The 111125-nt window shown below is 56.7% G+C and carries 112 protein-coding genes and 2 tRNA genes (1 of these 114 running past the window's edge); 54 read left to right on the top strand and 60 right to left on the bottom strand.

What is annotated here, in order from left to right; genetic code table 11:
* On the top strand, positions 1–418 hold the 3' portion of the coding sequence (gene rpsI / locus ACR0FG_RS06050) for a 30S ribosomal protein S9 (protein ID WP_480891097.1). Its footprint begins 68 nt before the window's first position; the window shows 418 of its 486 coding nt (coding positions 69–486); its start codon lies beyond the left edge, outside the window; it ends in the stop codon at positions 416–418.
* Between the two features lie 57 nt (positions 419–475).
* On the opposite strand, the gene ACR0FG_RS06045 is transcribed toward rpsI, so the two are convergent.
* The 9 genes from ACR0FG_RS06045 to ACR0FG_RS06005 all read right to left on the bottom strand — a co-directional run bounded on the left by ACR0FG_RS06045 (position 476) and on the right by ACR0FG_RS06005 (position 10148).
* The gene (locus ACR0FG_RS06045; protein WP_480891096.1) at positions 476–1636 is read right to left on the bottom strand and encodes an ABC transporter substrate-binding protein; all 1161 of its coding nucleotides are present in this window, start codon (positions 1634–1636) and stop codon (positions 476–478) included.
* Positions 1637–1660: 24 nt separating this feature from the next.
* On the bottom strand, positions 1661–3547 hold the full coding sequence (locus ACR0FG_RS06040) for an AMP-dependent synthetase/ligase (protein ID WP_480891492.1): 1887 nt from the start codon (positions 3545–3547) through the stop codon (positions 1661–1663).
* 5 nt (positions 3548–3552) lie between these two features.
* Positions 3553–4326, bottom strand: coding sequence for an ABC transporter ATP-binding protein (locus ACR0FG_RS06035; RefSeq protein WP_170711490.1), 774 nt, complete (start codon positions 4324–4326; stop codon positions 3553–3555).
* Positions 4323–5087, bottom strand: coding sequence for an ABC transporter ATP-binding protein (locus ACR0FG_RS06030; RefSeq protein ID WP_480891093.1), 765 nt, complete (start codon positions 5085–5087; stop codon positions 4323–4325). The genes ACR0FG_RS06035 and ACR0FG_RS06030 overlap by 4 nt, the downstream gene beginning before the upstream one ends.
* Entirely contained in the window at positions 5084–6181 is a 1098-nt protein-coding gene (locus ACR0FG_RS06025) for a branched-chain amino acid ABC transporter permease (protein WP_480891091.1), read from the bottom strand. Before ACR0FG_RS06025 ends, ACR0FG_RS06030 begins: the two co-directional genes overlap by 4 nt.
* 6 nt (positions 6182–6187) lie before the next feature.
* Positions 6188–7063 carry a branched-chain amino acid ABC transporter permease gene (locus ACR0FG_RS06020; protein ID WP_480891089.1) on the bottom strand — a complete coding sequence of 292 codons (876 nt, stop codon included), beginning with the start codon at positions 7061–7063 and terminating at the stop codon, positions 6188–6190.
* A 66-nt stretch (positions 7064–7129) separates the two neighbouring features.
* Complete coding sequence (locus ACR0FG_RS06015) at positions 7130–8131, bottom strand: alcohol dehydrogenase catalytic domain-containing protein (RefSeq protein WP_480891087.1); 1002 nt, start codon at positions 8129–8131, stop codon at positions 7130–7132.
* Positions 8132–8329: 198 nt separating this feature from the next.
* Positions 8330–8851 carry a hypothetical protein gene (locus ACR0FG_RS06010; RefSeq protein WP_480891084.1) on the bottom strand — a complete coding sequence of 174 codons (522 nt, stop codon included), beginning with the start codon at positions 8849–8851 and terminating at the stop codon, positions 8330–8332.
* A gap of 256 nt (positions 8852–9107) precedes the next feature.
* Positions 9108–10148, bottom strand: coding sequence for a zinc ABC transporter substrate-binding protein (locus ACR0FG_RS06005; RefSeq protein ID WP_480891081.1), 1041 nt, complete (start codon positions 10146–10148; stop codon positions 9108–9110).
* 56 nt (positions 10149–10204) lie between these two features.
* On the opposite strand from ACR0FG_RS06005, the gene ACR0FG_RS06000 reads away from it, so the two are divergent.
* From ACR0FG_RS06000 to ACR0FG_RS05990, 3 genes are read left to right on the top strand one after another with little or no spacing between them, the layout of a single operon-like run.
* The gene (locus ACR0FG_RS06000) at positions 10205–10717 is read left to right on the top strand and encodes a Fur family transcriptional regulator (RefSeq protein ID WP_480891079.1); all 513 of its coding nucleotides are present in this window, start codon (positions 10205–10207) and stop codon (positions 10715–10717) included.
* Between the two features lie 2 nt (positions 10718–10719).
* A complete protein-coding gene (locus tag ACR0FG_RS05995; RefSeq protein ID WP_480891076.1) occupies positions 10720–11460 on the top strand; it encodes a metal ABC transporter ATP-binding protein in 741 nt (246 codons plus the stop codon).
* The gene (locus ACR0FG_RS05990) at positions 11460–12257 is read left to right on the top strand and encodes a metal ABC transporter permease (RefSeq protein ID WP_480891073.1); all 798 of its coding nucleotides are present in this window, start codon (positions 11460–11462) and stop codon (positions 12255–12257) included. Before ACR0FG_RS05995 ends, ACR0FG_RS05990 begins: the two co-directional genes overlap by 1 nt.
* A 91-nt stretch (positions 12258–12348) precedes the next feature.
* Here ACR0FG_RS05990 and ACR0FG_RS05985 read toward each other — a convergent pair.
* A tRNA-Ser gene (locus tag ACR0FG_RS05985) sits at positions 12349–12438 on the bottom strand.
* Between the two features lie 123 nt (positions 12439–12561).
* Here ACR0FG_RS05985 and ACR0FG_RS05980 point away from each other — a divergent pair.
* The 10 genes from ACR0FG_RS05980 (at position 12562) to ACR0FG_RS05935 (ending at position 20511) form a co-directional block, all read left to right on the top strand.
* Positions 12562–13404 carry a DUF2059 domain-containing protein gene (locus ACR0FG_RS05980; RefSeq protein WP_480891071.1) on the top strand — a complete coding sequence of 281 codons (843 nt, stop codon included), beginning with the start codon at positions 12562–12564 and terminating at the stop codon, positions 13402–13404.
* Positions 13404–14213 (top strand): DUF2059 domain-containing protein, encoded by an 810-nt coding sequence (locus tag ACR0FG_RS05975; RefSeq protein ID WP_480891069.1) that lies wholly within the window; start codon positions 13404–13406, stop codon positions 14211–14213. The genes ACR0FG_RS05980 and ACR0FG_RS05975 overlap by 1 nt, the downstream gene beginning before the upstream one ends.
* Positions 14214–14419: 206 nt before the next feature.
* Complete coding sequence (locus ACR0FG_RS05970) at positions 14420–15034, top strand: 50S ribosomal protein L21 (RefSeq protein WP_170711502.1); 615 nt, start codon at positions 14420–14422, stop codon at positions 15032–15034.
* Between the two features lie 11 nt (positions 15035–15045).
* Entirely contained in the window at positions 15046–15315 is a 270-nt protein-coding gene (gene rpmA / locus ACR0FG_RS05965; RefSeq protein ID WP_010440093.1) for a 50S ribosomal protein L27, read from the top strand.
* Between the two features lie 78 nt (positions 15316–15393).
* On the top strand, positions 15394–15894 hold the full coding sequence (locus tag ACR0FG_RS05960) for a GNAT family N-acetyltransferase (RefSeq protein WP_480891067.1): 501 nt from the start codon (positions 15394–15396) through the stop codon (positions 15892–15894).
* On the top strand, positions 15891–16499 hold the full coding sequence (locus ACR0FG_RS05955; protein WP_480891066.1) for a LysE family translocator: 609 nt from the start codon (positions 15891–15893) through the stop codon (positions 16497–16499). Before ACR0FG_RS05960 ends, ACR0FG_RS05955 begins: the two co-directional genes overlap by 4 nt.
* Positions 16496–17032, top strand: a complete 537-nt coding sequence (locus ACR0FG_RS05950; RefSeq protein ID WP_480891064.1) for a GNAT family N-acetyltransferase — start codon at positions 16496–16498, stop codon at positions 17030–17032. Before ACR0FG_RS05955 ends, ACR0FG_RS05950 begins: the two co-directional genes overlap by 4 nt.
* 37 nt (positions 17033–17069) lie before the next feature.
* The gene (gene obgE, locus ACR0FG_RS05945) at positions 17070–18104 is read left to right on the top strand and encodes a GTPase ObgE (protein ID WP_170711506.1); all 1035 of its coding nucleotides are present in this window, start codon (positions 17070–17072) and stop codon (positions 18102–18104) included.
* Positions 18092–19198, top strand: coding sequence for a glutamate 5-kinase (gene proB / locus ACR0FG_RS05940; protein WP_170711507.1), 1107 nt, complete (start codon positions 18092–18094; stop codon positions 19196–19198). Before obgE ends, proB begins: the two co-directional genes overlap by 13 nt.
* Positions 19199–19248: 50 nt before the next feature.
* Positions 19249–20511: a glutamate-5-semialdehyde dehydrogenase gene (locus ACR0FG_RS05935; RefSeq protein ID WP_480891061.1), complete on the top strand. Its 1263-nt coding sequence runs from the start codon at positions 19249–19251 to the stop codon at positions 20509–20511.
* On the opposite strand, the gene ACR0FG_RS05930 is transcribed toward ACR0FG_RS05935, so the two are convergent.
* Positions 20508–21104 carry a histidine phosphotransferase family protein gene (locus tag ACR0FG_RS05930; protein WP_480891060.1) on the bottom strand — a complete coding sequence of 199 codons (597 nt, stop codon included), beginning with the start codon at positions 21102–21104 and terminating at the stop codon, positions 20508–20510. The two genes, ACR0FG_RS05935 and ACR0FG_RS05930, sit on opposite strands and share 4 nt — an antisense overlap.
* A 45-nt stretch (positions 21105–21149) precedes the next feature.
* Between ACR0FG_RS05930 and ACR0FG_RS05925 the strand changes: the two genes are divergently transcribed.
* From ACR0FG_RS05925 to tsf, 5 genes are all read left to right on the top strand, one after another.
* Entirely contained in the window at positions 21150–21332 is a 183-nt protein-coding gene (locus tag ACR0FG_RS05925; protein WP_480891059.1) for a DUF3553 domain-containing protein, read from the top strand.
* Positions 21333–21434: 102 nt separating this feature from the next.
* Complete coding sequence (gene olsB, locus ACR0FG_RS05920) at positions 21435–22190, top strand: L-ornithine N(alpha)-acyltransferase (protein ID WP_480891056.1); 756 nt, start codon at positions 21435–21437, stop codon at positions 22188–22190.
* Positions 22156–23040, top strand: a complete 885-nt coding sequence (gene olsA, locus ACR0FG_RS05915; protein ID WP_480891055.1) for a lyso-ornithine lipid O-acyltransferase — start codon at positions 22156–22158, stop codon at positions 23038–23040. Before olsB ends, olsA begins: the two co-directional genes overlap by 35 nt.
* A gap of 157 nt (positions 23041–23197) precedes the next feature.
* Positions 23198–23989: a 30S ribosomal protein S2 gene (gene rpsB, locus ACR0FG_RS05910; RefSeq protein WP_480891052.1), complete on the top strand. Its 792-nt coding sequence runs from the start codon at positions 23198–23200 to the stop codon at positions 23987–23989.
* A 76-nt stretch (positions 23990–24065) separates the two neighbouring features.
* Entirely contained in the window at positions 24066–24941 is an 876-nt protein-coding gene (gene tsf / locus ACR0FG_RS05905; RefSeq protein ID WP_480891050.1) for a translation elongation factor Ts, read from the top strand.
* A 370-nt stretch (positions 24942–25311) separates the two neighbouring features.
* On the opposite strand, the gene ACR0FG_RS05900 is transcribed toward tsf, so the two are convergent.
* The 3 genes from ACR0FG_RS05900 to ACR0FG_RS05890 form a co-directional block, all read right to left on the bottom strand.
* Positions 25312–26067 carry a LuxR family transcriptional regulator gene (locus ACR0FG_RS05900; protein ID WP_170711514.1) on the bottom strand — a complete coding sequence of 252 codons (756 nt, stop codon included), beginning with the start codon at positions 26065–26067 and terminating at the stop codon, positions 25312–25314.
* On the bottom strand, positions 26064–26513 hold the full coding sequence (gene aroQ / locus ACR0FG_RS05895; protein ID WP_480891047.1) for a type II 3-dehydroquinate dehydratase: 450 nt from the start codon (positions 26511–26513) through the stop codon (positions 26064–26066). The genes ACR0FG_RS05900 and aroQ overlap by 4 nt, the downstream gene beginning before the upstream one ends.
* Positions 26514–26625: 112 nt before the next feature.
* The gene (locus ACR0FG_RS05890) at positions 26626–27627 is read right to left on the bottom strand and encodes an NADPH:quinone oxidoreductase family protein (protein WP_480891045.1); all 1002 of its coding nucleotides are present in this window, start codon (positions 27625–27627) and stop codon (positions 26626–26628) included.
* 102 nt (positions 27628–27729) lie between these two features.
* Here ACR0FG_RS05890 and ACR0FG_RS05885 point away from each other — a divergent pair, with 102 nt between their 5' ends.
* From ACR0FG_RS05885 to ACR0FG_RS05870, 4 genes are read left to right on the top strand one after another with little or no spacing between them, the layout of a single operon-like run.
* The gene (locus tag ACR0FG_RS05885) at positions 27730–28548 is read left to right on the top strand and encodes an SDR family oxidoreductase (protein WP_480891042.1); all 819 of its coding nucleotides are present in this window, start codon (positions 27730–27732) and stop codon (positions 28546–28548) included.
* 34 nt (positions 28549–28582) lie between these two features.
* Positions 28583–29614: a phosphotransferase family protein gene (locus tag ACR0FG_RS05880; protein WP_480891041.1), complete on the top strand. Its 1032-nt coding sequence runs from the start codon at positions 28583–28585 to the stop codon at positions 29612–29614.
* Positions 29615–29647: 33 nt separating this feature from the next.
* Positions 29648–30859 carry a serine hydrolase domain-containing protein gene (locus ACR0FG_RS05875; protein WP_480891039.1) on the top strand — a complete coding sequence of 404 codons (1212 nt, stop codon included), beginning with the start codon at positions 29648–29650 and terminating at the stop codon, positions 30857–30859.
* A gap of 49 nt (positions 30860–30908) precedes the next feature.
* Positions 30909–31778, top strand: coding sequence for an acyl-CoA thioesterase (locus ACR0FG_RS05870; protein WP_480891037.1), 870 nt, complete (start codon positions 30909–30911; stop codon positions 31776–31778).
* Here the strand turns inward: ACR0FG_RS05870 and ACR0FG_RS05865 are convergent.
* Positions 31775–32542, bottom strand: a complete 768-nt coding sequence (locus ACR0FG_RS05865) for an SDR family oxidoreductase (RefSeq protein ID WP_480891034.1) — start codon at positions 32540–32542, stop codon at positions 31775–31777. The genes ACR0FG_RS05870 and ACR0FG_RS05865 overlap by 4 nt on opposite strands.
* A 108-nt stretch (positions 32543–32650) precedes the next feature.
* Entirely contained in the window at positions 32651–33880 is a 1230-nt protein-coding gene (locus tag ACR0FG_RS05860; protein WP_480891032.1) for an acyl-CoA dehydrogenase, read from the bottom strand.
* Positions 33881–33979: 99 nt separating this feature from the next.
* Between ACR0FG_RS05860 and ACR0FG_RS05855 the strand changes: the two genes are divergently transcribed.
* Entirely contained in the window at positions 33980–34894 is a 915-nt protein-coding gene (locus ACR0FG_RS05855; protein WP_480891030.1) for a LysR substrate-binding domain-containing protein, read from the top strand.
* A 3-nt stretch (positions 34895–34897) separates the two neighbouring features.
* On the opposite strand, the gene phoB is transcribed toward ACR0FG_RS05855, so the two are convergent.
* The 10 genes from phoB to ACR0FG_RS05805 form a co-directional block, all read right to left on the bottom strand.
* Positions 34898–35587 (bottom strand): phosphate regulon transcriptional regulator PhoB, encoded by a 690-nt coding sequence (gene phoB / locus ACR0FG_RS05850; RefSeq protein WP_170711524.1) that lies wholly within the window; start codon positions 35585–35587, stop codon positions 34898–34900.
* A gap of 12 nt (positions 35588–35599) precedes the next feature.
* Positions 35600–36301: a phosphate signaling complex protein PhoU gene (gene phoU / locus ACR0FG_RS05845; RefSeq protein WP_170711525.1), complete on the bottom strand. Its 702-nt coding sequence runs from the start codon at positions 36299–36301 to the stop codon at positions 35600–35602.
* A 16-nt stretch (positions 36302–36317) separates the two neighbouring features.
* On the bottom strand, positions 36318–37115 hold the full coding sequence (gene pstB / locus ACR0FG_RS05840; RefSeq protein ID WP_480891028.1) for a phosphate ABC transporter ATP-binding protein PstB: 798 nt from the start codon (positions 37113–37115) through the stop codon (positions 36318–36320).
* A gap of 12 nt (positions 37116–37127) precedes the next feature.
* The gene (gene pstA, locus ACR0FG_RS05835; RefSeq protein ID WP_480891026.1) at positions 37128–38459 is read right to left on the bottom strand and encodes a phosphate ABC transporter permease PstA; all 1332 of its coding nucleotides are present in this window, start codon (positions 38457–38459) and stop codon (positions 37128–37130) included.
* Positions 38456–39928 (bottom strand): phosphate ABC transporter permease subunit PstC, encoded by a 1473-nt coding sequence (gene pstC, locus ACR0FG_RS05830; RefSeq protein WP_480891023.1) that lies wholly within the window; start codon positions 39926–39928, stop codon positions 38456–38458. The genes pstA and pstC overlap by 4 nt, the downstream gene beginning before the upstream one ends.
* Before the next feature lie 88 nt (positions 39929–40016).
* A complete protein-coding gene (locus ACR0FG_RS05825; RefSeq protein ID WP_480891022.1) occupies positions 40017–41057 on the bottom strand; it encodes a substrate-binding domain-containing protein in 1041 nt (346 codons plus the stop codon).
* Positions 41058–41251: 194 nt separating this feature from the next.
* A complete protein-coding gene (locus ACR0FG_RS05820) occupies positions 41252–42283 on the bottom strand; it encodes a sensor histidine kinase (RefSeq protein WP_480891019.1) in 1032 nt (343 codons plus the stop codon).
* A 17-nt stretch (positions 42284–42300) separates the two neighbouring features.
* Positions 42301–42834, bottom strand: coding sequence for a gamma carbonic anhydrase family protein (locus ACR0FG_RS05815; protein WP_480891017.1), 534 nt, complete (start codon positions 42832–42834; stop codon positions 42301–42303).
* Positions 42831–43472: a guanylate kinase gene (gmk, locus tag ACR0FG_RS05810; RefSeq protein WP_170711532.1), complete on the bottom strand. Its 642-nt coding sequence runs from the start codon at positions 43470–43472 to the stop codon at positions 42831–42833. Before gmk ends, ACR0FG_RS05815 begins: the two co-directional genes overlap by 4 nt.
* 16 nt (positions 43473–43488) lie before the next feature.
* On the bottom strand, positions 43489–44379 hold the full coding sequence (locus ACR0FG_RS05805; RefSeq protein WP_480891011.1) for a YicC/YloC family endoribonuclease: 891 nt from the start codon (positions 44377–44379) through the stop codon (positions 43489–43491).
* A 227-nt stretch (positions 44380–44606) separates the two neighbouring features.
* Here ACR0FG_RS05805 and ACR0FG_RS05800 point away from each other — a divergent pair, with 227 nt between their 5' ends.
* Complete coding sequence (locus ACR0FG_RS05800; protein ID WP_480891009.1) at positions 44607–45281, top strand: PAS domain-containing protein; 675 nt, start codon at positions 44607–44609, stop codon at positions 45279–45281.
* A gap of 69 nt (positions 45282–45350) precedes the next feature.
* Here the strand turns inward: ACR0FG_RS05800 and ACR0FG_RS05795 are convergent, their stop codons facing one another.
* Positions 45351–46721, bottom strand: coding sequence for a class II 3-deoxy-7-phosphoheptulonate synthase (locus ACR0FG_RS05795; RefSeq protein ID WP_480891007.1), 1371 nt, complete (start codon positions 46719–46721; stop codon positions 45351–45353).
* Positions 46722–46889: 168 nt separating this feature from the next.
* On the opposite strand from ACR0FG_RS05795, the gene ACR0FG_RS05790 reads away from it, so the two are divergent.
* Positions 46890–47894, top strand: a complete 1005-nt coding sequence (locus ACR0FG_RS05790) for a GlxA family transcriptional regulator (RefSeq protein ID WP_170711536.1) — start codon at positions 46890–46892, stop codon at positions 47892–47894.
* On the opposite strand, the gene ACR0FG_RS05785 is transcribed toward ACR0FG_RS05790, so the two are convergent.
* Positions 47891–48985: a PQQ-dependent sugar dehydrogenase gene (locus ACR0FG_RS05785; RefSeq protein ID WP_480891490.1), complete on the bottom strand. Its 1095-nt coding sequence runs from the start codon at positions 48983–48985 to the stop codon at positions 47891–47893. The genes ACR0FG_RS05790 and ACR0FG_RS05785 overlap by 4 nt on opposite strands.
* Before the next feature lie 172 nt (positions 48986–49157).
* Between ACR0FG_RS05785 and ACR0FG_RS05780 the strand changes: the two genes are divergently transcribed.
* The 7 genes from ACR0FG_RS05780 (at position 49158) to ACR0FG_RS05750 (ending at position 55274) form a co-directional block, all read left to right on the top strand.
* Complete coding sequence (locus tag ACR0FG_RS05780; protein WP_170711538.1) at positions 49158–50339, top strand: ABC transporter substrate-binding protein; 1182 nt, start codon at positions 49158–49160, stop codon at positions 50337–50339.
* Positions 50340–50466: 127 nt separating this feature from the next.
* Positions 50467–51255, top strand: a complete 789-nt coding sequence (locus ACR0FG_RS05775) for an ABC transporter ATP-binding protein (RefSeq protein WP_480891004.1) — start codon at positions 50467–50469, stop codon at positions 51253–51255.
* Positions 51252–52082: an ABC transporter ATP-binding protein gene (locus tag ACR0FG_RS05770; RefSeq protein WP_480891002.1), complete on the top strand. Its 831-nt coding sequence runs from the start codon at positions 51252–51254 to the stop codon at positions 52080–52082. The genes ACR0FG_RS05775 and ACR0FG_RS05770 overlap by 4 nt, the downstream gene beginning before the upstream one ends.
* Before the next feature lies 1 nt (position 52083).
* A complete protein-coding gene (locus ACR0FG_RS05765; RefSeq protein WP_480891000.1) occupies positions 52084–52518 on the top strand; it encodes a hypothetical protein in 435 nt (144 codons plus the stop codon).
* The gene (locus tag ACR0FG_RS05760) at positions 52518–53528 is read left to right on the top strand and encodes a branched-chain amino acid ABC transporter permease (protein ID WP_480890998.1); all 1011 of its coding nucleotides are present in this window, start codon (positions 52518–52520) and stop codon (positions 53526–53528) included. The genes ACR0FG_RS05765 and ACR0FG_RS05760 overlap by 1 nt, the downstream gene beginning before the upstream one ends.
* On the top strand, positions 53525–54838 hold the full coding sequence (locus ACR0FG_RS05755) for a branched-chain amino acid ABC transporter permease (RefSeq protein ID WP_480890995.1): 1314 nt from the start codon (positions 53525–53527) through the stop codon (positions 54836–54838). Before ACR0FG_RS05760 ends, ACR0FG_RS05755 begins: the two co-directional genes overlap by 4 nt.
* 181 nt (positions 54839–55019) lie before the next feature.
* The gene (locus ACR0FG_RS05750) at positions 55020–55274 is read left to right on the top strand and encodes a hypothetical protein (protein WP_480890993.1); all 255 of its coding nucleotides are present in this window, start codon (positions 55020–55022) and stop codon (positions 55272–55274) included.
* Positions 55275–55323: 49 nt separating this feature from the next.
* On the opposite strand, the gene ACR0FG_RS05745 is transcribed toward ACR0FG_RS05750, so the two are convergent.
* The gene (locus ACR0FG_RS05745; RefSeq protein WP_480890991.1) at positions 55324–56871 is read right to left on the bottom strand and encodes a helicase HerA-like domain-containing protein; all 1548 of its coding nucleotides are present in this window, start codon (positions 56869–56871) and stop codon (positions 55324–55326) included.
* 447 nt (positions 56872–57318) lie between these two features.
* Here ACR0FG_RS05745 and ACR0FG_RS05740 point away from each other — a divergent pair, with 447 nt between their 5' ends.
* Positions 57319–57915, top strand: a complete 597-nt coding sequence (locus ACR0FG_RS05740; protein WP_480890989.1) for an invasion associated locus B family protein — start codon at positions 57319–57321, stop codon at positions 57913–57915.
* A 65-nt stretch (positions 57916–57980) separates the two neighbouring features.
* Here ACR0FG_RS05740 and ACR0FG_RS05735 read toward each other — a convergent pair whose 3' ends face one another.
* The 4 genes from ACR0FG_RS05735 to ACR0FG_RS05720 are packed head-to-tail and all read right to left on the bottom strand — an operon-like array spanning position 57981 to position 62216.
* Positions 57981–59189: a beta-ketoacyl-[acyl-carrier-protein] synthase family protein gene (locus tag ACR0FG_RS05735; protein ID WP_480890986.1), complete on the bottom strand. Its 1209-nt coding sequence runs from the start codon at positions 59187–59189 to the stop codon at positions 57981–57983.
* 9 nt (positions 59190–59198) lie between these two features.
* Entirely contained in the window at positions 59199–59456 is a 258-nt protein-coding gene (locus ACR0FG_RS05730) for an acyl carrier protein (protein ID WP_170711547.1), read from the bottom strand.
* Between the two features lie 32 nt (positions 59457–59488).
* Positions 59489–60580, bottom strand: coding sequence for a UDP-3-O-(3-hydroxymyristoyl)glucosamine N-acyltransferase (lpxD, locus tag ACR0FG_RS05725; protein ID WP_480890982.1), 1092 nt, complete (start codon positions 60578–60580; stop codon positions 59489–59491).
* 34 nt (positions 60581–60614) lie between these two features.
* Complete coding sequence (locus ACR0FG_RS05720) at positions 60615–62216, bottom strand: L,D-transpeptidase family protein (protein WP_480890979.1); 1602 nt, start codon at positions 62214–62216, stop codon at positions 60615–60617.
* A gap of 346 nt (positions 62217–62562) precedes the next feature.
* Between ACR0FG_RS05720 and mepK the strand changes: the two genes are divergently transcribed.
* Positions 62563–63132, top strand: coding sequence for a peptidoglycan L,D-endopeptidase MepK (gene mepK, locus ACR0FG_RS05715; RefSeq protein WP_170711550.1), 570 nt, complete (start codon positions 62563–62565; stop codon positions 63130–63132).
* A 474-nt stretch (positions 63133–63606) separates the two neighbouring features.
* On the opposite strand, the gene ACR0FG_RS05710 is transcribed toward mepK, so the two are convergent.
* The 10 genes from ACR0FG_RS05710 to iscR all read right to left on the bottom strand — a co-directional run bounded on the left by ACR0FG_RS05710 (position 63607) and on the right by iscR (position 71432).
* Positions 63607–63683, bottom strand: a tRNA-Arg gene (locus ACR0FG_RS05710).
* 77 nt (positions 63684–63760) lie between these two features.
* Positions 63761–64981 (bottom strand): cysteine desulfurase, encoded by a 1221-nt coding sequence (locus tag ACR0FG_RS05705; protein ID WP_480890977.1) that lies wholly within the window; start codon positions 64979–64981, stop codon positions 63761–63763.
* 13 nt (positions 64982–64994) lie between these two features.
* Positions 64995–65561: a Yip1 family protein gene (locus tag ACR0FG_RS05700; protein ID WP_480890975.1), complete on the bottom strand. Its 567-nt coding sequence runs from the start codon at positions 65559–65561 to the stop codon at positions 64995–64997.
* The gene (locus ACR0FG_RS05695) at positions 65558–66043 is read right to left on the bottom strand and encodes a YIP1 family protein (protein WP_170711561.1); all 486 of its coding nucleotides are present in this window, start codon (positions 66041–66043) and stop codon (positions 65558–65560) included. Before ACR0FG_RS05695 ends, ACR0FG_RS05700 begins: the two co-directional genes overlap by 4 nt.
* Positions 66043–67323 (bottom strand): Fe-S cluster assembly protein SufD, encoded by a 1281-nt coding sequence (gene sufD / locus ACR0FG_RS05690; RefSeq protein ID WP_480890973.1) that lies wholly within the window; start codon positions 67321–67323, stop codon positions 66043–66045. The genes ACR0FG_RS05695 and sufD overlap by 1 nt, the downstream gene beginning before the upstream one ends.
* Complete coding sequence (sufC, locus tag ACR0FG_RS05685) at positions 67323–68078, bottom strand: Fe-S cluster assembly ATPase SufC (protein WP_480890971.1); 756 nt, start codon at positions 68076–68078, stop codon at positions 67323–67325. The genes sufD and sufC overlap by 1 nt, the downstream gene beginning before the upstream one ends.
* Before the next feature lie 49 nt (positions 68079–68127).
* Complete coding sequence (locus ACR0FG_RS05680) at positions 68128–68331, bottom strand: hypothetical protein (protein WP_480890969.1); 204 nt, start codon at positions 68329–68331, stop codon at positions 68128–68130.
* Positions 68331–69851 carry a Fe-S cluster assembly protein SufB gene (gene sufB / locus ACR0FG_RS05675; protein WP_170711565.1) on the bottom strand — a complete coding sequence of 507 codons (1521 nt, stop codon included), beginning with the start codon at positions 69849–69851 and terminating at the stop codon, positions 68331–68333. Before sufB ends, ACR0FG_RS05680 begins: the two co-directional genes overlap by 1 nt.
* An 18-nt stretch (positions 69852–69869) precedes the next feature.
* On the bottom strand, positions 69870–70913 hold the full coding sequence (locus ACR0FG_RS05670) for a cysteine desulfurase family protein (protein ID WP_480890966.1): 1044 nt from the start codon (positions 70911–70913) through the stop codon (positions 69870–69872).
* Between the two features lie 60 nt (positions 70914–70973).
* Positions 70974–71432, bottom strand: coding sequence for a Fe-S cluster assembly transcriptional regulator IscR (iscR, locus tag ACR0FG_RS05665; protein ID WP_170711567.1), 459 nt, complete (start codon positions 71430–71432; stop codon positions 70974–70976).
* A 178-nt stretch (positions 71433–71610) separates the two neighbouring features.
* On the opposite strand from iscR, the gene ACR0FG_RS05660 reads away from it, so the two are divergent.
* A complete protein-coding gene (locus ACR0FG_RS05660) occupies positions 71611–72264 on the top strand; it encodes an alpha/beta hydrolase (protein ID WP_170711568.1) in 654 nt (217 codons plus the stop codon).
* Positions 72264–72509: a hypothetical protein gene (locus tag ACR0FG_RS05655; protein WP_170711569.1), complete on the top strand. Its 246-nt coding sequence runs from the start codon at positions 72264–72266 to the stop codon at positions 72507–72509. The genes ACR0FG_RS05660 and ACR0FG_RS05655 overlap by 1 nt, the downstream gene beginning before the upstream one ends.
* Positions 72510–72580: 71 nt before the next feature.
* Here the strand turns inward: ACR0FG_RS05655 and ACR0FG_RS05650 are convergent, their stop codons facing one another.
* Positions 72581–72712 carry a hypothetical protein gene (locus ACR0FG_RS05650; RefSeq protein WP_480890964.1) on the bottom strand — a complete coding sequence of 44 codons (132 nt, stop codon included), beginning with the start codon at positions 72710–72712 and terminating at the stop codon, positions 72581–72583.
* A 185-nt stretch (positions 72713–72897) separates the two neighbouring features.
* On the opposite strand from ACR0FG_RS05650, the gene ACR0FG_RS05645 reads away from it, so the two are divergent.
* From ACR0FG_RS05645 to ACR0FG_RS05635, 3 genes are all read left to right on the top strand, one after another.
* Positions 72898–73233 (top strand): SMR family transporter, encoded by a 336-nt coding sequence (locus tag ACR0FG_RS05645; protein WP_480890962.1) that lies wholly within the window; start codon positions 72898–72900, stop codon positions 73231–73233.
* Between the two features lie 76 nt (positions 73234–73309).
* The gene (typA, locus tag ACR0FG_RS05640) at positions 73310–75127 is read left to right on the top strand and encodes a translational GTPase TypA (protein WP_480890960.1); all 1818 of its coding nucleotides are present in this window, start codon (positions 73310–73312) and stop codon (positions 75125–75127) included.
* A gap of 285 nt (positions 75128–75412) precedes the next feature.
* The gene (locus tag ACR0FG_RS05635; RefSeq protein WP_480890957.1) at positions 75413–76234 is read left to right on the top strand and encodes a hypothetical protein; all 822 of its coding nucleotides are present in this window, start codon (positions 75413–75415) and stop codon (positions 76232–76234) included.
* 134 nt (positions 76235–76368) lie between these two features.
* Here the strand turns inward: ACR0FG_RS05635 and ACR0FG_RS05630 are convergent, their stop codons facing one another.
* The 4 genes from ACR0FG_RS05630 to recA form a co-directional block, all read right to left on the bottom strand.
* Positions 76369–76890 carry a transglutaminase-like cysteine peptidase gene (locus tag ACR0FG_RS05630; protein WP_480891487.1) on the bottom strand — a complete coding sequence of 174 codons (522 nt, stop codon included), beginning with the start codon at positions 76888–76890 and terminating at the stop codon, positions 76369–76371.
* 446 nt (positions 76891–77336) lie between these two features.
* Entirely contained in the window at positions 77337–77624 is a 288-nt protein-coding gene (locus ACR0FG_RS05625; protein ID WP_480890954.1) for a DUF1330 domain-containing protein, read from the bottom strand.
* 1 nt (position 77625) lies between these two features.
* Positions 77626–80298 carry an alanine--tRNA ligase gene (alaS, locus tag ACR0FG_RS05620; protein ID WP_480890952.1) on the bottom strand — a complete coding sequence of 891 codons (2673 nt, stop codon included), beginning with the start codon at positions 80296–80298 and terminating at the stop codon, positions 77626–77628.
* Between the two features lie 226 nt (positions 80299–80524).
* Positions 80525–81589: a recombinase RecA gene (gene recA / locus ACR0FG_RS05615; RefSeq protein WP_170711576.1), complete on the bottom strand. Its 1065-nt coding sequence runs from the start codon at positions 81587–81589 to the stop codon at positions 80525–80527.
* 191 nt (positions 81590–81780) lie between these two features.
* Here recA and ACR0FG_RS05610 point away from each other — a divergent pair, with 191 nt between their 5' ends.
* Positions 81781–82374, top strand: a complete 594-nt coding sequence (locus ACR0FG_RS05610; RefSeq protein WP_480890950.1) for a sulfotransferase family 2 domain-containing protein — start codon at positions 81781–81783, stop codon at positions 82372–82374.
* A gap of 5 nt (positions 82375–82379) precedes the next feature.
* Here the strand turns inward: ACR0FG_RS05610 and ACR0FG_RS05605 are convergent, their stop codons facing one another.
* The 3 genes from ACR0FG_RS05605 to guaB all read right to left on the bottom strand — a co-directional run bounded on the left by ACR0FG_RS05605 (position 82380) and on the right by guaB (position 87449).
* Positions 82380–84191, bottom strand: coding sequence for an ATP-binding protein (locus ACR0FG_RS05605; RefSeq protein ID WP_480890948.1), 1812 nt, complete (start codon positions 84189–84191; stop codon positions 82380–82382).
* A gap of 583 nt (positions 84192–84774) precedes the next feature.
* A complete protein-coding gene (locus ACR0FG_RS05600) occupies positions 84775–85938 on the bottom strand; it encodes an RsmB/NOP family class I SAM-dependent RNA methyltransferase (RefSeq protein WP_480890945.1) in 1164 nt (387 codons plus the stop codon).
* Between the two features lie 62 nt (positions 85939–86000).
* Positions 86001–87449, bottom strand: a complete 1449-nt coding sequence (gene guaB, locus ACR0FG_RS05595) for an IMP dehydrogenase (protein ID WP_170711580.1) — start codon at positions 87447–87449, stop codon at positions 86001–86003.
* Positions 87450–87663: 214 nt separating this feature from the next.
* Between guaB and ACR0FG_RS05590 the strand changes: the two genes are divergently transcribed.
* Both ACR0FG_RS05590 and ACR0FG_RS05585 read left to right on the top strand, forming a co-directional pair.
* The gene (locus ACR0FG_RS05590) at positions 87664–89706 is read left to right on the top strand and encodes an ASKHA domain-containing protein (protein WP_480890943.1); all 2043 of its coding nucleotides are present in this window, start codon (positions 87664–87666) and stop codon (positions 89704–89706) included.
* 22 nt (positions 89707–89728) lie between these two features.
* The gene (locus ACR0FG_RS05585; protein ID WP_480890941.1) at positions 89729–90580 is read left to right on the top strand and encodes a class I SAM-dependent methyltransferase; all 852 of its coding nucleotides are present in this window, start codon (positions 89729–89731) and stop codon (positions 90578–90580) included.
* Here the strand turns inward: ACR0FG_RS05585 and ACR0FG_RS05580 are convergent, their stop codons facing one another.
* A complete protein-coding gene (locus ACR0FG_RS05580; RefSeq protein WP_480890940.1) occupies positions 90581–90955 on the bottom strand; it encodes a VOC family protein in 375 nt (124 codons plus the stop codon).
* 40 nt (positions 90956–90995) lie between these two features.
* On the opposite strand from ACR0FG_RS05580, the gene ACR0FG_RS05575 reads away from it, so the two are divergent.
* A complete protein-coding gene (locus ACR0FG_RS05575; protein WP_170711584.1) occupies positions 90996–91532 on the top strand; it encodes a winged helix-turn-helix transcriptional regulator in 537 nt (178 codons plus the stop codon).
* A gap of 73 nt (positions 91533–91605) precedes the next feature.
* Here ACR0FG_RS05575 and ACR0FG_RS05570 read toward each other — a convergent pair whose 3' ends face one another.
* Genes ACR0FG_RS05570 through ACR0FG_RS05560 form a run of 3 tightly spaced genes read right to left on the bottom strand, consistent with a single transcriptional unit; the run spans position 91606 to position 93926 of the window.
* A complete protein-coding gene (locus ACR0FG_RS05570; protein WP_170711585.1) occupies positions 91606–92667 on the bottom strand; it encodes a methyltetrahydrofolate cobalamin methyltransferase in 1062 nt (353 codons plus the stop codon).
* Between the two features lie 9 nt (positions 92668–92676).
* Complete coding sequence (locus ACR0FG_RS05565; protein WP_480891485.1) at positions 92677–93603, bottom strand: methylenetetrahydrofolate reductase; 927 nt, start codon at positions 93601–93603, stop codon at positions 92677–92679.
* A gap of 26 nt (positions 93604–93629) precedes the next feature.
* Positions 93630–93926, bottom strand: coding sequence for a virulence factor (locus tag ACR0FG_RS05560; protein WP_170711586.1), 297 nt, complete (start codon positions 93924–93926; stop codon positions 93630–93632).
* Between the two features lie 241 nt (positions 93927–94167).
* Here ACR0FG_RS05560 and ACR0FG_RS05555 point away from each other — a divergent pair, with 241 nt between their 5' ends.
* Both ACR0FG_RS05555 and ACR0FG_RS05550 read left to right on the top strand, forming a co-directional pair.
* Entirely contained in the window at positions 94168–95280 is a 1113-nt protein-coding gene (locus ACR0FG_RS05555) for a Ppx/GppA phosphatase family protein (RefSeq protein WP_170711587.1), read from the top strand.
* Positions 95280–95996: an RlmE family RNA methyltransferase gene (locus tag ACR0FG_RS05550; protein ID WP_170711588.1), complete on the top strand. Its 717-nt coding sequence runs from the start codon at positions 95280–95282 to the stop codon at positions 95994–95996. Before ACR0FG_RS05555 ends, ACR0FG_RS05550 begins: the two co-directional genes overlap by 1 nt.
* Positions 95997–95999: 3 nt before the next feature.
* Here the strand turns inward: ACR0FG_RS05550 and ACR0FG_RS05545 are convergent, their stop codons facing one another.
* From ACR0FG_RS05545 to ACR0FG_RS05535, 3 genes are all read right to left on the bottom strand, one after another.
* The gene (locus tag ACR0FG_RS05545) at positions 96000–96194 is read right to left on the bottom strand and encodes a hypothetical protein (protein WP_170711589.1); all 195 of its coding nucleotides are present in this window, start codon (positions 96192–96194) and stop codon (positions 96000–96002) included.
* A gap of 87 nt (positions 96195–96281) precedes the next feature.
* Positions 96282–98180, bottom strand: a complete 1899-nt coding sequence (locus ACR0FG_RS05540; protein ID WP_480890935.1) for a multiheme c-type cytochrome — start codon at positions 98178–98180, stop codon at positions 96282–96284.
* On the bottom strand, positions 98180–99022 hold the full coding sequence (locus ACR0FG_RS05535) for a YihY/virulence factor BrkB family protein (protein WP_170711627.1): 843 nt from the start codon (positions 99020–99022) through the stop codon (positions 98180–98182). Before ACR0FG_RS05535 ends, ACR0FG_RS05540 begins: the two co-directional genes overlap by 1 nt.
* Positions 99023–99218: 196 nt before the next feature.
* On the opposite strand from ACR0FG_RS05535, the gene ACR0FG_RS05530 reads away from it, so the two are divergent.
* From ACR0FG_RS05530 to cls, 5 genes are all read left to right on the top strand, one after another.
* A complete protein-coding gene (locus ACR0FG_RS05530; RefSeq protein WP_480890933.1) occupies positions 99219–100304 on the top strand; it encodes an AI-2E family transporter in 1086 nt (361 codons plus the stop codon).
* A 3-nt stretch (positions 100305–100307) separates the two neighbouring features.
* The gene (locus ACR0FG_RS05525) at positions 100308–101420 is read left to right on the top strand and encodes an acetoin utilization protein AcuC (protein ID WP_480890930.1); all 1113 of its coding nucleotides are present in this window, start codon (positions 100308–100310) and stop codon (positions 101418–101420) included.
* Positions 101421–101881: 461 nt separating this feature from the next.
* Positions 101882–103414: an arylsulfatase gene (locus tag ACR0FG_RS05520; protein WP_480891482.1), complete on the top strand. Its 1533-nt coding sequence runs from the start codon at positions 101882–101884 to the stop codon at positions 103412–103414.
* A gap of 74 nt (positions 103415–103488) precedes the next feature.
* Positions 103489–104463: an HAD family hydrolase gene (locus ACR0FG_RS05515; RefSeq protein ID WP_480890927.1), complete on the top strand. Its 975-nt coding sequence runs from the start codon at positions 103489–103491 to the stop codon at positions 104461–104463.
* 23 nt (positions 104464–104486) lie between these two features.
* Positions 104487–105899, top strand: a complete 1413-nt coding sequence (gene cls, locus ACR0FG_RS05510; protein WP_480890925.1) for a cardiolipin synthase — start codon at positions 104487–104489, stop codon at positions 105897–105899.
* Here cls and ACR0FG_RS05505 read toward each other — a convergent pair.
* Positions 105896–106330 (bottom strand): two pore domain potassium channel family protein, encoded by a 435-nt coding sequence (locus ACR0FG_RS05505; RefSeq protein WP_170711596.1) that lies wholly within the window; start codon positions 106328–106330, stop codon positions 105896–105898. The genes cls and ACR0FG_RS05505 overlap by 4 nt on opposite strands.
* Before the next feature lie 166 nt (positions 106331–106496).
* On the opposite strand from ACR0FG_RS05505, the gene ACR0FG_RS05500 reads away from it, so the two are divergent.
* Genes ACR0FG_RS05500 through ACR0FG_RS05490 form a run of 3 tightly spaced genes read left to right on the top strand, consistent with a single transcriptional unit; the run spans position 106497 to position 110579 of the window.
* Positions 106497–107144: an ABC transporter ATP-binding protein gene (locus ACR0FG_RS05500; protein WP_480890922.1), complete on the top strand. Its 648-nt coding sequence runs from the start codon at positions 106497–106499 to the stop codon at positions 107142–107144.
* On the top strand, positions 107141–109555 hold the full coding sequence (locus tag ACR0FG_RS05495; RefSeq protein ID WP_480890920.1) for an FtsX-like permease family protein: 2415 nt from the start codon (positions 107141–107143) through the stop codon (positions 109553–109555). Before ACR0FG_RS05500 ends, ACR0FG_RS05495 begins: the two co-directional genes overlap by 4 nt.
* Entirely contained in the window at positions 109545–110579 is a 1035-nt protein-coding gene (locus ACR0FG_RS05490) for a lipocalin-like domain-containing protein (RefSeq protein ID WP_480890918.1), read from the top strand. Before ACR0FG_RS05495 ends, ACR0FG_RS05490 begins: the two co-directional genes overlap by 11 nt.
* Before the next feature lie 5 nt (positions 110580–110584).
* Here the strand turns inward: ACR0FG_RS05490 and ACR0FG_RS05485 are convergent, their stop codons facing one another.
* On the bottom strand, positions 110585–111016 hold the full coding sequence (locus ACR0FG_RS05485; protein ID WP_480890915.1) for a universal stress protein: 432 nt from the start codon (positions 111014–111016) through the stop codon (positions 110585–110587).
* Positions 111017–111125: the final 109 nt, after the last annotated feature.

Genomic DNA, 111125 nt, shown 5'->3' with positions numbered 1-111125 from the left:
AGTCGTTGCGCGCGAACCCGTCCGTGACGAACTGGGTCGCTCCTACGCCACCGGCAAGCGTAAAGACGCTGTCGCCCGCGTTTGGATCAAGCCGGGTTCCGGCAAAGTCACCGTAAACGGCAAGGATCAGGACAAGTATTTCGCACGTCCCGTTCTGCAGCTGATCCTGCGCCAGCCGTTCCAGGTTGCGGGCGTTGAAGGTGAGTTTGACGTTGTTGCAACCGTCAAAGGCGGTGGCCTGACCGGTCAGGCCGGTGCGGTCAAGCACGGCATTTCGAAAGCGCTGCAACTCTACGATCCGTCGCTGCGTGGTGCCCTGAAAGCCGCTGGCTTCCTGACCCGCGACAGCCGCGTTGTGGAACGTAAGAAATACGGTAAGCGCAAAGCGCGTCGTTCGTTCCAGTTCTCGAAGCGTTAATCGTGACGGAATACGATCTTCAAAGGGCTCGCACTTGCGAGCCCTTTTTCGTTTTTCTTACTCTTCGTAGACTAGGTTCCAGGCACCGTTCTCGACAACGCTGACGAAAACAGTATCTGCACCCTGATGGTCGTCCGGCCCATAGGTGATGTGATTGCCGACCAGCTCGTCCATGTAATCCAGAGATTCCATTGCAGCGATGAAGCTGTCATGGGTAAGGTCGGGGCCTGCAGCCTCAAGCGCCTTTACCATCATTTCTGCGGCAGAATAGCCCAGCATCGCGAAGCCCACAGGATCTTCTCCGGTGGCTTCTTTGTATTCCGCTATGAAGGCTGCAGGCGCGGGATCTTCGGCGCGTGCCCAAAGGTCCAGCCAGGACGCGGCTGCATAGAATCCGTCAGTCACACCGCCGGGCACCTGGGCGACAACGGTCAGAAAACTGGCCGATGTTCCAAGGAACTTCATGTCGGTCAGGCCCATTTTTTTGGCCGTCCCAACAACAGTAATGGCCTGTCTCACACCCAAAGCGATTGAGACGATGTCGCACCCTTCTTCCTTGAGCTTGCTCAGCGAACCCACAAAATCTGTTTCGTCAGGTTTATGAGTGGTTTCTGCGCCAAAGTTGATCCCAGCCTCTTCTGCACCGGCCTTGGTGCCTTCCAGAATCTCTTCGCCGAAATCGGTGGGCAGATACATCGAACAGACGGTTTGCGAACCGAACTCTCCGGCCAAATACTTCACACCCACGCGTGCCTGATCATAATAGGTCGAGAACGAGGTGAACTTGTTCTTCATCGGCTCTTGCAGCATTTGCCGTGCCGCAGTCAGAGGGGCTACATTTGGAATGCCCTTTGGGTCCAAAAGCTTGAACCCCGCAACGTTCATCGGCGTGCCCAAAGACTGCAACATGGCAAAGACCTTGTCGCGGTTCAGCAGCTTGTTATAGCCCTGCATTGCGCGTGGCATCTGATAACCGTTGTCTTCGACCACATAGCGGATCTTGCGCCCATGCACGCCACCTTCGGCATTCACACGGTCAAACACCACGTTCGCGCCCTTGGTTGCTGGTACGCCAACGGCTGCGAAGATCCCGCTTAGATCGTTAACAGAACCGATGACGATTTCATCGTCCGTGACGCCTTGGGTCTGCGCATTTGTTAGTGTCGCAGATGCTGTCAAAACGCTGGCGGCCAAAAGCCGTCTGATCACGTTGCTCATCTTTCTCCTCCCTATGATCCTTTTCTAATTGTACATATCTTCAATGAGATGCGTGTGTTTTTGTTCTACCAGCCCGCGTTTCAGCTTCATAGTCGCCGTCAGCTCTTCGTCTTCTGCGGTCAACAACACGTCGATCAGTCGAAAATCCTTGATCTGTTCCACCCGCGCAAATTGCTTGTTCGCGGCAGCGACTTCCGCTGCGATCAGGTCTTTGATCTCTTGCGCGGCGCATAGGGATGCAAAATTCGAAAAGGGTACTTTCCTACCTTGCGCAAACTTCTCGACATTTTCCTGATCAATCATAATCAGCGCGGTCAGAAACTTGCGGTTGTCCCCGACAATCACCGCATCCGAGATGTAGCGGCTGAATTTCAACTGGCTTTCGATTTCAGCGGGCGTAACGTTTTTCCCACCTGCGGTGATGATAACATCCTTCAAACGCCCCGTGATTGTGACGAAACCGTCTTCATCGATTTCGCCCATATCTCCGGTCCGCAGCCAGCCATCGGCGGTAAAACTCTCCGCCGTTTTGGCGTTGTTGCGCCAATAGCCCTGAAAGACGTTCAGACCTTTCACCTGAATTTCCCCATCATCCGCGATCCGGATATCGTTTCCCGGCACAGGTTTGCCGATGGTTCCAGCCTTGTTTGCATCCAACGTGTTCAACGCCGCGATACCCGAGGTTTCCGTCATCCCGAACCCTTCGATCAGCGGCACGCCAATCGACCAGTACCATTTCAGTAAATCGGGCGAGATAGGTGCCGCGCCCGAACCACCTCGATACAGTCGATCCAGCCCAAGCATACGGCGCAGATTGCGTAGAACCAATCGGTCCCAAAGCCAGAATCGCGCTGCAAGTATCGGCGGTACCGTTTTGTTATTCATTGCATATTCGGCGCGTTGAAACCCTGCATTCAGTGCACGAGAAAAGGCAATGCGTCCAATGGGCGTCGCCTCTTGCGCCAAGAACTGCACCTGCGAGTAGATCTTTTCCCAGACCCGAGGCACGGCCGTAAAGGTCGCCGGGGACACCTCTTGCAGATTGGCAAAGACCGTTTCAGGGCTTTCGGCAAAATTCACCGTGCAGCGTGCCGCCAGTGGGTAATAGATCGAAACATCACGCTCAAGAATATGACATAGCGGCAGAAAGCAAAGCTGCTCGTCGGTCGCCAGCGCAGGCAGAGCGCGCGCCCCGGCCTCGATCGCGGCAAGGATGTTTTCATTGCTCAACATCGCGCCCTTTGGCTTGCCTGTGGTACCGGAGGTGTAGACCAAAATCGCGGTATCCTGCGGAGAGGTCAGGGCGATTTCGGATTCAAACATGTCGGGGGCTTCTGCTTCGGCTTGCTGACCCATCGCGTACAATTCGTCGATCATCATGCAGCGCGGATGATCCAGATCGTGCAGCCCTTCATCCTCAAGGATAATGACCTTGAGCAGACCGGGTACGTGATCCTCGATCTCAAAAAACTTGTCCAACTGCTCTTCATTCTCGACAATCAGAAAGCGGCTGTCGCTGTCGGAAACGAGATACTGCAGCTGACTAGCGGAATCGGTGGTGTAGACGCCCGAGGCTATGCCACCAACACCCTGAATACCCATGTCGAACCAGGCCCATTCCTTGCGATCCTCGGACAGGATCGAAACGACTTCTCCGCGCTTTAGTCCCAGTTTACGCAGGGCAAGGCCAATCCATTTGGCGTGCTGCCAATAGTCGGACCAGGAATAGGATTTCCAGATCCCCAGGTCTTTTTCCCGATGCGCCGTGCGGTCTTGCAATTCAGCGCATCGTTTCTGAAACAATTCGCCAAGGGTGATGCACCCATCGACGCGCAAAGGCCGCTGGCCAGGTGTTGCATTGAACTGAACGCCATTGATCATGGTCTGAGCGGGCAGGGCGCTGGAATCCATCTGGCTCATCTCCACGTCTTCTTTCGTTTCCAGCGCCGGGTTTCACGCGCGCCTTCCTCTTGCACGCCAAGATAGAAATTCCGGATGTCTTCCGATTGCATCAACACATCCGCCGGGCCGTCCATCACTATGCGCCCAACCTCCATCACATAGCCATGGTGGGCCAGTTCCAACGCTGCATTAGCGTTCTGCTCGACCAACATCATGGTCATGTTCTGTTCGTCATTCAGACGTTGCAGAATGCCGAAGATCTCTTGGACCAGCAAAGGGGAAAGGCCCAAAGACGGCTCATCCAATAGCATAATTTTGGGGTTTGCCATCAGGCCCCGTCCGATCGCCAACATCTGTTGTTGACCACCGGACAGAGTTCCAGCCTCTTGGTTGCGGCGGTCTTTCAGGATGGGAAAATAGGAAAAAACCAGATCACGATCATGATCGATTTGTCCTTTATCCGAAAGACTATAGGCGCCGAGGCTCAGGTTTTCATCAACCGTCATAAGCGGGAACACTTCCCGCCCTTCGGGTACGTGAATGATACCTCTTTGAACAACCTTATGAGGTTCCGAGCCCTGAATGTCATTGCCTTCAAACGTGATGCGCCCTTTTTCCGGGTCCATAACACCGGAAACGGTTTTCATGAGGGTCGTTTTCCCCGCACCGTTCGCACCCAGGATTGAAACGATCTGGCCGGGGTGAACATCCAAAGAAACGCCGCGAATTGCCATGATGGGCCCATAGAAGCTTTCGACATTGCGAATGCTCAAGATGGGTTCGCTCATGAGGCTTTCCCCAAATAGGCTTCAACCACTGCCGGGTGCGATTGCACCTGTGCCGGGGTACCAAGCGCCAGCTTTGCACCATCTGCCATTGCCAAGACCCGATCAGACACGCCCGAGACCAGACCCATATCGTGTTCTACCATCAGAACCGTGATACCCATCTGCCGTCTGATATCGTCGATCCACCACCGCATATCTGCCGTTTCCTCGACCGACAGGCCCGAGGCCGGTTCGTCAAGCAACAGGAACTTGGGGTCAGTGGCCAGCGCCCGCGCAACTTCGACCACCTTACGGACGCCGTAGGGCAACCCCGAGATCATCTTGTCGCGAAACGGCTGCAAATCGAGAAAGTCGATGACTTCTTCAACCTTCTCGCGGTTTTCCAACTCCTGCCGCCGTGCAGACGGCAAGAACAGGATTTCCGACAACACGTGGGTTCGGCGATGTCGATGCCGTCCAACGAGCAGGTTCTGAAGAACGGTGGCGTGTTCAAACAGTTCGATATTCTGGAATGTTCGTGCGACACCGTAGGCTGCAACTCCGGATGGTTTGACCTGCAACAGATCATGCCCATCGAAACGTATAGAGCCAGCGAATGGATCATAAAATCGCGATATCAGATTGAAAACTGTCGACTTTCCAGCGCCATTGGGGCCAACGATCGCAAAAACCTCGCCCTCCTGAACTTCGAATGACAGATTGTCGACCGCCGTTAGCCCGCCGAATTTAAGGGTGACGTTTTCAAACTCCAGCAAACTCATCTCAGACGCTCCGTCTTGAGATAGGATTTCTGGCGCTTGAACATGTCTTTACGGTAGAAGGGGAACAGTTCGAACCAGGTTCGGATTTTCAACCAGCGTCCGTACATGCCCATCGGTTCCAGCAGGATGAAACCGATGAGGATCATGCCGAAGATACCAAACTCCAGCCCGGGAATGGCAACGGTATTGCCGCCAAACAATGCCCCAGCGTATTCCTTTGAAATTGAAAGAAATTGGGGCAGGAAGCCGATCACAATGGCCCCCAGAAATGCACCATGGATTGAGCCCAAACCGCCGATCACAATCATCATCAACAGCTGGATCGAAATCAGAACGCTGAACGTTTCATTGTTGAATGCCCCGGCATAAAGTCCCATCAAAGCGCCTGCCCATCCCGTGATCGCGCAAGACAGCGCGAATGAGATCATTTTGGTTCGGGCAATGTCCACTCCCATCGCTTGCGCAGACACTTCTGAATCGCGGATCGCAATAAAGCTGCGGCCCAAAGACGCGCGCAGCAGGTTGATATAGCCCAGCGTCACCAGCACGGCGACCCCGAGAACAAGCCAAAAGAACTGTGCCGGCGTTCCCCAGCGGTCAACAAGATGGCCGAAAATCTCTATTCCACCCATGTACTTACCGGCGACACCTCCGGTAATTGGTTCGGCCAGAACAATGATGTCGTCCATCAGGACCGACAGTGCCAATGTGAAGATCGCCAGATAGATGCCGTGCAGTCTCAACGCTGGGATGGCGACTGTCACCCCGGCAATACCTGTCAAAACGCCCGCCAGCGGGAAGGCGATCAGAAAGGGCACTCCGGCCTCGATCAGTGCAACGTTGGCATAGCAACCAAACGCTAGAAAGGCCGCATGTCCCAAACTGACCTGACCGGTGTGACCGGTCAACAGCATGAGGCCAAGCCCTGCGATGGCCCAGATCAGAACGTTGGTCAGTTCGCCCAGATAAAAGTCATCCAGCCACCACGGCGCGGCAAAGACCACGGCCAGCAGGATGAGATATAGGTAAAGCTGGTAGGTGTCCTTCCAGGGTCGAATGTCCTGCATATAGTCGGTTTTGAACACGATTCTCATGACTTATCAGACCTTCTTGACCCGAACCTGACTGAACAACCCATGAGGGCGAAAGATCAAAACGGCCAGCAGCAGGGCATAGGGTGCGATCTGGCTGTAGCCCGCTGCGATATACCGGCTTGCAAAGGGTTCGATCACGCCTACGATCAGCCCTCCGGCCAGTGCGCCGGGCAGGCTGCCAAACCCTCCGATGACGGCGGCGGCGAAGGCCTTGATGCCCAATAGCCCCGTTGTTGGGTCGACCGAACCTTTGGCGGCAAACAGAATGCCGGCAATGCCTGCGACAACGCCAGCCAACGCCCAGATAAAGCTTTGGACCCGTTTGACCGGGATACCCATGTAGTAAGCAGCCAACTGGTTTTGCGAGGCTCCCTGCATCGCGAGACCGAGCTTTGTTCGACTGAAGAACACATACAGCCCCCAGGTCAGAAGGATTGTGACCACGATAACTGCGACATCTTCCATCCCAAGAACCAGCCCGCCAAAGCGGATGTCCTTGCCAGCCAGCGGATTTTGCAGTGTTTGAGGTTCATGCCCCCAGATCAATCCGGCGAAGAAGCGGATTACAAAGCCTAAAGCGATAGTCAGAATGACAACCGCCGTCTGACTTTCGCCGAATAATCTGCGGATGATCAGCCGATCTACCAGATATCCGATCCCCCCCATGATCCCCAGTGATATTGGCAAGGCCAGCCAAAAAGGAAGCCCCATATACTCGGTGTTCGTCAGCCCGATGGTGACAAAGGCACCCAGCATCATGAAATCACCCTGAGCAAAGTTCACGGCCTCGGTTGCTTTGTAGATCAACACAAATCCAAGCGCGATCAGGCCGTACACACAGCCATTCGCCAGCCCGCTGATCAGCAGCTGAGCGTTATCCAAACTCTCCCTCCCATCGCCGGCTAATCCGGCTTGATCGTCGCCTGACCTTGGTCCGGCGTCCTTCTACTATGGCGTGAGAATGACCTTGCCGTCACTCTTTTTCAGGGCATCCGCCAGACTTGGGATCACATCCCGCAGCGCAAGCCGTTCCGATACGTCGGTTTTCCAGCGTCCATCCGCAAATCGCGCCTGAACCTCGGCGACGACGCGCATCTGATCGGCAGGCGGCGTTGTCATCATCCAGTTCGTCAGCCAGAAGCCTTCGATGCGTTTCCCCATAAAGATCAATTGCCCTGTCTGGGTTAGCTTGGGCAGGTCGTTGCTGAGCTTTCCATAGATGATCCAACGGGCACGTTTTGGCATCGAACAGAAAATCCGCTCAGAAAGTTGGTCGGCGACAGCATCCAGAAAAACGCGTGGTTTCAACTCGGCACTGACCGCAGCAAAGCGTTGCCCGACGTCCCCGTCAGTTGTCACCAGCACTTCGGCCGCACCCAGCTCTTTTAGCGGCTCAACCATTTCGCCGCGTCGTACCAAAGCAATCGGCTTCAATCCAAGATCACGTCCCAGGCTGCACATCAGTTTGCCCAACTGACTTGTGGCGGCTGAGACGACAAACGCATCCCCATCTGAACGCGCGACATCAACCATGGCCATCGCGGTCAGTGGGTTCACGATTTGAGCCGCTCCATCGTCGTCATTGATATCGGGCCTTAGCGGGATGCACATTTGCGCCTGCGTGACCACGTATTCCGCCCATGCGCCCGTGGCGACAAAGGCGACCCTCTGATCCTGCAGTGCCTCGGCGCCCGTGCCAGTGCTGACCACATCGCCACAGCCTTCAAAGCCCGCAGGAGCCCCCTTGACCCGGGGCTGGCCGTATTCGCCCTTGATAAAGTGAATGTCCGATGGATTGACCGACGCTGCCCTGAGACGGATCAAAACTTCTCCGGGCCCGGGTGAGGGCACAGGTATTTCAGCCTCGGTCAGCCATTCGCCCGCATCGTCCAACAAAGGCCCCGAGGCCGAGGCAGAATATCCGTCCTGCGTTTGAAGGAGAGCGAACATCGTTGCTGGTAAATCCGTCATTTTCTCACCCGTTCAGAATGCTCACCAAGTCCTGAGGCCGGAACTCAGGCCCGGGCAAGAAAGTGTTGAGCGCATTTTCTTTTTGATAATCAAGCAAAAGCAGGATCAGCCGTCAATCGGGCAGGGGGCTGACGTCACGAAACGGGCCGACCCACTAAGGGATCGGCCCGTGCGAACTTATTGCTGCGTCAGCAGTGTCCGCAGTTCCTGAACTTTTTGAACCACAAGTTCCGGAGAAGCTTTGATTTCATCCAGAATGGTAACGGCCTGCTCTTTGATTGTTTCGGTCAGGGTGCTTTCTTGTACCGCTGCGACCATGCCGTCATAGTCGAAATTCTGGGCCGTCAGCTTGCCCTCGGCAATCCATGAATTGAACAGATCCTGACCCTGATCAACCAGCGAAGCGACCTGGTCTCCGGCCTGTGACGCAACTTCGTTGGCTTGTTCGGACACAGATGAGGCCGCATCGGCGGCTTGCTCGGTCAAAGACGAGGCGGCGTCTGACGCCTGCTCCGCGACGGCCCCGGCTGCATCGCTTGCCGCCTCTTGCACGGCGCTTGCTGCTTCGCTGACAGCGTCGCCTGCATCTTGTGCGGCAGACTCCAATTGCTCGGAAGGGGTCGGTTCAGGCTTGGTTATATAGTAATATGCACCGGCACCCGCCAGCGCGATGACTACGATAAGTATGATACGGGACATGAGCGTCTCCTTTGAAATAGTGATGCCACCGAGATGGGCCACATCGCCCAAACCGCAAAGGGGAAAACCACGAAGTTCCGGTCATTTAACAGATTTGAGCCACACCACGCTGATCAAGACGTGCCTGGGCGGCGGGTTCACGCCGGTTTGTGCATCAGAAACAAAAAAAGGATCGAAATGCTGAGATTTTATCGGTGTCCAAGCTGGGCAGAGGCCGGTAATACCGGCCCCCGCTTTCATCGAAACTTAATGCAGTTTAAAGGCACTCGGCCAGTGTTTGAGCCATGTTCCGGATTACCTGCGGATAAAGTTCGGCCCCCGGTTCCAGACCCGAGCCAAGCGGATCGATCACGCCGGTATTGGCGTCGGTGCCATCCAGAACGGTTGCAACAATTCCGGCGTTGAATTGCGGTTCAGCCAATACGCAATCGATGCCTTCTTCGCGGATACGGCCCTGAACCTCAGCGATCCGCGCCGGGCTGGGGTCTGTTGCGTCGCTTAGGGAAATCGCACCCGAAGCCGGGAAGCCATATGCATCCTCGAAATACTGATAGGCATCGTGGAACACCATGAAGCTGCCGCCGCGCACCGGTTCCAGAATCTCGGACACTTCGGCAGACAGAGCGGCCAAGTTTTCGCGCGCCGCTGCCGCATTCGCAAAATAAGAACCCGCGTTGTCAGGGTCCGCCGCCGACAGTTGCGCGGCAATTACGTTCAGCCAGATTTCAGCGTTCGCAGGGGAAAGCCACGCATGGGGATCATGTTCATCATGCGCATGGGCGTCGTTGTCATGATCATCATGATCCGCATGGTCTTCATGATCGTGATCATCATGTTTGTCATGATCATCGTGGTCATGTTCGTCGGAATGAGCGTGGTCTTCGTCATGTTTGTGATCGTCATGCTCGTCACCATGATCATCGTGGTCGTGTGCTTCGAACAAAGCCCCTTCGCGGAAATCCAGCAGAACGGTTCCATCCGCCTCAAGCAATGATGTGACCGTAGCGCCATCGGCAAGATTTTCGACGGCGCTTTCCATCCACGGTGTCAGATCCTTGCCGATCCAGAACACCAGATCGGCCTTCTGCAGCGCGGCGGCCTCGGACGGGCGCAGGTTGTATTCATGCGGCGAAGCGCCCGGTTGCACGATCAGATCAGGCGTTCCGACACCTTCCATGACCTGCACCACCAGTGAATGAACCGGCGCAATGTCCACCGCCACACTGGGAACTTCAGCCATGGCTGTTCCCCCCATGAGCGCTGCAGAAATCGATAGTGGAAGAAGCTTTCTGGACATCGGACCCTCTGTGTGATTTTATAACGTTACGAGCGGCATATATGATATGGAATAACATGACAAGTGAGACTCAGCCCAATCCGGTCGCGGATGCGGCCCCTGTCGGCTTCCAGGAACACGACCATGAAAATTGCGTCGAAACTGCACTGGTAACGGCTGAGGCCCGGTGCAAGGAAAACGGACTGCGCCTGACACCTGTTCGGCGCAAAGTTCTGGAAATGTTGCTGCAGGAACACCGGGCGCTTGGGGCCTATGCCATCCTCGACAGGCTGCGGGACGAAGGTTTTGGCTCGCAACCTCCGGTGGCCTATCGTGCTCTGGATTTCCTTGTGGCAAACGGCTTTGTGCACAAGATCGAGCGGTTGAATGCCTTTGTCGCCTGTTCCCACCCGGGTGCAACACATTCGCCCGCCTTCATGATTTGCCGGAAATGCGACGCCGTAGCCGAGGCGCAATCGACCCCGGCAAAGGGCGTACTGGGAGCTGCCGCGCGCGCGGCAGGTTTCGAGATTGAGCGAACGGTTGTAGAAGCCGAAGGACTCTGCCCCGATTGCACGAAAAAGTCCTAGAAATGAGCCTTGTTACCGTCGAAAATCTTAGCCTGAGCTATGGTGCCAACACCGTATTGCACCATGTGAACATGGATATCGAACCCGGAGAGATTGTTACGATTGTAGGTCCGAACGGATCAGGCAAAACCAGTTTGTTGCGGGCGATCATCGGCGCGGTAAAGCCATCGGTGGGGCAGGTGTCTCTGAAACCCGGCCTGAAAATCGGCTACGTCCCACAAAAACTGCATATCGACCCGACTTTGCCGATATCTGTCGAACGCTTTATGCGTCTGACCCATAACGTGCCGCGCCGCGACTGTGTGGCAGCGCTTGAAACTGCTGGCGTTCCCGATCTTTTGAGGCGTCAGATGTCGCAGTTGTCGGGTGGACAGTTTCAGCGCGTGCTGCTTGCCCGCGCGCTTATCAACCGCCCAGACGTTCTGCTGCTGGACGAGGCTACGCAAGGGCTGGATCAACCCGGATCCGCATCGTTTTATCGTCAGATCGAAGATGTAAGGCGCGAGACCGGTTGCGCCATTTTGATGATCAGTCACGAACTGCATGTGGTCATGAGTGCCTCTGACCGTGTGATCTGCCTGAATGGCCATGTCTGTTGCGAAGGGTCGCCGGCCGTCGTGGCCTCGGCCCCGGAATATCGTGCGCTGTTCGGATCAGGAACCGGCGGCGCGCTGGCGCTTTATCGTCATGACCACGATCATGACCATGATCACTGTGATCACTCTCAGGAAGCCGCAGAATAATGTTTGACGACTTTATGACCCGCGCGACGCTGGCAGGCGTAGGCGTCGCATTAGCCGCCGCACCGCTTGGATGTTTCGTCGTCTGGCGCCGGATGGCCTATTTCGGGGACGCCACGGCTCATGCGGCGATTCTCGGTGTCGCGCTGTCTCTGACGTTCAAAATGTCCATTTTCGCCGGTGCCTTGGTCGTAGCCCTTGTCATGGCACTGACAGTCACGCTGTTGTCGGGGCGGGGTTATGCTATGGATACGCTGCTGGGCGTTCTGGCCCATTCCGCGCTTGCATTCGGTCTTGTTGCGGTCTCGTTTCTGTCAGGCGTTCGGATCGATCTGATGGCCTATCTCTTCGGTGATATCCTTGCCGTCTCGCGTTCGGATCTATTGGTGATCTGGGGCGGAGCCGCGCTGGTCGTGGCCCTGATCGCATGGCGATGGTCACAGTTACTGACAGCAACCTTGAACGAGGAACTGGCCTATGCCAGCGGGTTTGATCCTAAACGCGAGCAATTGATCCTGACTCTGTCGCTTGCTGTAACCGTAGCCGTTGCGATCAAGGTAGTAGGCGTTTTGCTGATTGCAGCGATGCTGATCATCCCGGCGGCTGCAGCACGCAGTCTGGCAAGATCTCCTGAAACGATGGCTTTGATCGCAGCAGCGATTGGCTCGTTTTCCGCCGTCGCAGGGTTGCGGGCGGCATATGTGTTCGACACCCCGGCTGGTCCGTCGATCGTCTGCTTCGCGGCAATTCTGTTTGCATGTCTAAGCCTTCTTGGGTGGCAGACAAGACGAGGAGCTTGACAAATCCCGCGGTTCATCGAGGGTGCGATAGCCGGGTCATCATCCAATGCCACCATTCTTCGCAGGACGGATGCACAAATCTGGTGAATAGTGGCGGAGAGACAGGGATTCGAACCCTGGGTGGGCTTGCACCCACAACGGTTTTCGAGACCGCCCCGTTCGACCACTCCGGCACCTCTCCGCGGGGGTCTGTGGAAGCGGGATTTAGTGAGGAACGCGCAGCGGTGCAAGCAGAAAATTCCCGATTTTCAGGATACCGGGTTTTTCCATTGCCAGCAGTGGGAAAACGCCTAGGCTAAGGTGCATGATTTACGCACGACCACGCCTGATCCTGCAGGGACTTCTGTTTCTGGTTTTTGTCGGCTTGTCGGCCACCTCGCCAACTGCTGCCAACCGCGACCGGATCGAGGCGTTTTTGACCACCACCGGATTTGACGTGGCGCTGGAAAGCATTGCGCTGGCCTCGGCTTCGGCACCGCTTATGTTAGGGGTCGATCCCGAGGGGTTCGGCGCAGACTGGACTCGACTGACAGAAGAAGTGTTCGACACCCGTGAAATGCACGAAACGGCCGTGTCCATTCTGGAAGAAACCCTGAGCGATGAGGCACTGACTCATGCGGTGGAGTTCTATGCCACAGACCTTGGCCAGCGATTGGTCGAGGCCGAAAACACAGCTCATATGGATGAGGATGATGCTGCAAAGCAAGAGCAGGGACAGAGGATTATCTCAGATCTGATCAAGGACGGGTCCGGACGTGTTGAGAGCCTGAAACGTATGAATCGGGCGGTTGATGCCAGCGGTACATCGCTGCGCGCGCTGCAGGAAATCCAGGTGCGGTTTTTGCTGGCTGCAAGCGCCTCGGGTGTCATCGAATTACGTCTGGACGCAGACGGGTTGCGCGAGATGATGAAGCGGCAAGAACCAGCGATGCGCCGGTCACTGCAACTGTCCGCGCTGGCGGGTGCAGCGCATACATACAAGGATTTTTCGGACGCGGATGTCGATGCCTATGTCGACGCGCTGGAGCAACCGTTGATGCAGGAAGTGTACGAGTTGCTGAACGCCATCCAGTACGAGATCATGGCGATGCGGTTCGAGGTACTGGCGGCCCGTATGGCCGAGTTGCGGCCAGCTCAGGACATTTGATGAAACCTTTGGCCACGATATTAACCAGCCTTTGGTTGTGGATCACTCCCGTAGCCGCAGATGAGCGGGCCGAGAGGTTAATGCGGGCCATGCACGTTACCGACATCGTCGAGATTATGGGCCAGGAAGGGCTTGAACAGGGCAGGGAACTGGACAAAGCCATGCTGGATGGCGCAGGGGGCACCTATTTCCAGGCTCAAATCGAAGAAATTTACGACGCGGATTGGATGCGGGAAAAACTGACGCGATCCGTGGATGACAACCTCAGCGACGCGCAGCTCGAGCAGGCGGCGCTATTCTTCGAAAGCAAGCTGGGGCAGACGATTGTCTCGCTGGAAAACTCTGCGCGTTTGGCCATGATGGATGATGCGATCGACGAGGTCGCGCGCCAAATTTACCGACAAGCTGATCGCGACACTGCGTTTTACAAGCTTGTAGACGAGTATGTGCAGGTCAACGATCTGATCGAACAGAACGTTCGCGGTTCGTTAAGCGCTGATCTCAACTTCTTTTTAGGTATGTCAGACAATCGCGGCGTGCAATTGGATGCAGATTCTATGCTCAGCCAGCTGCTGGACAACACCGAAGAGGTAACGGCAGAAACCGAAGCCTGGATTTACTCGTTTCTATTGATGGCCTATCAACCGCTGAGCGAAGCGCAAATGCGCGAGAATATCGCCTTTTCCCGGACGGAAACCGGACGGGCTTTGAACGAGGCCCTTTTCCGTGGTTTCGATGAGATGATCGATGCGATTTCTTATCGTCTGGGTGAAGCAGTCGGACGTGCCATGAGTGCATCGGATCTTTGAACTCAAAAGCGGTTGACTTTCGCCAGCATTCTATGGATAAGCGCGCATCCCGGCCGGAATCTCCGCGCCGGGTATCGTTATTATTGATCCATCGGGCATTGCCCTTGGGTCGTCACACAGCCCGAAAAGGGCGCGCTGTTCGAGGTGGCGAAAGCCAGCAACGCCCATACGGGGACCACAGAACGCGGTTGGAAAAGGAAAGACGCATGTTTGCGGTCCTCAAGACTGGCGGCAAGCAGTACAAGGTTCAGGCGGGCGACGTGCTCCGTGTTGAAAAACTGGCTGCTGACGCAGGTGAAAAAGTTCAATTCAACGATGTTCTGATGCTGGGCGGCGACGCTCCGGTTGTTGGCGCACCTTTCGTTGAAGGCGCAGGCGTACAGGCCGAAGTGATCGAACAGATCAAAGGTGACAAGGTCATCAAATTCGTCAAGCGCCGTCGTAAGCACAGCTCGAAGCGTACCGTTGGCCACCGTCAGAAGCTGACTCTGGTCAAAATCACCGACATCCTGTCGTCGGGCGCTGACAAGTCGGGCATCAAAGCTGCAACCGGTTCGGCACCGGCTGGCACCGCAGCACCTGCTGCAAAGCCTGCCAAGAAAGCTGCCGCCAAGGCAGAAGCACCCGCCGCTGCGGCTGCGGCCGACGATCTGACAAAGCTGAACGGTGTCGGCCCTGCCGCTGCCAAGAAGCTGGCAGAAGCCGGTATCGAAAGCTTTGCCGCTCTGGCCGCCTTGTCGGATGAGCAGATTGCTGCTATCGACACCGTCAAAGTGAAACCCGAATGGGTTGAGCAAGCCAAAGAGCTGGCTCAGGGCTAAGGAGAGAGAGAATGGCACATAAGAAAGCTGGCGGTTCCTCCCGTAACGGTCGCGACTCAGCGGGTCGTCGCCTTGGCGTGAAACTGTATGGTGGCCAGGCGGCCATCGCAGGCAACATCATCGTACGTCAGCGCGGCACCAAGTTTTGGCCGGGCGAAGGCGTGGGCATGGGCAAAGATCACACCATCTTTGCAACTGTCGATGGCGCTGTGAAGTTCCACAAAGGCCTCAAAAATCGCACCTTTATTTCGGTTCTGCCAGTGGCGGAGGCCGCAGAGTAAGCCGAAACCCATAAAGGTTTGAAAAATCAGGGGATCGGTAGAAATACCGGTCCCCTTTCTCGTTTTAGGAGCGGTCTCATGACCGAAGTGATCAAAACAGAACGTCTGATCTTGCGCCGGTTCCGGCGCGAGGACGCGTCGCGTTTGGTTGCTCTGTTGAACGATCTGGACGTGGTACGTTGGTTGACAGTTGTTCCGCATCCTTATCGCCCTGAAAATTCCGAAGATTTCATCAAGGTGATATCTATTGAGCACGATGCCTTTGCCATCACAAAAGACGAAGACTTGATTGGCTGCATCTCGACCGGTTCCCAGTTGGGATATTGGATCGAGAAAGGATCCTGGGGGCAGGGCTATGTCACCGAGGCTTGCCGTGCGATGATTGCGCGGTTTTTCCGGTCCGAACGACAAAAACTGACTTCGGGGTATCATCTTGGCAATGATCGCTCCAAGGCAGTCTTGTTCAAACTCGGGTTCAAACCAGTCGGACAACACGCTGCGATGGTGCGTTCAACCAACGAAGAAGTGATCATTAAGGACGTGCTACTGACACGAGCAGACTGGAGCGCGATGCAATGACCGTCGCGACCACCAGCTTCCTGATCTTTGCCGCCAGTCAGGTCGGCACGCCGGGACCAGCCAATATGGTCCTGTTAGGGACGGGTGCGCGCTATGGTTTTCGGGCGGCGCTGCCGTTTGTTGCGGGCGTCATTCTGGGCAAGCAGTTGATCATCTGGCCGGTTGGTTTCGGATTGATGCAGGTGGCCGAACAGGCTCCGATGGTGTTTACCGTTCTGAAATATGCCTCAGCCGCTTATATTTTCTGGCTCGCATGGAAGATCGCCAATCTGAGGCTGTCGCGGGGAGAAGCGGACGAGCAGGTACCGGGCTTCTGGGCGGGACTTATTGTTCACCCGCTTAACCCAAAGGCTTGGGCGATGATCATTGCAGGCTTTACCGGCTTTGTCGCTGCAGGCACGTCCAGCTTTAACGCAACGTTAACTATCGCTCTCTGTTTATTGTTTTGCCAACTGATTCTGCATCCAATCTGGACATTTGCGGGGGATAGAATTGCCCATGCGGTTGAAGGTCGGCCTGCGGAAAAATATCTGATGTGGACGTTAGCGAGTGTCACTGTTGCGTCCGTACTTTTTGTGTTGTTCGGAGGAGGAACGCACTCATGAAACTTGAGACAATAATAAATCAGCCGGTCATCGAAACCGAGCGGTTCGATCTGCGCCCTTTGCGCCGGTCGGATATGGGTCTCATTGAACATTACGCAGGCGATGAGCGCGTGGCGCGTATGACCACGTCAATCCCGCATCCGATCCCACCGGGTTCGGTCGAGGCGTTTGTGACGCGCTCGATGTCGGATGAGCGTACCGAGGATGTTTGGGCGCTGGATGCGACCAAGGATGGCGGGCCAGAGCTGATCGGGTTGATCTCGCTTGAAAAGCTGGATCGCAATCAGTCCGAAGTGGGCTATTGGGTTGCGCCGGTCTATTGGAACACGGGCGTCGCATCGGCGGCGGTCGAGGCGCTGGTTCTTGCGAACCCACTGGAAAACTCGACCATGTTTGCCAGCGTGTTTCAGGACAATCCGGCCTCGGCGCGGGTTCTGACCCATTGCGGATTTCAGTATCTTGGCGATGCAGAAAACTATTCGGTGGCGCGCGACGCGAATGTGCCCACCTGGACATATAGCAAAAAACTCTGACTTGTGGCCGATGGGGCCTTTGCAGTAGGGGACAGTCATGAAATTTCTCGATCTTGCAAAGGTCTACATCCGGTCCGGGGCCGGAGGTAACGGCTGCGTCAGTTTCCGGCGCGAAAAATACATCGAATACGGCGGCCCCGATGGTGGGGACGGTGGCAAAGGCGGGTCTGTTTGGGCCGAGGTTGTGGATGGGCTGAACACCCTGATCGACTTCCGCTATCAGCAGCATTTCTTTGCCAAGAACGGCCAGCCCGGCCGTGGTCAGCAGCGCACCGGTAAGGATGGTGATGACATCATTCTGCGCGTGCCCGTCGGCACCGAGATTCTGGACGAGGACGAAGAGACCGTCATTTGTGATCTGACCGAGGTTGGGCAACGGTTTCTGCTAGCCAAGGGCGGCAATGGCGGCTTTGGCAACCTGCACTTCAAATCGGCCACCAATCAGGCCCCGCGTCGCGCCAATCCGGGGCAGGCCGGGATCGACCGCACGATTTGGTTGCGCCTGAAACTGATCGCAGACGTTGGTCTGCTAGGCCTGCCCAACGCAGGCAAGTCAACCTTTCTGGCAGCGACCTCAAATGCACGCCCTAAGATCGCAGATTATCCGTTTACCACTCTGCACCCCAATCTGGGCGTTGTCGGGGTTGATAACGTTGAATTTGTCGTCGCCGACATTCCCGGCCTGATCGAAGGCGCGCATGAAGGGCGCGGGATCGGAGATCGTTTTCTGGGCCATGTCGAACGCTGCGCCGTCTTGTTACATCTGGTGGATGGTACATCAGAAACCGTGGCCGAGGACTACCGGACCATCATCACAGAGCTTGAAGCCTATGGCGGTGCGCTGGCGGAGAAACCTCGGATCACAGTGCTCAACAAAGTTGATGCGCTGGATGACGAGGAACGCGCACTGGCCAAAGCCCAATTGGAAGAGGCCGTAGGCGGCCCCGTTATGACCATGTCTGGCGTCGCGCACCTTGGCGTTACCGAAGTTCTGCGGGCCTTGCGGGCTCAGATCGATGAGGACCGGTTACGCCAGAAACCTTCAGCGGAGGCTGAGCCTTGGCAGCCCTGACACAGGCCCGCCGTTTGGTGGTCAAAATCGGCTCTGCCTTGCTGGTGGACCGCGAAACCGGACTGCTGCGTGGCGAATGGTTGCATTCGCTGGCGCAGGATGTGACCTGGCTCAAAGGGCAGGGGGCTGACGTTATACTGGTGTCGTCCGGGTCCATCGCTTTGGGTCGTGGCGTTTTGGGTCTTTCCGCAGACACCCTGCTGCTAGAGCAATCACAAGCCGCCGCTGCTGTCGGGCAAATCCGCCTTGCGCGGGCCTACGAAGAAGCCCTGACACCTTACGGGATCACAACCGCGCAGGTTCTGGTCACACTGGAAGACAGCGAAGATCGCAGACGCTATCTGAACTCACGCGCTACGTTGGAAACACTTTTGGGTCTTGGCGTCGTTCCAATCGTCAACGAAAACGACACGGTTGCGACGGACGAGATTCGCTATGGTGACAATGACCGGCTGGCAGCCCAGATCGCGGTGACTGTTGGGGCGGATCAATTGGTCCTGCTGTCGGATGTAGACGGGTTCTATACCGGAAATCCAAACGAAGATGCATCAGCCACGCGATACGACGTCATTGATCAGATCACGCCCGAAATTGAGGCGATGGCAGGCGATGCCGGATCGGGCCTGTCAAAAGGTGGAATGAAGACCAAGCTGCTTGCGGCCAAAATGGCGACCGCTGCGGGCTGCGCCATGGCGATTACCGAAGGCTCGACTCTGAACCCTTTGAAATCTTTGAGCAATGGCGCCAACAGCACCTGGTTCACTGCAACGCTGGACCCGCACGCCGCGCGCAAACGCTGGATATCGGCCATGAAACCACGCGGAGAGATCGTGATCGACGACGGTGCGGCCAAGGCTCTGGCGAATGGTAAAAGCCTGCTTCCCGCAGGGATTGTCGCGGTTGCTGGCGAATTTGGGCGCGGCGATCCGGTGGCCATTCTGGACACCAAGGCCGGGCGTCTCGCACAAGGGCTTAGCCGCTATACCGCGCAAGAGGCGGACGCGATCAAGGGGCGGCGATCTTCGGAAATTGAAGCAACGCTTGGCTATCCCGGTCGCGCCGTTCTGGTGCACCGAGACGATCTGGCTTTGTGATGGAACCCACTGATAGACTGACGCATCAGATGATTTGAAAGGCACGTGAGATGAAGGATTTCGACACTATTCCCGCGCTGATGGCCGATCTTGGAAAACGCGCAAAAGCCGCGTCTCAGGACCTTGCCTTTGCCACTGCCGAGCGCAAACACGCGGCGCTTATTGCCGCAGCTGATGCCGTCTGGGCAAATCGTGATCAGATCATCGAGGCCAACAAGAAAGATCTTGAGTTTGGCCGCGACAAGGGACTGAGCCCGGCGATGATGGATCGCCTGATGCTGGATGAATCGCGGGTTCAGGGCATGGTCGATGGATTGCGCACCGTGGCTGATCAACCTGATCCTGTCGGAGAAATCCTGGAAGAATGGGATATGCCATCGGGCCTCAACATTCAGCGTGTGCGGACACCTTTAGGTGTGATCGGCGTGATCTATGAAAGCCGCCCCAATGTAACCGCTGATGCAGGGGCGCTGTGCCTGAAGTCAGGTAATGCTGTGATACTGCGCGGCGGATCCGAGAGTTTTCATTCCTCAATTGCCATCCACGCCTGTCTTGTCGAAGGGCTGAAAGCCGCGAACCTGCCAGAGGACGCCATACAACTCGTGCCCACGCGGGATCGCGCCGCGGTTCAGGAACTTCTGACCATGACCGACTATGTCGATGTCATCGTCCCGCGCGGCGGCAAGGGTCTGGTCGGCTTGGTGCAGCGCGAGGCCCGCGTGCCCGTTTTCGCGCATCTCGAAGGGATCGTGCATATCTATGTCGACAAAGCGGCTGATCCTCAGAAAACACTGGATGTGGTGTTGAACGCCAAGACCCGTCGTACCGGTATCTGCGGCGCCGCTGAATGCCTGTTGATCCATCAAGACGTCGCCGAAACACTGGGCCGCGATCTGATTACGGCTTTGATCGCAGCCGGTGTCGAGGTTCATGCGGACGGTGTTTTGGCAGTGGAAAACAGCCTTGCCGCCACTGATGCGGATTGGGGCAAGGAATTCCTCGACAGCATCATCGCGGCGAAGCCCGTAACCGATATCGACGCCGCAATTACGCATATTCGGCAATACGGGTCCAACCATACAGATTGCATCATGACCGAGGATACTGCGGCGGCTGAACGGTTCTTTGAACGGTTGGACAGCGCGATCCTGATGCACAACGCCTCAACCCAGTTCGCCGATGGTGGTGAGTTCGGTATGGGAGCCGAGATTGGCATCGCGACGGGCAAGATGCACGCCCGCGGCCCGGTGGGAGCTGCTCAGCTGACCAGCTTCAAATACCTCGTGCGTGGAAATGGAACGATCCGCGCCTAGAACCGAATGACGACGCGGGTCGAGGCAGTCTCGGTCACGATCCGCCGCCCTTGTTCCGATGCGGCTTGTGGAAGCAGAGCGAACTGTACCTGCGCCGGAGAGATCTTTGTGGCAAAGCGCCCGGTTGCAGTGTTTTTCCACAAATCTCCATCAATGTTCAGTTTATCGGCTGTTCCGGTTACAGACCATGAGTTTCCGATTTGCTCGACGGTGGCTTCGCCACCCAGCGGCATGGCGCTTTCGCAGCACAACAAGGACAGGAAAATCAGCTTTACTTGATCGCGAGGAACCGCTTCACCAAGGGACCAGTGGACCCTCAATCGCCCGGATTTTTCAACGTCTTTCAACAGGCTCGTCACCTCGGCCCGGCCAAGCGGTTGATCACTGGCTGCACCAAACGCCACCCGAAAAAAGCGTATCTTGGCCGCAGCAGTCCCAACGCTGCCCGAAATAAGGTCCATCTCGGGGCCCTGCATCGAGCCGACCATCTCAAGCAGCTCAAGACCGTTGGTTATGGCCCCGACCGGGCTGATCAGATCATGGCAGATCCGGGAACCGACAAGTTCGGCCAGGTTGACGTCTGATGCGGTCATGCGTACCTCCTGTAAGACCCGCCATTGCCGGACCGAGGCCAGCGCATGACAGATCTTAATGCAATTCTTGCACCGGGCATGTATGTCCGCCACCCGGATTTCCCCGAATGGGGGGTCGGACAGGTTCAGTCCAACATCGCAGGCAAGATCACCGTTAACTTTCGCGAGCAGGGGAAAGTGGTAATCGACGGAACACGCATCGCCCTGATGCCGGTCTTTGATCCGTGAAACTGGTTTAGGAAAGGTTAACAACCTTGACCAGAGGTGCATGAGTTGCCATCGCCCTGAAAATCGCGGTATCAGCGCGCAACACGAATTATGGACGCTCCCATGGCTGAAACAGGCCCCACTTTCACCGTCAAACTTGCCGAGTCCGAGGCCGAGTTAAAAGCCGCCCAGCGGCTACGCTACGACGTTTTTGTACGCGAGTTGGGCGGCGGCGGCGATCTGGTCGACCACGATGCCGGTCTGGAACAAGACCGCTTTGATCCGTATTTCGACCACATGCTGGCCTATGATGATGCAACCGGCGAAGTTGTAGGCGTTTACAGGCTGTTACCAGGCGAACGTGCCACGGAAATTGGGCAGTTTTATTCCGAGGATGAGTACGATCTGACGGTTCTCAAACAGTCGGGCCGCAAGTTGTTGGAACTAGGCCGGTCCTGTCTGCATCCCGATTATCGCGGCGGCACGGCCATGTACCACCTGTGGAATGGGCTGGCGGCTTATGTGAACGAACGCGGTATCGAAGTGCTGTTTGGCGTCGCGAGTTTTCACGGCACAGATGTGCAGGCATTGGCGCAGCCTTTGTCGATGTTGCACCACAACCATCTTGCCCCGCCCGAGCTACGTGTTCGAGCGCAACCAAATGTGTATCAAAACATGAATATTGTTGCCGCCGATGCACTAGATCGAAAGGCGGCTATGGTAGAGGTTCCTGCTCTGATCAAAGCGTATCTGCGGCTGGGTGGCTTTGTGGGCGAGGGGGCGTTTATTGACCGCGCGTTCAACACCACTGATGTGTGTCTGATTCTGGATACGGCACGCATGAATGAACGCCAGAAACGTATTTATGGCGGAGCCTAAGCAGGTGAGCGCCCCATTATGGAACAGCGACGAAGCACCAGAGGCCAATAATCTTGGCGTTCTTGGTTGGGTATTGGTTATTTTGCGTGGATTTCCGCTGGCAGTTCTTGTCTTCGGAGGGTTGATCATCCTTCTGCTGGTTCGGCTAATCGAGCGGCCGCTTTTCGGGGTTCGTAGGCCCGTCACGCCTTACATAACGCAATTCGTCTGTAGAAATGCGTTTCGAATACTCGGTATCGGCTTTCACAGCACCGGCGAATTGATGCGGGAACGCGGGGCGGTGGTCGCCAACCATACCTCGTGGCTGGACATTTTTGCGCTGAATGCACGCAAACGCGTTTACTTTGTCTCCAAGGCAGAGGTCGCGAAATGGCCCGGGATCGGCTGGCTCGCGCGCGCCACAGGAACGGTATTTATCGAGCGAAACCCCAAGAAAGCACGTGAACAGACGCGTGTTTTTGAAGAACGCTTGAAAGCAGGGCACAAACTGCTGTTTTTTCCCGAAGGAACATCCACCGATGGATTGAGGGTTTTGCCTTTCAAAACAACACTTTTCGCGGCTTTCTTCACAGAAGAAATGCGCGATTTTATGTATGTGCAACCAGTTTCGGTCGTCTTTCACGCACCCCCTGGGCAACCCGACCGATTTTATGGCTGGTGGGGCGAAATGGAGTTCGGGCCACATCTGCTCAAAACATTGGGTGCGCTGAAACAAGGTTCGGTCGAACTGATTTATCACGCTCCGGCCAAGGTCAGCGATTTTCCCAACCGCAAGGCGCTGGCGGCACATTGCGAACAGGCCGTGCGTCACGCGCATTCCTTGGCGCGGCTTGAAAATAAGGGCAATTGACCCTTGCGCCCCATCCAAACCTGCCGTATATGCGCGCCATTCAAACCCGCAGGCGGGGTTTGGGCTTTGTAGGGGAGACATCCCTATCTGGCCCGCCGGTTGGAGCATCCGCTTCTTTCACCCCCGCCGAGGCGTAAACCGGAAAAGGAAATACAGCATGGCTCTTCCCGAGTTCACCATGCGTCAGCTGTTGGAAGCTGGCGTTCACTTTGGTCACCAGACACAGCGTTGGAATCCCCGCATGGGCCCGTTCATTTACGGCTCGCGCAATGGTATCCACATCATGGACCTGACCCAGACTGTTCCGATGCTGGATCAGGCGCTGCAGGCCGTTCGTGACACCGTCGCCAAAGGTGGCCGCGTTCTGTTCGTCGGCACCAAGCGTCAGGCAGCGCAGCCAATCGCAGAAGCCGCTGAAAAATCGGCTCAGTACTACATGAACCACCGCTGGCTGGGCGGCACGCTGACCAACTGGAAAACCGTTTCCCAGTCGATCAACCGTTTGAACCAGATCGACGAAGCGATGGAATCGGGCGCTGAAGGCCTAACCAAAAAAGAGCGTCTGGGCATGGAACGTGACCAGGCCAAGCTGCAGGCGTCGCTGGGTGGTATCCGCGAGATGGGCGGCGTTCCTGACCTGCTGTTCGTCATCGACGTCAAGAAAGAAGCACTGGCCATCGCCGAAGCCAACAAACTGGGTATCCCGGTTGTGGCTGTTGTCGACACCAACTGCTCGCCCGATGGTGTAGATTACATCATCCCCGGCAACGACGACGCGGCCCGCGCAATCGCGCTGTATTGCGATCTGGCCGCACGTGCCGCTCTGGACGGTATGACCGCTCAGATGGGTGCTGCAGGCGTTGACATCGGCGCATTCGAAGAAGCTCCGGCTGAGGAAGCCGTTGCAGAAGAAGCCCCCGCCGAAGCAGAAACACCTGCCGAAGCGTAAGCTGCCCGTCACGTAAATGACATATGGGGCAGGGTAGACCTGCCCCAATTCCGTTTGAATTGAGGAGAGCCTAAAGATGGCAATCACAGCAGCAATGGTTAAAGAACTGCGCGACTCGACCGGCGCAGGCATGATGGACGCAAAAAAAGCGCTGACCGAAACCGGCGGCAACATGGACGAAGCTGTTGACTGGCTGCGTACCAAAGGTCTGGCCAAGGCGGCCAAGAAATCGGGCCGTACCGCAGCAGAAGGTCTGGTTGCTGTTCACGTCAACGGTGGCAACGGTGTTGCCGTCGAAGTGAACTCGGAAACCGACTTTGTTGCAAAGAACGGCGAGTTCCAGGAAATGGTCGGCAAGATCACCTACGCAGCCGAAGGCGTTGACGACGTTGATGCACTGCTTGCGGCTGACCTGGGTGGCAAGACCGTTGCCGACACCCTGACCGACAAGATCGCCACCATCGGTGAGAACATGTCGGTGCGCCGCATGTCCAAGCTGTCGGGCGACACCGTTGTGTCTTATGTCCACAACGCTGCCACCAACGGCATGGGCAAGATCGGCGTTCTGGTTGCTCTGTCGGGTGGCGATGAAGCGATCGGCAAGCAGGTTGCAATGCACATCGCAGCCGTGAATCCTGCGGCTCTGTCCGAGGCAGATATGGACCCGGCGGTTGTCGAGAAGGAAAAGCAGGTTCAGATGGATATCGCCCGCGAATCCGGCAAGCCGGAGCAGGTGATCGAAAAGATGATCGAAGGCCGTATGAAGAAATTCGTCGCCGAATCGACCCTGTTGAACCAGCAATTCGTAGTGAACCCTGACCTGACCGTCGAAGCGGCGGCCAAGGAAGCGGGTGCAACCATCACCGGCTTTATCCGTATGGAAGTTGGCGAAGGCATCGTGGTCGAAAAAGAAGACTTCGCAGCCGAAGTTGCCAAGGCCGCACAAGGCTAAGCGCTGCGTAGAAAACTAAGTCACGACCCCACCGTGGGTCGTGAATACCAATAACCGGCCACGGAAACGCGGTCGGTTTTTTCTTTGGCCACAAATGGTTACCAGATGGATCTGAGGTTTAGGTATGAGGGACCCCGCATGATGGGGATGGACAGGGTCCCTCAAAATTCCGACTGATAGACGCGGACGAATAGGCGCCTTTCATTCAGAGTGACCAGAGAGCTTTGATATTGCAAAGATCCGATCAAATCGTTCCCTGGCTAAAGCCACCACTCACGGAACAGTATCAAAGTGCAATTTTTCGGAAAGATTGGGAAGTCATGTTTTCCTTACCTAGGGTAAACTGACGCAGTTTGTTAACGGAGAGCCGTCAGACTTCCATGACGAACATCTGATTCTGCAGCGACGCCTTCAAAACAGCCTGGGCTGTGGTTTCAACGCTCAGCGCCTCGCGCGCTAGACGCAGGTGTTTTTCGACCGTGGCCGACGTCAACCCCATCAGCAGTGCGATGTCCTGCGTGGTTTTGCCATCGCCAACCCATTGCAGAGCCTCGCGCTGTCGTTTCGTCAGAACCCGGTTCGGCGCGCTGTAGGGTAGGGTGAGAATCTTGAGATGCGCCATATTGTTCATCAACAGGATGTCATCTCCATGCTCATCCCAGATGGCATCAACATCATCCTGCGTGCGGTCCCCGTAGGAGGCCATAGAAATTGCCCCCTTTGATCGCATGGACACGGAATTGAAACTGATCGTGAAGCCAACGGTCACGCCTTTGGACTTGTTGAACTCATAGACCTGACGTTCCCGTTCGGTCATGTTGCCGCTGGACATCATTTCGGAGATCATACGCCAACTGGCCGCACCCTCGTTTTCCAACGCCCATTTCAGCATGGGAGCGTGAAAATAAAGGCCGGAATGCAGGAAACCGTCCAGATAATCGTTGCAGTGGTTTGACAGGATCACAAAATCCTCTGGATCGCCCAGGGACGTCTCGGTTCGAAACCGGGTATATCCGTACAAAAGCCGGTCAAACCCATATTCTGCCATCTGCCGGCAATGCGCATCCCATAGCTCTTCCAAAGTCTTGGTGTAACTTAAGAAATTGAGATACTCACTCAGTTTCAAACCGCATCCTCCTTAGAAAGATGTGCCGCAAGCGCGTCCAAAGCAAGGACATAGCCTTGCGCCCCAAACCCGCAAATCTGCCCGATCGCAACGCGCGCGATATAGGATTTGTGCCTGAACACTTCGCGGGCATGAATGTTGGATAGGTGAACTTCGACCACCGGAACCTGAGCCGACGAGATCGCGTCCATCAATGCAATTGAAGTGTGGGTATAGCCACCGGCATTCAGAACGATGCCGTCATGAACACCGCGGGCCTCATGAATCGCATCGATAAGCCCGCCTTCGTGATTGGTCTGAACATGGGTAACGGACAGGCCCAGCTTTGCGCCGTGCGAGACACACCGATCCTCAATCATATTCAACGTTGTGTGGCCGTAGACTTCGGGCTGTCTGGTGCCCAGCAGATTCAAATTCGGCCCGTTTAAAACGAGTATGTTCGTCATTTCAATTCATCCCCATGCCCTTGTGATAAACGCGAAATAACAAGGCGTCCAGCAGGCTCTTTGATCCTAGGGCGGGTTGCCGCCGTTTGTGATCCCAAACCAACGGGTTCAGTCATGCATCATCCATCGTGATTACGACTTTTCCCAAGGCGGATCTTTGGTCCAGCAGCGTCAGCGCCTCGCTCGCGCGCGCCAGCGGGAAGGTCGCACTGATACGCGGTTTGATCTTTCCCGCGTTGTACATCGCGAACAGGTCCTTCATGTTTTCAGCGTGCCCCTTAGGGTCGCGAAATACGGAAGCCCCCCAGAAAACACCGACAATCTGGCAGGATTTGAGCAAAGGCAGATTCAGTGGAATCTTCGGAATACCGGCGGGGAAGCCAACCACAAGATAACGCCCGTTCCATGCCATCGCCCGTAACGCGGGTTCGGCATAGTCGCCACCCACGGCGTCGTACACCACATCCACACCTTTGCCATCCGCCAGAGCCTTTATGTCGGACGACAGGGTCTTCTGCGCCGCCCGATCCATCTCGCGCGCGTAGACCAGGGTCTCATCTGCCCCAATATCCTTGCAGAAATCCGCTTTTTTCGGTGTGGATACTGCGGCGATCACGCGCGCACCTGATGCCTTGGCCAACTCTATCGCCGCAGACCCGACACCGCCTGCCGCACCCAGTATCAATACGGTTTCCCCGGCCTTCATTTCCGCACGATCTTTCAGCGCATGATGTGATGTGCCGTAGGTAAAGATGAAACAGGCCGCATCTTCATAGGGCATATCGGGTGGGATCTTCACCGCCGTCTCAGCCTTCAGCGTCAATCGAGTTGCGAACCCGCCATGACCGGTCAGCGCCAGAACGCGGTCTCCGGGTGCAAATCCCGTAACGCCTTCGCCAATTTCCAACACTTCGCCGGCGACCTCGCCGCCGGGAGAAAAAGGGCGGGGTGGTTTTATCTGATAGAGATCACGGATCATCAGGCTGTCGGGGAAATTCACCCCAGCGGCGTGAACGCGGAGCAAAAGCTCTCCTTTTGCAGGCGTAGGATCGGGCAGGGTGGTCAGTTCCAATGTCTCGGGACCACCCGGTGTGACGCTCAGTAATGCACGCATTTGCCTGTCTTGCCTCTTGCTTAGCCGGATTTGAAATCGTTGGATTACAAGCAAGCGTTGTCAAGAGGATAGGCAGACGCGATCCAGCACGTAGGAGGAAAAATGACGCCCGATACCCTGTTTTCACTGACCGGAAAAACCGCCCTTGTAACGGGTGGAGCAACGGGTATCGGCAGAATGGCGGCCGAAGCCCTTGTTCGTGCCGGGGCGCATGTCCTAATTGCTTCGCGTAAGGGGGATGCTTGTCAGGCCGTTGCAACCGAATTGAACGCGTTGGATGCACCCGGTTCCGCCGAAGGCTTTGCCGCTGATCTCAGCACCGAAACTGGCGTGAAAGCTCTGGCTGATGAGGTCAACAACAGAACGCAACAACTTGATATACTTATGAACAATGCCGGTATCTCCTGGGGTGCTCCATTAGGGCAGTTCCCCTATTCCGCATGGGACAAAGTGATGTCGGTCAATGTTGCTGGTATCTTTGAACTGACGCAAAAATTGTTGCCGCTGTTGATGAAAACAGCCTCGGACGATGATCCTGCCCGCGTGGTCAATGTCGGCTCGGTCATGGGAGAGGTTCCGATGGGCGACGGGGCTTACAGCTATTCCGCGTCCAAAGCGGCGGTACTGCATCTGACCAAGATCATGGCCAAGGAACTGGCGCCCTACCGTGTGACCGTCAACGCGCTGGCGCCGGGGCCATTTGTGTCTCGGATGACTGAATTTGCAACTGGCGACGAAGCCACCCGCGACAAGGTCGGTCAGGCGGTTCCGCTTGGCCGCGTTGGGCAACCAGACGATATCGCGGGCTGTATGCTGTTTCTGTGCGGTCGGGCAGGCAGCTATGTGACAGGCGCAGTCATTCCCGTATCGGGTGGTATCAACGTACAGACCGGCGGCAATATATTCGCCGCGGCGATGTGAAATCCGGAATTGACCTACAGGCACTGAGGGTAGCATGGAAAATTCTGAAACCGGGCTTAATATCAAGGCAGTAGACAGCTTTCTTGCAACGCGTCTTGAAGGGTATCGCGGCCCGCTTGAAGTTGAGAAATTCGCAGTTGGTCAATCGAACCCGACCTATCTGCTGCGCACACCCAACAAGTCATATGTTCTGCGCCGCAAGCCACCGGGGGTCTTGCTGAAATCTGCCCATGCGGTTGACCGAGAATTTCGCGTTCAGTCGGCTTTGGCAGGCAGCAATGTTCCGGTGCCAGGAATGCATCTCCTGTGCGAGGATGAAACGGTCATCGGCTCGGCGTTTTACATCATGGATTTCATTCCTGGCCGCAGCTTTGTAGATCCGACGATGGAAGGCGAGGACAACGCGACGCGCACAGGCGTTCTGGATGAAATGAACCGGGTGCTGGCCGAGTTGCACATGGTGGACATCGACGCGGCCGGATTGGCGGATTACGGCCCGCCGGGGAATTACTTTGAACGCCAGATCACGCGCTGGACCCAGCAATACCGCGCCTCGGAAACCTCACATATTGCAGATATGGAGAAATTGATTTCGGGGCTCGAACAGCGGATGCCCGACGATGACGGGCAGCGCACACTCGTCCATGGCGACTATCGGATCGACAACCTTTTGTTCGAACAGGACGGAACAGGCTGCGTTGCGGTTCTGGATTGGGAATTATCCACTATCGGTCATCCTTATGCCGACCTGGCTGCGGTTATTATGCAATGGCAACTCCCTCCGGGCCGGGACGGGCGCGGTCTGGCAGGCGTGGATCGCGGGGCATTGGGGCTACCTTCGGACGAAGCGTTCATCGCAGCCTATTGCGACCGCACAGGTCGTCCGCAAATCAGGGATTTCGGGTTCTACCTTGCCTTCAACTTTTTCCGAATGGCAGGGATATTGCAGGGGGTCTACAAACGTTCGCTGGACGGTAATGCCTCGGACCCGGTCAGGGCTCAGGCATTTGGAGCTTATGTTCCGGTTTTTGCGCAGCACGGGCTGGCAGCACTCGATGGGGCTTAGGTGTTCATTTTGACAAAAAGGCAGGACTAAAAAATGGACACATCGGGACTGAACCACATTCGCAACTGGATGCAACGCTATGTGGATCAAAGAAAATATGCCGGATGCTCTTTGTTGATCCACCAACATGGGCAAGAGGCCTTTTTTCACTCCTGCGGTCTGCGTGACGTGGAAAACAACTTTCCGTTTGAGCGCGACACGCTGGTTCGCATCTATTCAATGACCAAGCCCATTACCTCGGTCGCGCTTATGATGCTGGTTGAGCGGGGCCTGCTGCATCTGGCAGCTCCGGTGTCGGATTTCCTGCCCGAGTTTCAATCCATGCAAGCGCTTGTTCCGGGCGCAGAGAACATCGACCAGACCGAGCCCGCGCCGACGCCTAGCTTGCATCAATTGCTGACCCATACCAGTGGCCTCAGCTATCCGTTCAATCCTGGCATTCTGCCCAAGGCGATGGAGGCGCAGGACCTGATCTTCGCACCCGATCAGGGGTCACTGGCGGACCGCGTCGCCGAACTGGCCAAGCTACCACTGGCATTTCAACCGGGAACGCGTTGGGAATATTCGGTTGGTATCGACGTCATAGGCCGCGTGATCGAGGTTGTTTCAGGTCAAACCCTTAACAATTTCCTCAAGGACCAGATCTTCGAACCGCTTAAGATGCGCGACACCGGGTTTATGGTGCCAACAGGGGCAGGGGTGCGCTTTGCATCGCTTTATACCCCGTTGGAAGGTGACGCGATGGCACTGAACGCCGCCCGTACAGGCACGGAAACGCTCAGGCTGGTAGATGCCGCCGGCGCGTCACCATTCGAGCGCACAACGACCTATTCCGGTGGAGGAGGGCTTGTCAGCACAATTGACGATTTTGATACCTTCGCCGAAATGCTGCGTAACAAGGGTATGGCTGGCAAAACTCGGCTGCTCGGGCCGTCGACGGTTGACTTCATGATGTGCAACCACCTGCGCGGCGATATCGCGTCAATGGGGCCGCAAAGCTTTGCGGAACAGCCAATGGAAGGCACCGGGTTCGGAATTGGAGGTGCGGTTGTGCTGAACCCGGCCCGGGTTGGCGTGCCGGGATCGGCAGGTGACTTTGGCTGGGGAGGAATGGCATCGACCTACTTCTGGATTGACCGAAAACACGACCTGAGCGCTGTTTTCTTCACGCAGCTTTCGCCATCCAGCTCTTACCCCTCACGGGCAGAATTGAAAGCATTGGTCCACGCCGCGTTGATTGAATGATCGCAGTTCCGGTGATACCCGAACGTTTGAACACTCCGGAGGCGCAAACATGACCGAAGCGGAACGTATCCTGCTGGATCTGCTCAATATCGAAGCACTTGAGGTCGATTTGTTCCGGGGAACCGGCTCGGGCGGTGAAACGCCGACAAGGATATTCGGCGGGCAGGTGATCGCACAGGCGCTGGCGGCCGCTTACAGAACTGTCGAAGATAGGTCGTGTCATTCGCTGCACGCCTACTTCATCCGACCCGGAGACCCGTCGATTCCCGTTATTTATCAAGTTGATAGAGCCCGTGATGGAGGTTCGTTCACAACCCGCCGCGTCGTTGCAATTCAGCATGGCAGACAAATTCTGAACTTGTCTGCATCGTTTCACCGTCAAGATGAAGGATGGGATCATCAGCATCCGATGCCAAACGTCGGCGCGGCGGAACATCAAATCCCTCGCTCGGAATTGCGGCGTCAGTACCTGAATCGAGTGCCAAAGAACTATCACGCAGAACTGATGCGCGAACGTCCTATTGAAGTAAGTGATATCGAACCGCTGGATATACTTGCTCCAGAAAAAGCTGATGATCGCCACCAACTGTGGTTCAGAATGTCCGCAGCTGCCAAGGCTGATCCGGTGACTCAGCACCTTTTGCTGGCCTACGCATCAGATATGGGCCTGCTGGGATCGGGTCTTCGGCCACATGGGCTCAGCTGGTTTTCGGGCGAGGTTGATGCGGCAAGCCTGGATCACGCCATCTGGTTTCACGCGCCAATTCAGTTTCAAAACTGGCACCTGTATTCGATGGAGGCACCATGGACAGGGCAGGGGCGCAGTTTCAATCGTGGGTCGATCTTTGCTGAGGATGGAACGCTGGTGGCATCTGTCGCTCAGGAAGGCCTGATGCGAAAGCGGAAACAAAAGCCTTAACTTTGACCACTAAATTGCTGATTAAGCTTAGACATTCCATCCAGCCATCGGTCATAGTCTGATGCTTTGAATTGGATATAGTCCAGCACATTTTCATGTGGCAGGACCAAAAACCTTTCTTCGCGAATAGCTTCGACACAGGCTTCGGCCACATCTTCAGGCTCAAGCAAACCATCAATTGCGGCCACAGACTCTTCGTGGCCGCGTGTCATTTCAGTTCGTACAGCTTGCGGACACAAAGCTGATACGCGAATGCCTTGGTGCCTGTATGTCAACGCGAGCCATTCGGCAAGTCCAACGGCGGCGTGTTTCGAAACACCATATGGTGCCGCACCTGGTTGATTCAGCAAACCCGCGGCCGAGGCTGTGATCAACATGTAACCACCATCGCGTGCGATCATACGCGGGATCAAATGGCGTGCCGTCCATACGTGCGACATGACATTGATCTTCCAGATCCGATCCCATTCTGCATCGGGCACATCCAATCCACCCAGCGTCAGGATGCCAGCATTCGCGCAAAACAGATCAATGGCGCCGATTTCATCTTCAACAGTATTGATCAACGCCTCGATCGAGCTTTCGTCAGATACATCGCAGGAAACAGCATAACCGCCAATGCCATCGGCAACGCGGCGTATGTTTGCTTCGTCGATATCAGCGCAGACGACTTTTGCACCTTCGACGGCAAAGCGACGGGCTAGTCCTTCGCCAATTCCTTTGGCCGCGCCCGTAACCACAACAGTTTTGCCGCTCAACTGCATATAAAGACGTCCTTTTATCCATGTCGAATGTGGCTTTAACCGTGCCTGAGGCGATTGTCGTGCAATATGTTATTTACATAATACCGATTACACGACTAATGGGCCAACTCAATAGAACGCCTGCAGCCCGGTCTGCGCACGCCCGAGGATCAGCGCGTGAACGTCATGGGTCCCCTCATAGGTGTTCACAGTTTCCAGGTTGACCATGTGTCGAATAACCTGAAACTCCAGTGAGATACCATTGCCGCCATGCATGTCCCGCGACATACGCGCAATGTCCAAAGCTTTGCCACAGTTGTTACGCTTGATCATCGAAATCATTTCGGGCGCGGCTTCGGCTTGGTCCATCAGTCGGCCAACGCGAAGGCTTGCTTGTAGACCCAGTGCGATCTCGGTCTGCATATCGGACAGTTTTCGCTGGAAAAGCTGAGTTTGCGCCAACGGTTTGTTAAACTGCTTACGATCCAGCCCGTATTGCCGTGCGGCGTGCCAGCAGCATTCGGCGGCCCCCATCACGCCCCAGCTGATCCCATAGCGCGCCCGGTTCAGACACCCGAACGGACCTTTGAGACCCTGAACATTCGGCAACAGTACATCGTCGCCAACCTCGACATTGTCCAGAACCACTTCGCCGGTGATCGACGCACGCAGACTTAGCTTATTCTCGATCTTCGGGGCGCTTAGACCTTTTGTTCCTTTGTCCAAAACAAAACCACGGATCTTGCCGTCATGCGCATCGGACTTGGCCCAGACCACGAACACATCCGCAATCGGAGAGTTCGAGATCCACATTTTGCTACCATTCAGACGATAACCGCCATCAATTTTTTCAGCACGGGTTTTCATACCTGCCGGGTCTGATCCCGCGTCAGGTTCGGTAAGACCAAAACACCCGATCCATTCACCACTCGCCAATTTTGGTAGATATTTGCGCCGCTGATCTTCGCTGCCATACGCATAGATCGGGTACATCACCAGCGAGCTTTGCACCGACATCATCGAGCGATACCCGGAATCCACCCGCTCGATCTCGCGCGCGACAAGGCCATAGCTCACATAATTCGCTCCAACCCCGCCGTATTCTTCGGGAATTGTGGTGCCGAGCAAACCCATTTCGCCCATTTCGCGGAAAATCTCGGGATCGGTTGCCTCGTTTTGAAACGCCTCTGTTACGCGCGGCTGCAGTTTTTCCTGTGCATATGCCCGTGCACTGTCTGCAATAAGGCGTTCTTCTTCGTTCAATTGATCGGCCAGCCGGAATGGATCATCCCATGTAAACTTACCCAATTCCGGGGCGTCTTTGGCACGTAGTGTGGGCTTAGGATCGGGCGCGTTCATGACAATTCTCCGAAGGTCGATATGTTTGCAGCACCCTACCCTGACTAAACCGCAAAAAATAGCGAGACATTTTCAAGTTTTCATGACTAAAACGCATACATGAGGCCAAACAATCGTCCAATCCTACCACCCATCACTGCGCTTCGCACACTGGAAGCGTTGGACAGGCTGGGATCAGCCTCGGCCGTTGCCGAAGAGATGGCGCTGACGCAAAGCGCAATCAGCCGGCAATTACAGACGCTCGAGGCGCAGCTGGGTGCGGATATTGTGGATCGGGACCGCAAACGCCTGTCGCTTACGCAGGCAGGTCAGGAATATGTCCAGCAGATCAGGCCTGCCTTGTCCCAAATCGCTCAAGCCGCTGTAAAGTTGCACGTAGCACCTGTTGGAGGCACGCTGAATCTGGCGATTCTACCGACATTCGGAATGCGTTGGCTGGTTCCCAGATTGCCCGATTTTGCGCGGCTATATCCGGATATCACGATCAACATGTCGACACGATTGCGTCCGTTCAACTTTGCATCCGAAGGTTTTGATGCAGCATTGCATTTCGGCGAACCGGACTGGCCGGGCACCGATCGTTTGTTGCTGCGAATGGAACGGGTCTTGCCTGTCTGCGCGCCCGAATTGCTACCCGGCGGAGCACCCGGCTCACCCCAGGCACTGCTGAAACTGCCATTGCTGCACATTCAGACTCGCCCACAGGCATGGTCCGAGTGGTTTCGTCAGATGGGCGTTGATGCTCCGCACCCCCTGCCCGGCACCGTTCATGATCAATTTGCGACGATCAATCAGGCCGCGCTGCACGGCTTGGGCATCGCATTGATGCCCAATTATGTTGTCGAGCAGGATCTGGCGACCGGTAAACTGGTCGCCGCGTTTCCCGAAGCGATCGAGACAGTGGGCGCGTATTATCTGGTCTGGCCACGCGAGAAATCCGATGATCCTTCGCTGCGTCAGTTTCGACATTGGCTTGCCTCGCAGGCGCAGACCGAAGAGGCCCTGCCCCGCTGACATTCAGCCAAGCGCGTAGCCTGCTCCGCGAACAGTGCGAACCGGATCTTTTCCGCCATGCTGTGTCAACGCTTTGCGCAGGCGTCCGATATGGACGTCAACGGTGCGTGTATCCACATAGATATCGCGCCCCCAGACTCGGTCCAGCAATTGCTCGCGGCTCCAGACGCGACCCGGCTTCTCCATAAACGTGCTGAGCAGGCGAAATTCGGTCGGCCCCAGCTTGAGAGGTTTTTCATCGCGGCTGACTTTATGGGTCTCTGAATCCAGAATAATGTCTTCATACTCCAGACGAAGACCCACCGTAGCAGGGCGCACGCGCCGCAGTTGCGAGCGCACACGTGCCATGAGTTCAACTACTGAATAGGGTTTGACAACATAGTCATCCGCACCCGTTTCCAGCCCCCGAACCTTATCGACTTCCTCAGATCGGGCTGACAACATGATGATCGGGATCGCACGGGTTTCTGGCCGGGTTTTCAACCGGCGACACACTTCAATTCCGCTCAGATTGGGCATCATCCAGTCCAGTACAATGATATCCGGACAGTCTTCATCCACCAGCATCAGGGCTTCGTCCCCGTTGGCGGCCTTGGACACGCTAAACCCCTCTGCTTCGAGGTTATAAGCCAGCACTTCACGTTGCGCCGGTTCATCCTCGACAACCAGAACTGTCGGTTGATCCGCAGACATTCTTACGCCCTCCTAGGCGGTTTGCGATGTGACGTCGGCTTTGGGGCGCGACTCGGTGGGCCGCTCTCCGGTTACAAGATAGACGACCTGTTCGGCGATCGCGGTCACGTGGTCGCCCATACGTTCGATATTCTTGGCGATGAAATGCAGATGCATACAGGCCGAGATATTGCGGGGGTCTTCGGCCATGAAGGTCAAGAACTCGCGAAACAGACCGTTATACATCTGGTCGACATCTTCGTCACGCTCGATCACGTCGGTCGCCAGTTCCGCATCGCGCTGGATATAGGCGTCCAGAGCGTCACGCAGCATCCGCTCAACCTCGCGCGCCATACGACGCAGTGCGGCGGCGCTGCCGTTCACTTCTCCCGCATTGACCAGAACCTTGGTGCGCTTGGCGATGTTCTTGGAATAATCCCCGATCCGTTCAAGGTTTGCAGACACTTTCAGCACCGAAAGGACCAGACGCAGATCGCCGGCCGTTGGTGCACGGAGTGCTATCAAACGAGCGGTTTCCTCGTTGATCAGATCCTCAAGCGCGTCGATGGCCTTGTCGCCCTGACGGACCTCTTGCGCCAATTCCTCGTCGCGGGTTTCAAGCGCGCGGGCGGCCCCCATGATGGCAGCTTCGACCAGCCCGCCCATCTTCATGATATGGGCCTGAATGGCTTCTAGGTCGCGGTCGAAGGCGGATGCAATATGTTGTTCGCTCATGTCCATGTTCCTGTCCTCAGCCGATCCGACCAGTGATATAGCTTTCGGTGCGGGGATCTTCTGGGTTGGTAAAGATTTGCCCGGTCTCGCCGAACTCGACCAGATTTCCGAGGTGGAAGAACGCCGTCTTTTGGCTGACGCGTGCGGCCTGCTGCATCGAGTGGGTCACGATCACCACCGAATAGCGCGAGCGCAGTTCATCAATCAGTTCTTCGACCTGCGCGGTGGCAATCGGGTCCAGCGCCGAGCAAGGTTCGTCCATCAAAAGAACCTCGGGCGCCGTAGCAATAGCCCGGGCGATGCACAGTCGCTGTTGCTGACCACCAGACAACCCGGTGCCCGGGGCGTCCAGTCGGTCCTTCACCTCATCCCAGATCGCGCCGCGACGCAGGGATTTTTCAACGATTTCATCCAGTTCCGCCTTGTTCTTGGCAAGGCCATGAATGCGCGGGCCATAGGCCACATTGTCATAGATCGACTTTGGGAACGGGTTCGGCTTCTGGAACACCATCCCAACCTTGGCGCGCAATTCCACGGGATCGACGCGCTTGTCATAAATATCTTCGCCATCCAGCAGGATATCGCCTTTTACCCGGCAGATATCGATGGTGTCGTTCATCCGGTTCAGGCAGCGCAAGAACGTGGACTTACCGCATCCCGAAGGGCCGATGAACGCGGTCACAGTCTTGTCTTCAATCGCGACATCCACATCTTTGATGGCGTGGGTGTCGCCGTAGTAGACCTGAACATTCTTGGCACTGATCTTGATTTTCTTGGAGTCCACGTCTCTCTCCACTCGTGTCATGTCGTTCATTTCAGCCCCCTCTTACCAGCGGCGTTCAAAGCGGCGGCGCAGGATGATAGCAATTATGTTCATGCTGAGCAGGAAGATCAAAAGGATGATGATCCCGCCCCAGGCTTTTTCGTAGAACCCGACATCGGCGCGTGCAGCCCAGGTATAGATCTGCGCAGGCATGGCCGAGTTGGCTTCGGTAAAGCCTGCCAGAAACCCGTCGGGATATCCCCTCGCAACAAAGCCAACCATGCCGATCAGCAGCAGCGGTGCGGTTTCTCCCAACGCCTGCGCAAGACCGATGATGGTTCCGGTCAGGATGCCGGGCGCGGCCAGCGGCAGCACATGATGGAACACCGCCTGCATTTTCGAGGCCCCTACCCCCAGTGCCGCATCACGGATCGATGGTGGCACTGCTTTCAGAGATGCGCGGGTCGAGATGATGATCGTCGGCAGCGTCATCAGGGTCAGCACCAGACCACCAACAAGCGGGGCTGATTGCGGCAGGTGCATGAACTGGATGAAAACGGCAAGACCGAGGATGCCGAACACGATCGAAGGAACGGCTGCGAGGTTCGAGATATTCACTTCGATCAGGTCGGTGAATTTATTCTGCGGTGCGAATTCTTCAAGATAGATCGACGCGGCAACGCCAATGGGCAAGGAAAGGGCCAGCACGACCAACATCATGAAGAACGAGCCGACAACCGAGGCGCCAATACCTGCACCTCCGGGGTTATCGACACCCGAATCCGCGCCGGTGATAAACGGCCAGTTGAATGCTTGTTTGATGATCCCCGCCTCATTGAGAGCGTCCACCAAATCAAGATCGCTTTTCTGCAGGAACCGGCTGTCCTGCATGGTGTCGCGCGACACTCGGCCTTTGAAATAACCATCCACCCGGCTGGACGCAGCGAGATCGAACTCGACGGGCTGCCCGATCATCCCTGGATTGTTCTGATAGAAGGCGCGGATCGTACCGCCGACCTTTCCCAGCAGCCGTTCGATGGCGGCCTCGTCAAAGTTGATCTCCAGCCCTCTTTCGTCAAGCTCCTGCTTCAACTCAGCGATAAACAGGTTTGAATAGGCTTTGGTCTTGAATAGCCCACCCTCGGCTTCCTCGCGCTGCTGTTCGGTCAGGGTAAACTCGACGCTGACTACTGTGCGGGTAAAGGCAGGTATCCCCTGCGACAGGATCGATGTGAACAGAACCACCAGAAAGAACAACCCTGTGGCAATGGCCACGATCCCATAGGTGCGAAACCGCTTTTCGGCGTTCGCCCGTTTGCGCGTGCGCACATCTGTAGCCATCAAAGAGCCAGAGCGGTGATCAGAAGCGGGGGTTGGCATGCTTGCGTCGGTCATTCGTATTGCTCCCGATACTTACGCACGATGTAGAGGGCAAAGATGTTCAGCCCCAATGTCAGGATGAAAAGCGTCATGCCAAGCGCAAAGGCCACCAGCGCCTCGGGCGAGGCGAAATCCGCGTCTCCGGTCAACTGGCTGACGATTTTGGCGGTGACAGTGGTCATTGCCTCGAACGGATTCAGGCTAAGCCGTGCTGCGGCCCCTGCCCCAAGCACAACGATCATGGTTTCACCAATGGCACGGGATGCCGCCAACAAGATGGCCCCGACGATGCCCGGCAGCGCTGCTGGCAACACGACCTGACGAATGGTTTCCGACTGTGTCGCGCCCAGGCCATAAGATCCGTCGCGTAGCGCTTGCGGCACCGCGTTGATGATGTCGTCTGACAAAGACGACACAAACGGGATCAGCATAATGCCCATAACCAGACCGGCAGTCATCACCGCAGTGCCGGCTTTCATCCAGCCCAGACCGTCATTGCCGAATACGCTCAGCAACATCGGGCCTACGGTCAAAAGGGCAAAAAGACCGTAAACGATGGTCGGAATACCCGCCAGAACTTCTAGCATCGGCTTGGCGATCGAACGCACCTTAGGGGATGCATATTCGCTGAGGTAAATCGCAGCAAACAGCCCGATAGGCACCGCCACCAGCAAGGCCACCAGCGAGATATATAGGGTTCCCCAAAGCAGCGGTATGATACCCAGTGCAGACGAACCACCTCGTCCGGAAAAACTGGGCGCCCAAGTCGTGCCGAAAAAGAACTCGGATGCGGGATAGAGTTTGAAGAACTCCCAAGTATTGAACACCAGCGAAAGCACGATGCCAACTGTTGTCAGAACCGCAACTGACGCAGCCGCAAGCAACAGGACGCGTACGCCCTGCTCAACCACGTTGCGGGCACGGTATTCGGAATGTGTCTGTCGCCAGCTGATCACTGCCCCTGCCAAGGCGACAAGAATAACCGCGACCGACATGAACGCGTACCCGGTTGCATTCATCTCGCGATAGGTTTGCGCCGCGTTCAGAACCGGTTGCGTGATGTCCGACGTCACGACCTGACCGGCATCTTTGAGCAATTGGGTTACTTCGGCGATGTCTGCGTTGGGGTCTGCGGCCGCGACCTCGGTCAATTGTCCCTGCGCCACCGCGTTGTCCAAACCGCTGGCGGTGCGGCGCACCTCTGCCATCACCAGACTGCGCGAAGACCCTTCTTTGACGGCCGTATCAGGCACCATACCCGAGACCTGAGAATTCACGTAGAGTGGTTGCACCAGCAACCAGACAATCAAGAGACCGATCGCCGGAACTACCGCCTTGAGGGCCACGTTTGCGCCGTAGAATGTCGGCAGCGAATGAAGATTTCGGCTGTCACCACCGGCACTTTGCAGGGCACGTGTGCGCCCAAGCAAAAATCCGACTGCTGAGATCGCGATGACGATCAGGAAAAGCCAAATTATCGGCATAGCACCCCCAGGGGTCTCGATTGGGAATTCAAAAGATGCCTGAGGGCGACGATATCCGCCGCCCTCAGATCGTTAGTTCAATTCAGGATTAGCTGCCCGAACCCATGGTCACTTCGTTGGCAATCGCGTCCTGCGTTTTGGCCAGCTCAGGGTCTGCCACCAGGCCATAGTTGGCCAGCGGACCCGAACCACCTGCGATTTCGTCGTGTGTGAAGAACTGAGCGTATTCTTTCAGGCCAGGAATAACGCCGATATGCGCTTTCTTGACGTAGAAGAACAGCGGGCGCGAAACAGGGTATTCGCCCGACGCGATGGTCTCAGTCGACGGAGCGATACCGCCCATGGTCGCGACTTTCAGCTTGTCGGTGTTGTTCTCATAGAACGCCAGACCAAACACGCCGATGCCGTTGGGGTTGGTGTCGATACGGGCCAGAGTTTCCGTGTAGTCGCCGTCGATGTCGACCGATTTGCCATCCGCGCGCACATCCAGGCATGCGTCTTCGGCGTCATCTTCGCTCATGCCGCCTGCGATCATGGCTTCCATGGCACCTGTTGCTTCGCAGCCTGCCAGCAGAACCTTGTCTTCGAACACTTCGCGGGTGCCGTGCTTGGTACCGGGGATGAACATCGCAATTTCTACGTCCGGCAGATCGGCGTTGAACTCGGCCCAGCTGTTAAAGCTGTTGTCGACCAACGCGCCGTCTTTCATGACTTTCGAGCCGATGGCGTTGTAGATGTCAGCCGGCTGGAACGCAGTGAAGGCCGGACCCGACTGCTGGCTTGCAAAGACGATGCCGTCATAACCGATGCGGACTTCCATGATGTCGGTCACGCCGTTTTCAGCGCAGGCTTTGATCTCTTTTTCGCGGATGGCGCGGGAGGCGTTTGCGACGTCGATGGTGTTTTCGCCAACACCTTCACAGAAACGCTTCAGACCGGCCGAAGAGCCGCCCGATTCCACAACCGGTGTCGGGAAGTCGGTGTTTTCGCCGAACAGTTCGGCAACGATGGACGCATAAGGCAGAACAGTCGACGAGCCAGCAACCTGAACGTTGTCACGAGCGGCAGCAGCAGTGGCCGAAACGGCAGCAATCGCCAGAGCAGAAGCCGACAGTTTTACAAAGGACATTTCAGTCTCCCTGAAATAGATAGGTTCCGATCATCCCCATGATGACCTTGCGCGAACCCCTACGAGTCGCTGGTAAGGCTTTTGTGACACTTACGTAACGGTTTTATGACAAGGTAAGTTTTTCTTCAGATTCTTTAACTTGACCAAGTGTCATTGCGTCAGGACGACCTAGCTTCAGCGGAGGCCGCATCGGCCTAAACCGGCAATATCACCGTGAAAACAGACCCTTTTCCTAGATCGCTTTCCACGCGCAACCGGCCGCGGTGGCGATTCACAATATGCTTAACAATTGCCAAACCCAGCCCCGTTCCGCCCAGTTCGCGGGATCTGTGGCTGTCGGCGCGATAGAATCGTTCCGTCAATCTGGGCAGGTGCACGGCATCAATGCCCGGCCCATTGTCCACGACCTGAACCCGGACCGCTGGGCCTCGCATTGCCGTATCGCGCTCGGACGGAAGGACATTTACCGCGACGCTGCCACCGCTTCCGCCATATTTGATCGCGTTCTCGATCAAATTGGTGAAGACCTGACGCAGTTGATCGCTGTCGCCGGATAAGTCCACTGGATCTTCGGGCGCATTCAGAGACAGAATGACCGAAGCGTCCTCGGCCAACGGGCGCAGCGAGTTCAACGTCGATTGCAGCAGGCCCGTCAGTTCAACCTGTTCAGTGGGCCGGACGCGCTCTTCGCTTTCGACCCGGTTCAGCGATAGCAAATCACCGACCAGACGGTTCATCCGGTTGGCTTCACCCGCCATGATGGCCAGAAACCGCTCGCGCGCGGCAGTGTCATCGCGGGCCGGACCACGCAGGGTTTCGATAAACCCCATCAGCGCGGTCAATGGCGTGCGCAGTTCGTGGCTGACATTGGCGACAAAATCGCGGCGCATATCGTTGGCCGTTTCCAGATGAGTCACATCCTGAAACACCACCAACACTGCCTTGGCCCCATCCATGTAGCGACACTCGACGTCAAAGGTCGTATCTCGCGCACCATCGCTGGACAAATGCCGGGTTTTGGCAGGCAATTTGTTTCGCAAGCTTTGCTCGATGGTTCCGATCACCTGAGGTTGACGCAGGAAGGTGGCAAAGTGACGACCGAGAATGTTCTGGCCCAAGAGGGTCCTGGCATCCGAATTTGCCGCAATCATTCGCTCGTCTTGATCGACGAGAACAGCGGGCAACGGAATCGCCGAGATGAACTCATCGATCAATTCGTTTGACATAAATGGGCCCTTGTCAGTTAGTCTTCTGTCGAGACTGGCACCAGATTATCCCGGAACCTGCGCATGTTGTCCTGATAGTACAGCGCGCTCAGCTTCAGCTTTTTGACGGTGGCTTCATCAATCTGCCGCACCACCTTGCCCGGCGATCCCATGACCAGTGAGTTGTCAGGGATTTCCTTGCCCTCAGTAATCAGTGCTCCGGCGCCGATCAGACAGTTCTTGCCGATTTTCGCGCCATTCAACACAATCGCCCCCATACCGATCAGGCTGTTTTCAGCAATCGTACAACCGTGCAGCATGACCTTGTGGCCGATGGTACAGTTTGGCCCAATCGTCAACGGATAACCCGCGTCAATATGCATGACGCAATTTTCCTGCACGTTACTGCCCGCGCCGACCCTGATCTCTTCGTGATCCGCGCGGATGGTGCAGCCAAACCAGACCGAAGCACCCTGCTCGACCACCACTTTGCCGATCAGATTGGCGTCCGGAGCAATCCATGTGTCTTCATGAATCTGCGGGGCGTCATCACCCAGAGCGTAGAGGGTCATGACAGGGCCTCGAATTCGCTTTGCAACTGGCGGACATGATCCTGAAGCTTCGGTTGCTGAATGCGGCGCATCCGTTCGGCGCTGACGATTGCCTTCAGTTTCTCTTCGGTCGTATCGAGATCGTCATTGACCAGCACGTAATCGTAATACCCCCAATGGCTGATCTCATCCCAGCTTTTCTGCATCCGCTTGGCGATCACGTCGGCGCTGTCCTGCCCGCGGCTTTCCAGTCTGCGGCGCAATTCGGGGATCGACGGCGGCAGAATGAAGATCGATAAAGCGTGTTTGCCAAGGTCGGAATTGCGAATTTGCAGATCACCTTGCCAATCCACGTCGAACAGGACGTCGCGACCATCGTTGATCGACTCGCGCACGGGTGCGATTGGCGAACCGTAAAAGTTTCCGAACACATGTGCGTGTTCCAGCATTTGACCGTCTGCAACCTGTTGCTTGAAGGCGTCTTCGGACAGGAAAAAATACTCTCGTCCGTGTTCCTCACCCGGACGCGGTGCACGGGTAGTCGCCGAGACCGAGAACTCCAATCCGCTGTCCCATTGCATCAACCGTCGGGCCAGCGTGGATTTCCCGGCACCCGATGGCGAGGACAAAATGATAAGTAGGCCACGACGATCCGCCATAGTGATATTCCCGCTATTATTCCACGTTATGCACTTGCTCGCGCATCTGATCTATTACAGCCTTCAACTCAAGCCCAACGGATGTCAGATCGGCGTTTTGCGATTTTGAGCATAGCGTGTTGGCTTCGCGATTGAACTCTTGCGTCAGAAAGTCGAATTTGCGCCCGACCGGCCCATCCTGCTGCAGCAGCGCACGAGCCGCAGCAACATGTGCAGTCAACCGATCCAGTTCTTCCGTGATATCGGCTTTGACCGCTATCAACGCAAGTTCCTGAGCCACACGGTCGGCATCCGCGCCCTCGGCATTGTCCAGAACACGCGCCAGATTGTCCCGCACCGATTGGGCCATGGCATCGCGACGCTTCTCGGCCAACTCGGTCGCCTGCCGGGTCAGCAGCTCGATACTATCAAGCTGAGCTTCAAGGATCTTCGAAAGGGCCTGTCCTTCGGCGGCGCGCATATCAAGAAAATCTGACAATACGCCCGAAAACCCGGACCTGAGTCGTTCTACGAGCGGTGCCGCGTCATCGGCATCGGCGCTCACCTCAAGCATTCCTTTGAGGGCCAGCAAATCACTGGCCCGGGACTGCGCCAAAGTTACGCCACGCTCAGAAGCCATCGCCTCGACCTGCGCAACAGCTTCTATTGCGGCTGTAATAGCGGCACTATTCAATCTCAGATCTGATGCCGTTTCCTCGCGGCTGAGACGTAGCGAGAGGGTAACGTTACCTCGGCTAAGTGCTTTGGATAAATCCGATCTCAACGCTGCTTCAAGTCCGGTCAACCAATCTGGCACCCGCAAACGTAGATCCAGCCCCTTGCCGTTGACGCTGCGCAGTTCCCAACTCCAGCTATGGGGACCAAAAGCCCCTTTTCCAGAGGCGAACCCGGTCATGGATTTTGTCATGTCTGCCCTTTCAAACCTGCCTGCAGCACCTAATGCCATCCGCCGCATGGGGGCAAGACCCTGCTTATTTGCGGGTTCATACCGGCGAGTTAACCAATCGTTAAAGAATTACTCCAAAATTGTATTAACCCATGCCAATCTTTCAGAAGAATGACTGGCAGACCGGTGATCTGCCCAGTAAATGGCATTTTACGAAAATCCTGGATGATCGGTGTTAGGGTGATGAAATGAAAACCTTTTTTGGAACGGGTTCCAATTCGAGTTTTGGAAAGATCGTCGCTATGGACCGCTTTGACAGTGGGCGCAGCCTGTCCCCCATCCGGCAGGCCGAGGCATATTGGACGGCATTGCTAAGCAGTGGCGACGTTCCGACGCGGTCACAGGTCGATCCGCGCGGGCTGGAAAACGTTCTCGAATACACATTTATCCTTGAACGGATCGCACCCGGGTTGGCGCGGTTTCGTCTGGCAGGCAGTCATTTGACCAAAATCGCGGGTATGGAAGTCCGGGGAATGCCGCTGACGGCATTCTTTCAGCATGACGCGCGTGAGGCTGTGACACGACATTTGGATCGGGTATTTTCGGACCCCGCGATTGCCGAACTGGGATTGGAATCCAAAGGCAAACTCGGACAATCGAGATTGCAGGCGCGTATGATCCTCTTGCCCCTGAAAAGTGATCTGGGCGATGTCAGCCGCGCGCTGGGTGTTTTGGTGAGCGATGGAACGATCGGAACCACCCCACGTCGGTTTGTCATTGCCGATAGCCGCATCAAACCGGTGAAAGAGGTTCAGATGGCAACTCCGCAACCCAAGCGTCAATCGGCGGGGTTTGCCGAGGATCAGACAGGTTTCAAATCAGCAGCACCCCATTTGCGACTGGTTTCGTCCCGCGACGATTGAAACAAATCTGCTCGCGAAACAAAAAAAGGCGGGCACAAGGCCCGCCTTTTTGTTCTTATCGCGCCGACATTAGCTTGCGGCGCGCTTGGATCCGTTGCGACGCAGGTTGGTCAACTCCTCTGCGACAAGGAAAGCCAGCTCCAACGATTGCGACGCGTTCAGGCGCGGGTCGCAGGCTGTGTGGTAGCGGTCAGACAGATCTTCTTCTGTCACAGCACGTACACCGCCAGTACATTCGGTCACGTCCAGACCCGTCATCTCAAAATGCACACCTCCGGGGATCGTGCCTTCGGCCTGATGTACACCAAAGAAGTCGCGCACCTCGCGCAGGACCGAATCGAACGGACGTGTTTTATAACCCGTTGCCGACTTGATCGTGTTGCCATGCATCGGATCGCAAACCCAAGTGACCTTGGCGCCCTCTTCCTTGACGGCCTTGATCAGGCGCGGCAGATGCTCGCCCGCCTTACCGGCCCCGAAACGCGCAATCAGGGTCAGGCGACCCTCTTCGTTTTCAGGGTTCAGTTTGGCCATAAGCACCTTGAGGTCTTCGGCGCTGGTGGTCGGTCCGCATTTCAGACCGATCGGGTTCAGCACGCCCCGGCAGAATTCAACATGCGCGCCGTCGGGTTGACGGGTGCGATCGCCGATCCAGATCATGTGGCCTGACCCAGCCAGCCAGTTGCCGGAAGTGGAATCCAGACGCGTCAGCGCCTCTTCATATTCCAGAAGTAGGCCTTCGTGGCTGGTGTAGAACTCAACAGTCGAAAACTCATGTGTTGTGTCCGCCGTGATCCCGGCTGCCTCCATGAAGTCGATCGTGTCCTGAATGCGATCGGCAATCTCGGAATACTTGCTGACGTCCTGTTCGTCAGTAAAGCCCAAGGTCCACGAATGCACCATGCTCATATCCGCGAAACCACCAGTCGAAAACGCGCGCAACAGGTTCAGCGTTGCAGCGGCCTGCGTGTAGGCCTGCAACATTTTGGATGGGTTCGGAATGCGCGCTTCGGGCGTGAAGGCCAGTTCGTTGATGATGTCGCCGCGATAGCTGGGCAGTTCCACACCATCCACAACCTCGGTCGGGGCACTGCGCGGCTTGGCAAACTGGCCCGCCATGCGGCCCACCTTGACCACCGGAACCTTGGCACCATAGGTCAGAACCATCGCCATCTGCAGCATCACCTTAAACGTGTCGCGAATCCCGTCCGCACTGAACTGTTCAAAGCTTTCGGCACAATCTCCGCCCTGCAGCAGGAAGGCCTCGCCGCGACCGGCTGCCCCCAGATGCTGCTTGAGACGCCGCGCCTCACCGGCAAAGACCAGCGGGGGATACTGCGAAAGCTGAGCCTCGACCTTGGCCAGCGCGGCCGCGTCGGTATAGTCGGGCATCTGAACTCGGGGCTTGTTGCGCCAGTTCGTTTTTTGCCACTCGGTCATAGCTTTGATCTCCGCTGAAGTAATCAGGGTGTCTCTATACAAAAAGCATTGAAGAGTGGCCATATCCCATTTGCGCCTCTTGACGCCGCAAATAAGCTTTGAGCATGGTGACAGACAATCCAGCCACCCGCAAATTCGCGGAAAGCACCGAATCAAGGACAGTTCGCCATGCAAGAGCAACGCCAAGTTGTCACTGTGGACAGCAATTCAACCAAGCCAAATCATTACGTTTTTGTGCTACTCGATAAGTTTTCTCTGCTGTCCTTCGCGTCGGCACTGGACAGCCTGCGCATCGCGAACCGCATGGCCAATCGCGAGCTTTACACTTGGACCCTGGCTGGCGAAGGTGGTGAGCTTGTTCATTGCTCGGCCGGAACAACATTCAAGCTGGACTGCGACATGGGCGACCTGCAGCGGGATGACGTTGTTCTGCTATGTGGCGGCGTCGATGTGCAGGCCGCGACTACCAAGCGGGTTCTGAACTGGGTTCGGCGCGAAGCCCGCAAGGGGCTGAGGATCGGCGGTCTGTGCACTGCTGCCTATACTCTGGCCAAAGCAGGATTGCTGGATGGAAAGCGGGCCACGATCCATTGGGAAAATTCGGACAGTTTCATTGAAGAGTTCGATTCGGTCGAACTGACAAAGGCGGTGTTCCAGATCGACGGCAATCGGATGACGACGGCGGGCGGCACCTCGTCGATCGACCTGATGCTCAAGCTGATTGCTGATGACTATGGCGAGGATCTGGCCAATGCTGTGGCGGATCAGATGATCTATTCGTCAATCCGCACAGATCAGGACACCCAACGCCTGTCGACGCCCACCCGAATTGGAGTGCGGCATCCCAAGCTGAGTCAGGTCATCCTGATGATGGAAAAGAACATCGAAGAGCCGATCTCGCCATCGATCCTGGCCAAGGACGTCGGCATGTCGACCCGTCAGCTTGAACGCCTGTTCCGCCGCTATCTCAGCCGCTCACCCAAGCGCTATTATATGGAGTTGCGTCTGCACAAGGCCCGCAACCTGCTGATGCAGACGGATATGAGCGTGATCAATGTGGCACTGGCCTGTGGCTTTGCTTCACCCAGCCATTTCTCGAAATGCTATCGGGCACATTACAACACCACGCCCTATCGCGAGCGTGGTGCTCAAAGCGGGCGGTTGTCGGTCTAACCCGGTGTCATCCGGTAGACTGCGCCCCCTCCAACCGAAATAAACCAAATCGACCCATCCGGTGACCCGACAATGTCGCGGACCCGCTCGGTTTCAGGGCCCTTGATCTGTTCAACTTCGCGCAGAGGTTGACCAGACAATCTGGCGATGTAGTCAAACTTAAGCGAACCGACAAACAAGTCGCCTTTCCATTCAGGCCATAGCTTACCGGAATAAGCCAGCAAGCCCGATGGCGCGATGGAAGGATCCCAATAATGCTCGGGTTGCTGCATTCCGGGCTTTGACGTGCCTTCGCCAATCTTACCGCCCGAGTAATGAACTCCGAAGGAGATCACAGGCCAGCCATAGTTCGCACCGGGTTGAACCAGATTAACTTCGTCGCCGCCCCTTGCGCCATGTTCTGACACCCAAAGCCTTCCCTGCGCATCCAGCCCTGCGCCTTGTGGATTACGATGCCCATAGCTCCAGATTTCGGGGCGCTTATTGGCCTGACCTGCAAAAGGATTGTCCACAGGGACCGAGCCATCGCGGTTGATCCGGATCACAGTACCCATGTGGTTCGACAGATCCTGCGCCAATAGCCGGTCGCCTCGATCCCCGATGGTGACGAATAGTCGCCCATCCGATGCCTCGACCACGCGCGAGCCAAAATGCCGCCCGCCATTGCCCCCCGGGTCGGCCTCGAAAATCACTCGAAGGTTGGTCAAACGATCCCCCGATTCGGACAGACGCGCGACAGCAAGCGCTGTTCCGGCCCCACCCTTTTGCGGCTTAGAGAAGGTCAGGAAGATCTCGCGGCTTTGCTTGAAATCTCGCGCGATGGTCACGTCCAGCAGCCCGCCCTGCCCGTTTGCAGACACTTTGGGCACCCCTTTGACACGTCGGCTTTTTCCATCGCTGACATATAACAATGCGCCGTCACGTTCGGTTACGAGGAAGTCTCCATCGGGCAGAATACCAATGGCCCATGGCGTATCCAGCCCGCCAACCATTTTCGTTACCTGTATCGGTCCGGCAGAACTTGGAAGGGTATCTGCCTGGACGAATCCGGCCCCCAAAAACAAAATTGCAGTGACCCAGGCTCTCAACATCATGGCAGTCCTCCTTCGGTCGCACGACGTTTTCATGCGCGACAAAGCCAATAAATCAAATAGGATTGTCGCCAACAAAAACACGTTTGCGTTAGCACTTTTCTTTTTCGGACAGCTTGCCTAGGGTCATGCCCAGAACGAAGACGTTCATAATACAATAGGGAGTTACCAAATGAAAAAGCTGCTAACTGCAACCGCAGCATCCGCGTTGCTGGCAGGCACCGCAATGGCCGAAGACGTCACTCTGGGTGTGCTGTTCGGCTTCACCGGGCCAATTGAATCTCTGGCTCCGGCGATGGGTTCGGGCGCAGAGATGGCAATGGCCGAAGTGACCGAATCCGGCAAACTGCTGGACGGTGCCAAAGTGACTGCATCGCGCGCCGATACAGGCTGTATCGACAACGGTCTGGCCACCTCGAACGGTGAGCGCATGATCGCAGACGGCGTAGCCGGCATCATCGGCGGCGACTGCTCGGGCGTGACCGGCGCGATCCTGCAGAACGTCGCGATTCCGAACGGCATGGTCATGATCTCCCCTTCGGCCACTTCGCCGGGTCTGTCGACCATGGAAGATAACGGCCTGTTCTTCCGCACTGCCCCGTCGGATGCACGTGAAGGTCAGGTGATGGCAGACATCCTGAACGATCGTGGCATTAGCTCGATCGCTTTGACTTATACGAACAACGACTACGGCAAGGGTTTGGCGGACGCGATCCAATCCTCGTTCGAGGCGTCGGGTGGCGAAGTAACCATCGTCGCCGCGCATGAAGATGGCAAGGCTGACTACTCAGCCGAAGTGGGCGCGCTGGCCTCTGCCGGTGGCGACATTCTGGTGGTTGCGGGTTATCTGGACCAGGGCGGTTTGGGCATCATCCAATCCGCACTGGACAGCGGCGCATTTGACACTTTTGGTCTGCCCGGCGGCATGATCGGTGACTCGCTGCCCAACAACGTCGGCCCCGACCTGAACGGCTCGTTCGGTCAGATTGCTGGCTCGGGTGGCGAAGGTGCCGAGAAGTACTTTGCCATGGCCGAGGCCGCCGGTTTTGACGGCTCGTCGCCCTATTCGCCCGAGGCTTATGACGCCGCCGCTCTGTTCATGCTGGCGATGCAGGCCGCAGGTTCGACCAGCCCCGCCGAATATGGCGCAAAGATCATGGACGTTGCCAACGCCCCGGGCGAAAAAATCTATCCCGGTGAGCTGGCCAAAGGTCTGGAACTGCTGGCAGCAGGTCAGGACATTGACTATGTCGGCGCATCGGGCGTTGAGCTGATCGGCCCCGGCGAAAGCGCGGGTTCGTATCGCGAGATCGAAGTGACCGACGGCGAGAACAAGACCGTCAACTTCCGTTGATCCGAGGTTAACAGTCATAAAAACAAACAGCCCGGGCCTTGTGTCCGGGCTGTTTCAATGACAAAAACCCGCACCTCTGACGTGGGGATGGGACAATAACGCCGATTAACGGCGGCTAGGGGAAAAGATGATCGTCGTCGAAGACGTGCACAAGCATTTCGGCGGGTTTCATGCGGTGGACGGGGCATCGCTGGAAATCCAAAAGGGCTCGATCACCGGTCTGATTGGGCCGAACGGGGCCGGAAAAACCACTCTGTTCAATGTGATCGCGGGCGTTCTGCCGCCGACCAGCGGCAAGGTCTTCATGGATGGTGAGGATATCACCGGCCTGCCCCCGCATGAGCTGTTCCACAAGGGCCTGCTGCGCACCTTCCAGATTGCGCATGAATTTTCATCGATGTCTTGCCGCGAGAACCTGATGATGGTGCCGGGTGCACAATCGGGTGAATCGCTTTGGAACACGTGGTTCGGGCGCAAACGCATCGCCGATGAAGAACGCGCGCTGAAGGCCAAGGCCGACGAAGTGCTGGAATTCCTGACCATCGAACATTTGGCCGATCACAAGGCCGGTCAGGTTTCGGGCGGTCAAAAAAAGCTTCTGGAACTGGGCCGCACCATGATGGTCGACGCCAAGATCGTGTTTCTGGACGAGGTCGGCGCAGGCGTGAACCGTACCCTGCTGATGACCATCGGCGACACGATCCTGCGGCTGAACAAAGAACGCGGCTACACCTTCGTTGTCATCGAGCATGACATGGATTTCATCGGCAAGATTTGTGACCCGGTCATCTGCATGGCCGAAGGCAAGGTTCTAGCCGAGGGTACTCTGGACGAGATCAAGGCCAATGAGCACGTGATCGAAGCCTATCTCGGCACCGGCCTCAAGAACAAAGACAAGCTGGAGGCCGGGGCATGAGTGATAACCCTTATCACGACGACAAGGGCAACAAGGACGCCTCGATCACCAATACACATGGGGTCGGTACCATGACCCCCGCCCACCGCAAAAGCGGTGAGACGCATCGGGTCGAAGGCGGACCGTTCCTGATCGGCGACACCATGACTGGTGGTTACGGCAAGGGTCCGGACATCCTGCACGACTGCACCATTGCGGTCGACAAAGGTGAAATCGCGGTGATCGTCGGCCCGAATGGTGCTGGTAAATCCACCGCGATGAAGGCGGTTTTCGGGATGCTGGACGTGCGCTCGGGCGCGGTGCGGCTGGACGGAGAGGATATTACCTCACTCACCCCGCAGGACCGCGTGATGCGCGGTATGGGATTTGTGCCGCAGACTTCGAACATCTTCACCTCGATGACGGTAGAAGAAAACCTTGAAATGGGTGCTTTCATCCGCCGCGACGATATTTCGGGAACGATGGCGCAGGTCTATGACCTCTTCCCCATCCTGCGCGACAAACGCAACCAAGCCGCCGGAGAGCTGTCGGGCGGCCAACGCCAACAGGTCGCCGTGGGCCGCGCTTTGATGACCCAGCCCAAAGTGCTGATGCTGGACGAACCCACCGCTGGTGTCTCGCCCATCGTGATGGATGAGCTGTTCGACCGGATCATTGAGGTTTCCCGCACGGGGTTGCCAATCCTGATGGTCGAACAGAACGCCCGTCAGGCACTGGAGATTGCGGATAAGGGGTATGTGCTTGTTCAGGGGCGGAACGCTTATACCGGCACGGGCAAGGAACTGCTGGCCGATCCCGAAGTCCGTAAGAGCTTCTTGGGGGGGTGAGGTGAGAACCGTATTGATTGTCGCATTTACCGCTTTTTGTAGTTCAGCATGGGCAGCCCCCTGCATACTTCAAGAAATCTGCACAAACGTGGAGAACTGTGAGGGCGATGAGTTCACGCTTGAACTATTGGGCACACCTCCCGAGCGTATAAAAAGTAGCTTCGGAGATTTTTCAGTCGATAGGATCGCCAAAGCCGGCGAGATCACCTCGAAAATTCGCTTGTCCGATGGGCAAGAGTGGACAGCCACTTCACAAAACGACTTGCTGACGGCGTCCCGGGTCGAAGGTGATAAACACGAGTATATGTATGTGACAAAGACTTCGACTACCGAACTATCAGTGACATTTCTAACCCAACCGCTGCGCTATGCCGACTACACGAAAGCTAACAACGGACGACGCGCATTCTCAGGCAAATGCGAGCAGGAGTTTTAATGGACTTCCTCAACGCCCTTGTGGCGCTCTCCAACTTCGTTCTTGTTCCCGCAATCGCCTATGGCAGCCAGTTGGCGCTGGGTGCTTTGGGCGTGACGCTGATCTATGGCATTCTGCGGTTTTCGAACTTTGCGCATGGCGACACGATGGCCTTTGGCGCGATGATTGCCGTGCTGGTCACGTGGGGATTGCAAGCCGCCGGGGTCAGCTTCGGGCCGCTGCCGACCGCTCTGCTTGCCCTGCCCTTTGCCATTCTGGGCTGTATCGTGCTGGTGCTGATCACCGACCGGTTGGTCTACAGGTTCTACCGCGAACAAAAGGCCAAACCGGTCATACTAGTAATCGTGTCGATGGGCGTGATGTTCATCATGAACGGCATTGTTCGGTTTATCATCGGACCGGATGATCAACGCTTTTCGGACGGGGCGCGCTTTATTGTCTCGGCACGTGATTTTAAAGCGATGACAGGACTGCGTGAGGGGCTGGCGATCAAGACCTCGCAGGGCATTACCGTGATCGTGGCCGTCGTCGCCGTGGCGCTGCTGTTCTGGTTTCTGAACAAAACGCGCACCGGTAAATCGATGCGCGCCTATTCGGATAACGAGGATCTGGCGCTGCTGTCCGGCATTAACCCCGAGCGCGTGGTGATGATCACTTGGATCATCGTTGCCGCGCTGGCCACCACGGCAGGGGTGCTGTACGGCCTCGACAAAAGTTTCAAACCCTTCGTCTATTTCCAGCTACTGCTGCCGATCTTTGCCTCGGCCATCGTAGGTGGCTTGGGCAATCCAATCGGGGCGATTGCAGGCGGGTTCATCATCGCGTTATCCGAGGTGACAATCACCTATGCGTGGAAAAAGGTGCTGACCTATCTGGCACCCGAAAGCCTCGAACCCTCAGGATTGGTCCAGTTCCTGTCCACCGATTACAAATTCGCCGTCAGCTTCGTCATCCTGCTGATTGTGCTTCTGTTTAAGCCCACGGGCCTGTTCAAGGGGAAAGCGGTATGAGCGAGACGGTTAAGAACACGCTGCTTTTCGTTGTCGTTGGCGCGCTGATCCTGCTGACCGGCTTCACACAAAGCTGGAACGCTGCGATCCTGATCCTGAACATGGGGCTGATCTCGGCCATCATGTCGATCGGCGTGAACCTGCAATGGGGCTTTGCGGGGTTGTTTAACGTCGGCGTCATGGGCTTTGTCGCGCTAGGCGGGCTGGCGGTTGTACTGGTTTCGACCCCGCCAACGCCCGGAGCGTGGTCGGCGGGCGGCTATGGCGTGGTGCTGGCGCTGCTGCTAGGTGCGGCAACGGTCGTCGCTGCGGTGATGGTGGCAAAGAAGATGCCCAAAGGGCGCGTGCAGACGCTGGCAATCATCGGCATCCTTGTTGTTGGTTTCTTCGTTTACCGCGCGATCTTTGATCCCAACATTGCCGCGATTGAGGCCATTGATCCCGCCGTCGCAGGAAATATCGGTGGTCTGAACCTGCCGGTTCTGCTGGCATGGCCCGCCGGAGGATTGCTGGCCGCAGGTGCCGCTTGGCTGATCGGCAAAACCGCCTTGGGTCTTCGCTCAGACTATCTGGCAATCGCCACCCTAGGGATTGCCGAGATCATCATTGCAATTATGAAGAACGAGGATTGGCTCGCCCGGGGTGTCAAGAATGTCTACGGCATCCCGCGCCCTTCGCCCGTCGTGGGGTACGAGGTCGAACTTCAGCAAGATCCCGCGTTCCTCGCCCGTGCTGAGTGGTTCGGGATTGATCCGGTTACGGCCTCGACCCTTTCGGTCAAGCTGGGGTATTCGCTGCTGTTCATGATTGTTTTGCTGGCGCTGTTGTGGATGGCGCAAATGGCGCTGAAAAGCCCGTGGGGCCGCATGATGCGTGCCATTCGCGATAATGAAGTCGCGGCCGAAGCGATGGGCAAGGACGTCACCCGCCGACATCTGCAAATCTTTGTTCTGGGCTCGGCCATTTGTGGCATTGCCGGTGCGATGATGACCACGCTGGACGGACAGCTGACGCCGGGCACTTATAATCCGCTGCGCTTTACTTTCCTTGTCTGGGTGATGGTGATCGTCGGCGGATCAGGTAACAACTTCGGAGCTGTTCTGGGCGCGTTCCTGATTTGGTTCCTGTGGGTTCAGGTCGAACCCATCGGGTTGTGGCTGATGAACCTCATCACCGCCGGAATGCCTGATGGCAGTGCGCTCAAGACGCATCTGATCGATAGCGCGGCCCATATGCGACTGTTCACCATGGGCTTGATCCTGCTGATTGTTCTCAGGTTCAGCCCAAGGGGGCTCATCCCCGAGAAATAGCTTCGATTCAGTGGAAATTAAACAAACCGCGCCTTAATACAGGCGCGGTTTCTTGTCTGACGGGGTAAAATTCTGTAAATGCAGAGATTACCACTCACCAATCTGGCAATCTCTGATCAGCGTCGGTCAGGCAGGCCCCGAGCAATGTTCACACCGCCCCTACAGAAAGTTCGAAATCCTCATGAAATACCCAATCAGAAACGCCCTGGTCCTGATCCCTGTGGCCGCACTGCTGGCCGGTTGTATCCCCACACCCGAAGACCTTGAGACCACTCCGGTCAAGGTGCAGACGCCCAAAGGTGTAGTGACGTGCCAACTGTACCGTCACGACCGCGTAACCTGGGATCGGGCAATCGATTTCCCGGCAACCAAGATGAAGGTGCCCGAGGCTGATGCGTATTGCCGGCAAGAAGGCCAACGCCGCCTCAAAGGCTGATCTGTATTGCGCCTTGCGGTCCGTTGGCCGCAAGGCGCCCCCCTCTGTATCAGCGGTTCTTGAACAGGCTGCCCAGAATACCCCGCACCATCCGGCGACCCGTGGTGCCTTTTAGTTCCTTGATCACTGCTTCGCTCATCGCGGATGCAAAGGTGTCCTTTTTCCGCGCGATCCGAGCTGACGATCTGCCAACCCGGCTGCCGGAATACCTCCGGGCCGCGCTGAACTCCCGCTCCATCGGGCTTTGACTGGAGACGACCTCTTCCGCTTCGGCTTGTTCGGCTGCACTTGCAGCAGCCGCGGCACGCGCCTGCAGGATTTCGTAGGCCGATTTGCGATCCACTGCGGTGCTGTATTTCGCGGCCATATCGGAGGTGGCCATCAAAGCCTTGCGCTCGGAAGCGTCAATCGGACCGAGTTGCGAGCCCGGAGGACGGATCAGAGTGCGTTCGACCACACCCGGTATGCCCTTTTTCTCAAGCATCGACGTGACGGCCTCACCCACGCCAACCTCTCGGATCGCTGTTTCCGTATCAAAGGCGGGGTTCTCGCGATAGGTTTCGGCCGCCAGCCGCAGTTTCTTGCGGTCTTTGGCGGTGAAGGCACGCAGGGCGTGTTGAATGCGGTTGCCAAGCTGACCCAGAATATCCTCAGGCACATCGGCAGGATTTTGGGTGATGAAATATACCCCAACTCCCTTTGATCGGATCAGACGTGCAACCTGTTCCACCTTGTCCACCAGAACTTTGGGGGCATCGTCAAACAGAAGATGCGCCTCGTCAAAAAAGAACACAAGCTTTGGTTTATCCGGGTCGCCAACCTCTGGTAGCTCCTCGAACAATTCGCTGAGCAGCCAGAGCAAAAAGGTTGCGTACAGCCTTGGCGCACCCATCAACTTATCCGACGCCAGTATATTAACCATCCCCTGCCCGTTTTCATCGACGCGCATAAGGTCCGACAGATCCAGCGCAGGCTCACCGAACAGGTTGGTACCGCCCTGATTTTCCAGCACAAGCAGGCGCCTCTGGATCGCCCCGATCGACGAGGTCGACACATTGCCGTAGCGCAGCGAAAGCTGTTCGCGGTTCTCGCCGATCCAGACCAGCAACGCCTGCATGTCCTTGAGATCCAGCAACGGCATCCCTTCTTCGTCTGCGACGCGGAAAGCGATGTTCAGGATACCTTCCTGCGCTTCGCTCAACTCCAGCAGTCGGGACAGCAGCAGTGGGCCCATTTCGGTCACCGTCGTGCGAACCGGATGGCCCTGCTGACCGAACAGATCCCAGAATGTCACCGGACAAGCGGCATAAGAAAACGCGTCAAATCCAATCCGTTTGGCCCGGTCTTCAAACGCCTGATGCAGTTTGTGCTGATCACTGCCAGGCAAAGCGAGACCCGACAGGTCGCCTTTGACATCCGAAAGAAACACCGGGACCCCAGCTTGCGAGAAGCCCTCGGCCAGAATTTGCAGCGTAACGGTCTTGCCTGTCCCGGTTGCCCCCGCGATCAAACCATGCCGGTTCGCATAATCCAGTGCCAAACCCTGTGGTTGACCATAGTCCGGTCCGCCGCCCCCGATAAATATCCTGTCGCTCATCAGATAACTGTCCCAACTTTTACCGATCTGCCTGAAGCATACAAAGTTAACGATTGGGTGCGATAGTCAATCTGCATACCGCGCGGGTGTTCCGTGTGGGTGCAAACTTCCTCCCTGTCGACTGGTCGTGCCTTAGGGCACGGCCTTTTTTTAATCGTTTCAGAATTTATCAACAGATTGGCATCACTTTTTCAGGTTAGCAGTTGACCACCGGGTTCCCCTTTCGTAACGTCGCGCCATAACTAAGTCGGCCAGTCCGACGGGGAGAAACATAATGCGAAGGGAGCCGCTCCACCGGCTCCCTTTTCTGTCGATCTCAGGCACCGAAATTCAACCCAACCGGCGGATTTTCGTTAATTTGAAGGTCACTGCGTCGGTTTGATCCTGACAGCCTCAAGTAGGGATGATAGACGGGACAAAAAGCTGGATCAGCAACATGAGGCAACTATGATCAGGAATCTTCTGACCTTTGGCGTAGCAACCGCTGCGTTGTTCTGTGGTGCGGCCTTCGCGCAAGAAAGCCAACCCCAGACGGAAACTGAACAGACCGAGCTCGGATCCGAGCTTGACCTGGGTGAAAGCGGTCCGCGCGTTGGCGAGCAATATGCCAAAGAAGAAAGCGGTGACTGGACCATCACCTGTCTGAAGACCGAAGACGGGAATGACCCCTGCCTTCTGCAGCAGATACTGTCAGGCGAAGAAGGCCAGCCGATTGCGAACGTGTCCATCAACAAGCTGCCGGAAGGTTCTGCTGCTGTTGCAGGTGCAAGCCTGACTGTACCGCTGGAAACGATGCTGCAGGCTCAGGTTGCACTATCGATCGATGGTGCCCCGGGCAAGCGCTATAACTATCATCATTGCAACCCAATCGGTTGCGTCGCGCAGTTGGGGTTCACCCAAAGCGATATTGACGCGATGAAGGCTGGCACCAAGGCGACCATCTCGCTGGTATCGATCCTGGCACCCACTCAGTTGCTTGAGATCGAAATGTCCCTGGCAGGTTTCACCAGCGGCTTTGACAAGTTGGAGCCGCGGCAAAACTGATCCGTGCTGAAACAAAACGCCGCTGGTTCTGTTCAGCGGCGTTTGCTTTGTATGATTTCAGAAGTTCAGGCCCGCTTTAGTGCCAGAACCGCGTTCAGCCCGCCAAAGGCAAACGCGTTACTAAGCGCCACCTCGACCTTTGCCTCGCGTGCCTCATTCGGCACCACGTCCAGGGCACATTCTGGATCGGGCTCTTCGTAACCGATTGTTGGTGCAATGACGCCGTCGCGCAACGCCATGATACAGGCCAACAGTTCGACCGCGCCAGTTCCCCCGATCAGATGACCATGCATCGATTTGGTCGACGAGATCATCAGGTCATCGGCATGTTTTCCGAATACATCCGCAACAGCCGCACATTCGGTTTTGTCATTGGCTGCCGTCCCGGTGCCGTGCGCATTGATATACCCGACATCGCCAGCATTCAGACTGGCGTCTGCCAAAGCCCCTGCCATCGCCCGTGACGCACCCTGTTTGCTGGGCATGACAATGTCGGACGCATCCGAGGACATGGCAAACCCGACTACCTCGCACAGGATATCCGCGCCCCGAGCTCGCGCATGTTCGTATTCTTCAAAGACAAAGATCCCCGCGCCTTCGCCCTGCACCATGCCATTGCGATTGGCGCTAAACGGGCGGCACGCGTCCTTGGACATAACGCGCAGCCCTTCCCAGGCCTTCACACCGCCAAAACACAACATCGACTCGGACCCGCCGGTCAACATCGCTGGTGCTGCACCACTGCGCACCATCTGAAAGGCCAGCGCCATCGCGTGGTTCGAGGACGCACAAGCTGTCGAAACCGTGAAACTGGGGCCTTTTAGGTTATGCTCCATCGATACATGGCTGGCAGCCGCGTTGTTCATCAACTTGGGCACCACAAAGGGGTGCACGCGGTTCTTTCCGTCCTCATAGACCGAGCGGTAATTGTCGTCCCATGTGGAAACGCCGCCCCCTGCAGTACCCAGCACAACACCGGACCGCGCCGCAGTTTCGCCTGAAAATACGATCCCGGATTGTTCAATCGCCTCTTTTGCAGCTGTCAAAGTGAATTGGGTGAACCGATCATAAAGGCTCATTTGCTGACGATTGAACCGGCCTTCGGCCTCAAACCCGCGCACCTGCCCACCGATCTTGATGGCCAGCCGCTCGACATCCCGAAACTCAAGCTCGGAAATGCCACAACGACCTTCGCGCATGGCGTCCATCGTGTCGGGCACCGAATGGCCCAACGAGTTGATTGTACCGGCCCCGGTGATGACGACGCGCTTCATGAGATTATGTCAGACCTTTTCCGACACCAGCTTTTCGATGCCCGCGATGATTTTCGCGACGTTCGAGATGTCAAAATCACTGGCAGTTGGCTCATTCGCGTTGAATGGAACCGAGATATCGAACTCTTCTTCGATGGCAAAGATGCTTTCGACCAGACCTAAGCTATCGATGCCCAGATCTTCGAGGGTGCTGTCGGGCGTTACATCCGATGGCTCCAGCACGGCCTGCTCTGCAATGATTGCGATGACGCGGTCGCTGATGCTCATGTCGTTCCCCTGATTGTCGCGTTGGGGATGATTTAATCGCTCTGGGGCTGTTTGAAAACAGCCTTTTTCAGCGCCGCAACGTCGTTGGCCAGACGTGGCAGACGGCGCTGAGCTTTGTAAATCTCGGTATGCGAGTCCATCTTGATGCCGGGGTAACCCATGATCACGCGGCCTGCTGGAACGTTGGACAGAATTTTTGTTCCGCCGCCCGCGATCACTCCGTCGCCTATAAAGATATTGTCCACCACGCCCGTCTGGCCACCAAGCACCACGTTATTGCCGATCTCAACTGAGCCGGACACGCCGGTCTGACCACATAGCAGACAATCGCGCCCAACACGCGTGTTATGACCGACATGAACAAGGTTATCAAGTTTGGACCCGCTGCCGATCACCGTATTGCGGATCGTGCCGTTATCGACGGTGCAATTGGCCCCGACCTCGACATCGTCACCAATTTCAACCGCGCCAAGCGAATGGATACGCAGCCAGCTTTGGGCCTTGGCCTCGCCCTGATCGCCCATGGTTTTCCGCGCATTTTCCGCGCCCGAGACCTCAGGTGTCACAAAGCTAAAACCGTCACCGCCAATGCGGGCACCGGGTTGTGCTATGAACCTGTCGCCGATCCGCGATCGCGCGCCGATGCTGACCATTTCGCGCAGAACGGCATTCTCTCCGATTGTGGCGTCCATACCGATGACGCAATGCGATCCAATCACCGAGCCCGCGCCAATCCGTGCCCGCGCGCCGATTACAGCCAGCGGGCCGACTGAAACATTAGCCCCCAATTCGGCGGTCGGATCGATAACAGCGGACGGGTGAACACCGGCAATCACGCCCTGCCCGCGATCCAGCATGGCGGTGATACCCGCCATCGCCATACGCGGTCGCCCAACGAAAATTGCGGCATCAAGTCCAAGTTTTTGCCAATCCGCCCCTTCCCACAAGACCGCCGCCCGTGCGTCGCCTTTAGCAAGCGCCTCGGCGTATTTTGGAGCCATAGCCATCGCCAGATCCGTGGGTCCTGCGTCCTGTGGTTCAGCCGCGCGCAGAATGGTCAGATCAATTTGCCCCTTGGCCTCGGCACCAAGCGACTGGGCGATTTGTTGAATTGTGAACTGCATGGCGGGCTTTCTTATTGCAGGGTTTGCCCCGTGATTACCCCTGAACGTCTGGCAGGACCACCCCCGCCTTTTGGAGCGCATCCCAGATTTTCCGATCCCGATCGTAAACGTCACGGCGGTACTGAACCTCACCTTTTGGACCGACATAGGCCGTGCGATAGATCAGATGCACCGGCACCGGCTTTTCGAGATCAACCTTGGTCTCTTTCCCGGTGTTCAGAACCCGGTGAAAGAACGCCTTGGGATTTTCCTCCTGCCGCGCCAGCAGCGCATAGGCAAATTCGAACGGTTGCGCCAGTCGGATACAGCCATGAGAGAACGCCCGCACTTCGCGCGCAAACAGAGATTTCTGAGGCGTATCATGCAGATAGATGTTATACTTGTTGGGGAACATGAATTTTACCAGCCCCAGCGCGTTGCTGTTGCTGGGCGGTTGACGCATCGAAAACGGGAAGTTCCGTGCGGTGAACTGCGTAAAGTCGACAGCGCCACGATTGACCTGCCGCCCACTGCGATCAGTGATCTGGATATGCCCCACCGCATTCGGGTTCGATTGCAGCTTCGGAAGATACTCTTTGGTGATGATCGAGCGTGGTACATACCAACTTGGGTTGATCACCATGTGCTCCATCTCGTCCGAGAACTCGGGGCTGCGGCGATCATGTACGTTCTTTCCGATAACCGCGCGGGTTTCGAACGTGACCTGGCCATCATCGACAATCTTGGCCGAGAAATCGGCCTGGTTCACCAGAATATGACGCTCACCCCGTTCTTCAGGCAACCAGCGTTCACGCTCCAATGCGACCATCACTGCCTTGAGGCGATCCGATGCCGAGCGGTTTAATTCAGTGATCGTCCCTTTTCCGGCAACACCATCTGCTTCAAGTCCATGAGCTGTCTGAAACGCCTGTACGGCTGCCATCAGATCATCGTCAAAGACCGGGCTCGCCGTTGGTTTGAGATACCCCATTGAAACCAGCCGATTGCGCAGCTTGATCACATTCGGTCCGGAATCGCCCCGCTCCAGTTTGGTCACAGGTACCGTTGCACCCCACCCGCCCTGGGCAATCAACTCTTGCAACAGCATCTTTTGTTTCATCAAAGCGCGATACTGCGAAGAGTCAGGGCCAAGTTGCCGGATATACTCGGCGGATTGACCGGTAACGAGTCGCCGCAAATGCTCAGAAGCCGGTTGCCGGTCGACCTTGCGCACCAAGCCATCATCAATCTTCGACGGCGTGACAATGCCAGCCTCCAGATCAGTCGCGTATTTGATAAATACCCGACTCAACTCGGCTTCGACCGCACCCAGATCGCGGGTGGTTCGGGCAGTTTCCATTTTTTCCAGCAAAGCCCGAACGTTGTAGCGGCCAGTTGGCAGCCCGTGCCGATCCGCATTGGAGAGCACCTTGACCAGAGCTGCCCGGCGCGCCTTGTGATCAGGCCCGGTTCCAACCCAAATGGGGTCATATCCGTTCTGCCGATAATACGCTGAAAGCGCAGAGTTCGATGCCGCGTTTTCCGCCAGCGCCATCTGAAACGCAGTTGAGCTAGTATCTGCATTGGCAACGCTCGCAGACAGCGCAAGGCTTAGGGCAAACAGGAAACGGGTACTGGTACGGGCAACGGATTGCATAGGATGACCTTGATTATTCAATAACTTGGACGCGCCATTCAGAGCGTAGGAAAAATAATGTTACGTGACTATGAACTTGTCTATTCACAAATGTATCACCAAACTGCATCTTTTGCATCCTGATGCGCGTTTGCATCTTGGTCTTTGGTCGCCGTCTGAAAACGCGGCGCAACCGCATCAATTGCGCAAAAAACTGCCGAAAATTCCCCCTTGAAATCAGCTAGGCGAAAGACTGCTTGGCTCGCGAATCCGAGTGTGCCATAAAATCCGCATCTGGGATGGGAAAAAATTAAGACAGCGCGCGTAACATCGTGCGCAGGCAGGAACAGTACGGGACGAAACAAAAATGACCAAGAGCAGTACCTCGGGCTTGACCCGGCGTGCCCTATTGGGCGCATTCGCCGCAACGGCAGTGGTCGCGGCACCGACTTATTCCAATGCAGCAGGATTCCTTCGTGGTGGCGGCGACATTCGCCGTATTCGCATGTATTCGGGTCGTACCGGCGAGCGCATCGACATGGTTTATTGGGTCGATGGAAAATACATCAAGGACGCCGTTAAGGAAGTGAACCACTTCATGCGTGATTGGCGTAATGATCAGGTCATGAAGATGGATCTGCGGACTATCGACATCATGGCCGCCTCGCACAACCTTCTGGATGCCAGCGAACCCTACATGCTTCTGTCAGGTTACCGTTCACCCAAGACCAACGCGATGTTGCGATCTCGGTCGCGCGGTGTGGCCCGCAATTCGCTGCACATGAAAGGTCAGGCGGCGGATCTTCGGCTAGCCTCGCGCTCCGTTTCACAAATGGCCAAGGCGGCGATGTCGTGTCGGGCGGGTGGCGTTGGCCAATACTACCGCTCGAACTTTGTTCACATGGACTGCGGCGATATCCGCACGTGGCGCGGTTAAGCTACCAAGCAACACTATTCGCTTGCTCCTCTTCGTCAATTTTCACTGGCGGCGTGCAAGACCCAAAAACCGTCTCATTTGATCGCTAAGGGAATCCGATGCGGATGCCCCGACATGTCAGAAAATGGACCACGTTACTCTTGTTTGGTGGCTTCGGAACCTTCCTTCTGCTTGGTGGGGAATTTAGCGGTGACCATAGCGCGTGCAGATTGAAATGTTTTTCATTGACGCTTCAGGAATGGGTGGATGACGGTCATCGAGTTTACGTAATCATCGGCCTCTATTTGACCGCGATATTCGGCTTTCTTTGGGACCATCTTTGACGGTCACATAACTTTATAGCGAGTTTACCTATCCGTCATTTCCCAAACTATGGGCCTTTGAACGCTCAGATCTTAGTCAAACCTGTGTTTCCAACCCAAAGTTCATGAAGGAACCACGGATCAGCGTAAGCTACGGAATTTCTGTTGGAAATGGCGCACCTGAGAGGATTCGAACCTCTGGCCTCTGCCTTCGGAGGGCAGCGCTCTATCCAGCTGAGCTACAGGTGCGTTGGAGGTTAGCTACCCTTGTTCCGGACGGGGTGCAACTGGAAATGCGCATCCCTCGCCATGGTTTCTGGGCTCGATCAGGCGAACAGATCATGCGCCAGTTCAAGTGCCTCGATCAATGTGTCAACCTCATCGGTCGTGTTATAAAGCCCAAAACTTGCGCGGCATGTCGCCGTTACGCCGAGATGATCCATAAGGGGTCCGGCGCAGTGATGACCGGCGCGAACGGCGACACCCTTTTTGTCCAGAATGGTCGACACGTCATGCGCATGTCCGGCCCCATCCAGCGTAAAGCTGAAAATCGCGGCCTTGTCGGCAGTTGTCCCCTGCACCTGAAGCCAATTCAAGCCGGTCAGGCGTTGCATCGCATAGTCGCGAAGCCCGGCTTCATGGGCAGCGATGCTTTCCATGCCCAGGTTCATAATATAGTCCAGCGCAGCACCCATACCGATGGTCTGAACAATTCCGGGGGTGCCAGCCTCGAACTTCATCGGCGGATCGTTGTAGATCACCTCATCCTTCGAGACTTCTTTGATCATGTCGCCGCCGCCGATGAATGGACGCATCTCGTTCATGCGGTCAGACTTAATGTAGATCGCGCCAGACCCTGAAGGACCATAGAGCTTGTGCCCGGTGATCGCATAGAAATCGCAGCCGATGTCCTGCACATTGACCGGCATGTGAACCGCGCCCTGACTGCCGTCGACCAGCACCGGCACGCCTTTGGCATGTGCCCCCTGCGTGATCGCCTTTACATCGACCACCGTACCCAGCACGTTCGAGCAATGCGTGACCGCGACAAGCTTGGTCTTCGGCCCGATCGCATCAATCACTGCCTGAGGATCCAAATGACCCGTCGTATCCACATCGATCCATTTGAGCACGACACCCTGTCGTTCGCGCAGGAAATGCCAGGGTACGATATTGGCGTGATGCTCCATCACGCTTAGGACGATCTCATCCCCGGCTCGCAGGCGTGGCATGGCCCAACCGTAGGCAACCAGATTGATCCCCTCGGTCGTACCGGAGTTCAGGACAATTTCATCCTCATCCGCGATACCCAAAAACCGCGCGACTGTACCACGAACGGACTCGTATTTTTCTGTTGCGAGATTAGAAAGATAGTGCAACCCTCTGTGAACATTTGAATATTCATGCGCGTAAGCCTGCGTGACCGCATCAATCACCACCTGTGGCTTTTGCGCCGAGGCGCCATTGTCCAGATAGGTCAGCGGCTTGCCGTTCACCTGCCGAGACAGGATCGGAAAGTCAGCGCGGATTTTCTGCACGTCGTACATGGACAGAGTTTCCCTATACAGGCCCGCCGGGGGTCAACCAAAGAACAAATGGCAGGGCCAGAACACCCGAGATAAGCATCACCAGAAACGATTTGCCAATCGAGGCGAACTTATGTGCCTCATTCAGGAAATGTAGAGTGATGTAAAGGCTTAGACCCAGCATCACCAAACTGGCGGGCAGAAACAGGAACGGGGTAAAGGCAACCGCCAGGATCACGATCGCCTGCCCTGAGATCTGCAATATCTGCAGCCAGACCACCAGCGTCATGATCTCAAAAAAAGATGCGGTGCCCCCCAAGAACCTGCCAACAAACAGAAATGTCACAACGCTGATCAGTATTGCGCTGACCGAAACGAACAACGTACGCGACATCGGCTCGGCCAGTTGCTGCGCACCGGATGAGTCCAGCGGCAGCACGAATCCCGAAGCGGATTGCACCAGCGCGTTCAGTATCACGGCAAGAAAGAAAGCCAACCAAAGCACATCGCCACCCAAGCGCATCGCCAACAGGCGCCGCGCAGCCTCAGCCGGGTTCGACAAGGTCAAAACGACCATATTCATCAATGTGGCGGAACTCATCCAGACGCCCCTTGCGCTTGCCTCAACCCCGAGAACCAGAACCAGAGGAAAATCGCAACCCATAACAGGCCAATCAGTGTTTGCGCAGCACCCGGGCCGATGAATCCTGCCACCAGACCGTTCAATAGTACCAGCGGTGCCGAAGCCAGCAGCGCCCAGAATAATGCAAGCCGCGCGCCATAGCTGGAACCTTTACCACCAAATGCCCGTGCGGCCAGATGCGAGACCCAGGCCAGTCCGTAGATCAGAAGCGGAAGGATAAAGACTGATCCCAGCAGAGCGCCGCCCATCAGCATGTTAAGTTCGGATCCTTCAAGGTGGGCCTGCCGCGCTAGGCCGGGCAACTGCGCGATAAAGCCGATCACGCAGAAGGCCATCACAAAGGCCAGCGCACGATCTTCGCGCGGGCCCATGTCCAGAAGGCGGCGCACAACCCGACCGGGGCCGCGATATGTGGCCACGATATCGCTTGTGACAGGCATCAGCGGCGGCGAGCCAGCCAGTCTTGCAGGCGGGATACGATGACAGATGCCAGTTCTTCGTCCTCGATTTCGTCGACAGCTTCGGCCAGAAAGGCCAGCGTCAGCATATCGGTCGCATCTTCGGTCGGCACACCACGCGAACGCAGATAGAACAAGGCCGTTTCATCGATCGCGCCCGATGTTGAGCCGTGCGAACACGCAACGTCATCGGCATAGATCTCAAGCTCGGGCTTGGCCAGAAACTGGCTGTCATCATCCAGCAGCAGCGACTGGCTGATCTGATACCCATCGGTTTTCTGAGCACCTTCCTTTACAAGGATCTTACCCTGAAATACGCCGGTCGCACCGTTGCGCAGTACCTTCTTGAACACCTGACGGCTTTCGCAGTTCACCGCATCATGGGTGATAAAAACCGTGTCATCGTGGTGAAAATCTCCGTCACCGACACAGGCACCGGCCACGTGCGCCACCGCATCATCACCGGTCAGTTCAACCACCTGTTCATTTCGGGTCAGAACGCCGTTAACCGTCAGCGTGAACGATTTGTATACCGATTCCTGCCCCATCCGCGTGAACATATGCGTGGCGGCGCGACGCTGATGATCGCGGCCCTGCGCGCGGATGTGATGCAGAGTGCCGCCATCTGCAATGTCGATCTCCATGCATTTGTTAAAGCGTGAGGCCGCAGGACCGTTTTCAAGGATCGTAACCTCGGCATCACTTTCGACGCGCACGATGTGATGCAGGATCGCATCCGATGTTTCGGACGCATGACGATAAATCAGGCTGATCGGCTTTGATGGTTTACCTGTCACATGAATCGCCACCCCATCCGAGGCGAACGCCGTGTTCAAAGCCGCCAGAGGTCGCTGCACCGGGCTCTGGCCGCGCGCTTCAAGAACGCCATATAACTCTTTGGCCCAATGAATATCTTTGCAGCAGATATCTTCCAACCGGTCGATTTTGACACCTTCCAGTTCCAGCTCATCCGACTCTTCCGGGCTAAAGACGCCATCAATAAAAACGATCTTCAGCCGATCGAATTCATGAAACATCATCGGCTCATCGGTGTGAAACAAAGCCGCTTCCGGAGCTTCGGCCGACACCAGTGTATCCGGCCGGGTATACTTCCAATACTCGTCCCGTCGACCTGGCAGGCCCATTTCCCGCACGCGGGCCAAAGCGGCCTCGCGTGCCTTACGGGTGCACCCGGCATCCGGCATGACCAGAGACGCCAGCCGCTCTTCTGTTGCGGTCTGTTTTGCTTGTGGCAATGCCATCAGTTCACCTCAGCCAGAATATCGGCATAACCGTTGTGTTCGACTTCCAGAGCCAGTTCAGGACCGCCGGATTTCACGATACGGCCATCGGCCATGATGTGAACAACATCGGGTTTGATGTGATCCAACAGACGCTGATAGTGCGTGATCACCAGAAAGCTGCGCCCTTCATCGCGCAGGGCATTCACGCCTTCGGATACCAGCTTCATCGCGTCCACATCCAGACCCGAATCCGTCTCATCCAGGATGCACATCTTTGGCTCGAGCATCGCCATCTGCAGGATTTCGTTACGCTTTTTCTCACCGCCCGAGAAACCCACATTGACCGGACGCTTTAGCATATCCGCATCGATTTTCAGCGATTTCGCCTTGGCCCGGATGATTTTCAGGAAATCCGCTGCCGACAGCTCCTCTTCGCCGCGAGCCTTGCGCTGAGCGTTCACGGCGGTGCGCAGGAAGGTCATGTTGCCAACGCCGGGGATTTCAACCGGGTATTGAAACGCCAGAAACAGACCTGCGGCCGCACGCTCTTCCGGTTCCAGTTCCAAAAGATCTTCATCATCCAATGTCGCAGAACCGTTGGTCACTTCGTACCCGTCGCGACCCGACAGCACATAGCTGAGCGTCGATTTCCCCGACCCGTTTGGCCCCATGATCGCATGAACACTTCCGGCCTCGACCGTCAGGTCCACGCCCTTGAGGATCTCTTTTTCTTCTTCCTCAAGTTTGACGTGCAGGTTTTTGATTTCCAGCATTTCTTTGTCCTTTTGCGTGTCGCAAAGAGCCTGCGGCCCCAGATAATTTTTATCCCAGCGCCTTACGGATCAGACGCGCTGCAATCCAACCAAGGATTGCACCGCCGCCAATCGCCCAGACCGGGTTGATGAATTCGAAATAGTTGATGTTGACATAAGCCACGCCCAGCAAACCGCCCAGAACCGGCAGGGCATAGCCAAGCCAGATCAGCACATCATCCTTTTGGATGCGGGTCCGGGGCGTGCGCGCCATCAGCCAACCGACCCTTCCAGAGAAATTGCCACGAGCTGCTGCGCTTCCATCGCAAATTCCATCGGCAGCGCCTGCAGGACGTCCTTGCAGAACCCGTTGACGACAAGCGCCACGGCTTCTTCTTCGTCCATACCGCGCTGACGGCAATAGAACAGCTGGTCGTCATCCACCTTGGACGTCGTCGCCTCGTGTTCCACGCGTGAGGAGTTGTTGCGAACCTCGATGTAAGGCACTGTATGTGCGCCACATTTGTCTCCGATCAGCAAACTGTCGCACTGCGTATAGTTGCGGCTGTCTTTGGCCTTGGGGTGCATCGACACCAGCCCGCGATAGGTGTTCTGCGCCTTGCCCGCACTGATGCCCTTAGACACGATCCGCGACTTGGTATTCTTGCCCAGATGCACCATCTTCGTGCCGGTATCGGCCTGCTGATAGTTGTTGGCGATCGCGATCGAATAGAACTCACCCTGACTGTCATCCCCGCGCAGGATGCAGGACGGGTATTTCCAGGTCACGGCCGAGCCGGTTTCAACCTGCGTCCACATCACCTTGGACCGGTCGCCCCGGCAATCGGCGCGCTTGGTCACGAAGTTATAGATACCACCCTTGCCGTTTTCATCCCCGGGGAACCAGTTCTGAACGGTCGAGTATTTCACCTCGGCGTCTTCTTCGATGATGATCTCGACCACCGCGGCGTGCAGCTGCGCAGTGTCGCGCTGTGGTGCAGTGCAGCCTTCCAGGTACGAGACGTAAGAGCCCTTGTCGGCGATGATCAGCGTGCGTTCGAACTGGCCGGTATTCTCGGCATTAATACGGAAATACGTGCTCAGCTCCATCGGACAGCGCACACCCGGCGGGACGTAGACGAACGAACCGTCCGAGAAGACGGCTGAGTTCAGCGTGGCATAGAAGTTGTCCGAAACCGGCACAACGGTGCCGAGATACTTCTTCACCAGTTCAGGATGTTCGCGGATCGCCTCGGAGATCGAGCAGAAGATCACCCCGGCCTTCTTCAATTCGGCCTGAAAAGTTGTACCAACCGAAACCGAGTCAAACACGGCGTCTACCGCAACCTTGCGGCCCTCAGCCGGGGCGTCTTCCGCACCTTCGACGCCTGCCAAAATCATTTGCTCTTTCAGTGGGATACCCAGCTTTTCGTATGTGGCCAAAAGCTTGGGGTCAACCTCGTCCAGCGACTTCGGCTTCTCCTCCATCGATTTCGGACGGGCATAGTAATACTGGTCCTGAAAATCGATCTTGGGATAGCTGACCATGGCCCAGTTGGGTTCTTCCATCTTGGTCCAGCGTTCGAAGGCAGCAAGCCGCCATTCGGTCATCCACTCTGGCTCATCATTCTTGTCCGAGATCAGACGGACGATATCCGGATTCACGCCTTTGGGCGCGTATTCCATCTCGATATCGGTTTCCCAACCGTATTTGTAGGTTCCGACCTCGCGCACCGCATCCACGGTTTCCTGATCGACACCTTCTTTTACCTGGGTCTGGTCCAAAGCGGCCATAAGACACCCTCCGTCAGATCACGCGGCCCGCGCGCGATGGTTCTTTTGTTTTTCCAACCACGTTTCGGCGAAACGCAGCACATCTTCTTCCGTCGTCTCTGGCCCCAGCGAAACACGTATCGCGCTGCCAGCCGTCAGTTCGTCGTATCCCATCGCGGTCAGCACGTTGCTGGCGCGCACCTTGCCGCTGGAACAAGCCGAGCCAGCGCTTATCGCAAACCCTGACAAATCCATTTGCATGACCTGCGTTTCACCCTTCCAACCGGGGGTCGCAAAACACAGAGTGTTCGGCAGGCGCTCGCACCCTTTCCCGACAAAAATAGTCGATTGCGAACTAGCCTCAAGGGCCTTTTCTAGAATATTTCTAAGTTCTTCAACTTTTTCCCAAACGCCATTTGCCAAATCCGTTGCTGCTGCTTCGGCTGCAGCCCCGAACCCACTAATTCCAATGACATTTTCTGTTCCGGATCGACGGCCCATTTCCTGACCACCGCCTTTGATCTGGGCTGGAATATCTGTGCCGCGCTTCATCACCACAGCTCCGACACCCTTGGGACCACCCATCTTGTGCGCCGAAATCAGCGCCATATCGGCACCCAACCAGTTAAATGCCAGCGGCAGCTTGCCAAAAGCTTGCGTTGCGTCGGTCACTGCCAGCCCCGATGGCAACGATTGAACAATCCCGGTTTCCGAGTTGGCCAGCTGCAAAACAGAGCTAGACGGTTCGGTGACCTTGACCTGGCCATCCTGTGAGACTGGTAAAATACTTTTAACCCAAGCTCTTACGGCGTCATGCTCAATCTCAGCACCTTGCAACTCGCGACCAGCCAACGCCAAGGCAGCCCCCTCGGTCGAGCCAGAGGTAAAAACCACATCCGCGCCGTCTGCGCCAAACGCCGCCGCGACCTGCGCGCGCGCCTTTTCAACCAACGCCTTGGCCGCGCGCCCTTCAGCATGGACCGAGGACGGGTTTCCACAGATATCCATAGCTGCGATCATCGCCGCCCGCGCCTCGGGGCGTAGAGGCGTCGTTGCATTATGATCCAGATAAACACGCCTCATAGATGCACCTTTTCCGGTGTTCCCCGAATAAAATGGTTTAAATTCGAACAGCGCATCACATCAGTCGTCCACAACAGCGAACAGGTTTGGAACGGCTGGACATGGCGCAAGGTCATTTCTGATGACATCCGACAGCCGGGTTTGGTGCAGGAACACATAGACATGCGCGCTCAGGCTTTCCCACAGTCGATTCGTAAGCGACTGTGCGCGACTACCGGATGACCCGCCCGAGGCACCTGCACCTTTGTGCATGGCGTCCACCGTTTCATCTACGGCTGACAAAATTTCGACCACACGAATATCTGACGCTGGGCGCGACAGGCGGTATCCCCCACCCGGACCACGCACCGAAGCCACAAGCTCGGCGCGGCGTAGCTTTACAAAGAGCTGTTCGAGATATGGCAGCGAGATATCCTGACGCTCGGAAATCTCGCCCAGCGTGACCAATCTTTCTGATGGCTGCAAAGCGATGTCAGCCAGGGCAACCATCGCGTAACGGCCTTTGGTTGACAGCTTCATATCATCCCCTCGCGGCAAGATTGGTGCGAAAACATTGACGCCGCCGCAGCCAGTGCGTATCTCCGACTGACAGCGCCATCGCGCAATGCGAAAACAATTAGAACCGTTCTAAGGTACCCGAGGATTACCGTCAAGTATATCCCGGTGCCAATGAGAAAAAGACAGGACAAAAGCCCATATGCCCGAGGTGATTTTTCCCGGACCCGAAGGCCGCCTGGAAGGCCGCTACCACCCGCAAAAGGAAAAAGACGCACCGATCGCCATCGTTCTGCATCCGCATCCTCAGTTCGGCGGAACCATGAACAACAAGGTGGTCTATAATCTGCACTACGCCTTTTACAACATGGGCTTTACCGTGTTGCGGTTCAATTTCCGGGGCGTTGGGCGCAGCCAGGGTGAGTATGATCAGGGCATAGGCGAGCTAAGCGACGCAGCCTCGGCACTGGATTACCTGCAGTCGATGAACAACAATTCGAAACACTGCTGGGTTGCTGGCTTTTCGTTCGGCGCGTGGATCGGAATGCAACTGCTGATGCGTCGCCCCGAGATTACTGGATTTATCAGTGTCTCCCCCCCGGCAAACATGTACGATTTTTCGTTCCTGGCACCCTGTCCATCCTCGGGGCTGATCATCAACGGGTCGTCCGACCGCGTTGCGCCGCCCGCTGACACAGCTTCGCTGGTTGGGAAACTGCACGAGCAAAAGGGCATCACAATCACTCATAACGAGGTCGAAGGTGCGGATCACTTTTTCCAAGACCGCCACATGGACACTCTGATGACCGATGTGACCGACTACGTGAAACGCCGCCTGACCGAGACCACAAGATAATGTCTGACACCATTACCACGCTGGCCGCCAAGCTGGCCGAAGACACCATGAAGGTAATGGACGAAACCGGCGAGGATCGTTTCTTTGTCGAGGTCGGAGAGGTTTTGGGTGCATCCTCGCAATCGCTGGAAGAGGCTTTTTTGACCGAAATCCGCGTGCGCATGGCGGAACGTAAGGCCCGGCAATTCGTTGTGCAGAAACTGACCGATCATCGGTCAAGACTGAAAGCCATCGAAAAACAATGAGCCTTGCAAGCTAAGCACACAAAAAAAGGAGCTCAAAAGCTCCTTTTTTAGTTTTTCGGCCATGTGGACGCTTAAACCTGAATACCCGTTAACCGTTCAACATTCTGGGCTGCATCCATGTCGACGGACCCCCCGTCTGCAAGCCACCCCAGCGCCACGATCAGAACCGAAATCACAACGATATATTTGGCAAATGTCGTCATTTTCTAAAACTCGAAACAACTTTTACTCGTAAACACTTAGACGCATAGCACGCTTTCCCAAGTGCCGGATAGTCGGGTTTACCTGACCTTAAGGAAGTCTTACCCCAAACCAAAAGTTGGATTTTGCTTGCCTAAATCTCGGTTTCTGTGATCAACCCGGACCGAGACCTAGGAAAGACTGCGCCGTGTTGAAACCCTATTTGATTCTGTTGCTCGCCGTTGTCGCCGAAACCGCCGGAACCACAGCCTTGCAGGCCAGCCAGCAATTTACGCGGTTCTGGCCATCGGTGCTGGTCGTGGTCGGTTATGGCTGTGCATTCTATTTATTGGCGTTGACTCTGAAAGTCATGCCGGTCGGGATCGTCTACGCGATCTGGTCTGGGCTTGGCATCTTCCTGATCGCCATAATCGGTTATCTGGTTTTTGGGCAGAGACTGGATTTGCCCGCAATCCTCGGTCTGACTTTGATATTGACCGGAATCCTTGTCATTCACCTGTTTTCGAGCACGGCAAGTCACTGAACGCCGGTTAGGGCTGGTAACTTTGGCCGCGCCGCGTTATGCGCGCGGCAACTTCCCGTTCAAAGGCTGACCTCTCATGGACCTGCGCAATATCGCAATCATCGCTCACGTGGACCACGGCAAAACGACCCTGGTGGACGAGCTGCTCAAACAATCCGGTGCGTTCCGGGAAAATCAGGCTGTGGCCGAACGTGCCATGGACAGCAACGATCTTGAACGAGAGCGTGGGATTACCATTCTGGCCAAAGCCACATCGGTCGAATGGAAGGGCACTCGTATCAATATCGTCGACACCCCCGGCCACGCCGATTTCGGCGGAGAAGTCGAGCGGATCCTCAGCATGGTGGACGGGGTTGTCCTGCTGGTTGATGCTGCGGAAGGCCCAATGCCACAGACCAAGTTCGTGACCTCCAAGGCGCTCGCGTTGGGCTTGCGCCCGATCGTCGTGCTGAACAAGGTCGACAAGCCTGATGCGGAACCGGATCGGGCACTGGACGAATGCTTTGATCTTTTTGCCAACCTTGGCGCAGATGATGATCAGCTGGACTTCCCCGCGATGTATGCCTCAGGCCGTTCGGGTTGGGCAGATATGGAGTTGGACGGACCTCGCAAGGATCTGACCGCGCTGTTTGACCTTGTGGTCGATCACGTCCCTGCCCCGCAACAGGCGGAACGCAAAGACGAGCCGTTTCGGATGCTGGCAACCACGCTCGGAAGCGACCCGTTCATTGGGCGCATTCTGACCGGTCGCGTCGAAAGTGGGACGTTGAAGGCGGGCGATACGCTCAAGGCCCTCAGCCGCGATGGCAGCCTGATCGAAAACTTCCGTGCCTCGAAAATTCTGGCCTTCCGTGGCCTCAGCCAACAGCCCATCGACGTGGCTGAAGCGGGCGATATCGTCACCATCGCAGGAATGAGCAAAGCGACCGTAGCGGATTCGCTGGTCGCGCCGCAGGTTGATGAAGCCCTGCCCGCCCAGCCGATCGATCCGCCCACCATCACCGTGACATTCGGTATCAACGACTCGCCGCTGGCCGGTCGCGATGGCAAGAAGGTTCAGTCGCGTGTGATCCGCGACCGTCTAATGAAAGAAGCCGAATCCAACGTCGCCATCCGTATTACCGACACCCCCAGCGGCGAAGCCTTCGAGGTTGCGGGTCGCGGCGAATTGCAAATGGGCGTTCTGATCGAGAACATGCGCCGCGAAGGCTTCGAGCTTAGTATCTCGCGCCCGCAGGTTCTGTTTCGCGAGGAAGACGGCCAGCGGTTGGAGCCTGTTGAAGAAGTCACAATCGACGTTGATGACGAGTTCTCGGGTGCCGTGATCGAAAAGATCACTGGCGCTCGCAAAGGTGAGTTGGTCGAAATGCGCCCCGCCGGAGCAGGCAAAACCCGTATCATCGCGCATGTGCCATCACGAGGTCTGATCGGCTATCACGGAGAGTTTCTGACAGATACGCGCGGAACCGGCGTTTTGAACCGCGTGTTCCATGACTGGTCCGCCCACAAGGGCCAAATACCGGGCCGCCGCGCGGGCGTTCTGATCTCGATGGAAAACGGACAAGCCGTGGCCTATGCGCTTTGGAACCTTGAAGAGCGTGGTCGTATGTTCGTTGGCCCACAAGCCAACGTCTATCAGGGCATGATCATTGGCGAGCATTCGCGCGACAACGACCTAGAGGTGAACCCGCTGAAAGGTAAAAAGCTGACCAACGTGCGCGCCAGTGGATCGGATGACGCGGTACGCCTGACCCCGCACGTGCAATTCTCGCTGGAAGAAGCCATTGCCTATATCGACGATGATGAATTGGTCGAGGTAACGCCAAATGCAATTCGTCTGCGTAAACGTTATCTCGACCCTCACGAGCGCAAGCGCATGTCCAAGGTCGCGTGAATCTGTTTCCAGATTTCGAACAATGCCACGTTTGTGACATTTTTGCCCCCTTAAAGAAAATACGCACATTTCAGAGACCCGGCCAAATGCCGGGTTTTCTTATTGTTTATCAATGTCCTTCTATCTTGAGTTGCAACTTATTGAAATCATTCTGCTCGCTGTATTCTTGCAAATCAGGCCTCGAAAAGGTCTATTTATGGCCAAACTGTGACGTTGTTCACTAACAACGAGAATCACAGGGTCTATAAACGGTTCAGGTTGTAAAGAGTCCCAAGGAGAAGCGCTATGCGCATTAAATCCACCCTATTATCCGCAGTCTTTGTTTCCGCTGCACTACCATTCGTGGCAGCGACACCCGCAAGTGCGATGTGCACCGTGGCAACTGCGAAACAGTCAGTTTCTGCGAACACCTTGTGCGCTTGTGACGTGGTCAGCTCTCGCATGTTGAAATACATTCAGCGGCGTGCAGATTTCGAAAGCATTCTGGAAAGGACCCAGATCGAATGCCCCGGCTTCGCAGCGGTTCTGACCGATTTGCCGACCGCATCGATCGGCTTTTCAGAACAGCGGTCAGGCGATGGTGCCTCGGATGAAAGCACCGAGCGGGATGATCCCGATCCGGAAACACCTGATAACGACCCAGATCCAGAACGCGATCCCGATCCTAAGGGTGATCCTGATCCCGAAGGCGATCCCGATCCCAAAGGTGATCCTGATCCCGAGGGTGATCCCGACCCCAAAGGTGATCCTGATCCCGAAGAGCCGACGAAGCCTGACCAGACCCCTGACGATGGCACAGAAGGGGGGCCAGGGTCCACGGAAACCAGCCGGTCTATCCGCGAGAAGCGTGAAAGAGCTGACGTCTACAATTCGAAAGCCGACTGGCATGAGGAAAGAGCAAAAGTCCTCGAGGCGGAAGGCGACTTCGAGGATGCAGAATCTCAGAGGCAGCAGTCCGAAAGGTATCGGGACGAAGCCAATGCGCTCTTGGAAGAAGCCCGCAATCTTCAGAATGAAGGTAACGACCATCACGACTCCAATGAGGGCAAAAGCACCCGCCAGGCCGAAAGAGGTGACTGGGGAACAGCCGAAGATATCGGAGGTTAGGACTGCAGTCCGGGGTCAGCTCTTTCGAAAAAAGAGTAAGATGATCTGACAAAGACAATGGGCGGTTCGCAATTGCGGCCGCCCTTTCTTATTTCTTAGGCAAGCGACTTGAAACCCGCTCGAAAGCAAGCGGGTCAGCTGCGTCCGTAAACGCCAACCCAGTTACGGGGTTGATTGGGATCCTGCATCCGCAGGAACAAATAACGCGTCGCTTTCCACGGCTTGATCCGATTGGTCAGATTGTCCAACACCAGATCGCCCTGGCTCGAGCGATAAACCAGCACCGCATGGGCGTTTCTGCGCGTATCCAGTACCGTCGCCAACAACAACTTGCGCGGGTCAATCCCCGCCTTGATCAAGTCGCGTTTCTTCAAAAGGGCAAAATCTTCGCAATCCCCGCCCCGCGATGTGGGCAGCGCCCAGTATTCACGCGTTTTGTACTGAAGCTGGTCGGTCACTTCGCGCGTCGACCTGTTTACTCGGCTGTTGATCTGTTTGACCAACTTCATTTCCTGACTGCTCGGCAAGGATATCGACGCCTTGTTAGCGCAGGCCCAGGAGTATTGCCGACAAAGCTCGGCTGCGCCAGAAGGTGGCGGCGATGCGGATGCCCCCGGGATAAATGACCCGGTCGCGGATGCAGACGTTCCGATCATGACGGACCCACTTAAGAGAGTCGCCGCCAGAACTGCGCGCCAGCCCAACTTTGTGGCGCGCTTCGAGAAAGCGTTCAGTGAAATAGCAGCGGTTTTCATACCTGTCCCTCGATCCTGTTCTATCCAGCGATTAGGCGTAGTTCAGGACCATCCCCGATTTTTGGAAACTATCCGTAAACGGTGTCCATTACGCAATCTTAGGGGACGGTGAGGGGGAAAAGCGGCGGAATTTCGTCACTTTTGGTGGCGATTTCGGTGCAACAAAATGGCGGCGATGGCCACAATTGAAACTTGGCGCCTTTAATCAGGCATCAAATACTTCACATAACCACTTGTAAAATAAATATTTATTAAAGTATTTTTGACACGGAACCACCAAGCCGCGTCAGGTACGCCAGCCCGCAGCCAATGCAGCAATGCGACGTAACGTAAGGCAGAGGTGATTCTTATTCAGTAATCTCGACGACTACCAGTTCGCGCTCGCTCGCCCCGCGGGCGTGGTCCAACGCCTTTTGATATTCGGCCGAATGATAGCATTCGACCGCTGATTCGAGCGTTGGAAAGCGTGCCACAACATTCCGCGGCCTTTCCTTGCCTTCCAGCTGAACATACCGTGCTGCACGTGCAATGAATTCACCACCATGTGCGGCAATCGCAGGTCCGGCTAATTCCGCATATTTCCCATATGCTTCCGCATCTGTCACAGTGACATGAGCAATCCAGAGTGCTGCCATCTTATTCCCCCAATACACGCTCAGCGGCTTTGATCGCGGCCTCAGCGTTTGCGGCGTCTTTACCTCCGCCCTGTGCCATGTCCGCGCGTCCACCGCCGCCCTTTCCGCCCAATTCCGAAACTGCGGCCCGAACAAGATCCACCGCCGACAAGCGGTCGGTCAGGTCGTCCGTCACACCAGCAGCCACAGCGGCCTTGCCACCGGCATCCGCGATAAGCAGGACAGCCCCCGAACCCATCCGGGCTTTATGTTCATCAATAAGTGTCGGCAAGTCCTTGCCCGACACGCCGCTCAACGCCTGCGCCAGGAATTTGACGCCGTTGACGTCCCGCGCCTCGGACCCGCCGCCCTGCCCTGCACCGCCGGCCATCGCCAAATCGCGGCGCAACTGCGCAACCTCATTTTGTAGTGATTTTCGCTCATCCAGCAGAGACTTGACCCGATCAACCACAGCATCCGGCTGCGCCTTCAACTCTAGCGCCACCTGCGCAAGGCGTTGATCCTGCGCGGACAAATAACGAAACGCCTCGTCCCCTGTCAGGGCTTCGATCCGGCGCACGCCGGCGCTGCTGGCACTGTCGCCCAGCACCACAAACGTTCCGATGTCGCCGGTCTGACGCACATGCGTACCGCCACACAGCTCGATCGACCAGGTTTCGCCATCCTGTCCCTTGCCGGTAGGCGCCTTGCCCATCGAAACAACGCGCACTTCGTCGCCATACTTTTCCCCGAACAAGGCCTGCGCACCCAGATCTCTGGCGTCGTCAGGTGTCATGATACGGGTTTCGACGGTCGAGTTCTGGCGGATGAAATCGTTCACCTCACGTTCGACCTTTTGGATTTCGTCCAACGACAAAGCCTTGGAATGGCTGAAATCAAACCGCAGCCGGTCCGCCGCATTCAATGAACCGCGCTGTGCGACATGATCACCCAATGTTTCGCGCAAAGCTTCGTGCAACAAATGTGTAGCGGAGTGGTTGGCCCGAATGGCTGTCCGGCGGGCGTGATCCACCTCAAGCTCGACGGCATCGCCTTTCGACAGGGTTCCGTGATCCACGACGACTTTATGGGCATAGACCTTTGCCTCGGCAAATTTTCGGGTGTCTTCGACACGGGCAACATCATTGCGTTCGTCCAGACGTCGAATCTCACCAGTGTCGCCAATCTGACCTCCGGCCTCCCCATAGAACGGGGTCTGGTTTACGACGACCCACCCAGTTCCGCCCTGTTCGATTTTATCGATCTGCGCGCCATCAACCACAAGGGCCAGCACCTGACCTTCGGCCTTTTCGGTGTCATAGCCCAGAAAATCCGTCGCGCCTGCATTGTCCAGCACATCGAACCACACAACTTGATCCGCTGATTCCCCGGAACCAGCCCAGGCTGCGCGCGCCTTGGCCTTTTGCTCGGCCATCGCGGCATCGAAACCATCCGTGTCAACGGTCCGGCCTTTTTCACGTAGCGCATCCTGCGTCAGATCTAGCGGGAAACCATATGTGTCATAGAGCTTGAACGCCGCATCGCCAGGCAAGGGCGCTCCATCGGGCAGGCCGGACACCTCATCATCCAGCAGCTTGAGGCCACGATCGAGCGTCTGCTTGAATCGGGTCTCCTCAAGCAGCAGGGTTTCCTCGATCAGCGGCTGCGCTTGCCCAAGCTCGGAATACTGCGCACCCATCAACTGCACCAACGAGGGCACCAGACGGTGCATCACCGGGTCCTTGGCGCCCAGCAGGTGGGCGTGACGCATGGCGCGACGCATAATCCGGCGCAGCACATATCCACGCCCGTCGTTGGATGGCATCACCCCATCCGCAATCAGGAACGACGTCGAACGCAGGTGATCCGCAATCACCCGGTGATGCACATTCTGATCGCCATATGGATCAACTCCAGTTACATCCGCCGACGCTTCTATCAGCGTCTTGAACAGATCGGTGTCATAATTGTCATGGCTGCCCTGCAGCAGCGCGCCAATCCGCTCCAGGCCCATACCGGTGTCGATCGACTGCATGTCGAGTTCCACCATCGAGCCGTCTTCGAACTGCTCGTTCTGCATGAAAACGATGTTCCAGATTTCGATGAACCGATCGCCATCTTCCTCAGCCGATCCCGGAGGGCCGCCCCAGATGTGATCGCCATGATCATAGAAAATCTCGGTGCAAGGGCCGCAAGGACCGGTCGGACCCATTTGCCAGAAATTGTCACTGGTTGCGATGCGGATGATCCGGTCTTCCGGCACGCCAACCTTTTTCCAGATCTCGAACGCCTCGTCATCCGTGTGGTAAACGGTGGTCAGCAGGCGGTTCTTGTCGATGCCGAATTCCTTGGTAATCAACTCCCAAGCAAACGGGATCGCCTCATGCTTGAAATAGTCTCCGAACGAGAAATTTCCCAGCATTTCAAAGAACGTATGGTGACGCGCGGTGTATCCGACATTGTCCAGATCGTTATGCTTGCCGCCAGCACGCACACATTTCTGCGCTGTTGTGGCGCGGCTGTAGTCGCGGGTTTCAACACCCGTGAACAGGTTCTTGAACTGCACCATCCCCGAGTTGACGAACATCAGCGTTGGGTCATTGCGCGGCACCAGCGGGCTGGACGCTACCACCTCGTGTCCCTGCTTGGCGAAATAGTTCAGAAAAGTCGATCGGATATCGTTTAGCGTGGGCATTTGGGCTCTCTCAGCGCGCAATCATCTTGTTCGCTCATGGGTTTATCCCTGTCCCCGAGGATAGTCCACAGGATAGACGGATGGCCTTAAGGATAAGCAGGTCTCTCACATCATCGTGCGGGCCCAAAACGAAACAAGGCGGCCCCGTTGGACCGCCCTGCTCCAGGTATTCTCAACAACATCGGGGTGCCGGGGGATTTCTGCTGTTCCCTCACACGCGACTGTCTCAAGCCTCGAGGATATCATCCTCTTCCGCTTGCGGCGGCATGTCGAAGTCCAAACCATGCGCGGCGCGAATCTTATCCTCGATCTCGAAAGCTACACGGCTGTTGTCGCGCAGGTATTGCTTGGCGTTTTCACGCCCCTGCCCGATCCGCTCATCGCCATAGCTGAACCACGACCCCGATTTCTCGACCACTCCGGCCTTGACGCCCAGATCCAGCAATTCACCCATTTTGCTGATGCCTTCGCCATACATGATGTCGAATTCCACCTGCTTGAACGGCGGCGCCACCTTGTTCTTCACGACTTTGACGCGGGTCTGGTTGCCGACAACCTCATCGCGATCCTTGATCGCACCGATGCGGCGGATGTCCAAACGCACCGAGCTGTAGAATTTCAACGCGTTTCCACCTGTGGTGGTTTCTGGGCTGCCGAACATCACACCAATCTTCATGCGAATCTGGTTGATGAAGATCACCATGCAGTTCGAGCGGCTGATCGAGCCGGTCAGCTTGCGCATTGCCTGGCTCATCAGACGGGCCTGCACACCTACATTGCTGTCGCCCATATCGCCCTCAAGCTCGGATTTCGGCGTCAGCGCCGCCACCGAGTCGACCACGACCATGTTCACAGCCCCGGACCGCACCAGCGTATCGGTGATCTCAAGCGCCTGTTCACCCGTATCGGGCTGCGAGATCAGAAGCTCATCCAGATCAACACCCAGCTTGCGCGCATATTGCGGGTCCAGCGCGTGTTCCGCATCAACAAAGGCGCAGACACCGCCGCGCTTTTGCTGTTCAGCAATACAATGCAGCGTCAGTGTTGTCTTACCCGAGCTTTCAGGTCCGTAAATCTCAACAATCCGCCCCATTGGCAAACCGCCGATTCCCAGTGCGATATCCAGCCCCAGTGACCCGGTCGAGCTTGCGTCGATATCCTGCTTGGCATCTTCGCCAAGCTTCATAATCGAGCCCTTGCCGAATTGCCGTTCAATCTGTGCCAGCGCGCTGTCGAGCGCCTTTTGCTTGTCTGCGTTTTTCTTGTCGCTCATCGTCAGAAGATCCGCCATTGTCCTGTCACTATCCCTTTTGTCACACCCTTTGACGGGCGGCAATCGCTGCTTTGTTCGCCTCTTGTTCCTTATGGGACCAAAAGTAGAACATTTCAACAAAAACTTACAAAACTCACTGTTCGGCAATTGTGTTAAAGAGTCGTTTACGACAATCTGAAATCCCGAAGGCGTTGAAGGTAAACCGCTAAATGCTTGTTTTTTATGAAGAGCGCCTGGCACTTTTGTCTGTACCAAAAACCGGCAGCACCGCCTATCAGGCCGCACTGCGGGATCGCGCCGATCTTGTTGTCACCAACCCTCCGGAACTGAAACATGCAACTGTTCGTCGGTTTGACCGGTTTTTTCAAACCATGTTCCAAAAGATGTTCGATACCGAGATCGAGATCATGGGCGTCGTCCGCGAACCGGTCGACTGGCTGGGCAGTTGGTACCGGTATCGCAGCCGTCCAGAACTGACGGGTCATCCGAATTCAACCCACGATCTGGACTTCGACGCATTCGTTCGTGCCTATCTGCAAAAGCCGCGCCCGGCCTGCGCAGATATTGGCAGTCAGGCCGAGTTCTTTCAGACCCGCAGCAATGGCAAGGGGGCCAGCTATGTCTTCCGATACGAGAACCAGGCACAGATTCACGACTTTTTGCAAGAACGTCTGAAAATCAAGTTTGACCTGCCCCGCCTGAACGTATCACCCCAACGTCCGCTCGATCTGACGGAAGACACTTTGCAGCGCTACCGCGACGCTCATTCGGATGAGTTCAGGCTGCACGAAACTGCGCGATAGACGCATCAGTTGAGTTGCTGAAACACTGCCTCGGTCAATTGTGTCAGCGAGAAGGGTTTGGGCAGGAATGTGGAATGCACCATCTCAGGCCCTGCCTCGCCAAAGGCCCCTTCGGTGTAACCAGACATAAAGATCACACGGACTTCCGGACGGGTCTCCAGAGCTTTCCGAACCCATGTCGGGCCATCCATTCCGGGCATGACAACATCAGTGACGAACGCATCCACAATCAGGTTTTCATCTTCCAGCAGAGTTAAGGCTTCTTCGGCAGACCCCGCCTCAAGCACTGTGTATCCCTTTAATCGAAGCGCCCGTGTGGCGAAGGCACGCACCGGGGCCTCATCTTCGACCAGGAGCACAACGCCTTCGCCCTGACGCGGTCCTTGTTCGGGCCGTGTTTCCTCAACTTCGGGCTCCGAAGGTTTGGCGTCAGCGCAGACCGGCAAATAAACCGTAAACTCGGTGCCACGGTGTAGAATGCTGTCAACAAAAATGAACCCACCGGTCTGCTTCACGATACCGTATACCGTGGACAGGCCCAGACCTGTGCCTTCGCCGGTGCGCTTTGTCGTATAAAACGGCTCGAATACTTTCTGCAGCTTGTCGGCGGGAATGCCGATGCCGCTATCAATCACCTTGACGGTCACATATTCGCCCGGCTGAACGGTCGCCCGGTCGCGTGTTACCGCCTTATCGAGGGATAGCACTTCGGTTTCAATACGGATCTCTCCGCCCTCGGGCATCGCGTCACGGGCGTTCACCACCAGGTTCATCAGAACCTGTTCCAACTGACGTTTGTCGGCACGAACGGGTTTCAGAACCGGATCGTGGCTGAGGATCAAACGGACTTTTTCTCCGACCAGTCGGTTCAACAGGTGGATCAGATCAGAAATTGTATCGCGCAGGTCCAGCACCTCGGGTCGCAGGTTTTGTTTGCGAGAAAACGCCAATAGTTGACTGACCAGAGCTGCGGCACGATTAGCATTTTGATTGATTTGAACCAGATCGCCATAATTTGGATCGCTCTGATCATGGCGCAAAAGCAAAAGGTCGCAATGGCCAGAAATCGCGGTCAACAGATTGTTGAAATCATGAGCAACCCCACCAGCCAGTTGTCCGACCGCCTGCATTTTCTGCCCCTGCACGAACTGCGCCTCAAGCGTCTTGAGCTCGGTTGCATCGTTAAGAACAGCGATCAGACAAACCTGACCGTCGCGGATGAACCGCGATAAGGTAACCTGAATAAAAACGTCCCGGTCCTTGCGACTCAGGCGCAGGAATTCCGAGTGCGGGTGCGTTTCCTGCTCGGCTGCGGCAACCAGCCAATCCACAATAGAATGTCCCAGACCATGCATGATCTCGGCGATATTTCTCTTGCCCGAGAGATCTTCGCCAACCAGTTGCGCCGCCAGAGGGTTCATTTCGAGAATTTCACCCTGCGGCGACAAACATAGGATCGGCACCGGCAGAGTGGCCGTTGATGAACCGGAATAGATACCTGACATGTCTTCGACCGGCAGAAGCACGATATCGCGCAAGCTGCCACTACGGTGCAGCGTCGAAATCAGAACCGGTTGGGTTCCGTCTGGTCCCTGTATGGTTGTCAATATGCCATCTCGGCAAGTCTCAGGTGGCATGAATTCGGAAAGACGCGCGGGGCACCGCCCCAGAATGGTCTCTGCCGCAGCGTTTGCGCTAAGCACCACGCCGTTCCGGTCCACTGAAAGAACCGGCAGGGAAACAGATTTCCAGCACGGCTCGGTCTTTATGCCGATGCGCCAGCGATAGAGATCCGGTCCCAACTTCGTTGCAGTCATCGAAACCGACCGATTTCGGGTTGCCGCCTGTTCCTGTGCATTCCCCTGGAAACCGGCGCGCGATTGGAGGCGCAACAAAATGGCCGAAGGGTTCGCAAACAAGGAACGCAGGCATTGATCTAGCGCAGCACCTGCTCTGGCCTGAAACCGCGCTTGGGCCTGGGTGTTGGCGACCCGAATCCTTCCCGAGGCATCGGCTATGACGCACGGATCGCTTTCGTGCTCGGCCAGAGAGGACAAAACACCAAGAACACGCTGGTCTGCGAGTCGATCTAGCAACAAGCACATCATCAGAACGAACGTTGCAACCAGAAAAGACAAGCCTGTTGCGATCAAACCGGTGTTCCAATTTGTCGGTAGGATCAGAAAAGCAGGCAGAGAACATAAACCCACTGCAACTAGAAACAAAACCGCACCGCGCCAACCGATGGATCGCCATCGATGGGATGGGATAAAAGTAGAGTCGATCATGTCGGACATTAATGCTCGGGTAATAGTCTTTTCGACGTTAATGTGCCCTAAATAGTTAATGACACATTAATTACGCAAGAATAATATTCTATTTTGAGTTGTTTTACTGTGATTAATTTCGCGTCAAATGGGCAGTAAAGAAGCCGTCGGTCTCAAGCGAGACCACCCATTGGCGGCGAAGGCCCGTGTACCAATCAGGGTATTCGGCCAGAAACCCATCCAGAACCCGATCATTTTCCGCAGCCAGAACCGAGCAGGTCGCATAGGCCAGCAATCCATCGCGCACAACCAATTGTGCAACGGATCGCAAGATTTCTAACTGGGTACGTCCGAGCCGTTCGAGCCCCTCAGATGTCAACGCCCATTTACCGGCGGGTGCCCGCCTCCATGATCCGCTACCGGAACACGGAACATCCGTCAAAACCACATCAAAGGTGGGCTGCTCCGAAATCTGATCCGATGAGAGGAGCGTAATGTCGACCCCGGCCCGTTTGGCACGCGCTGGCAAATCGCGCATTCGGGCCGGATTGGCATCGTGGGCAAAGACCTGAACACCCTCGCCGCGTGCGGCAATCGCCAATGCCTTGCCTCCACCACCCGCACAAAAGTCCAACACGCGCATACCCGGGTGCAACGGCAGGGCCGACACGACCGCTTGGCTGGCCGCATCCTGCAGTTCAACCAGCCCGGAAAGATATGCTTGGCTTCGGGCGATCCGACGCGCGCCGTCCGTGACCTCAAGCGCGGTTTCACAGGCCGGATGGGGGTGCGTGTGGATTTCTTCCGCCGCCAGCGCCTGTATGGCCTGCTCCACATCTACTTTGGCCAGATTAACACGCAGGTGCACCGGCGCACGGGATTGAAGCGCCTGCGCAGCGGCGATGGCCTCGCTGCCGAGAGACGCTGAAAACTCTGGCCATAGCCACTCGGGAATATCGAGCCGCTCGGCTTCGGTCGCAAACTCGCGACCGGTTTCCCCGTCACGGATGGACGCCGGAGCGTGACGCCCGCCATTAAACAGCGCCAAGGGATCAGCACCGATCGCGCGCAGCGATCCGATCATCAGACCACGCCCGGTCTCTGCACCACCCAGCGCAGCAAAGGACCGGCGGCAACGGATTGCATCAAACACATGGTCCCGGACAGCGGCACGATCCTTGGATCCCGCGAACCGACTGCGACGCGCCCAACCTGTCAGAGCTTTCTCGACAGGAGCGCCTGACAGAATATCGTCAAGAATTTCGATCGAGGCCTGCACACGGGCGGCGGGTGTCATGACAATATCCGTTTCTCGGCATCTGAGTGATGGTGCCCCTGCATCCCAGACTCGTTCGCAGCTTACATGATCCGGTAATTCGGGCTTTCACGCGTGATCTGCACGTCATGCACATGGCTTTCCTTCAGCCCTGCACCAGTGATCTTCACGAAATTGCAGTTCCGCCGCATCTCATCAACGGTGGCGCAACCGGTGTAGCCCATCGCCGCGCGCAGGCCGCCGACCAACTGGTGAATAACCGCATTGGCTGAACCCTTGTAAGGCACCTGCCCCTCGATCCCTTCGGGAACCAGCTTGTCACTGGCGGCATCTTTCTGGAAATAGCGATCCGCTGAGCCACGCGCCATGGCACCAAGGCTGCCCATTCCACGGTAGGATTTGAAGGATCGGCCCTGATAGAGGATCACTTCACCCGGGCTCTCATCCGTGCCCGCGATCATCGAACCGACCATGGCACAGGACGCACCCGCCGCGATGGCCTTGGCGAAATCGCCTGAGAACTTGATGCCGCCATCCGCGATCACCGGAACGTCACCCGCAGCTGCGGCGCAATCCATGATGGCTGTCAATTGCGGCACACCAACACCGGCCACCATCCGCGTGGTACAAATCGACCCCGGTCCGATGCCAACCTTGACCGCATCCGCACCCGCATCGATCAACGCGCGTGCGGCCTCACCGGTTGCCACGTTACCCGCGATGATCTGCACCTCATTCGACAGCGTCTTAGCGCGTTTGACGGCATCCAGAACGCCCTGCGAATGGCCATGCGCTGTGTCCACGACGATGATGTCGACGCCTGAATCCACCAGTTGCTCAGACCGTTCAAAACCGGAATCTCCAACCGACGTTGCCGCCGCCACGCGCAGACGGCCCAGTTGGTCCTTGCAGGCGGTGGGGTTTAGAACCGCCTGTTCGGTATCTTTCAGGGTCAAAAGACCCGTCAGCTTGCCCGCGCCATCCACAACCAGCAGCTTTTCTATCCGGCGCGCGCGCATCAGGCTTTTCGCCTCTTCCAGATCGGCGGGCTCTTGCAGCATCGCCAGATTTTCCGAGGTCATCATCGCCTTGACCGGAGTGTCGTCAGAATTGGCAAATCGCATGTCGCGGTTTGTCAGGATACCAACCACGCGGCCTTGTTCATCAACGACGGGAAAGCCGGTAAAGTTGTAGCGATCAACCAAGGCCTGCGCATCTGCAAGGGTCTGATCAACACGCAATGTCACGGGATTGTAGACGATGCCCGATTCAAATCGTTTCACACGACGAACTTCGCGGGCCTGCTCCTCGACCGAGAGGTTCTTGTGGACCACGCCAATCCCACCCGCCTGAGCCATGGCAATGGCCATACGCGCCTCGGTCACTGTATCCATGGCCGAGCTGAGCAATGGGATGTTCATCGAGATCTCGCGCGTCACGCGCGTGGTCGTGTCCGCAGTGGACGGCAACACCGTAGATGCGCCCGGAACAAGAAGAACGTCGTCGAAAGTGAGTGCCTCACGAATCTGCATTTGATCACCCCATGCAAAAGCCCGTTTGACGGCGACCCTATGGCATGGATTAACCCCAAGGAAAAGCCCTTGCCGTCAAGTTGTTGCCTCCGCGCGCCAATGCCGCGCCGGAAAACGACGCAAGCCGTGCCAATCGTGCCGCTGATAGCCCTTTCCCTTTGCGCACAAACTCATATCTTGCGCGCAACACGCGCGAATATAAGGCAGGCCTTACATGACCACCGATCCTCTTGTCGTCTTCACCCCATCGGGCAAACGCGGGCATTTTCCTGTCGGCACACCGATTTTGACCGCTGCCCGTCAGTTGGGCGTTGATCTGGATTCGGTTTGCGGCGGGCGCGGGATTTGTTCGAAATGCCAGATCACACCCAGCTATGGTGAGTTTCCCAAGCACGGCGTCACCGTGACCGAGGACGCGCTGAGCGAGTGGAACGCGGTCGAGCAGCGTTATGACGACAAGCGGGGCCTGAAACCCGGTCGGCGTCTGGGCTGTCAGGCTTCGGTTCAAGGCGACGTGGTGATCGACGTCCCGCCCGAAAGCCAGGTACACCGTCAGGTCGTCCGCAAGGCCGCCGCCGCGCGCGCCATCACGATGGACCCCGCCACGCGGCTGTATTTCGTCGTCGTGGAAGAGCCCGACATGCATTCCCCCACCGGCGATCTGGAACGGCTGGAGCGCGCCCTGCGGGAACAATGGAATATCGACGCCGTCACCGCCGATCTGTCGCTGATGTCCAAGCTGCAGCCCGTTTTGCGCAAGGGCAAATGGGAGGTCACAGTCGCCGTTCACAAAGGTCACAAGGATGAGGTCGCGCGCGTTGTCGAAATCTGGCCGGGTCTACACGAGCAAGGGCTTTACGGGCTGGCCATCGACCTCGGCTCGACCACCATCGCGGCCCACTTGACCGATCTGGAAACGGGCGAGGTCAAAGCATCCTCGGGCCTGATGAACCCGCAGATCCGTTTCGGCGAAGACCTGATGAGCCGCGTGTCCTATTCCATGATGAACCCCGGTGGCGATGCCGAGATGACAAAGGCCGTACGCGAGGCGATCAATGATCTGGCCACCTCGATCGCGGATGAGGCCGGGATTGATGCCGCTTTGATCGTGGAAACCGTTTTTGTCTGCAACCCTGTCATGCATCATTTGTTGCTTGGTCTCGATCCGGTCGAGCTGGGTCAGGCCCCCTTTGCGCTTGCCACTTCCGAGGCCATGTCCCTGCCCGCCCGCGAAATGGACCTGACCACAATGAACCCGCGCGCACAGGTCTATATCCTGCCCTGTATCGCGGGCCATGTGGGCGCAGACTGTGCCGCGGTGGCCTTGTCCGAAGAGCCCGGCAAATCCGAAGACCTCGTTCTGATCGTCGATGTAGGCACGAACGCCGAAATCCTACTGGGCAATACCAGCCGCGTTCTGGCTTGCTCGTCCCCCACCGGTCCGGCTTTCGAGGGCGCGCAGATCAGCTCGGGCCAGCGCGCCGCGCCCGGTGCGATCGAACGAATCGAGATCGACCCTGTCACAAAGGAGCCTCGCTTCCGCATCATCGGATCTGAGAAATGGTCTGATGAAGAAGGCTTTGATCAGGACATCGCCACCACCGGCATCACCGGCATCTGCGGCTCAGGCATCATCGAAGCCGTGGCTGAAATGCGCATCGCTGGCCTACTGGATGAAAGCGGCCTAATTGGCTCTGCCGAACAAACCGGTACCGAGCGCTGCATCCCCGAAGGCCGCACCCATGCCTATCTGATCCACGACGCCAGCGCCGAGGGTGGGCCTCGGATAACCGTCACCCAAGGCGACATCCGCGCCATTCAGCTTGCCAAATCGGCGCTGTATGCCGGCGCGCGGCTGCTTATGGACGAGATGGAAGTCGATAAAGTTGATCGCGTTGTGCTGGCCGGGGCTTTCGGCGCGCATATCTCGACCAAACACGCGATGGTTCTGGGCATGATCCCCGACGCTCCGCTGGACAAGGTTTCCAGCGCGGGCAACGCCGCAGGCACCGGCGCACGGATCGCGCTGTGCAACATCGGCGCGCGCGCCGAGATCGAGCGCGTCGTGCGCGAAATCACCAAGGTCGAAACCGCCATCGAGCCCAAGTTTCAGGACCATTTCGTCGCCGCCAACGCCATCCCGCACAAGACCGATCCGTTCCCCGAGCTGGCTCAGGTCGTCACCCTGCCCGCGCCATCGTTCAACACCGGAGGGGATGAGGAAAAATCTGGCCGCCGTCGCCGCAGGAGGTCATAGTTCCCTTCAGGGGGGGCCGAACATGCAGACTATCAATGGCGATCAAGAAGAGTTCTGGGGCCAGTCCGAATTGGGCAAATGCTGGCTGACCTTCGAGGATCAGTTGGACCAGCTGTTTACGCCCGTTCTGGACCTCGTACTTGACCGGGCTGGCTTGAGCGAAGGTATGCGAGTGCTGGATATCGGTTGCGGCACGGGGGCCAGTTCGCTTGAAGCATCCCGGCGGGTTGGGTCGACGGGCGACGTTCTGGGTCTGGATATTTCTCAACCGTTTCTGGATCGTGCCCGTCTAAGGGCTGCGAGGATGTCAAACCTGTCGTTCGAATATGCGGATGCGCAGGTGGCTGACCTGACATTTGGAAATCGCGATGCGGTTATCTCACGCTTTGGCGTCATGTTCTTCGAAGATCCGGTCGCGGCGCTCGCCAATATGGCACGGGCGCTGAAACCCGGAGGGCAAATGACGTTTGCGGCATGGGGTGGTTTGTCCGAGAACCCATGGTTCAAGGTTCCTCATGTGGCCGCGGTTCAGCGTTTGGGTCAACCACCCAAGGTAGATCGGAACGCGCCCGGACCACTTGCGTTTCACGATCGGGAGCGGGTCGCCGGTCTTATGCACCGCGCCGGGTTGACCGATATTCGTGTCGACGCCGTCCCGCTGCACCTGACCGGACCGGCGGACGTTGGTGAAGCTGCTATACTTTGCACGCGCGTTGGCCCTGCTGCCCGTGTAATAGCGCATTTTGATGGGTCGGCTGACGACCTCAGCGCCATCCAAAGCAGCGTCGCTGAGGTGCTTGCCCCGTTTCACACATCTGAAGGCACGCGCATTCCTGCGGTCATCAACCTGCTTCAGGCCCGTCTTCCCGGATGATCAGGCTGCCGTCAAATCCTGCGCCAGCATCAAGGCATTTCCATCAGGATCATAGAATGTCGCTGTACTGACCATCCCTTCGACGGTTTCGGTCGGACCATCAAAGCGCACACCGGCCGTTTCGAGCGCATCGCGGGCCGTCGCAATGTCCGCGACACCAAAGACGGGCACGGTGTTGCCCGGCGCTGGTTCTGCCTGCTCACCCAACCCAAGCGTCACGCCCGGAGTTTTGGTCTGCAACTCGCTCCACCCAGCTTCGTCGATGTGATGCACCAATTCAAACCCTAGCTTTGCCTGATACCACTCGGCGCTGAGGTGGCGATCCCGAACGGAAATGGCAAGGGTGATCGTGTTCTCCAATGAAACCAACGCCATGACGCCTTCCTTTCTGACTAAAATAAAGCTACTATACTTTATGGACATTAGCACGCTTGTCAACCTGACATCCCGGGCATGGTCGCTGAATATACTGGCGTCGATACATTCCGGCGTTCCTGCGCGTCAGGCACCGCTATTGGCGGCAACCTGCGCCAGCCGCACTTCTTTTGCCAATAGCTTGAAACACCTTGTCGAACTGAATCTTCTGGAACGAAACCCCGGCCATGGCCATCCTCTGCGACCCGAGTTTCGCCTGACCGCAACGGGCATCAAGGCCGCAACCATTGCTGATCGGATCACGAATGCCGTTCCGAATGATACCGAATTTGCCCTGTTGCGCCGAAGCTGGACCGTTCCAATCCTTGCACTGACGGATAGGCCGCAACGGTTTTCCGGTATGAAATCCTCGCTTATCAGGATCACGGACCGGGCATTGTCTTCATCGTTACATCAATTGGAAGAACGCGATTGGATACAGCGCGATATCGATACGTCCGAGCGTATGCCCTTTCCTACCTATCGCGCAGTGAACGCCGGGATTGAGGTGAATCGCGCAATCGGATTGACGGAATAGATTGCCGTCCAAACAAGAGGCTGAAAAAAAGGCCGGGCAATTGCCCGGCCTATTTGGCGAGTTAATTTCCGGATCAGGCGCGGCGACGACGGCCACCGCCGCGACGGCCACCTGCACCACCGGCAGCACCAGCCTCGTCCGGCGCTTTGTTGAACTTGATCCATGCCCCGCCATGCGGGTCATTGTTGGTCAACAGGTTGGCGGCGCGAATGGCCTCCATCTCTTTACCGGCGCGCGGCAGGGTCGAGCCCAGACCAAACAGCTGGCAGAAGGTCTCGTCATCCATATCCGCCGGCAGAACGATGCCCTTGGCCTCAACCTCAGCCTTTTTCTCGGCCAGTTTCTTGGGCCCAACAGGCAGAGCAACGGGGTTCATGATTGCCGACGTCATACCTGCGCCCATCGCCATCGGCAGGAACGCGTTGTTGATGCCGTGACGGTTCGGCAGACCGAACGAGATGTTGGACGCGCCACATGTGGTGTTCACACCGAGTTCCTCGCGCAGGCGGCGAACCAGAGCAAATACCTGCTGACCGGCAGTTGCCATCGCACCGATGGGCATGACCAGCGGGTCGACCACGATGTCATGCGCGGGGATGCCGAAATCGGCGGCGCGCTCAACGATCTTCTTGGCCACGTCAAAGCGCACATCGGGATCTTCGGAAATCCCGGTATCGTCGTTCGAGATCGCAACGACAGGAACATTGTACTTTTTGACCAGCGGCAGAACCAGTTCCAGACGCTCTTCCTCTCCCGTGACCGAGTTCAGCAACGGACGGCCTTCAGCCGCTTCCAAACCGGCTTCCAACGCACCCGGAACCGAAGAGTCGATGCACAGCGGCACATCAACCAGACCCTGTACCAGCTCGACGATCTTAGTCATCAGCGGCGGCTCGGTCTCGTTCGGATTGGGGTTCGAGTTGTAGACAACGCCCGCGTTGATATCCAGAACGGTGGCACCCGCTGCGACCTGCGCAATGGCATCTTTCTCGACGGTCGAGAAATCGCCTGCTTCCAGCTCGGCAGCCAGTTTCTTGCGACCGGTGGGATTGATCCGCTCACCGATCACGCAGAACGGTTCGTCAAAGCCCAGAATGGCGGTTTTTGTTTTTGATTCGACGACTGTACGGGTCATGTCCGGTCCTTAGGAGTTTGCAGGCTTTGCCGAAGCGCCGCCATTTTCGATCGCCCAGTTGGCGTTGGTCTTGATACCACCCAGCGGGAAGAAGTGCACGTTGGTGATGTTGAAGTCAGGATTGGCCGCCTTGTGGTTGGCCAGTTCGGTCAGAACATCGGTGGGCTCGTAGGGCAGCAGCAGCTTGGACACATCCATGGCGCGCTTCTGCAGAACCTTCAGCGAGGGGCCAACACCACAGGCGATAGCGAATTTAATCAGAGTCTGCAGTTTGGCCGGACCAGCGATACCGATGTGGATCGGCAGATCAATACCGGCCTCTTTCAGGCTGTCAGCCCAGGCGATGATGGGCTTTGCGTCGAATGCAAACTGGGTAGCCAACGCCATTTCAGCATCAGTGGTTTCCGAGAATTTCTGTTTCCAGCGAAGCGCGTCATCAACATTTTTGGTCGAACCGTCGGGATCGATGTCCTTGTTGCCCTCGGGATGACCGGCAACATGCAAGCGCTCAAAACCTGCCTTGTCGAACAGTCCGGTTTCCAGCAACTGCATCGAACTGTGGAAATCTCCATGCGGCTTGTCTACGCCACCCGCGAGCAGCAACGCCTGCTCGACGCCCGCTTCACCCTGATACATCGAGATCCAGTTTTCCAGCGTGGCTGCATCCTTGATGATCCGCGCCGGAAAGTGCGGCATGACCGGATAACCTTCGGCGGCGATGCGCTTGGCGGTCTTGACCATATCCTCGATCGGGGTGCCCTCGATATGGGCGATGTAAACGCGAGTGCCTTCGGGCAGCAGCGCGCGGAAATCCTCGACCTTTTCGGCGGTGCGGGGCATCACCTCGATCGAATAACCCTGCAGGAAGGCTTCGACAGTCGGGTTTACCGGGGCCTTTGCGGCCGCATCACGTTTCTTGAAGTTCAGCAAAGCCATCGCGGCCTCCCATAAAGATTTCGGGCTCATGCCCAACCGTCATTTGCAATCAGCGCTTTCACGCGGTCTTGATCGTATTCCGTTTCCAGGCGCACCGCCTCGGCCTCGGCGATCTCGGATGGGTCGCCTTCTACCACAAACGGCTCGGCCTTGCGCCATTCGGCAAGGTAGGCATCGCTATCCTTGGCATTCACCTTCATGGCCGCACGGTCGATGGCTTGCTCGAACCGTTCCTCCAACTGCCGCTTCGCCCCGCGCCGGCCCTTGCCGACGATGACCTGAGCGGGAATGTCGCGCCAGTAAACGATGGTGACGTCAGGCATCTGCTTTGATTCCTCCTAACCAGATGGGCTGGTTCTAAACATCTATGTTGGGTCAGGTCGGTCGGTTTTCGACACACGGCGCAGTTCAAGCGACCTTTTTGCCCACCACCGTGTACCGCAGCCTTAATACGCCTTTCTCCGAATCCGAACATCAAATTTCTAATGACTTTAATGAGCGTCTTGCGTGATTGAAAACCGCGACCTATGGTCGGGGTAACTCGAAAATCGGAGGGCGTTTAAGATGGCGCCCAAGCGTCCCAAAGGTGCGGGCGCGTTCCCGAAAGCGGTCGAAAGCCCCGCGCCGGAAAGACCCGATCCAGATGCATTATATGCGGCGCTGGATCTGGGAACAAATAGCTGCCGCATGTTGATCGCCCAGCCCAAGGGCAGTGGCTTCCATGTGGTAGACAGTTTTTCCAAGTCCGTGCAATTGGGCGCCGGGCTTGAGCGTACCGGGCGTTTGTCGCGGGCGTCCATGGCGCGCACCGTTCAGGCGCTGCGAATCTGTCAGCAAAAACTGAAACGCAACAAGGTCAAGCGGATGCGTCTGATCGCAACCGAGGCCTGTCGCCGTGCCAAGAATTCACGCGATTTCATCCGTCAGGTAAAACGCGAGACCGGCCTGACGCTGGAGATTATCCAGCCCGAGGAAGAGGCGCGTCTGGCCGTTATCTCGTGCGCGCCGCTTGTGTCCACCAAGACCGAACAACTGCTTGTTGTCGACATTGGAGGAGGCTCGACCGAGCTGGTATGGATCGACATTTCCTCGGTCCCGCGCCGGGATCGACCTGCTGCCATCATGCGTCTGCACAATGGGTTTCACCCCTCGGACAGCCCATTTCCCGCAGCAAAGGTTGTGGACTGGATCAGCGTCCCGCTGGGGGTCGCAACCCTGCGTGACCAGTTCAATGATGTTGAGGACGACTCGGCACGATTTGCCCTGATGAGTTGGTTTTTCGAAGAAAACCTTGCCGATTTCGCCCCTTACAAAGACGAGCAGGCTCGCGAAGGGTTTCAGATCGTTGGCACCAGCGGAACCGTGACGACAGTTGCCGCGTCACATCTGGGGCTCAAGCGGTATGACCGGACAAAGGTGGACGGGCTGCGTATGACCAGCGATCAGATTGACAAGGTCATACGTGGTTATCTAGAACTCGGCCCTCACGGGCGCCGCCGCGATCCTCGGATCGGGGATGATCGGCAGGCCCTGATCATGTCCGGTTCGGCCATTTTGCAGGCCTTGCTACGCTGCTGGCCCACTGACCGCCTTTCCGTGGCGGACCGGGGGCTTCGCGAAGGTCTGCTTTATGCACAGATGAGCGCGGACGGGGTTTTGGAAGACGGACCGTTCTGATGGCGAAGACACCAAGTGGTAAAAACAACTCGGGCCGTGGACAACGGGATCTGAAGGTCAAGGTAAAGACCGCACGTGGGCGTAAGCTCAGTTCGACGCGCTGGCTGGAACGCCAGTTGAATGATCCCTACGTCAAACGCGCGCAGGCTGAAGGTTATCGCGGGCGCGCCGCATTCAAGATCCTGGAACTGGACGATAAATTCCGGTTCCTCGTGCCTGGTGCACGGGTTGTCGATCTGGGCTGCGCACCGGGTGGCTGGCTGCAAGTTGCGGTCAAACGCGTGAATGCACTGGGCGAACGATCCGGCAAACGTATTGGCACCGTTTTGGGGGTCGATCTGCAAGAGGTCGAACCCGTTGCAGGTGCCGAAGCGCATGTTCTGGATTTCATGGAAGATGATGCTGACGAAAAGGTCAAAGACTGGCTTGGCGGCAACGCTGACGTGGTCATGTCGGATATGGCTGCCGCATCTTCGGGGCATAAACAGACCGATCACCTGCGCATCATGGCGCTGTGTGAAACGGCGGCTTACTTCGCTTTTGACGTTCTGGAAGAGGGCGGCACATTTGTTGCCAAAGTTCTGGCCGGTGGGGCGGAAGGTGATCTTCAGAAACTGCTGAAACAAAAGTTCGAGAAAGTGGCTAACGTAAAGCCACCGGCGTCACGATCCGACAGTTCCGAGAAATTCGTGGTTGCAACCGGGTTTCGCGGCTGAGGGTTAGTCCCAGTTCAACTTTGTTCCGGTAATACGCTGTTCTCGCAGCGAAGCTGAGGCCATTCCCTGCAGCATCAGGCCTTCGCCGTGGTTCAGATCGACGGGCGCTCTGGTGCGCAATTCATCTATACGCTCGTCAAGACGGGCCTTGTTTGGCCCTACAAGGGGCTGAACTGTTGTTGCAAAACGCTCGGGCATGGGATCACCAGACAACTAGGACACAGGCTTTTTGTAGCGGTCGAATCTGCCGTGAAAGTGGCGCAAATCGGTCGGTTCAATGCCGTTTCAGCGTCCATATTGATCCGCAAGCTGCCGCAGGTTCGGGTCATCCGGCAGAACGGACAGAGCTTCATCCAGTGTTTCTTGCGCAGCTTGAGGACCACGGTTGATATGTGCCAACTGCACAAGCATGGGCCAAGCCTCTGACCGCTGAGGATCAAGTTGCACAACTTCGCGAAACGCGCCCTCGGCGGCCAGCGCATTTCGCAACGATAGAGCCAATCCGCCCAGCACCAGATGCGTTTCGGGAAAATCCAAGCGATTCGAGGTGCTGCGCTGCCAGTCGCTGACCGCTTGCTGCACCAATGGCCGTTGGTCCGGCGTCAGTGCGTGGGGCGGGATCAACAGAAACTCTTTGGCCGCGGCAAGACGCACTGCGCGTATGGGATCGCTCAACAAAGGTTCTAGCCGGGCAATCCGGTCTGACAACTGGGCTTCTCGCTGCAATGCGACTGCATTGGTACGAACGAGCGGATCGGGATCAGAGAGACTGCTTTCGGTTGTTTTTGCAATCTGCTCCGAGCCAAAGTTCTGCAATAAATACAAAGCACTCGCCCGAACAATTCCAGCAGTGGCCGGGTCAATTGCAATGGCCAACAACGCTTCTGGCCGTTGCAGCTGACCCGTCTGCGCAGCCTCGAAAGTCGTACCAAAATTTGCGCCGCGTAGGGTGGAGTCCGGATACCAACTCGATATCGCTTTTGCTGCCCAGTCTTGACCCTGATCCGCATGGCAATCCGTACAGGCATCCTGTCCCAGACCAAGATCGGGGCGTGGAATGCGAAAGCTATGATCACGGCGGCCATCAACGCCCATGTAAACCCGCTCGATCATGTGGCAGTTCTTGCATTGCGCGCCCTTTGAACCATCGTTGTGCCGATGGTGTTCAAATGAATCGTAGTCTTTCTTGATCAACGTCGGAAAATCAGGGTTGCCAGCAGGTGAATGGCATTGGGTGCAAATCCCGTTACCCTCCGCCCTCAGCTCTGCCCGGTGTGGATCGTGGCAATTCATGCAGCCTACACCCTTTTCGTACATGCGCGATTGCAGGAACGAGCCGTAGACGTAAACCTCATCCAGTATCTGCCCGTCCGCGTGATAGAGCCCCGGCCTGAGAACCGCCAGATTGTAAGCGTCATGATACGGCGTTCCGGGCAGCGGATTGCCATCCTCGAACGTTTCACGGCGCGAATGACACCCGGCGCATTGCTGTATCTCTGCCTCGGTATCTCCCCTGCCCCAGTCCATCGAAAATCCGAATTCGGTCAGGTCCTGTTTTGGTGCCTTTCCGGTTGTCCATTCGATATGTGCTGAACCGGGGCCATGACACGCCTCACAGCCGACACCCATTTCGGATTGGGTCGAGGCATAGCGTCGTTGCGCCGGATCATAAGACTTTTGAAACCCGGTTGCGTGGCATTCCGCGCATCGCGCGTTCCAGTTTTTGTAGGGTCCGGTCCAATGCAATCCGTCGTCAGGCGGCAGGTTCTGATCCGGGTAGAGATGAAACCAAGTTTTGCGCTCCGTATCCCAAACCACATCAAAACTCTGCAGTCTGCCGGGTTCGGTTTCGAAAAGATATTGTTGAAGCGGTTCAATACCCACGACGGAATGAACCGGATATTCGATGGCTACACCGTCCTTTTCTGTCACCCTCGCGATCGGGGCTCCATCCTGAATGCGGAATGACACAGACATGCCATCGTGGTCAAAACGAGTTCCGTCGAAATCTGCCCGAACATGCCCATCCGGAACCTCCGTCCATGCTAACGCATGGTGAGACCCTGCCCAGGCGTCGGCCTCTTCTTCATGACACGCGACACAAGGATCCGATCCCACGTATTCTTGCGCTTGCACCGCATGACCCATCACAACGGTCATGGCCCAAAGCACCGCGCCCCTCATCAAGCACCACCCTGCGAAACGGCATCATCGCTCAGGTCCATCAGCGCGCCGTTATATTCTGCCCCAAGGATCAGCATGGCCGAGCACAGATACAGAAAAATCAGGGCCGCCATCGCTCCGGCCAAACCGGCATATGTGGCGCTGTAGGTTGCGAATTGCGCGATGTAGACCGAAAAGCCCCAGCCCCCCGCCGCCCAAAGCGACAACGTCAGAACCACCCCGGGCAGAATCTGCATCAGACTGTGTCGCCGTGTGGGCAGAACCAGATGCGCAATCAGCACCGTGCCCGCTGGAACCGCAACAGTGAAGGTCCAGCGCAATCGGTCCACAGAAAGCCAGCCATCCACATCAACAGCCGTCTTTTCCGAAACCAGGCGCGTATAGACCGGCAACACGACCTCGACCGCGGCAATCGCAAGAATGGCCGCGCCGCCGCCGATCACCAGCCCCAGACATAACAGCCGTGCTTTCCAGAATGGCCACATGTCCTGATCGTGATAGGCGCGGGTCATGGCCTGACGCACTGCGGCCACCCCATTTGAGGCAAAGTAGATCGCCAACAAGCCACCCAGCGTGATCACCCCCGACCCCGCACCATCCAGAACCGCCCGCAGTTCCTTGACGATGGGGTCGGCAACATCTTCGGGCCAGGCGCCGAAAATCAGTTCGATCAACTCATCCGTGACATAGCCCTGCGACAAGGCGCCTGCCAGCGCGACGGTAAACAGGGCGAAGGGGAACAGGGCCAGCATCAGCGACATGGCAACATGACTGCTCATGACAAAGCCGTTCTTGTTGTTGAACCGCCGCAGAGCCAGCCAAAAGCCGCGTATGAATCGCATGTTCACCAGAATCGCCTCAAATATCCCGCCCTGAGCCTATCCGGCCTTGAGGCTTCGCAGAACCGTCAAAACCATGCAAATCCTTAATTTCCCGCCATAACCGGCTGACCGGATTGCATAAACCGCTTTTCCTGTGCAGGATCGCCCCGAAAGGTGTCGGGTTCCACTGTCCGACAACAGCGACCAGGTCCATCCCATGCCATCCGAGCCACAAGAAAAACTGATCAAGCCCCGCCTGAAACTGACGGTTGTGCGGGACGTGGCGATTGTGTCCACACTGGTCGTGCTTGGGCTCTATGCCGGAGCCAGGTTCCTGGTCCCACTGACCATGGCCCTGCTTGTCAATGTTCTGATCATCGCGCTGAGCGACCGTGTCGTGTCCTTGACCCGCTTGCCTGTCTGGCTGGCAAACATCGCCGGAGTTACGGTTGTTCTAGCGGGTTTGTTTACCATTATGTACGTGCTGGGCAGTCAGGCGACGCAGTTTGCGCGCTCGATCAACACCTATGAAAACCAGTTCGACAATGCGGTAAACCGCATCACGGGGCTGGTCGGTAACGATGTGACCACCTTCATTCGTGACAATCTGGTCAGTATCGATATGTCATATGTCGCACGATTGCTGCTGGGCAGCGCGACCTCGCTGCTTAATCAGTTCTTCCTGATCAGCCTCTATGTTGCCTTTCTGATGGCCGAGAGATTGGCGTTTCGCAAAAAGATCCAGTTGGCAGCTGGAAACCCGCAGCTCGGGGCCGAGCTTGCTTCGGTTCTTGATGCTATCTCATACAGTCTGCAACGTTACGTCGGGGTCAAAACCTTTATCAGCCTTGTGACGGCAATGATCAGCTATTCCGTTTTCCGCCTTCTGGGTCTTGAATATGCCGAGACCTGGGCGGTTCTGACCTTTGCGCTGAACTTCATCCCCTCGATCGGATCGATCATCGCCGTGCTGTTTCCTGCCATGATCGCCCTGGTGCAATTTGAAAGCATTGGCCCGTTTCTGATCATCGTGCTGGGTTGCGGGACGGTGCAATTTCTGATCGGCAACTTTCTTGATCCGGCGATGCTGGGCCGGTCGCTGAACATGTCGACCTTTCTGGTGATCCTGGCGCTGACATTCTGGACCACCGTCTGGGGTTTGATCGGAGCGTTCCTCAGCGTTCCCCTGACCGTCTGCATCCTGATCATCTTCAGCCATATCCCCGCGCTTAGACCGGTTGCCATCCTGATGTCTTTGAACGGACGCCTGGGTGACGATGACAGGTCAAGGGCTGCGCGCTAGGCAATGCAGTCGCCAGTCTTCATTGGCTCGGAAATCTATCGCCATTCGACCTATGGCGCGCAACATCCACTGGCTATTCCCCGGGTCTCAACCGCAATCGATCTTTGCAGGGCGCAAGGTTGGCTAACCGCCGACAACTACCGGATCAGCCCCTGCGCCAAACCTGCAGCACTGCATATGTTCCACACGCCGGACTATATCGACGCGCTGCAAACGGCGGAACGGGCTGGTCGGGTTTCAGACACCGTGCGCCGCAGATACGCGTTGGGCACGCTGTCCAACCCGGTATTCCGCGAAATGTATCGCCGCCCAGCAACTGCCGCTGGCGGGTCCATGCTGGGGGCTGAACTGATCCGGGATGGTGGCATCGTCTTTAATCCCGCTGGAGGCACGCACCATGGCCTGCCCGATCGTGCCAATGGGTTCTGCTATCTGAACGACCCGGTGCTTGCCCTCATGACATTGCTGAACGCCGGACTGGTCCGGATCGTCTATATCGACATCGATGCGCATCACTGCGACGGGGTTGAGGCCGCCTTTCATGGATCACAAAAGGTTCGAATGATCTCGGTTCACGAGGCGCGCCGATGGCCGTTTACGGGCGATTTGACCGATGATGCAGGCGGGGCGGCTTTCAATCTGCCCGTTGAACGCGGGCTAAACGACACCGAATTCGATGCTATTCTCAACCAACTTATCTTGCCCGCAACCGAGGCATTCCGACCGCAGGCCATCGTCTTGCAATGCGGAGCCGATGCGGTTGCCGAGGACCCTCTGTCACGCCTCACCTTGTCCAACAACGCCCACTGGCAGGCGGTCGCGCGCATCAAAGCGATCGCACCTCGCCTGCTGGTTCTGGGCGGCGGTGGCTACAACCCCTGGTCCGTTGGCCGATTATGGGCAGGTGTCTGGGCCATCCTGAATGATCATGAGATCCCGGACCTGCTGAACCCCACATCAACCTCTGTTCTGAAAGACCTGACATGGAACAGGGCCGCCGGTCAGAGACCACCCGACCACTGGTTCAACACGCTACGGGACACGCCAAATCCCGGTCCCATTCGGCCCGCGCTGAAGAGCGATCTTGGTCAACTTGCGGCCCGGATTTCACAGTAGATTGCGATAAGCAGGAAAGTTAACGCACTAAAGTTGTTAACAATTTTCGAGGGCACACATCCTGAAATTATGCCCTGCCGATGCGATGCATCTGTCATCGACGCGCATGGTAATCCTGCCTGCCCGAACCACGCACCACCACCTCATGACCAATCGACCGCGCCTCATAAAGATAACTGTCAAACATTAGTATTCTTCGATTTGATTATGTGATAAATTTCCAGACATTGCCCAAGCCGAAACCAAAGGTAGACAACTATGGTTCGTTGATATTTTTCAGCCAATGATCAGTGGTTTGGGGGCAGTTTATAATCTGAGTTTGACTGCCATCAAAGCTTACTTTCAAACGAGCCATCAGCGCTCGGTCACTTCAGGAGTACATCATGTCACCACCTCGTTCGATTGCAGATATGTGGCGCAGCGGGCTGCGCCGGGTCGCGGTTTCCACAGTCGCCGTTGCGATGGCGTTGCCCGCCTGGGCGCAGTCTCAAAAACCCAACATACTGGTGATCTGGGGCGACGATATCGGTCAATCCAATATTTCGGCCTATACGATGGGGCTGATGGGGTATCAGACGCCGAATATCGACCGGGTCGCCAAAGAAGGCATGATTTTCACCGACTATTATGGCGAACAATCCTGCACAGCTGGCCGGTCGTCATACATCATGGGACAGTCAGTATTCCGCACCGGGCTGTCCAAAGTGGGGCTGCCGGGTGCCGATCTTGGAATGCAGACCGAGGATCCAACGATCGCGGGTCTGTTGAAGGATCACGGCTATGTCACCGGTCAGTTTGGCAAAAACCACCTCGGAGACAAGGATGAGCATCTGCCGACAAACCACGGATTTGATGAATTTTTCGGGAATCTCTATCACCTGAACGCAGAAGAAGAACCCGAAAACGAGGACTATCCCGGCGATGCGATTATGCCCGATGGCAGAACCTTCCGCGAAACCTTTGGACCACGCGGGGTGATCAAGTCCAACGCAGACGGCACAATAGAAGACACCGGCCCGCTGACCAAGAAACGCATGGAAACCGTTGATGAGGAAACTGTGGCCGCCGCCATCGATTTCATCAAACGCGCGCATGAACAAGGCCAACCCTTTTACGTTTGGTGGAACGGCACGCGGATGCATTTCCGCACGCATGTCAAGGATGAGATGCGCGCGCAGGCAAACGATATCGCCGGTCGCGTGACGGACGAATACACGGCAGGCATGATCGAACATGACATGCATGTGGGTCAGTTGCTGGACCTGCTGGACGAATTGGGCATCGCCGACAACACCATCGTGCACTATTCGACGGACAATGGCCCTCACTACAACACATGGCCAGATGCGGCGGCGACACCCTTCTGGGGCGAAAAGAACACCAATTGGGAAGGCGGCTGGCGCGTACCCTCGATGGTGCGCTGGCCCGGGCAGATCGAGGCCGGATCAGTCACCAATGAGATCGTGCATCACATGGACTGGCTGCCCACTTATCTGGCCGTCGCGGGAGACCCCGACATCAAGGAAAAGCTGAAGGCGGGGTATAATTCAACCGGCATGGGGCGCGATTACAAAGTGCATCTGGATGGCTACAACATCCTGCCGTTGCTGACAGGCGAAACCACCAACAGCCCCCGATCCGAGATCTTCTATTTCTCGGATGACGGCGATCTGACAGCGCTGCGCTATGACGATTGGAAGCTTATCTTCCTAGAACAGAAAGCCTGGGCAACCTTGCGCGCATGGATCGAACCGTGGACCGAGTTGCGTATTCCCCTGATCATCAATCTGCGCCGCGATCCTTACGAACGTGGATACCGGACCTCTAACACCTATTACGACTGGTTGTTGGACCGGGCCTATTTTCTGGTTCCCGCGCAGCAATATGTGGGTAATTTCCTGACCAGTTTCCAAGAATTCCCACCGCGTCAGGAGGCTGCAAGCTTCAACCTGGATCAGGTTATGAAAAAGCTGACGACGCCGACGAATAACTAGACCTGGCTGAAAGCACGGGACCGCCGCCGCGCTAAGTGGCGGTCCCTTTCATCTGACAGTAAATCGAGATTTTTATGCGACACATTGTTTTCGCCGCGATGCTTTCCTGCGCCCCGCTGACAGCGCTGGCTGACCCGCTGCCCAGTTGGACCGCATCCGACACCAAGGCGCGGATCGTCGAATTTGTCACCTCGGTCACCGATCCCGAGGGGCCGGATTACGTGACACCTGCCGAGCGGATCGCCGTTTTCGATAATGACGGGACGCTTTGGGCCGAACAGCCGGTCTATTTCCAATTCATCTTTGCGATGGACCGTCTAGCCGACATGGCTGAACAAGATCCTTCGGTCCTCAGTTCTGCGACCTTGCAGGCCGCTGCTGACGGCAATCTGGAAGCCGTGCTCGAGGGCGGGCACGAGGCGCTGATCGAGGTTGTGAATGCCACCCATTCCGGTCTCAGCGTCGAGGCGTTTCAGACCGATGTCGCAAATTGGCTCGACAGCGCGCGCCACCCCGAAACCGGCCTTCCCTATGACCAGATGACCTATCAACCGATGGTCGAACTGCTGCGCTACCTGCGCGACGAAGGGTTCAAGACCTATATCGTTTCTGGCGGCGGGCTGCATTTCATGCGCGTTTTCGCCGAAGAAGCCTATGGCATCCCGCCTGAGCAGGTTCTGGGCACCTATGGCGAGACGGCCTATGACACGGATAGCGGCACCCCGACCGTTACCAAGCTGCCCGGTATCGCCTTTATCGACGACAAAGAGGGCAAGCCGGTCAATATCGAACGCACCATCGGGCGTCGCCCGATTCTGGCAGGCGGAAACTCTGACGGGGATTTTGCGATGATGGAATGGACAACCGCAGGCAAAGGGCCTCGGCTGGGCGTTTTGATCCACCACACCGATGCAGAGCGCGAATGGGCCTATGACCGGGAAAGCCCTATCGGGAAACTGGTGGATGGTCTGGACAAGGGCCCTGGCATGGGTTGGGTCATCGTCGATATGGCGAATGACTGGTCACGCGTCTACACTGGGGCGAACTGAACTAAACGGACGATGAATACCTGATGTGGGCCTTACTTGTATCCCTTTTCGTGTTTGGCCTATTTTGTACGGCCGTCGTGTTTGCTGTGCGGGCCGCGCAGACCGCACGCACCCCGCAAGGAGCCGTGGGCTGGGTGGTGTTTTTGTTGTCCGCCCCGATGATCGGCGTTCCGGCCTATCTGTTTTTAGGACATCACCGTTTTCGCGGCTACCGTATCGCGCGTCAGGAAAGCGAACGGGTGGTCGAAGGTATCAAGACCTTTGCCGATTTCTCGCGCCCAGACCCAGATAAAATGCGGATCAACCCCCGTCCGTTCGAAGCGTTGGCGCACCTGCCAGTCTCGCGCGGCAACGGGGCCGAATTGTTGATCGACGGCGAAGCCACTTTTGATGCGATTTTCAAGGCGATTGACGCGGCGCAGAACTATGTGCTGATCCAGTTCTATATCGTTCGCGACGACGCTCTTGGTCAAAAGTTGCAGGAAAAGCTGATCGCGGCGGTCGACCGGGGCGTGCACGTTCGGTTCATGACGGACCGGGTCGGCAGCTATGGATTGCCTGACTCGTATATCGCCACCATGCGCGACGGTGGTGTCGACGTGGCAGACCCCCGCGATCAGCGCGGGCCAAATTTTCGGTTTCAGCTCAACTATCGCAACCATCGCAAGACGGTCATTGTTGACGGCGAAACCGGCTTTATCGGCGGTCATAACGTCGGCGTCGAGTATCTGGGGCAAAGCTCCCGCTTTGGACGCTGGCGCGATACACATCTGAAAATGACCGGCCATATCGTCCGGCAATTGCAGTTGATCTTTACCGAAGACTGGCATTGGGCACGCGGCGAAGACCTGATCGAGGAACTGGATTGGGCCGGCAGCGAATCCGAACAGGACATGAACGCGCTGCTGGTGGCGACCGGTCCGGGCGACGATACCGAAACCGGCGCGATGATGTTCTTTTCAGCCATCGCAGGTGCGAAAGAACGCGTCTGGATCGCTTCACCCTATTTTGTACCTGACATCGATATCATGACGGCGCTGCAATACGCTGCCATGCGCGGGGTGGATGTACGCATTCTCGTGCCCGATGTGATTGACCACCGCCTGCCATGGCTGGCCGCTTTTGCCTATTTCGACGAAATTCGCGAATGCGGCGTCAAAGTGATGCGCTATACCGACGGGTTCCTGCACCAAAAGGCATTTGTGGTCGATGATACTCTGGCAGCAGTGGGCACGACCAATCTGGACAATCGGTCTTTCCGACTGAACTTTGAGGCGATGGCGCTGTTCTTTGACGAACGTGCCGCAAAGGCTGTTTCCGACATGTTCGAAAACGATTTCACCTCAAGCTATGAGCTGAGCCGCTATTTGCCACAGCAACCGGCCTATATCCGGTTTGGCGCACCTCTGGCACGACTTGTCGCTCCTATCCTCTAGGCCATGAAGCGTTCCTGAAAGACGCGGGTCATCAGGGCCACCAAAAACGCGGTGGACAGGCCAAAGGCCAGCAGTCCGGTGACGGAAGCAAACGCGCCGAATATGCGCAGCCCCTCACCCAGGACGATGTCGCCATATCCAAGCGTAGTGAACGTCACCAGCGAGAAATACAGCGCTGAGTTCCAGTCCGGCAGTACGTCCCACCAGACCCAGACAATCGCCCATATCCAGACCTGTAGGGTATGGATCAGAACGATGAATGCGAGTGAAATGCTGATTGGCGCAGCCGTTGCCAGGATCAGGCTTTTGGTCTCGAATTTCGCAATCAGCTTGCGAACGACGATGACGCACCAGATCAACAACAGAATCTCGATCAGAAAACAGCCGCCCAGATACAGGCTGCCCCAAAAAATCTGCTGCGATAGCGTCATGTAATCCATCCCATATCCGGCCTGCACCCACGATGCAGAATGCGCCTGCAGACTGCAATGGACAACCCATCGCCAAACCGCAACCTGCGGCGATTGGTGTCCAAGTCTGTGCTGGACAGCGCCTGCGCGGGTTGCACATTGTGTCATGCATCGGATGAGAGCGCGCATGTTGCTGACAGTTGAAAACGTACAGAAATCCTATCCCGGCGGACGGCCCGTCCTGAACGGCGTATCGCTAAGCCTGGACACAGGCCAAACCCTGGCACTGACCGGAGAAAGCGGCAGCGGCAAAAGCACATTGCTGCATCTCGCCGCCGCACTGGACACTTTCGATGGTGGGGAAATCACCTTGAGCGGAACGCGCCTGTCGCCTCTCAACGACATGTGTCGGGCCGAGCTGCGGCGAAATTGCCTTTCGGTGGTATTTCAGCAATTCAACCTGATCCCCTCACTGAGCGTTGCGCAAAACCTTGCGGTTCACGCCCGTCTGGCCGGACGGAACGATCCCGACTGGACTGCGCATCTTGCCAATCGATTGGGGCTGGCTGATCTGTTGGACCAATACCCAGAACGTCTTTCGGGCGGGCAACAGCAACGCGTCGCCATTGGTCGGGCAATGGCTGCAAAACCTGCGCTTCTGCTGGCGGACGAACCGACGGGCAATCTGGATGAAATGGCCAGTACCAGAGTGCTGGATCTGATGCTGTCGCTGGTGCGCGATACCGGTACAGCATTGTTGCTGGTGACACATTCGCAAGACATTGCCGCCCGGCTGGACCACCGCGCGCATTTGTCGGGCGGTCTGATTACATGACCCGCACGGCCCTTCGGGTGCTGCTGTCGCACTGGCGCGTGCATCGGGTGCAACTGCTTACCTTGCTGACAGGCGTCGCGCTGGCAACGGGGTTGTGGTCTGCGGTACAGGCGATCAATGCCGAGGCGAGGGCCAGCTATGCCCGTGCCAGCGATCAACTGGCGCTTGGACAGTTTGACGAGATCCGCGATCCGAACGGGACCATGCCAGTCGAACGCTATGTCGACATTCGGCGCGCGGGCTGGCAAGTTGCTGCGGTTCTGGACGGCTCGATCCGGGTTGGTGGGCAGGCGGTTCGCGTGATGGGGATCGACATGGTCGCGGCCCCTGTACTGCCCGCAATTGCTGAGGCCGAACAAAGCGCGTCCCCGCCCGAGCCTGCCGACATTCTGACCGCCCCCGGTCGCCTGTTGATTTCCCCCGATCTGAAACCTGTGTTTGAAGGTCAGGCAGACTACCCCCGTGTCATCGTCAGCAACGCCCTGCCGACAAGTTTTGTTCTAACCGACATTGGCGTGGCCGAAACCCTGCTCAAAAAGCCCGGTCAAATTTCCCGACTGCTGGTTTTGCAAGACCAGCCACAAAAGGTAACACCCCTGTCCGAACTTGCACCTGACCTGATCCTGACCACCCCCTCGGCCCAGATGGACACGGCGCGACTGACGGACAGTTTTCACCTGAACCTGTCGGCCTTTGGTCTTTTGTCCTTTGCGGTCGGGCTGTTCATCGTGCACGGAACCGTCGGCCTGTCGTTCTCACAACGGCGCGGCATGGTGCGCACCCTGCGCGCGTTGGGAATGCCGATGCGCGTGCTTGTTCGGATCATGCTTGTCGAACTGATCCTGCTAGCCCTGATCGGCGGCCTTTTGGGGCTGGTGCTTGGGTTCTTTATCGCCGGAGCTTTGCTGCCTGACGTCGCCGCAACGCTCAGAGGACTATATGGCGCACCGGTTGATGGCCAATTGGCCCTGCGTCCTGGCTGGATCCTGATGGGTCTTGCCATGGCGATCGGCGGTACACTGATTGCCAGTGGGCAGGCCTTATGGCGTTTGTCGGCTATGCCCCTTCTGGCAAGCCCCGGACTGCAGGCGTGGCGCGGCAAGGCTCTCTCGGCACGTGCGACTGCAGGCGCAGGGATAGGCCTTATCGTCATCGGCATCGCGGTCTTTTTCAGTGTCGGAGGGTTGGTTGCCGGATTTGTCATGCTGGCCGGTTTGCTGATCGGTGCGGCGCTGATATTGCCCTTGGTCCTGTCGGCGGCGCTGTCAATGCTGTCCCGGCGCGCGCGTGGGCCTGTTTCCCAATGGGTCTGGGCCGATATGTCGTCGCAACTGCCCAGCCTGTCGCTTGCTCTGATGGCCCTGATGCTGGCTTTGGCCGCGAATATCGGCGTGGGCACGATGGTGTCCAGCTTTCGCCTGACATTCACCGGCTGGCTGGATCAACGCCTGACCTCAGAGCTTTATGTAACCGCAGTGGATGAGGAACAAGCCGCACAGATCACGGGATGGTTGGCCCCGCAAGTGGATGCGATCCTGCCGATCCGTCGGGTCGAACTGACGCACGAAACAGGCCCGCTGTTCCTCTATGGCGTTGTCGATGACCAAACTTACCGCCGTAACTGGCCCTTGATCGAACGGGGGCCGGACGCGTGGGACAATGTCATGGGAAACGGCGCAATTCTGATCAACGAACAACTTGCCCGCCGCGCTAATCTCTGGTCCGGAGATCGGTTGGCTCTGACCCCAGATCATGAATTGACCATAGCGGGCGTATATTCTGACTATGGCAATCCTACCGGTCAGGCCATCGTGGCCATGCCCCTGCTCGACAAGATTGCCCCCGGAACAGCATCACGTCGCTTTGGTATCCGCATCGATCCCGACAAGGCTAACGAAATGGCGCAGACCTTGCGAAGCCAGTTCGCTCTGCCGCCCTCTGCCATCGTTCAACAGGCCGCCATGAAGGCGCAATCGCTGGCAATATTCGAAAAGACCTTTGTCGTGACGTCGGCGCTGAACGTGTTGACACTGGGTGTCGCGGGCTTTGCGATCCTGACCAGCCTGCTTACCTTATGGACACAACGCCTGCCGCAAGTCGCCCCTGTTTGGGCACTCGGACTGACGCACGCCCGTCTTGCGCGGCTAGAGCTTTTGCGCAGCGTATTGCTGGCCGCACTCACAGCAGTTCTGGCCCTTCCTCTTGGACTGATACTGGCGTGGATACTGCTGAGCGTCATCAATGTGCAGGCGTTCGGCTGGCGATTGCCCATGTACCTGTTTCCCGGCGACTGGGTGCGCCTGTTTGCCCTGACCATACTGGCCGCCGCACTTGCCGCCGCCCTGCCCGCGCTGCGCCTGCTCCGCCTGCCGCCCGTGGATTTGCTGAGGGTATTTGCCAATGAACGTTAAAGCGTTTTTTGCCATTCTGTTGCTTCCGTTCAACGCCCTTGCCCAAGGCTATGCCGGTCTTGGCAGCAGCGCCGAAGGCTTCAGCGTTCCGGAATCCGGATACGAATTTCAGTTTCCCCAAGATCACGGACCACATCCCGATTACCGGATCGAATGGTGGTATCTGACCGCGAACCTGACCGGTGCCGATGGGCAGCAATACGGCATTCAGTGGACCTTGTTCCGCTCTGCTCTGAAACCCTTTGAACAGGACGGCTGGCAAAGCCCGCAAATCTGGATGGGCCATGCAGCCGTCACAACCCCGAACGCTCACTATTTCGCAGAAAGACTATCACGCGGCGGCATAGGTCAGGCCGGCGCCCGGTCCGAGCCGTTTGAGGCGTGGATTGATGAATGGCACATGCGTGGCAAGGATTTGGAAAAGCTAAACATCACAGCCAACGGTAAGAATTTCGGCTACGATCTGACTTTGCAAGCACAAGGTCCGCTCGTGTTTCACGGGGATGCAGGATATTCGGTCAAATCCGCTGATGGGCAGGCCAGCTATTACTACTCGCAGCCCTTTTATGCAGTCGAAGGCATCTTGCACCTGCCCGACGGCGATGTCGCTGTCACCGGTCAGGGCTGGCTTGACCGCGAATGGTCGTCGCAACCGCTGGCAGAAGATCAGAGCGGTTGGGACTGGTTCTCGCTCAGCTTCGATGAGGGCGACAAGTTGATGGCTTTCCGCCTGCGCGGCGATCGCGGGGATTTCACCGCAGCCACCTGGATTTACACCGATGGGCAAACACAGTCGTTGCCAGATGGTTCTGTCGTGTTTACACCGCTTGAAATGGCGCAAGTTGGACAGCGTGACGTTCCGGTAAGATGGAGCGTGAAGCTTCCCGACCTTGGCATAGACATCAATGTCTCTGCCTTAAACACAAAAGCATGGATGGGAACAAGTTTCGAGTATTGGGAAGGACCAGTGACAGTCTCAGGCAGCCACACCGGGCGAGGCTACCTGGAAATGACTGGGTACTAATGCATCTATCGCACCACGTAGACCGATGCGGTGGAATGCCGAATAACCCGCGCCGCATTTGGACCCAATAGGTAATCCTTCAGGTCCGGTTTATGCGCTCCGATGACGATCAGGTCGCTCCCGGCCTCTTTGGCCGCGTGAAGGATTTCCTTGTAAGCACTGCCAGTTGCGACGATGTGCCGAACATTGGCATTCCGTTCTTCCCCCAAAGTTGCAGCGCAAATAGCGATGAGTTTGTCGTGGGCAGCTGCAAACGCCTTTTCATGGAAACTGGCGTCGAAGAACCCCGACACCCAGCTTTCCCCAAAATCCGGCAGTACAGTCACAACATCCAGTTGTGCCCCGTCCAGCTCGGCCAGCGCGGCGGCGCGCTTTAGAACACCCGAATCCAGATCGTCATTGCTGATGTCCACGGCACAAAGGACGGATTTGATCATGGTGTTACCTCTTGTTCATTGGAGCGTGCGGCGCGGGTTTTTTGCAGGAAGGCGATGAGGGCCAGAAGCAGGAGCGCCGGGATGAACATCAGCTCTTTGGGGGGCTGGT

This window comes from Ruegeria sp. E1, from assembly GCF_056534225.1.
This window is presented reverse-complemented; position numbering and strand designations above follow the sequence as displayed.

Excerpts from the sequence above, each read along its gene's own strand:
- ACR0FG_RS06045 (WP_480891096.1), bottom strand. The coding sequence starts at position 1,636 with ATGAGCAACGTGATCAGACGGCTTTTGGCCGCCAGCGTTTTGACAGCA.
- ACR0FG_RS06040 (WP_480891492.1), bottom strand. The coding sequence starts at position 3,547 with ATGGATTCCAGCGCCCTGCCCGCTCAGACCATGATCAATGGCGTTCAG.
- ACR0FG_RS06035 (WP_170711490.1), bottom strand. The coding sequence starts at position 4,326 with ATGAGCGAACCCATCTTGAGCATTCGCAATGTCGAAAGCTTCTATGGG.
- ACR0FG_RS06030 (WP_480891093.1), bottom strand. The coding sequence starts at position 5,087 with ATGAGTTTGCTGGAGTTTGAAAACGTCACCCTTAAATTCGGCGGGCTA.
- ACR0FG_RS06025 (WP_480891091.1), bottom strand. The coding sequence starts at position 6,181 with ATGAGAATCGTGTTCAAAACCGACTATATGCAGGACATTCGACCCTGG.
- ACR0FG_RS06015 (WP_480891087.1), bottom strand. The coding sequence starts at position 8,131 with ATGTTCGCTCTCCTTCAAACGCAGGACGGATATTCTGCCTCGGCCTCG.
- ACR0FG_RS06010 (WP_480891084.1), bottom strand. The coding sequence starts at position 8,851 with ATGTCCCGTATCATACTTATCGTAGTCATCGCGCTGGCGGGTGCCGGT.
- ACR0FG_RS06005 (WP_480891081.1), bottom strand. The coding sequence starts at position 10,148 with ATGTCCAGAAAGCTTCTTCCACTATCGATTTCTGCAGCGCTCATGGGG.
- ACR0FG_RS06000 (WP_480891079.1), top strand. The coding sequence starts at position 10,205 with ATGACAAGTGAGACTCAGCCCAATCCGGTCGCGGATGCGGCCCCTGTC.
- ACR0FG_RS05995 (WP_480891076.1), top strand. The coding sequence starts at position 10,720 with ATGAGCCTTGTTACCGTCGAAAATCTTAGCCTGAGCTATGGTGCCAAC.
- ACR0FG_RS05990 (WP_480891073.1), top strand. The coding sequence starts at position 11,460 with ATGTTTGACGACTTTATGACCCGCGCGACGCTGGCAGGCGTAGGCGTC.
- ACR0FG_RS05980 (WP_480891071.1), top strand. The coding sequence starts at position 12,562 with ATGATTTACGCACGACCACGCCTGATCCTGCAGGGACTTCTGTTTCTG.
- ACR0FG_RS05975 (WP_480891069.1), top strand. The coding sequence starts at position 13,404 with ATGAAACCTTTGGCCACGATATTAACCAGCCTTTGGTTGTGGATCACT.
- ACR0FG_RS05970 (WP_170711502.1), top strand. The coding sequence starts at position 14,420 with ATGTTTGCGGTCCTCAAGACTGGCGGCAAGCAGTACAAGGTTCAGGCG.
- rpmA (WP_010440093.1), top strand. The coding sequence starts at position 15,046 with ATGGCACATAAGAAAGCTGGCGGTTCCTCCCGTAACGGTCGCGACTCA.
- ACR0FG_RS05960 (WP_480891067.1), top strand. The coding sequence starts at position 15,394 with ATGACCGAAGTGATCAAAACAGAACGTCTGATCTTGCGCCGGTTCCGG.
- ACR0FG_RS05955 (WP_480891066.1), top strand. The coding sequence starts at position 15,891 with ATGACCGTCGCGACCACCAGCTTCCTGATCTTTGCCGCCAGTCAGGTC.
- ACR0FG_RS05950 (WP_480891064.1), top strand. The coding sequence starts at position 16,496 with ATGAAACTTGAGACAATAATAAATCAGCCGGTCATCGAAACCGAGCGG.
- obgE (WP_170711506.1), top strand. The coding sequence starts at position 17,070 with ATGAAATTTCTCGATCTTGCAAAGGTCTACATCCGGTCCGGGGCCGGA.
- ACR0FG_RS05935 (WP_480891061.1), top strand. The coding sequence starts at position 19,249 with ATGAAGGATTTCGACACTATTCCCGCGCTGATGGCCGATCTTGGAAAA.
- ACR0FG_RS05930 (WP_480891060.1), bottom strand. The coding sequence starts at position 21,104 with ATGACCGCATCAGACGTCAACCTGGCCGAACTTGTCGGTTCCCGGATC.
- ACR0FG_RS05925 (WP_480891059.1), top strand. The coding sequence starts at position 21,150 with ATGACAGATCTTAATGCAATTCTTGCACCGGGCATGTATGTCCGCCAC.
- olsB (WP_480891056.1), top strand. The coding sequence starts at position 21,435 with ATGGCTGAAACAGGCCCCACTTTCACCGTCAAACTTGCCGAGTCCGAG.
- olsA (WP_480891055.1), top strand. The coding sequence starts at position 22,156 with ATGAACGCCAGAAACGTATTTATGGCGGAGCCTAAGCAGGTGAGCGCC.
- rpsB (WP_480891052.1), top strand. The coding sequence starts at position 23,198 with ATGGCTCTTCCCGAGTTCACCATGCGTCAGCTGTTGGAAGCTGGCGTT.
- tsf (WP_480891050.1), top strand. The coding sequence starts at position 24,066 with ATGGCAATCACAGCAGCAATGGTTAAAGAACTGCGCGACTCGACCGGC.
- aroQ (WP_480891047.1), bottom strand. The coding sequence starts at position 26,513 with ATGACGAACATACTCGTTTTAAACGGGCCGAATTTGAATCTGCTGGGC.
- ACR0FG_RS05890 (WP_480891045.1), bottom strand. The coding sequence starts at position 27,627 with ATGCGTGCATTACTGAGCGTCACACCGGGTGGTCCCGAGACATTGGAA.
- ACR0FG_RS05885 (WP_480891042.1), top strand. The coding sequence starts at position 27,730 with ATGACGCCCGATACCCTGTTTTCACTGACCGGAAAAACCGCCCTTGTA.
- ACR0FG_RS05880 (WP_480891041.1), top strand. The coding sequence starts at position 28,583 with ATGGAAAATTCTGAAACCGGGCTTAATATCAAGGCAGTAGACAGCTTT.
- ACR0FG_RS05875 (WP_480891039.1), top strand. The coding sequence starts at position 29,648 with ATGGACACATCGGGACTGAACCACATTCGCAACTGGATGCAACGCTAT.
- ACR0FG_RS05870 (WP_480891037.1), top strand. The coding sequence starts at position 30,909 with ATGACCGAAGCGGAACGTATCCTGCTGGATCTGCTCAATATCGAAGCA.
- ACR0FG_RS05865 (WP_480891034.1), bottom strand. The coding sequence starts at position 32,542 with ATGCAGTTGAGCGGCAAAACTGTTGTGGTTACGGGCGCGGCCAAAGGA.
- ACR0FG_RS05860 (WP_480891032.1), bottom strand. The coding sequence starts at position 33,880 with ATGAACGCGCCCGATCCTAAGCCCACACTACGTGCCAAAGACGCCCCG.
- ACR0FG_RS05855 (WP_480891030.1), top strand. The coding sequence starts at position 33,980 with ATGAGGCCAAACAATCGTCCAATCCTACCACCCATCACTGCGCTTCGC.
- phoB (WP_170711524.1), bottom strand. The coding sequence starts at position 35,587 with ATGTCTGCGGATCAACCGACAGTTCTGGTTGTCGAGGATGAACCGGCG.
- phoU (WP_170711525.1), bottom strand. The coding sequence starts at position 36,301 with ATGAGCGAACAACATATTGCATCCGCCTTCGACCGCGACCTAGAAGCC.
- pstB (WP_480891028.1), bottom strand. The coding sequence starts at position 37,115 with ATGAACGACATGACACGAGTGGAGAGAGACGTGGACTCCAAGAAAATC.
- pstA (WP_480891026.1), bottom strand. The coding sequence starts at position 38,459 with ATGACCGACGCAAGCATGCCAACCCCCGCTTCTGATCACCGCTCTGGC.
- pstC (WP_480891023.1), bottom strand. The coding sequence starts at position 39,928 with ATGCCGATAATTTGGCTTTTCCTGATCGTCATCGCGATCTCAGCAGTC.
- ACR0FG_RS05825 (WP_480891022.1), bottom strand. The coding sequence starts at position 41,057 with ATGTCCTTTGTAAAACTGTCGGCTTCTGCTCTGGCGATTGCTGCCGTT.
- ACR0FG_RS05820 (WP_480891019.1), bottom strand. The coding sequence starts at position 42,283 with ATGTCAAACGAATTGATCGATGAGTTCATCTCGGCGATTCCGTTGCCC.
- ACR0FG_RS05815 (WP_480891017.1), bottom strand. The coding sequence starts at position 42,834 with ATGACCCTCTACGCTCTGGGTGATGACGCCCCGCAGATTCATGAAGAC.
- gmk (WP_170711532.1), bottom strand. The coding sequence starts at position 43,472 with ATGGCGGATCGTCGTGGCCTACTTATCATTTTGTCCTCGCCATCGGGT.
- ACR0FG_RS05805 (WP_480891011.1), bottom strand. The coding sequence starts at position 44,379 with ATGACAAAATCCATGACCGGGTTCGCCTCTGGAAAAGGGGCTTTTGGT.
- ACR0FG_RS05800 (WP_480891009.1), top strand. The coding sequence starts at position 44,607 with ATGAAAACCTTTTTTGGAACGGGTTCCAATTCGAGTTTTGGAAAGATC.
- ACR0FG_RS05795 (WP_480891007.1), bottom strand. The coding sequence starts at position 46,721 with ATGACCGAGTGGCAAAAAACGAACTGGCGCAACAAGCCCCGAGTTCAG.
- ACR0FG_RS05790 (WP_170711536.1), top strand. The coding sequence starts at position 46,890 with ATGCAAGAGCAACGCCAAGTTGTCACTGTGGACAGCAATTCAACCAAG.
- ACR0FG_RS05785 (WP_480891490.1), bottom strand. The coding sequence starts at position 48,985 with ATGTTGAGAGCCTGGGTCACTGCAATTTTGTTTTTGGGGGCCGGATTC.
- ACR0FG_RS05780 (WP_170711538.1), top strand. The coding sequence starts at position 49,158 with ATGAAAAAGCTGCTAACTGCAACCGCAGCATCCGCGTTGCTGGCAGGC.
- ACR0FG_RS05775 (WP_480891004.1), top strand. The coding sequence starts at position 50,467 with ATGATCGTCGTCGAAGACGTGCACAAGCATTTCGGCGGGTTTCATGCG.
- ACR0FG_RS05770 (WP_480891002.1), top strand. The coding sequence starts at position 51,252 with ATGAGTGATAACCCTTATCACGACGACAAGGGCAACAAGGACGCCTCG.
- ACR0FG_RS05760 (WP_480890998.1), top strand. The coding sequence starts at position 52,518 with ATGGACTTCCTCAACGCCCTTGTGGCGCTCTCCAACTTCGTTCTTGTT.
- ACR0FG_RS05755 (WP_480890995.1), top strand. The coding sequence starts at position 53,525 with ATGAGCGAGACGGTTAAGAACACGCTGCTTTTCGTTGTCGTTGGCGCG.
- ACR0FG_RS05750 (WP_480890993.1), top strand. The coding sequence starts at position 55,020 with ATGAAATACCCAATCAGAAACGCCCTGGTCCTGATCCCTGTGGCCGCA.
- ACR0FG_RS05745 (WP_480890991.1), bottom strand. The coding sequence starts at position 56,871 with ATGAGCGACAGGATATTTATCGGGGGCGGCGGACCGGACTATGGTCAA.
- ACR0FG_RS05740 (WP_480890989.1), top strand. The coding sequence starts at position 57,319 with ATGATCAGGAATCTTCTGACCTTTGGCGTAGCAACCGCTGCGTTGTTC.
- ACR0FG_RS05735 (WP_480890986.1), bottom strand. The coding sequence starts at position 59,189 with ATGAAGCGCGTCGTCATCACCGGGGCCGGTACAATCAACTCGTTGGGC.
- ACR0FG_RS05730 (WP_170711547.1), bottom strand. The coding sequence starts at position 59,456 with ATGAGCATCAGCGACCGCGTCATCGCAATCATTGCAGAGCAGGCCGTG.
- lpxD (WP_480890982.1), bottom strand. The coding sequence starts at position 60,580 with ATGCAGTTCACAATTCAACAAATCGCCCAGTCGCTTGGTGCCGAGGCC.
- ACR0FG_RS05720 (WP_480890979.1), bottom strand. The coding sequence starts at position 62,216 with ATGCAATCCGTTGCCCGTACCAGTACCCGTTTCCTGTTTGCCCTAAGC.
- mepK (WP_170711550.1), top strand. The coding sequence starts at position 62,563 with ATGACCAAGAGCAGTACCTCGGGCTTGACCCGGCGTGCCCTATTGGGC.
- ACR0FG_RS05705 (WP_480890977.1), bottom strand. The coding sequence starts at position 64,981 with ATGTACGACGTGCAGAAAATCCGCGCTGACTTTCCGATCCTGTCTCGG.
- ACR0FG_RS05700 (WP_480890975.1), bottom strand. The coding sequence starts at position 65,561 with ATGAGTTCCGCCACATTGATGAATATGGTCGTTTTGACCTTGTCGAAC.
- ACR0FG_RS05695 (WP_170711561.1), bottom strand. The coding sequence starts at position 66,043 with ATGCCTGTCACAAGCGATATCGTGGCCACATATCGCGGCCCCGGTCGG.
- sufD (WP_480890973.1), bottom strand. The coding sequence starts at position 67,323 with ATGGCATTGCCACAAGCAAAACAGACCGCAACAGAAGAGCGGCTGGCG.
- sufC (WP_480890971.1), bottom strand. The coding sequence starts at position 68,078 with ATGCTGGAAATCAAAAACCTGCACGTCAAACTTGAGGAAGAAGAAAAA.
- ACR0FG_RS05680 (WP_480890969.1), bottom strand. The coding sequence starts at position 68,331 with ATGGCGCGCACGCCCCGGACCCGCATCCAAAAGGATGATGTGCTGATC.
- sufB (WP_170711565.1), bottom strand. The coding sequence starts at position 69,851 with ATGGCCGCTTTGGACCAGACCCAGGTAAAAGAAGGTGTCGATCAGGAA.
- ACR0FG_RS05670 (WP_480890966.1), bottom strand. The coding sequence starts at position 70,913 with ATGAGGCGTGTTTATCTGGATCATAATGCAACGACGCCTCTACGCCCC.
- iscR (WP_170711567.1), bottom strand. The coding sequence starts at position 71,432 with ATGAAGCTGTCAACCAAAGGCCGTTACGCGATGGTTGCCCTGGCTGAC.
- ACR0FG_RS05660 (WP_170711568.1), top strand. The coding sequence starts at position 71,611 with ATGCCCGAGGTGATTTTTCCCGGACCCGAAGGCCGCCTGGAAGGCCGC.
- ACR0FG_RS05655 (WP_170711569.1), top strand. The coding sequence starts at position 72,264 with ATGTCTGACACCATTACCACGCTGGCCGCCAAGCTGGCCGAAGACACC.
- ACR0FG_RS05650 (WP_480890964.1), bottom strand. The coding sequence starts at position 72,712 with ATGACGACATTTGCCAAATATATCGTTGTGATTTCGGTTCTGATCGTG.
- typA (WP_480890960.1), top strand. The coding sequence starts at position 73,310 with ATGGACCTGCGCAATATCGCAATCATCGCTCACGTGGACCACGGCAAA.
- ACR0FG_RS05635 (WP_480890957.1), top strand. The coding sequence starts at position 75,413 with ATGCGCATTAAATCCACCCTATTATCCGCAGTCTTTGTTTCCGCTGCA.
- ACR0FG_RS05630 (WP_480891487.1), bottom strand. The coding sequence starts at position 76,890 with ATGATCGGAACGTCTGCATCCGCGACCGGGTCATTTATCCCGGGGGCA.
- ACR0FG_RS05625 (WP_480890954.1), bottom strand. The coding sequence starts at position 77,624 with ATGGCAGCACTCTGGATTGCTCATGTCACTGTGACAGATGCGGAAGCA.
- alaS (WP_480890952.1), bottom strand. The coding sequence starts at position 80,298 with ATGCCCACGCTAAACGATATCCGATCGACTTTTCTGAACTATTTCGCC.
- recA (WP_170711576.1), bottom strand. The coding sequence starts at position 81,589 with ATGGCGGATCTTCTGACGATGAGCGACAAGAAAAACGCAGACAAGCAA.
- ACR0FG_RS05610 (WP_480890950.1), top strand. The coding sequence starts at position 81,781 with ATGCTTGTTTTTTATGAAGAGCGCCTGGCACTTTTGTCTGTACCAAAA.
- ACR0FG_RS05605 (WP_480890948.1), bottom strand. The coding sequence starts at position 84,191 with ATGACTGCAACGAAGTTGGGACCGGATCTCTATCGCTGGCGCATCGGC.
- ACR0FG_RS05600 (WP_480890945.1), bottom strand. The coding sequence starts at position 85,938 with ATGACACCCGCCGCCCGTGTGCAGGCCTCGATCGAAATTCTTGACGAT.
- guaB (WP_170711580.1), bottom strand. The coding sequence starts at position 87,449 with ATGCAGATTCGTGAGGCACTCACTTTCGACGACGTTCTTCTTGTTCCG.
- ACR0FG_RS05590 (WP_480890943.1), top strand. The coding sequence starts at position 87,664 with ATGACCACCGATCCTCTTGTCGTCTTCACCCCATCGGGCAAACGCGGG.
- ACR0FG_RS05585 (WP_480890941.1), top strand. The coding sequence starts at position 89,729 with ATGCAGACTATCAATGGCGATCAAGAAGAGTTCTGGGGCCAGTCCGAA.
- ACR0FG_RS05580 (WP_480890940.1), bottom strand. The coding sequence starts at position 90,955 with ATGGCGTTGGTTTCATTGGAGAACACGATCACCCTTGCCATTTCCGTT.
- ACR0FG_RS05575 (WP_170711584.1), top strand. The coding sequence starts at position 90,996 with ATGGACATTAGCACGCTTGTCAACCTGACATCCCGGGCATGGTCGCTG.
- ACR0FG_RS05570 (WP_170711585.1), bottom strand. The coding sequence starts at position 92,667 with ATGACCCGTACAGTCGTCGAATCAAAAACAAAAACCGCCATTCTGGGC.
- ACR0FG_RS05565 (WP_480891485.1), bottom strand. The coding sequence starts at position 93,603 with ATGGCTTTGCTGAACTTCAAGAAACGTGATGCGGCCGCAAAGGCCCCG.
- ACR0FG_RS05560 (WP_170711586.1), bottom strand. The coding sequence starts at position 93,926 with ATGCCTGACGTCACCATCGTTTACTGGCGCGACATTCCCGCTCAGGTC.
- ACR0FG_RS05555 (WP_170711587.1), top strand. The coding sequence starts at position 94,168 with ATGGCGCCCAAGCGTCCCAAAGGTGCGGGCGCGTTCCCGAAAGCGGTC.
- ACR0FG_RS05550 (WP_170711588.1), top strand. The coding sequence starts at position 95,280 with ATGGCGAAGACACCAAGTGGTAAAAACAACTCGGGCCGTGGACAACGG.
- ACR0FG_RS05545 (WP_170711589.1), bottom strand. The coding sequence starts at position 96,194 with ATGCCCGAGCGTTTTGCAACAACAGTTCAGCCCCTTGTAGGGCCAAAC.
- ACR0FG_RS05540 (WP_480890935.1), bottom strand. The coding sequence starts at position 98,180 with ATGAGGGGCGCGGTGCTTTGGGCCATGACCGTTGTGATGGGTCATGCG.
- ACR0FG_RS05535 (WP_170711627.1), bottom strand. The coding sequence starts at position 99,022 with ATGCGATTCATACGCGGCTTTTGGCTGGCTCTGCGGCGGTTCAACAAC.
- ACR0FG_RS05530 (WP_480890933.1), top strand. The coding sequence starts at position 99,219 with ATGCCATCCGAGCCACAAGAAAAACTGATCAAGCCCCGCCTGAAACTG.
- ACR0FG_RS05525 (WP_480890930.1), top strand. The coding sequence starts at position 100,308 with ATGCAGTCGCCAGTCTTCATTGGCTCGGAAATCTATCGCCATTCGACC.
- ACR0FG_RS05520 (WP_480891482.1), top strand. The coding sequence starts at position 101,882 with ATGGCGTTGCCCGCCTGGGCGCAGTCTCAAAAACCCAACATACTGGTG.
- ACR0FG_RS05515 (WP_480890927.1), top strand. The coding sequence starts at position 103,489 with ATGCGACACATTGTTTTCGCCGCGATGCTTTCCTGCGCCCCGCTGACA.
- cls (WP_480890925.1), top strand. The coding sequence starts at position 104,487 with ATGTGGGCCTTACTTGTATCCCTTTTCGTGTTTGGCCTATTTTGTACG.
- ACR0FG_RS05505 (WP_170711596.1), bottom strand. The coding sequence starts at position 106,330 with ATGACGCTATCGCAGCAGATTTTTTGGGGCAGCCTGTATCTGGGCGGC.
- ACR0FG_RS05500 (WP_480890922.1), top strand. The coding sequence starts at position 106,497 with ATGTTGCTGACAGTTGAAAACGTACAGAAATCCTATCCCGGCGGACGG.
- ACR0FG_RS05495 (WP_480890920.1), top strand. The coding sequence starts at position 107,141 with ATGACCCGCACGGCCCTTCGGGTGCTGCTGTCGCACTGGCGCGTGCAT.
- ACR0FG_RS05490 (WP_480890918.1), top strand. The coding sequence starts at position 109,545 with ATGAACGTTAAAGCGTTTTTTGCCATTCTGTTGCTTCCGTTCAACGCC.
- ACR0FG_RS05485 (WP_480890915.1), bottom strand. The coding sequence starts at position 111,016 with ATGATCAAATCCGTCCTTTGTGCCGTGGACATCAGCAATGACGATCTG.